The 115343-nt window shown below is 63.8% G+C and carries 98 protein-coding genes and 1 pseudogene (1 of these 99 running past the window's edge); 53 read left to right on the top strand and 46 right to left on the bottom strand.

Going from position 1 to position 115343, the window contains the following annotated elements; translation table 11 throughout:
* The 6 genes from sdhC to gltA all read left to right on the top strand — a co-directional run.
* Positions 1-375, top strand: a 375-nt coding sequence (gene sdhC, locus AC1Z32_RS26080; RefSeq protein WP_483481742.1) for a succinate dehydrogenase, cytochrome b556 subunit, incomplete at its 5' end; no start/stop codon positions are given.
* A 2-nt stretch (positions 376-377) separates the two neighbouring features.
* On the top strand, positions 378-746 hold the full coding sequence (gene sdhD, locus AC1Z32_RS26085) for a succinate dehydrogenase, hydrophobic membrane anchor protein (protein ID WP_483481743.1): 369 nt from the start codon (positions 378-380) through the stop codon (positions 744-746).
* Between the two features lie 5 nt (positions 747-751).
* Positions 752-2527, top strand: a complete 1776-nt coding sequence (gene sdhA / locus AC1Z32_RS26090) for a succinate dehydrogenase flavoprotein subunit (RefSeq protein WP_483481744.1) — start codon at positions 752-754, stop codon at positions 2525-2527.
* A gap of 22 nt (positions 2528-2549) precedes the next feature.
* Positions 2550-3251, top strand: coding sequence for a succinate dehydrogenase iron-sulfur subunit (locus AC1Z32_RS26095; protein WP_014193767.1), 702 nt, complete (start codon positions 2550-2552; stop codon positions 3249-3251).
* A gap of 1 nt (position 3252) precedes the next feature.
* Positions 3253-3522, top strand: a complete 270-nt coding sequence (locus tag AC1Z32_RS26100; RefSeq protein WP_062613327.1) for an FAD assembly factor SdhE — start codon at positions 3253-3255, stop codon at positions 3520-3522.
* 136 nt (positions 3523-3658) lie between these two features.
* Positions 3659-4960, top strand: a complete 1302-nt coding sequence (gltA, locus tag AC1Z32_RS26105; protein ID WP_483481745.1) for a citrate synthase — start codon at positions 3659-3661, stop codon at positions 4958-4960.
* 102 nt (positions 4961-5062) lie between these two features.
* On the opposite strand, the gene AC1Z32_RS26110 is transcribed toward gltA, so the two are convergent.
* From AC1Z32_RS26110 to AC1Z32_RS26120, 3 genes are all read right to left on the bottom strand, one after another.
* Positions 5063-5383 (bottom strand): type II toxin-antitoxin system PemK/MazF family toxin, encoded by a 321-nt coding sequence (locus AC1Z32_RS26110; RefSeq protein WP_483481746.1) that lies wholly within the window; start codon positions 5381-5383, stop codon positions 5063-5065.
* Positions 5377-5625: an AbrB/MazE/SpoVT family DNA-binding domain-containing protein gene (locus AC1Z32_RS26115; protein WP_483481747.1), complete on the bottom strand. Its 249-nt coding sequence runs from the start codon at positions 5623-5625 to the stop codon at positions 5377-5379. The genes AC1Z32_RS26110 and AC1Z32_RS26115 overlap by 7 nt, the downstream gene beginning before the upstream one ends.
* A gap of 150 nt (positions 5626-5775) precedes the next feature.
* Entirely contained in the window at positions 5776-6726 is a 951-nt protein-coding gene (locus tag AC1Z32_RS26120) for a LysR family transcriptional regulator (RefSeq protein ID WP_483481748.1), read from the bottom strand.
* Positions 6727-6928: 202 nt separating this feature from the next.
* Between AC1Z32_RS26120 and AC1Z32_RS26125 the strand changes: the two genes are divergently transcribed.
* From AC1Z32_RS26125 to AC1Z32_RS26150, 6 genes are read left to right on the top strand one after another with little or no spacing between them, the layout of a single operon-like run.
* On the top strand, positions 6929-8974 hold the full coding sequence (locus tag AC1Z32_RS26125; protein WP_483481749.1) for a hydantoinase/oxoprolinase family protein: 2046 nt from the start codon (positions 6929-6931) through the stop codon (positions 8972-8974).
* 4 nt (positions 8975-8978) lie between these two features.
* On the top strand, positions 8979-10727 hold the full coding sequence (locus AC1Z32_RS26130) for a hydantoinase B/oxoprolinase family protein (protein ID WP_483481750.1): 1749 nt from the start codon (positions 8979-8981) through the stop codon (positions 10725-10727).
* Positions 10728-10741: 14 nt separating this feature from the next.
* Complete coding sequence (locus AC1Z32_RS26135) at positions 10742-11893, top strand: CaiB/BaiF CoA transferase family protein (RefSeq protein WP_483481751.1); 1152 nt, start codon at positions 10742-10744, stop codon at positions 11891-11893.
* A complete protein-coding gene (locus tag AC1Z32_RS26140; protein WP_483481752.1) occupies positions 11890-12702 on the top strand; it encodes an enoyl-CoA hydratase-related protein in 813 nt (270 codons plus the stop codon). The genes AC1Z32_RS26135 and AC1Z32_RS26140 overlap by 4 nt, the downstream gene beginning before the upstream one ends.
* Positions 12703-12753: 51 nt before the next feature.
* On the top strand, positions 12754-14115 hold the full coding sequence (locus tag AC1Z32_RS26145; protein WP_483481753.1) for an MFS transporter: 1362 nt from the start codon (positions 12754-12756) through the stop codon (positions 14113-14115).
* Between the two features lie 13 nt (positions 14116-14128).
* Positions 14129-15064 carry a hydroxymethylglutaryl-CoA lyase gene (locus AC1Z32_RS26150; protein WP_483481754.1) on the top strand — a complete coding sequence of 312 codons (936 nt, stop codon included), beginning with the start codon at positions 14129-14131 and terminating at the stop codon, positions 15062-15064.
* A gap of 10 nt (positions 15065-15074) precedes the next feature.
* Here AC1Z32_RS26150 and AC1Z32_RS26155 read toward each other — a convergent pair whose 3' ends face one another.
* A complete protein-coding gene (locus AC1Z32_RS26155; RefSeq protein WP_483481755.1) occupies positions 15075-15818 on the bottom strand; it encodes an alpha/beta fold hydrolase in 744 nt (247 codons plus the stop codon).
* 219 nt (positions 15819-16037) lie between these two features.
* Here AC1Z32_RS26155 and leuC point away from each other — a divergent pair, with 219 nt between their 5' ends.
* From leuC to AC1Z32_RS26240, 17 genes are all read left to right on the top strand, one after another.
* Positions 16038-17447: a 3-isopropylmalate dehydratase large subunit gene (leuC, locus tag AC1Z32_RS26160; protein ID WP_483481756.1), complete on the top strand. Its 1410-nt coding sequence runs from the start codon at positions 16038-16040 to the stop codon at positions 17445-17447.
* 19 nt (positions 17448-17466) lie between these two features.
* Positions 17467-18117, top strand: coding sequence for a 3-isopropylmalate dehydratase small subunit (leuD, locus tag AC1Z32_RS26165; protein ID WP_483481757.1), 651 nt, complete (start codon positions 17467-17469; stop codon positions 18115-18117).
* A gap of 23 nt (positions 18118-18140) precedes the next feature.
* Positions 18141-19208 (top strand): 3-isopropylmalate dehydrogenase, encoded by a 1068-nt coding sequence (gene leuB / locus AC1Z32_RS26170; RefSeq protein WP_483481758.1) that lies wholly within the window; start codon positions 18141-18143, stop codon positions 19206-19208.
* Positions 19209-19355: 147 nt separating this feature from the next.
* Complete coding sequence (locus tag AC1Z32_RS26175) at positions 19356-19511, top strand: hypothetical protein (protein WP_483481759.1); 156 nt, start codon at positions 19356-19358, stop codon at positions 19509-19511.
* 82 nt (positions 19512-19593) lie between these two features.
* Positions 19594-20715, top strand: coding sequence for an aspartate-semialdehyde dehydrogenase (gene asd, locus AC1Z32_RS26180; protein ID WP_483481760.1), 1122 nt, complete (start codon positions 19594-19596; stop codon positions 20713-20715).
* A 152-nt stretch (positions 20716-20867) separates the two neighbouring features.
* Positions 20868-22958: a FimV/HubP family polar landmark protein gene (locus tag AC1Z32_RS26185; RefSeq protein WP_483481761.1), complete on the top strand. Its 2091-nt coding sequence runs from the start codon at positions 20868-20870 to the stop codon at positions 22956-22958.
* Between the two features lies 1 nt (position 22959).
* Positions 22960-23763, top strand: a complete 804-nt coding sequence (gene truA / locus AC1Z32_RS26190) for a tRNA pseudouridine(38-40) synthase TruA (protein WP_483481762.1) — start codon at positions 22960-22962, stop codon at positions 23761-23763.
* Positions 23760-24428, top strand: a complete 669-nt coding sequence (locus tag AC1Z32_RS26195) for a phosphoribosylanthranilate isomerase (protein ID WP_483481763.1) — start codon at positions 23760-23762, stop codon at positions 24426-24428. Before truA ends, AC1Z32_RS26195 begins: the two co-directional genes overlap by 4 nt.
* Before the next feature lie 49 nt (positions 24429-24477).
* Positions 24478-25671: a tryptophan synthase subunit beta gene (gene trpB / locus AC1Z32_RS26200; protein WP_483481764.1), complete on the top strand. Its 1194-nt coding sequence runs from the start codon at positions 24478-24480 to the stop codon at positions 25669-25671.
* A gap of 11 nt (positions 25672-25682) precedes the next feature.
* The gene (locus tag AC1Z32_RS26205) at positions 25683-26561 is read left to right on the top strand and encodes a DNA-methyltransferase (RefSeq protein WP_483481765.1); all 879 of its coding nucleotides are present in this window, start codon (positions 25683-25685) and stop codon (positions 26559-26561) included.
* Between the two features lie 73 nt (positions 26562-26634).
* Positions 26635-27438 carry a tryptophan synthase subunit alpha gene (trpA, locus tag AC1Z32_RS26210; RefSeq protein ID WP_483481766.1) on the top strand — a complete coding sequence of 268 codons (804 nt, stop codon included), beginning with the start codon at positions 26635-26637 and terminating at the stop codon, positions 27436-27438.
* A 69-nt stretch (positions 27439-27507) separates the two neighbouring features.
* Positions 27508-28380: an acetyl-CoA carboxylase, carboxyltransferase subunit beta gene (gene accD, locus AC1Z32_RS26215; RefSeq protein ID WP_483481767.1), complete on the top strand. Its 873-nt coding sequence runs from the start codon at positions 27508-27510 to the stop codon at positions 28378-28380.
* A 74-nt stretch (positions 28381-28454) separates the two neighbouring features.
* Positions 28455-29765: a bifunctional tetrahydrofolate synthase/dihydrofolate synthase gene (gene folC / locus AC1Z32_RS26220; RefSeq protein ID WP_483481768.1), complete on the top strand. Its 1311-nt coding sequence runs from the start codon at positions 28455-28457 to the stop codon at positions 29763-29765.
* A gap of 41 nt (positions 29766-29806) precedes the next feature.
* Positions 29807-30688 (top strand): SPOR domain-containing protein, encoded by an 882-nt coding sequence (locus tag AC1Z32_RS26225; protein WP_483481769.1) that lies wholly within the window; start codon positions 29807-29809, stop codon positions 30686-30688.
* Positions 30689-30697: 9 nt separating this feature from the next.
* Complete coding sequence (locus AC1Z32_RS26230) at positions 30698-31231, top strand: CvpA family protein (RefSeq protein WP_483481770.1); 534 nt, start codon at positions 30698-30700, stop codon at positions 31229-31231.
* A gap of 142 nt (positions 31232-31373) precedes the next feature.
* The gene (gene purF, locus AC1Z32_RS26235; protein WP_483481771.1) at positions 31374-32921 is read left to right on the top strand and encodes an amidophosphoribosyltransferase; all 1548 of its coding nucleotides are present in this window, start codon (positions 31374-31376) and stop codon (positions 32919-32921) included.
* A 102-nt stretch (positions 32922-33023) separates the two neighbouring features.
* Positions 33024-34211, top strand: a complete 1188-nt coding sequence (locus AC1Z32_RS26240; RefSeq protein ID WP_483481772.1) for an O-succinylhomoserine sulfhydrylase — start codon at positions 33024-33026, stop codon at positions 34209-34211.
* Positions 34212-34214: 3 nt separating this feature from the next.
* Here AC1Z32_RS26240 and AC1Z32_RS26245 read toward each other — a convergent pair whose 3' ends face one another.
* From AC1Z32_RS26245 to AC1Z32_RS26300, 12 genes are all read right to left on the bottom strand, one after another.
* Positions 34215-35006: an AraC family transcriptional regulator gene (locus AC1Z32_RS26245; protein ID WP_483483315.1), complete on the bottom strand. Its 792-nt coding sequence runs from the start codon at positions 35004-35006 to the stop codon at positions 34215-34217.
* Positions 35003-35344, bottom strand: a complete 342-nt coding sequence (locus tag AC1Z32_RS26250; protein WP_062610392.1) for an FKBP-type peptidyl-prolyl cis-trans isomerase — start codon at positions 35342-35344, stop codon at positions 35003-35005. Before AC1Z32_RS26250 ends, AC1Z32_RS26245 begins: the two co-directional genes overlap by 4 nt.
* Positions 35345-35459: 115 nt before the next feature.
* Complete coding sequence (locus AC1Z32_RS26255; protein WP_483481773.1) at positions 35460-36875, bottom strand: hypothetical protein; 1416 nt, start codon at positions 36873-36875, stop codon at positions 35460-35462.
* A 95-nt stretch (positions 36876-36970) separates the two neighbouring features.
* Complete coding sequence (locus AC1Z32_RS26260) at positions 36971-39322, bottom strand: polysaccharide biosynthesis tyrosine autokinase (RefSeq protein ID WP_483481774.1); 2352 nt, start codon at positions 39320-39322, stop codon at positions 36971-36973.
* Between the two features lie 507 nt (positions 39323-39829).
* Complete coding sequence (locus tag AC1Z32_RS26265) at positions 39830-40927, bottom strand: glycosyl hydrolase (protein ID WP_483481775.1); 1098 nt, start codon at positions 40925-40927, stop codon at positions 39830-39832.
* 39 nt (positions 40928-40966) lie between these two features.
* A complete protein-coding gene (locus AC1Z32_RS26270) occupies positions 40967-42115 on the bottom strand; it encodes a glycosyltransferase (RefSeq protein ID WP_483481776.1) in 1149 nt (382 codons plus the stop codon).
* Positions 42116-42213: 98 nt separating this feature from the next.
* Complete coding sequence (locus AC1Z32_RS26275) at positions 42214-43293, bottom strand: glycosyltransferase family 4 protein (RefSeq protein WP_483481777.1); 1080 nt, start codon at positions 43291-43293, stop codon at positions 42214-42216.
* 9 nt (positions 43294-43302) lie between these two features.
* Entirely contained in the window at positions 43303-44457 is a 1155-nt protein-coding gene (locus AC1Z32_RS26280) for a glycosyltransferase (protein ID WP_483481778.1), read from the bottom strand.
* 519 nt (positions 44458-44976) lie between these two features.
* Positions 44977-45138 (bottom strand): hypothetical protein, encoded by a 162-nt coding sequence (locus tag AC1Z32_RS26285; RefSeq protein WP_157697677.1) that lies wholly within the window; start codon positions 45136-45138, stop codon positions 44977-44979.
* A 302-nt stretch (positions 45139-45440) separates the two neighbouring features.
* Positions 45441-46715 (bottom strand): flippase, encoded by a 1275-nt coding sequence (locus AC1Z32_RS26290; RefSeq protein WP_483481779.1) that lies wholly within the window; start codon positions 46713-46715, stop codon positions 45441-45443.
* Positions 46716-47129: 414 nt separating this feature from the next.
* Positions 47130-48629, bottom strand: a complete 1500-nt coding sequence (locus tag AC1Z32_RS26295; RefSeq protein ID WP_483481780.1) for a N,N-dimethylformamidase beta subunit family domain-containing protein — start codon at positions 48627-48629, stop codon at positions 47130-47132.
* Positions 48630-48652: 23 nt separating this feature from the next.
* The gene (locus AC1Z32_RS26300; RefSeq protein WP_483481781.1) at positions 48653-49741 is read right to left on the bottom strand and encodes a glycosyltransferase family 2 protein; all 1089 of its coding nucleotides are present in this window, start codon (positions 49739-49741) and stop codon (positions 48653-48655) included.
* Between the two features lie 687 nt (positions 49742-50428).
* On the opposite strand from AC1Z32_RS26300, the gene AC1Z32_RS26305 reads away from it, so the two are divergent.
* The 3 genes from AC1Z32_RS26305 to AC1Z32_RS26315 all read left to right on the top strand — a co-directional run bounded on the left by AC1Z32_RS26305 (position 50429) and on the right by AC1Z32_RS26315 (position 53158).
* Positions 50429-51550, top strand: a complete 1122-nt coding sequence (locus AC1Z32_RS26305; RefSeq protein ID WP_483481782.1) for a sensor histidine kinase — start codon at positions 50429-50431, stop codon at positions 51548-51550.
* Between the two features lie 61 nt (positions 51551-51611).
* Entirely contained in the window at positions 51612-52976 is a 1365-nt protein-coding gene (locus tag AC1Z32_RS26310) for a hemolysin family protein (RefSeq protein ID WP_483481783.1), read from the top strand.
* Positions 52973-53158, top strand: a complete 186-nt coding sequence (locus AC1Z32_RS26315; RefSeq protein ID WP_483481784.1) for a hypothetical protein — start codon at positions 52973-52975, stop codon at positions 53156-53158. The genes AC1Z32_RS26310 and AC1Z32_RS26315 overlap by 4 nt, the downstream gene beginning before the upstream one ends.
* Here AC1Z32_RS26315 and AC1Z32_RS26320 read toward each other — a convergent pair.
* The 5 genes from AC1Z32_RS26320 to AC1Z32_RS26340 all read right to left on the bottom strand — a co-directional run bounded on the left by AC1Z32_RS26320 (position 53146) and on the right by AC1Z32_RS26340 (position 56896).
* The gene (locus AC1Z32_RS26320) at positions 53146-53625 is read right to left on the bottom strand and encodes a hypothetical protein (protein WP_483481785.1); all 480 of its coding nucleotides are present in this window, start codon (positions 53623-53625) and stop codon (positions 53146-53148) included. The two genes, AC1Z32_RS26315 and AC1Z32_RS26320, sit on opposite strands and share 13 nt — an antisense overlap.
* Before the next feature lies 1 nt (position 53626).
* Positions 53627-54157, bottom strand: a complete 531-nt coding sequence (locus AC1Z32_RS26325; protein ID WP_483481786.1) for a septal ring lytic transglycosylase RlpA family protein — start codon at positions 54155-54157, stop codon at positions 53627-53629.
* A gap of 50 nt (positions 54158-54207) precedes the next feature.
* Positions 54208-54942: a peptidoglycan DD-metalloendopeptidase family protein gene (locus AC1Z32_RS26330; RefSeq protein ID WP_483481787.1), complete on the bottom strand. Its 735-nt coding sequence runs from the start codon at positions 54940-54942 to the stop codon at positions 54208-54210.
* 403 nt (positions 54943-55345) lie between these two features.
* The gene (locus AC1Z32_RS26335; RefSeq protein WP_483481788.1) at positions 55346-55996 is read right to left on the bottom strand and encodes a C40 family peptidase; all 651 of its coding nucleotides are present in this window, start codon (positions 55994-55996) and stop codon (positions 55346-55348) included.
* 177 nt (positions 55997-56173) lie between these two features.
* The gene (locus AC1Z32_RS26340; RefSeq protein ID WP_483483388.1) at positions 56174-56896 is read right to left on the bottom strand and encodes a hypothetical protein; all 723 of its coding nucleotides are present in this window, start codon (positions 56894-56896) and stop codon (positions 56174-56176) included.
* A gap of 45 nt (positions 56897-56941) precedes the next feature.
* Here AC1Z32_RS26340 and AC1Z32_RS26345 point away from each other — a divergent pair.
* Positions 56942-57157: pseudogene (locus tag AC1Z32_RS26345) on the top strand (IS3 family transposase); the annotation flags it as partial.
* Positions 57158-57319: 162 nt separating this feature from the next.
* On the opposite strand, the gene treY reads toward AC1Z32_RS26345, so the two are convergent.
* The 9 genes from treY to AC1Z32_RS26390 all read right to left on the bottom strand — a co-directional run bounded on the left by treY (position 57320) and on the right by AC1Z32_RS26390 (position 79539).
* Positions 57320-60289 carry a malto-oligosyltrehalose synthase gene (gene treY / locus AC1Z32_RS26350; protein ID WP_483481789.1) on the bottom strand — a complete coding sequence of 990 codons (2970 nt, stop codon included), beginning with the start codon at positions 60287-60289 and terminating at the stop codon, positions 57320-57322.
* Positions 60286-62496: a 4-alpha-glucanotransferase gene (gene malQ, locus AC1Z32_RS26355; protein WP_483481790.1), complete on the bottom strand. Its 2211-nt coding sequence runs from the start codon at positions 62494-62496 to the stop codon at positions 60286-60288. The genes treY and malQ overlap by 4 nt, the downstream gene beginning before the upstream one ends.
* Entirely contained in the window at positions 62493-64391 is a 1899-nt protein-coding gene (gene treZ / locus AC1Z32_RS26360) for a malto-oligosyltrehalose trehalohydrolase (RefSeq protein WP_483481791.1), read from the bottom strand. Before treZ ends, malQ begins: the two co-directional genes overlap by 4 nt.
* Positions 64392-64460: 69 nt before the next feature.
* The gene (gene glgX / locus AC1Z32_RS26365) at positions 64461-66686 is read right to left on the bottom strand and encodes a glycogen debranching protein GlgX (RefSeq protein ID WP_483481792.1); all 2226 of its coding nucleotides are present in this window, start codon (positions 66684-66686) and stop codon (positions 64461-64463) included.
* 770 nt (positions 66687-67456) lie between these two features.
* Entirely contained in the window at positions 67457-69682 is a 2226-nt protein-coding gene (gene glgB / locus AC1Z32_RS26370) for a 1,4-alpha-glucan branching protein GlgB (protein WP_483481793.1), read from the bottom strand.
* The gene (gene treS, locus AC1Z32_RS26375; protein WP_483483316.1) at positions 69669-73055 is read right to left on the bottom strand and encodes a maltose alpha-D-glucosyltransferase; all 3387 of its coding nucleotides are present in this window, start codon (positions 73053-73055) and stop codon (positions 69669-69671) included. The genes glgB and treS overlap by 14 nt, the downstream gene beginning before the upstream one ends.
* A 77-nt stretch (positions 73056-73132) precedes the next feature.
* A complete protein-coding gene (locus AC1Z32_RS26380) occupies positions 73133-76534 on the bottom strand; it encodes a maltotransferase domain-containing protein (protein WP_483481794.1) in 3402 nt (1133 codons plus the stop codon).
* Positions 76535-76911: 377 nt separating this feature from the next.
* Complete coding sequence (gene glgA, locus AC1Z32_RS26385; RefSeq protein WP_483481795.1) at positions 76912-78573, bottom strand: glycogen synthase GlgA; 1662 nt, start codon at positions 78571-78573, stop codon at positions 76912-76914.
* Between the two features lie 309 nt (positions 78574-78882).
* On the bottom strand, positions 78883-79539 hold the full coding sequence (locus AC1Z32_RS26390; RefSeq protein WP_483481796.1) for a DUF1345 domain-containing protein: 657 nt from the start codon (positions 79537-79539) through the stop codon (positions 78883-78885).
* An 84-nt stretch (positions 79540-79623) separates the two neighbouring features.
* On the opposite strand from AC1Z32_RS26390, the gene AC1Z32_RS26395 reads away from it, so the two are divergent.
* The 5 genes from AC1Z32_RS26395 to AC1Z32_RS26415 all read left to right on the top strand — a co-directional run bounded on the left by AC1Z32_RS26395 (position 79624) and on the right by AC1Z32_RS26415 (position 85324).
* Complete coding sequence (locus AC1Z32_RS26395; protein WP_483481797.1) at positions 79624-80121, top strand: sugar dehydrogenase complex small subunit; 498 nt, start codon at positions 79624-79626, stop codon at positions 80119-80121.
* Between the two features lie 52 nt (positions 80122-80173).
* Entirely contained in the window at positions 80174-81769 is a 1596-nt protein-coding gene (locus AC1Z32_RS26400) for a GMC family oxidoreductase (RefSeq protein WP_483481798.1), read from the top strand.
* Positions 81766-83010: a c-type cytochrome gene (locus AC1Z32_RS26405; RefSeq protein ID WP_483481799.1), complete on the top strand. Its 1245-nt coding sequence runs from the start codon at positions 81766-81768 to the stop codon at positions 83008-83010. Before AC1Z32_RS26400 ends, AC1Z32_RS26405 begins: the two co-directional genes overlap by 4 nt.
* A gap of 152 nt (positions 83011-83162) precedes the next feature.
* The gene (locus AC1Z32_RS26410) at positions 83163-83900 is read left to right on the top strand and encodes a metallophosphoesterase (RefSeq protein WP_483481800.1); all 738 of its coding nucleotides are present in this window, start codon (positions 83163-83165) and stop codon (positions 83898-83900) included.
* A 62-nt stretch (positions 83901-83962) separates the two neighbouring features.
* Positions 83963-85324: a DNA topoisomerase IB gene (locus tag AC1Z32_RS26415; RefSeq protein WP_483481801.1), complete on the top strand. Its 1362-nt coding sequence runs from the start codon at positions 83963-83965 to the stop codon at positions 85322-85324.
* A gap of 99 nt (positions 85325-85423) precedes the next feature.
* Here the strand turns inward: AC1Z32_RS26415 and AC1Z32_RS26420 are convergent, their stop codons facing one another.
* From AC1Z32_RS26420 to AC1Z32_RS26430, 3 genes are all read right to left on the bottom strand, one after another.
* A complete protein-coding gene (locus AC1Z32_RS26420; protein WP_483483317.1) occupies positions 85424-86149 on the bottom strand; it encodes an RES family NAD+ phosphorylase in 726 nt (241 codons plus the stop codon).
* Positions 86150-86154: 5 nt separating this feature from the next.
* Complete coding sequence (locus AC1Z32_RS26425; protein ID WP_483481802.1) at positions 86155-86592, bottom strand: MbcA/ParS/Xre antitoxin family protein; 438 nt, start codon at positions 86590-86592, stop codon at positions 86155-86157.
* A gap of 93 nt (positions 86593-86685) precedes the next feature.
* Positions 86686-86958 (bottom strand): DUF2866 domain-containing protein, encoded by a 273-nt coding sequence (locus AC1Z32_RS26430; RefSeq protein WP_483481803.1) that lies wholly within the window; start codon positions 86956-86958, stop codon positions 86686-86688.
* A gap of 278 nt (positions 86959-87236) precedes the next feature.
* Here AC1Z32_RS26430 and AC1Z32_RS26435 point away from each other — a divergent pair, with 278 nt between their 5' ends.
* Both AC1Z32_RS26435 and AC1Z32_RS26440 read left to right on the top strand, forming a co-directional pair.
* A complete protein-coding gene (locus tag AC1Z32_RS26435; RefSeq protein WP_483481804.1) occupies positions 87237-87461 on the top strand; it encodes a hypothetical protein in 225 nt (74 codons plus the stop codon).
* A 17-nt stretch (positions 87462-87478) separates the two neighbouring features.
* On the top strand, positions 87479-87787 hold the full coding sequence (locus tag AC1Z32_RS26440; RefSeq protein ID WP_483481805.1) for a hypothetical protein: 309 nt from the start codon (positions 87479-87481) through the stop codon (positions 87785-87787).
* Positions 87788-87882: 95 nt separating this feature from the next.
* Here the strand turns inward: AC1Z32_RS26440 and AC1Z32_RS26445 are convergent, their stop codons facing one another.
* Together AC1Z32_RS26445 and AC1Z32_RS26450 are read right to left on the bottom strand one after the other, a co-directional pair.
* Positions 87883-88041, bottom strand: coding sequence for a DUF3309 family protein (locus tag AC1Z32_RS26445; RefSeq protein WP_483481806.1), 159 nt, complete (start codon positions 88039-88041; stop codon positions 87883-87885).
* 332 nt (positions 88042-88373) lie between these two features.
* A complete protein-coding gene (locus AC1Z32_RS26450; protein WP_483481807.1) occupies positions 88374-89960 on the bottom strand; it encodes an inorganic phosphate transporter in 1587 nt (528 codons plus the stop codon).
* A 180-nt stretch (positions 89961-90140) separates the two neighbouring features.
* Here AC1Z32_RS26450 and AC1Z32_RS26455 point away from each other — a divergent pair, with 180 nt between their 5' ends.
* Both AC1Z32_RS26455 and AC1Z32_RS26460 read left to right on the top strand, forming a co-directional pair.
* Positions 90141-91664 (top strand): CHAD domain-containing protein, encoded by a 1524-nt coding sequence (locus tag AC1Z32_RS26455; RefSeq protein ID WP_483481808.1) that lies wholly within the window; start codon positions 90141-90143, stop codon positions 91662-91664.
* A gap of 43 nt (positions 91665-91707) precedes the next feature.
* Positions 91708-92532 carry a TOBE domain-containing protein gene (locus tag AC1Z32_RS26460; RefSeq protein WP_483481809.1) on the top strand — a complete coding sequence of 275 codons (825 nt, stop codon included), beginning with the start codon at positions 91708-91710 and terminating at the stop codon, positions 92530-92532.
* A 31-nt stretch (positions 92533-92563) separates the two neighbouring features.
* Here AC1Z32_RS26460 and AC1Z32_RS26465 read toward each other — a convergent pair whose 3' ends face one another.
* Positions 92564-93259 (bottom strand): phosphatase PAP2 family protein, encoded by a 696-nt coding sequence (locus tag AC1Z32_RS26465; RefSeq protein WP_483481810.1) that lies wholly within the window; start codon positions 93257-93259, stop codon positions 92564-92566.
* Between the two features lie 329 nt (positions 93260-93588).
* Here AC1Z32_RS26465 and AC1Z32_RS26470 point away from each other — a divergent pair, with 329 nt between their 5' ends.
* Both AC1Z32_RS26470 and AC1Z32_RS26475 read left to right on the top strand, forming a co-directional pair.
* Positions 93589-94749: an extracellular catalytic domain type 1 short-chain-length polyhydroxyalkanoate depolymerase gene (locus tag AC1Z32_RS26470; protein ID WP_483481811.1), complete on the top strand. Its 1161-nt coding sequence runs from the start codon at positions 93589-93591 to the stop codon at positions 94747-94749.
* A 137-nt stretch (positions 94750-94886) separates the two neighbouring features.
* Positions 94887-95060 (top strand): DUF3563 family protein, encoded by a 174-nt coding sequence (locus AC1Z32_RS26475; protein ID WP_483481812.1) that lies wholly within the window; start codon positions 94887-94889, stop codon positions 95058-95060.
* A 105-nt stretch (positions 95061-95165) separates the two neighbouring features.
* Here AC1Z32_RS26475 and AC1Z32_RS26480 read toward each other — a convergent pair whose 3' ends face one another.
* The 5 genes from AC1Z32_RS26480 to AC1Z32_RS26500 all read right to left on the bottom strand — a co-directional run bounded on the left by AC1Z32_RS26480 (position 95166) and on the right by AC1Z32_RS26500 (position 98621).
* Positions 95166-95585, bottom strand: a complete 420-nt coding sequence (locus tag AC1Z32_RS26480; protein WP_483481813.1) for an organic hydroperoxide resistance protein — start codon at positions 95583-95585, stop codon at positions 95166-95168.
* A gap of 131 nt (positions 95586-95716) precedes the next feature.
* A complete protein-coding gene (locus tag AC1Z32_RS26485; protein WP_483481814.1) occupies positions 95717-96190 on the bottom strand; it encodes a MarR family winged helix-turn-helix transcriptional regulator in 474 nt (157 codons plus the stop codon).
* Between the two features lie 105 nt (positions 96191-96295).
* On the bottom strand, positions 96296-97117 hold the full coding sequence (locus AC1Z32_RS26490) for a BPSS1780 family membrane protein (RefSeq protein WP_483481815.1): 822 nt from the start codon (positions 97115-97117) through the stop codon (positions 96296-96298).
* Positions 97108-98094, bottom strand: coding sequence for a homoserine kinase (locus tag AC1Z32_RS26495; protein ID WP_483481816.1), 987 nt, complete (start codon positions 98092-98094; stop codon positions 97108-97110). The genes AC1Z32_RS26490 and AC1Z32_RS26495 overlap by 10 nt, the downstream gene beginning before the upstream one ends.
* A 125-nt stretch (positions 98095-98219) precedes the next feature.
* On the bottom strand, positions 98220-98621 hold the full coding sequence (locus AC1Z32_RS26500) for a hypothetical protein (RefSeq protein WP_062603573.1): 402 nt from the start codon (positions 98619-98621) through the stop codon (positions 98220-98222).
* 229 nt (positions 98622-98850) lie between these two features.
* On the opposite strand from AC1Z32_RS26500, the gene AC1Z32_RS26505 reads away from it, so the two are divergent.
* Positions 98851-100377, top strand: a complete 1527-nt coding sequence (locus AC1Z32_RS26505) for an AMP nucleosidase (RefSeq protein WP_483481817.1) — start codon at positions 98851-98853, stop codon at positions 100375-100377.
* 34 nt (positions 100378-100411) lie between these two features.
* Here the strand turns inward: AC1Z32_RS26505 and AC1Z32_RS26510 are convergent, their stop codons facing one another.
* Both AC1Z32_RS26510 and AC1Z32_RS26515 read right to left on the bottom strand, forming a co-directional pair.
* Positions 100412-101284, bottom strand: a complete 873-nt coding sequence (locus AC1Z32_RS26510) for a hypothetical protein (RefSeq protein WP_483481818.1) — start codon at positions 101282-101284, stop codon at positions 100412-100414.
* Between the two features lie 316 nt (positions 101285-101600).
* The gene (locus tag AC1Z32_RS26515; protein WP_483481819.1) at positions 101601-102350 is read right to left on the bottom strand and encodes an LOG family protein; all 750 of its coding nucleotides are present in this window, start codon (positions 102348-102350) and stop codon (positions 101601-101603) included.
* A 1-nt stretch (position 102351) separates the two neighbouring features.
* On the opposite strand from AC1Z32_RS26515, the gene polA reads away from it, so the two are divergent.
* The 3 genes from polA to AC1Z32_RS26530 all read left to right on the top strand — a co-directional run bounded on the left by polA (position 102352) and on the right by AC1Z32_RS26530 (position 107710).
* Complete coding sequence (gene polA, locus AC1Z32_RS26520; protein WP_483483318.1) at positions 102352-105090, top strand: DNA polymerase I; 2739 nt, start codon at positions 102352-102354, stop codon at positions 105088-105090.
* Between the two features lie 164 nt (positions 105091-105254).
* Positions 105255-106628 (top strand): NAD(P)/FAD-dependent oxidoreductase, encoded by a 1374-nt coding sequence (locus tag AC1Z32_RS26525; protein ID WP_483481820.1) that lies wholly within the window; start codon positions 105255-105257, stop codon positions 106626-106628.
* Between the two features lie 206 nt (positions 106629-106834).
* On the top strand, positions 106835-107710 hold the full coding sequence (locus AC1Z32_RS26530; RefSeq protein WP_483481821.1) for a dienelactone hydrolase family protein: 876 nt from the start codon (positions 106835-106837) through the stop codon (positions 107708-107710).
* 14 nt (positions 107711-107724) lie between these two features.
* On the opposite strand, the gene AC1Z32_RS26535 is transcribed toward AC1Z32_RS26530, so the two are convergent.
* Both AC1Z32_RS26535 and AC1Z32_RS26540 read right to left on the bottom strand, forming a co-directional pair.
* Positions 107725-108594 (bottom strand): sulfurtransferase, encoded by an 870-nt coding sequence (locus AC1Z32_RS26535; RefSeq protein WP_483481822.1) that lies wholly within the window; start codon positions 108592-108594, stop codon positions 107725-107727.
* Between the two features lie 99 nt (positions 108595-108693).
* The gene (locus tag AC1Z32_RS26540; protein WP_483481823.1) at positions 108694-109800 is read right to left on the bottom strand and encodes an aromatic ring-hydroxylating oxygenase subunit alpha; all 1107 of its coding nucleotides are present in this window, start codon (positions 109798-109800) and stop codon (positions 108694-108696) included.
* Between the two features lie 310 nt (positions 109801-110110).
* Between AC1Z32_RS26540 and AC1Z32_RS26545 the strand changes: the two genes are divergently transcribed.
* The 4 genes from AC1Z32_RS26545 to folE2 all read left to right on the top strand — a co-directional run bounded on the left by AC1Z32_RS26545 (position 110111) and on the right by folE2 (position 114285).
* Positions 110111-110446 carry an exodeoxyribonuclease VII small subunit gene (locus AC1Z32_RS26545; RefSeq protein ID WP_483481824.1) on the top strand — a complete coding sequence of 112 codons (336 nt, stop codon included), beginning with the start codon at positions 110111-110113 and terminating at the stop codon, positions 110444-110446.
* Positions 110443-111330: a polyprenyl synthetase family protein gene (locus tag AC1Z32_RS26550; protein WP_483481825.1), complete on the top strand. Its 888-nt coding sequence runs from the start codon at positions 110443-110445 to the stop codon at positions 111328-111330. The genes AC1Z32_RS26545 and AC1Z32_RS26550 overlap by 4 nt, the downstream gene beginning before the upstream one ends.
* A gap of 88 nt (positions 111331-111418) precedes the next feature.
* The gene (dxs, locus tag AC1Z32_RS26555; RefSeq protein WP_483481826.1) at positions 111419-113335 is read left to right on the top strand and encodes a 1-deoxy-D-xylulose-5-phosphate synthase; all 1917 of its coding nucleotides are present in this window, start codon (positions 111419-111421) and stop codon (positions 113333-113335) included.
* A 143-nt stretch (positions 113336-113478) separates the two neighbouring features.
* A complete protein-coding gene (gene folE2, locus AC1Z32_RS26560) occupies positions 113479-114285 on the top strand; it encodes a GTP cyclohydrolase FolE2 (RefSeq protein ID WP_483481827.1) in 807 nt (268 codons plus the stop codon).
* 7 nt (positions 114286-114292) lie between these two features.
* Here folE2 and AC1Z32_RS26565 read toward each other — a convergent pair whose 3' ends face one another.
* A complete protein-coding gene (locus AC1Z32_RS26565; RefSeq protein WP_483481828.1) occupies positions 114293-115210 on the bottom strand; it encodes a LysR substrate-binding domain-containing protein in 918 nt (305 codons plus the stop codon).
* A gap of 105 nt (positions 115211-115315) precedes the next feature.
* On the opposite strand from AC1Z32_RS26565, the gene AC1Z32_RS26570 reads away from it, so the two are divergent.
* A protein-coding gene (locus tag AC1Z32_RS26570; RefSeq protein ID WP_483481829.1) for an MFS transporter crosses the window boundary here: on the top strand, positions 115316-115343 show its beginning. 1202 nt of this gene lie beyond the right edge of the window; the window shows 28 of its 1230 coding nt (coding positions 1-28); it begins with the start codon at positions 115316-115318; its stop codon lies beyond the right edge, outside the window.

Here is a 115343-nt window from a genome sequence, read left to right on the forward strand (position 1 = left end):
CGGAACATCGGGATCGGCCAAATCGCGAAGTATCGCTTGCCGCTGGCAGGGAAGATATCGATCCTGCATCGCATCAGCGGGCTTTTGCTCTTCGTGTGTCTGCCGTTCATCCTGTATCTGCTCGATCAGAGCCTCACGTCGGAAATCTCGTTCGACGCGTTCAAGGGCTTCCTCGCCAACCCCATCGTCAAGATCGTCACGCTCGTGCTGTCGTGGGCGTATCTGCATCACTTCTGCGCGGGCATCCGCTATCTGTTTCTCGACATGCATGTCGGCGTGAACAAGGAAGGCGGCAAGCAGACCGCGCTCGTTGTGCTGATCGTTTCGCTGTTGCTCACGCTCGCGATGGCCCTCAAGATCTTCGGAGTGTTCTAAACATGGCAACGCAAAATCGAGTCGGCCCGAAGCGCCTGGTCGTGGGCGCGCATTACGGTCTGCGCGACTGGCTCGCGCAACGCATCACCGCGGTCGTGATGGCCGTGTACACCGTCATTCTTCTCTTCTGGTTCTTCGGCGCGCACAACTTCTCGTATGAAGGCTGGGCGGGCATCTTCGCGACCCAGTGGATGAAGCTCGCCACCTTTGTAGCCTTGCTTTGCCTCTTCTACCACGCGTGGGTCGGCATTCGCGACATCTGGATGGACTACGTGAAGCCCATGGGCTTGCGCCTGTTCCTGCAGGTGTTGACCATCCTGTGGCTCATCGGATGCGCCGGCTACGCTGCACAGATTCTCTGGAGAGTTTAAAGAACATGGCTGCAATCAAGACTTCCCTGCCGCGTCGTCGCTTTGACGTGGTCATCGTCGGTGCGGGTGGATCGGGCATGCGCGCATCGCTGCAGCTCGCGCGCGCCGGGCTTTCCGTCGCGGTGCTGTCGAAAGTGTTTCCGACGCGCTCGCATACCGTGGCCGCGCAAGGCGGCATCGGCGCTTCGCTCGGCAACATGAGCGAAGACAACTGGCACTATCACTTCTACGACACCATCAAGGGCTCCGACTGGCTCGGCGACCAGGATGCGATCGAGTTCATGTGCCGTGAAGCGCCCAATGCCGTCTATGAGCTCGAGCACATGGGCATGCCGTTCGACCGCAATCCGGATGGCACGATCTATCAGCGCCCGTTCGGCGGTCACACGGCGAACTACGGCGAGAAGCCGGTGCAACGCGCATGCGCCGCGGCCGACCGTACCGGTCACGCATTGCTGCACACGCTGTATCAGCAGAACGTCGCGGCGAAGACGCACTTCTTCGTCGAGTGGATGGCACTCGACCTGATCCGCGACGCCGACGGCGACGTGCTCGGCGTCACCGCGCTCGAAATGGAAACGGGCGAGGTCTATATCCTCGAAGGCAAGACGACGCTGTTCGCCACGGGCGGCGCGGGCCGGATCTTCGCGGCATCGACGAATGCGTTCATCAATACCGGTGACGGGCTTGGCATGGCCGCGCGTTCGGGCATCGCGCTGCAGGACATGGAGTTCTGGCAGTTCCACCCGACGGGCGTGGCGGGCGCGGGCGTGCTGATCACCGAAGGCGTGCGCGGCGAAGGCGGCATTTTGCGTAACGCGAACGGCGATCGCTTCATGGAGCGCTACGCGCCGACGCTGAAGGATCTCGCACCGCGCGACTTCGTCTCGCGTTCGATGGACCAGGAGATCAAGGAAGGCCGCGGCGTGGGTCCGAACAAGGATCACGTGCTGCTGGACCTGTCGCACATCGGCGCGGAGACGATCATGAAGCGTCTGCCGTCGATTCGCGAGATCGCGCTGAAGTTCGCGAACGTCGACTGCATCAAGGAGCCGATTCCGGTCGTGCCGACCATCCACTATCAGATGGGCGGTATTCCGACGAACATGCACGGTCAGGTCGTGGGCACGGCCAAGGGCTACAACGATCCGGTCAACGGCTTCTACGCGGTGGGCGAATGCTCGTGCGTATCGGTGCACGGCGCGAACCGTCTGGGCACGAACTCGCTGCTCGATCTGGTCGTGTTCGGGCGTGCTGCGGGCAATCACATCATCAAGCACGCGAGCGAGATGAAAGAGCACAAGCCGCTGCCGGCCGATGCCGCCGACTTCGCGATGGAACGTCTCGCGGTGCTGGAGAAGTCGACCTCGGGCGAATACACGCAGAGCATCGCCAACGACATCCGCTCGACGATGCAGGCGCATGCGGGCGTGTTCCGCACGGCGAAGCTGCTGGAAGAAGGCGTCAGCAAGATCGCCGAAGTGGCCGAGCGCGTGAAGCACGTGCATCTGAAGGACAAGTCGAAGGTGTTCAACACGGCGAAGGTCGAAGCGCTGGAACTGGCGAACCTGATCGAAGTCGCGCGCGCGACGATGGTCTCGGCCGAAGCGCGCAAGGAAAGCCGCGGCGCGCACGCGCACAGCGACTACGAGCATCGCGACGACGAGAACTGGATGCGCCACTCGCTGTGGTTCAGCGAAGGCGATCGCCTCGACTACAAGCCGGTGCAGATGAAGCCGCTGACGGTTGAATCGGTGCCGCCGAAGGCGCGGACCTTCTAAGGCACGAACGAAGAGAATCGAAATGGCAAAGAGAATTTTTGAAGTCTATCGCTACGATCCGGACAAGGACGCGGCGCCGCGCATGCAGACGTACGAGCTCGATCTGACGCATGAACGCATGCTGCTCGACGCGCTGGTCAAGCTGAAAGAAGTCGATGAGACGCTGTCGTTCCGCCGCTCGTGCCGCGAAGGCGTGTGCGGTTCGGACGCGATGAACATCAACGGCAAGAACGGCCTCGCGTGCCTGACGAATCTGAACGAACTGCCGCAGAAGATCGTGCTGCGTCCGCTGCCGGGTCTGCCGGTGGTGCGCGACCTGATCTGCGATTTCACGCAGTTCTTCAACCAGTATCATTCGATCAAGCCGTATCTGATCAACGATACGCCGCCGCCGGAAAAGGAACGCCTGCAATCGCCCGTGGAGCGCGATGAGCTGGATGGCCTCTACGAGTGCATTCTGTGCGCGAGCTGCTCGACGTCGTGCCCGAGCTTCTGGTGGAACCCGGACAAGTTCGTGGGACCGGCGGGCTTGCTGCAAGCCTATCGCTTCATCGCGGACAGCCGCGACCAGGCGACGGGCGAACGCCTCGACAACCTGGAAGACCCGTATCGTCTGTTCCGTTGCCATACGATCATGAATTGCGTCGATGTGTGCCCGAAGGGGCTCAACCCGACCAAGGCGATCGGCAAGATCAAGGAATTGATGGTGCGGCGGGCTGTCTGAAATGGACGAATCACATCAGTCCGACCCCCTTCGCCGAGCGCGCCTTCGCTGGCGCGCGCGGCGCGGCTTGCTGGAAAACGATCTGATCTTCGAGCGTTTTTTCAGCCGATATGAGCATGACCTCAGTGACGCCGACGTGGCCGCTTTGACCCGCCTGCTGGAGCTGAGCGACAACGAATTGATGGACCTGCTGCTCGCGCGCACCGAACCGGAAGGCGATCTCGCCACGCCGGACGTGCGGCGTCTGCTGGAAATGCTGCGCTCCGTGTGATTTCAGCAGGAATTCGCGGAGTTTTGCAAAATAGGCCTGATGTAGAACAGACAGGCCGATCGAACAGTTTTGCCGCGCAGCTTCCGTCGTGCAAATTATCGAAAACCTGTACCCATACTTCGATTGAGGATGTGCTATGACCCCGTCAGATGTTAAAGCCACGCTATCGTTCAGCGACAACTCGCCGAGCGTCGAAATGCCGATCTACAAGGGCACGATGGGCCCGGACGTGATCGACATCCGCAAGTTGTACGGTCAGACCGGCAAGTTCACGTATGACCCGGGCTTCATGTCGACGGCGGCTTGCAATTCGGCGATCACCTACATCGACGGCGACAAGGGCGAGCTGCTGTATCGCGGCTATCCGATCGAGCAGCTGGCCGTGAACGCCGACTTCCTCGAGACCTGCTATCTGCTGTTGAAGGGCGAGCTGCCGAACACCGCGCAGAACAAGGAATTCGTGGACACGGTTACGCGTCACACGATGGTGCACGAGCAGATGCACTTCTTCTTCCGCGGCTTCCGTCGCGACGCGCACCCGATGGCCGTGTTGACGGCTGCTGTGGGCGCGCTGTCGGCGTTCTATCACGACTCGCTGAACATCAACGATCCGCGTCACCGTGAAGTGTCGGCCATTCGCATGATCGCGAAGCTGCCGACGCTCGTCGCGATGGCATACAAGTTCAGCATCGGCCAGCCGTTCGTGTATCCGAAGAACGAGCTGTCGTACAGCGCGAACTTCATGCACATGATGTTCTCGAACCCGTGCGAAGAGTACAAGGTCAACGACGTGCTCGTGCGCGCACTCGACCGCATCCTGATCCTGCACGCCGATCACGAGCAGAATGCGTCGACCTCCACGGTGCGTCTGGCCGGTTCGTCGGGCGCGAATCCGTTCGCGTGTATCGCGGCCGGTATCGCGTGTCTGTGGGGCCCGGCGCACGGCGGCGCGAATGAAGCCGCGCTGAACATGCTGGAAGAGATCGGCTCGGTCGACAACATTCCCGAGTTCATCAAGCAGGTGAAGGACAAGAACTCGGGCGTGAAGCTGATGGGCTTCGGTCACCGCGTGTACAAGAACTACGACCCGCGCGCAAAGCTGATGCGCGAGACGTGCTACGAAGTGCTGAACGAACTCGGCCTGCACGACGATCCGCTCTTCAAGCTCGCGATGGAGCTGGAAAAGATCGCGCTGGAAGACGAATACTTCGTGTCGCGCAAGCTGTACCCGAACGTCGACTTCTATTCGGGCATCGTGCAGCGCGCGCTGGGCATCCCGACCTCGATGTTCACGTGTATCTTCGCGATGGCGCGTACGGTCGGCTGGATCGCGCAGTGGAACGAGATGATTGCGGATCCGGAGCAGAAGATTGGTCGTCCGCGTCAGCTGTTCATTGGCCAGACGCCGCGTGAAGTGAAGCCGCTGGCGAAGCGGTAAGCGGATCGCAGTAGGTTGATCGGGAAAGCCCCGGCGAGTGATCGCCGGGGCTTTTTGTTTAAGAGGTTCCGCTGCGGCGGAAGATCATGCATAGCGCTGCATTCAAACTGCAAACACTTCTTGCAGCGTGTGTAACGCATCTGCGAGTGTCTTCTCGGCTACGGTGCCTTCCTTTTTCAAGAGTCGTATCTTGTCCACGGTGCGTATCTGATCCAAAAGGATCAACCCCTCCTTTCGCCTGAACGACAGGGGAATGCGAAAAGGCGCCGAGGTGCCTTTCGAGGTCATGGGCGCCACGATGACAGTGCGCAAGTGGTCGTGCAATTCCGGCGGCGAAACGACCACGCATGGTCGTGTCTTCTGAATCTCACTGCCAAGAGTCGGATCGAGCGCCACAAGCCAGATGTCACCGCGCGCTACCATTCGAGCTCCGTATCATCCTCGTTGCCGAACTCGCCCATGACCAGCGTGTCATCCGAAGCTGCGGCGATAGATTTGCTGGCTTCTGCCCAACCTTGGCGGGCGTTGGTTCGAGGTCGACGCAGTACGATCGCGTCATCTTCGACGTTCATCTCCACCTCGTTCTCCAGCCCCAATTGCGCCAGAAACGGCTTGGGAATCAGCACGCCCTGTGAGTTGCCCATCTTTCGGATGGTGGTTTTCATGTGATCGATCATGGCTGTTCTTGTATTTACAATGTTATTACCGTGTGCGGCGAGTCGTCAATCCACGATACGACCTCGCTCATACGGAGAACAGTCGACCAAACGGGTTAGGCCATCCTGCGGGCTCAATAAGAGCTTCACCCGTGCGATTCAATCCGCGCGCATCGAATCCCCATCCCGCTTCCCCACACACAACTCGATAAACCGCTGCACCGGCTGCGTCAGTGTCGCGCCCTTGCGCGTCGCGATGCCATAAGGCGCGCCACGCCGCTCCACGCGAATCGGCAGCACGGCCACCAGCCCGTGCTCCTCGAAATACTGCGCCACCTTCAGCGGCATCAGCCCGACCGTTCCCGCGCCGGATCGCAGCAGCGACAAGGTCGCGAACGTCGATGACGTCTCGATCGCGTAACGCGGAAACGGCACGTCCGCATCGTCGAACAACTGTTCGAGCAGCGAGCGCATCGGCAGCGTGGCTTGCGGCACGATCCACGGGTTGTCGCCCAGATCCGCCAGCGACACGTGCTCCTCGCGTGCGAGCGGATCGCCGCCATCGACGACGAAGCACACTTCCTCCACTTCGAGCGGAATGAAGTCGTAAGCCTCCGGATGCACGCTGATGCTCGGCCGCCCGATCACGAGATCGAGCAGGCGCTGATCGAGCATCGACAAGAGCCGCGCGCTGTTGTCTTCCCACACTTCGACGGAAATATCCGGCTGCACGTCGCGTAGTGATTTGAGGATCGGCGTGAGCCACACGGGCATCGAGCCCATTACGGCGCCGATGGCGAGCGTGCCGCCGCCGCCGCGCATGATCGCGGCGAGCTCGTCGCGCAATGCGCCGATCTCCGAGCGCACCGCGCGCGCATGACGGATCACGCAGCGTCCGAGTTCGTTCGGCACGATGCCGCGCGGCGAGCGCGCGAATAGCTCCGTGCCGAACATCGCCTCGATTTCACGCAGGGATTTCGTCGTCGCGGGCTGCGACAGCGATACCTGTTGCGCCGCGCGGCGCAGCGAGCCGTGATCGTCTAGCGCGATCAGAAGCGCGACGTGATTGCCGCGAAGTCTCCTCAGAATCGCATCGATACTGGTTATCACCGATATAACTCCAGCTTCTCACCTGATCGGAAGGTTTCATTATCTGGCCGCGTCGATGCCTCTTTAAACTGGCTCGGTCGATGTTCATCGCATGCAACGCGTGCGGCCCGCGCCCATCGGCGCGGCTCGATCATAGCCGGAACGCGCGCCGTGCGAGCAAACGGACATGGCCAGCAAACGCATCCACATGGAGAGAGGCAAATTGAAAAGAATCGGTATCGATGTCGGCGGCACCTTCACCGATGTCGTGATGGTGGATGACCAGACGGGGAAGATCTGGTCGACCAAAGTGCCGACGACGCCGAAGGACCGCGTCGTCGGAACGATCGAAGGTTTCCGCAAGATTCTGGAGCTTTCGGGCACGCGCAGCGAGGACGTGTCCTTCCTCGGACACGGCACGACGATGGCGACCAACATGGTCGTCGAAGGCACGGGCGCGAAAACGGCCCTCATCACGACGCGCGGCTTCCGCGACGTGCTCGAGCTGCGACGCGTCTCGCGGCACGACCGCGCCGATCTGTACGACCTGCTGTTCGACAACCCGCGTCCGCTCGTCGAGCGCCGCTGGCGGCTCGAAGTGAGCGAGCGCCTGCGTTATGACGGGCGCGTCGAGATGCCGCTCGATCAGGCCGGCCTCGAAGCGCTCGCCGATGAGATCCGCGAGTCGGATATCGAAGCGGTCGCCGTGTGTTTCCTGCACGCGCACGTGAATCCGCAACACGAGCGCGAAGCCGTCGATACGCTGCGGCGCCTGCTGCCCGACCGCTTCATCTGCGCATCGCACGAAGTCAATCCGGAAGCGATGGAGTACGAGCGCGCGAGCTCGACCGTCATCAACGCGATGCTCGGCCCCGTGTGCGGGCGCTACATCGGGCGGCTCATCAACGCGCTCGCGCAACTCGGCTTCGCGGGCAAGTTTCTGTTCATGCAATCGAATGGCGGTCTCGCGAGTCCGGCGATGGTCGCGGACAAGCCCATCGTGCTGCTCGAATCGGGTCCGGCGGGCGGCGTCTCCGCGGCGATTCGCAACTGCGAGAAGAGCGAGCTCAAGAACGCGATTCTCGGCGATATGGGCGGCACGACCTTCGATGTCTCGCTGATCCGCGATTTCCGTCCCGAGCTGCGCAACAAGAGTCTCCTGCATACCTACACCGTGCGCTCGCCGAGCATCGATATCGATTCGGTCGGCGCGGGCGGCGGCTCCATCGTCTGGATCGACGCGGGCGGCGGCGTGCGCATCGGACCGGAAAGCGCGGGCGCCGATCCCGGCCCCGCATGCTACGGACGCGGCGGCACGCGCCCGACCGTGACGGACTGCAATCTCGTGCTCGGCTATATCGATCCCGACAGCTTCCTCGGCGGCGAATTCAAGCTCGATGCGAAGGCGGCCTGGCGCGTGGTCGAGGACGTCATTGCGAAGCCTTTGGGCGTGTCGGTGCCGGAAGCCGCGCAAGTCGTGCGCTCGGTCGCGAATGCGCTGATGGCGCAGGCCATCCGCATCATGACCGTCGAACGCGGCTACGATCCGCGCGAGTTCTCGTACATCTGCTACGGCGGCGCGGGACCCGTGCACGCGGTCGATCTGGCGCACGAAATGGGTATCCGGCGCGTGGTGATCCCGCCGCTGCCCGGCCTCTTCAGCGCGTTCGGCATGACGGTCGCGGACCAGCAATACGACTATCAGCGGCCGCTCGAAAGCGATCTCGCCATGATCGACGATGCCGCGCTGCATCAGGCGCTCGACGAACTCACGGCGCAAGGCATGGAAGAGCTCGCGCGTCATGGCGTCGATCGTGACGGCGTGAAAGTCGTGCGTCTCGCGGATTGCCGCTACGCCGGCCAGCCCGACGTGATCACCGTCGAAGTGCAGGACGAGGCGCAAGGCATCCGCGCCGCGCTCGCACAGGCGTTCGAGCGCGCGCATCAGCGGCAATGGAACTTCGTCAGCAAGGACAAGCCGGTCGTCGTCGCCAACGTGCGTCTGCAACTCGTGACGAGCACGGGCTGGCGCGGCGGCGTCGCGGGGCGCGATGGCGGCATCGTGCCGAAGCCGGTCCGCACGCGCGACGTGTATTTCGACGGCGGCGTGCGCACGCTGCCCGTGTTCGCGCGCACCGAGATTCCCGTCGGCGCGACGATCGAAGGGCCAGCCGTGATCGAAGAGCACAGCAGTTGCGCGGTGCTGAAGGCGTCGCATGTCGCGCGCGTCGATCCTGACCTCAACCTCGTCATTGAACTGGCAGCCTGAATTCATGGACATCGTTACATACGAAATCATTCGCAGCAGTCTCTTCGCGGTCGCGCGTGAAATGAAGATCGCGATGATGCGCACGGCGGGCAGCCCGCTGATGCACGCGAGCGGCGACTCGTCGGCCGCGATCTTCGACGCCGACATGCAGCTCATCGCGCAAGGCAACGACATCCCGACGATGCTCGGCTCCGCGGTCATCTCGACGCGCGTCTCCGTCGAAGCGGTGGGCCGCGAGAACCTGCGCCCCGGCGACGTGATCATCAGCAACGACGCGTATGTCGGCGGCGGCAATCATCAGCCCGACGTGCAGTTCACGCGTCCGGTCTTCGCGGACGGCAGGATCGTCGCGTTCGTGATGACGCGCGGGCACTGGACCGATATCGGCGGGCAATCGCCGGGCAGCTACACGGTCACGACGTGGGACGTGTTCGCGGAAGGCATCCGCATTCCGCCGGTCTTTTTGTATCGCAACGACGAGCCGGTGCAGGACATGCTCAACCTGCTCACGAAAAACAGCCGCAACGCGCATGAGCTGCTGCTCGACATTCAGGCGCAATACGCGGGCACGTTCGTCGGCGACAGGCGTATCGGCGAACTCGTCGCGAAGTACGGCGCCGAAGCGCTCGCCGAAGTGATGAGCCAGAGCCTCGATCATTCGGAGAAGCTGATTCGCGCGGAAATCGCGCGCATTCCGGACGGCGTGTACGAAGCCGAGGAGTATCTCGATCCGATCGAAGCGCCGGGCTGGAAACAGGAACGGCCGCTCCTGAAAGTGAAGATCACGAAGGAGGGCGACCACATCACATTCGATTACACCGGTACGGGCGCGCAGGTGCGCGGCGGCATCAACTGTCCGCTGTCCGTCACGTGCAACAGCACGTGGTTCACGGTGAAGGCGCTGACCGATCCGGGCATTCCGATCAACCAGGGATGTTATCGGCCGGTGACGATCATCGCGCCCGAAGGCAGCGTGCTGAACTGCCGCTATCCGGCATCGGTCGTGTCGGGCAATACGGAGACGTCGCCGCGCGTCATCGACCTGCTGCTGAAGGCGCTCGCGCCGGCGGTGCCGGAGCGCATCACGGGGCAGAGCAACTGCGCGTCGTGCGCGGGCATCTTCAGCGGACGCGACACGGACGCCGCGCGCATCGCGCGAACGGGCCAGGAGTTCGTCACGATGCACGATGTCCACGCGGGCGGCATGGGCGCGCGTGCGCAAAAGGACGGCGTGAGCGGCGTGCGCGTGTACGTGGGCAATGCGGGCAGCCAGTCGATCGAGATGATCGAGACGACTTCGCCGCTCGTCGTCGAGGAATGGTCGCTCGTGACGGACAGCGGCGGCGCCGGAAGGCGGCGCGGCGGGCTCACGTCGCGGCGCGTGTATCGTGTGGAGTATGACGAAGCGACCTTCACGGTGTCCGGCGAGCGCGGCCGCTCGGCGCCCGAGGGCCATTTCGGCGGACTGCCCGGCACGCGCTTCCACTGCATCGTGCAGCGCGCGGACGGCAGCGAGCACCGGGTCGCGGCGAAGGGCGGGCAGACGGTCGTGTATCGCGGCGATCGCGTGATGGTGCAGCCGGCGGGCAGCGGCGGCTATGGCGATCCGCGCGAACGCGAACACGATCGTGTCGCGGCCGATATCGCCGATGGCTACATCAGCGCCGATGCCGCCGCGCGTCTCTACGGCGATCGCGGGAACGCGCTCGCGGCGGAAAGCGCGGACGCATCGCTCGCGGTGGCGGCCGAATGAGCATGGATGCGGACATGACGAAGCCCTTGCCGCTCGCGGGCGTGTGCGTGGTCGAGATCGGCCACAGTCTCGCCGCGCCTTACGCGGGCATGATTCTCGGCTCGCTGGGCGCGGAGGTCATCAAGATCGAAAGCGCGGAGGGCGGCGATTACGCGCGCGACTGGGGCCCGCCTTTCGTCGATGGCGCCGCCGCGCTCTTTCATGCGGTGAACCACGGCAAGTCGAGCATCGCGATGTCGCTGTCGAATGCCGATGAAGCGCAAGCGCTGCGCGAGTTGATCGCGCGCCGCGCCGATGTCGTCCTGCAGAACCTGAAGGCGGGCGGCACGGAGAAGTACGGTCTCGGCGGCGAAGCGATGCTGCGCATGAAGCCCTCGCTCGTCTACTGCAATCTCGGGGCGTTCGGCAGCGCCGGACCGCTGCGCGACAAGCCCGGTTACGATCCTCTCGTGCAGGCGCTGTCCGGCCTGATGAGCTTTCTCGGTCAGCCGGGCGAGCCGCTGTCGCGCATCCCCGTGTCGGTGAACGATATGGGCACGGGATTGTGGGCGGCCATCGGCGTGCTCGCCGCGCTCTTCCGGCGGCAGGCGAGCGGCGCGGGCGAGATCGTGTCGGTGTCGCTCTACGAGACCGCGATCAGCTGGGCGGGCATCCAGATCGCCGACTATCTGGCGTCGGGCGTGCTGCCCGGACGCTGGGGCTCGGGCACGGCGGCGATCGTGCCGCATCAGGCGTTCGAATGCGCCGACGGCACCATCATGGTCGCGGCCGGCAACGACCGCCTGTTCCGGCGTCTTTGCGACGTGCTCGCGGTGCCCGCGCTCGCGGACGATGCGCGCTTCGTCACCAACGGCGCGCGCGTCTCCAATCGCGTCGAGCTGATCGACCTGCTGCACCTCGAGTTTCGCAAAGAGGGCACGGCGCACTGGCTCGCGGCGCTCGATGCGGCCGGCATTCCGTGCGGGCCGATCCAGACGATCGATCAGGTCGTCGCGCACGAGCAGACGAAAGCGCTCGACCTGCTGCGCACGACCGACGACGGCGCGGCGACCGTCGTAGGCGTGCCGATTTCATTCGGCGGCGCGCGGCCCGCGCATACCGGCGTCACGCCGAAGCTCGGCGAACACAACCATCTGCTGGCGAAAGCGCCACTGGAGACACCTTGAAGATTGCATCGCAACTGGGCAGCGCGCTCGACACGCTGACCCTCGAAGAAATCGATCAACAGATTCTCGTCGTCACGCTGAATCGCCCGGAAGTGTCGAACGCGATCAGCACGACGATGGGCCACGAACTGATCCGCGTATTCGGCGCCCTCGAAGCGGACCCGGCGCAGTATCGCTGCGTGATCCTCACGGGCGCGGGCGAGCGCGCGTTCTGCGGCGGCGCGGATCTCAAGCAGCGCGAAGGCATGACCGACGAGCAGTTCGGCGTGCAGCACTATCTGTTCGAGCGCATGAACCGCGCGCTCACGTATTGCCCGGTGCCGGTCATCTGCGCGGCGAACGGCTCGGCGGTGGCGGGCGGGCTCGAACTGCTGCTCGCGTGCGACTTCGCGTATGCCGCGAAGAACGCGGTGTTCGGCTTTACCGAAGTGAAGCGCGGCATCATGCCGGGCGGCGGCGGCACGCAGCAGTTGCCGCGCACCATCGGCGCGCGGCGCGCGAAAGAGCTGATCTTCCGCGGCGCACGTTTTTCCGCCGATGAAGCGCTCGCGTGGGGCGTCGTCAATCGCCTGTGCGAGCCGGGCCGCGTGCTCGCCGACGCCATCGACGCCGCGCGCGACATCTGCACGAGCGCGCCGCTTTCGGTTGCGCAGGCGAAGAAGGCCATCGACCTCGGCATGCAGGGCGATCTGCGCACCGGCCTTTACCTGGAGATCGAAGCGTATAACCGCCTGATTCCGACGGAAGACCGGCTCGAAGGAATCAGCGCCTACAACGAAAAGCGCTCGCCTCAATTCAAAGGCCGCTAGCCAGCCACGCGACGGCCGACACAACACCCGGAAACACCGGAGGAGACAGACATGAACCCCGATATCGGCAGTTTCGACAGACCGCAGGCGGAAGCGACCTACGGCAAGATCACGCGCAGGCTGATCCCGTTTTTGTTCCTGTGCTACGTGTTCGCGTTTCTCGATCGCATCAACATCGGCATTGCGCAGCTCGACATGAAGCACGATGTCGGCTTCAGCGATCTCACCTATAGCGTCGGCGCCGGCATCTTCTTTCTCGGCTACGTGCTGATGGAAGTGCCGAGCAATCTGCTGCTCGCGCGCATCGGCGTGAAGCGCACGTTCTCGCGCATCATGATCCTGTGGGGCTTGATCGCATCGGCGACGGCGTTCGTCACGCTGCCTTCGCATCTCTATACCGTGCGCTTTTTCCTCGGCCTTGCCGAAGCGGGGCTGTATCCCGGCGTGATTTTCTATCTGACGCGCTGGTATCCGGTCGAGCGGCGCGCGAAGGTCATCGCGATCTTCACATGCGCGACGGGCATCGCGGGTCTCTTTGGCGGGCCGCTGTCGGGCGCGCTGATGACCTACTTCAACGGCTGGTTCGGGCTGCACGGCTGGCAGTGGATGTTCATCGTGCAAGGCTTGCCCGCGAGCGTGCTCGGCGTGGCCGCGTTCTTCTTCCTCGACGATTCCCCGCAGAAGGCGAAATGGCTCACCGAAGGCGAGAAGGCGCTCGTGCAGGATGACATCCGCAAGAGTTCGAGCGTGTCGGCGAAGCATGCGGAGCATACGTTCGGGCGCGCGCTCGCGGACTATCGCGTCTATGTGATGGGTTTCGTGTGGTTCACGCAGATCGCGGGCGTGTTCGCGATCGGCTTCTGGCTGCCGACGCTCATCAAGAGCGCGGGCGTGTCGAGCGCGTTGCAGATCGGCTGCTATTCGGCGATTCCGTACTTCGTGAGCTGGATCGCGCTCATCACGCTGAACCGTCATTCGGACCGCACGATGGAGCGCCGCTGGCACTGCGCGATCGCGATGCTGTTCGGCGCGGCGGGGCTTGTCGCCGCGGCGTTCACGGGCGGCAATCTGGCGCTCTCGCTGGTCGCGCTGTCGGTGGCGACGGCGGGCATCCTCGCGCCCAATCCCCTCATCTGGGCGATCTCGACGGACTACATCCGCGGCAGCGGCGCGGCGGGCGGCGTCGCGATGATCAACTGCCTGGGCCTGCTCGGCGGCTTCGTGAGCCCGATGATCATCGGCTCGATCAAGACCATGACCAACAGCATGGCGGGCGGCCTCGGCGCGATCGCGGTCCTGATGGTGATCGGCGCCATCGCGGCCGTGGTGCTCGCGCCTTCGACCTCGGCCGCGCCTTCAGACGACGGCCACAAGGAAGAAAGCGGCGAAGCAGTGGCGGATGCAACCATTTGACTGGACAAGAACGATGACTGATGCAGCAGTGCAGATTCGCGAAGTCGGCTTGCGGGACGGCTTGCAGATGGTGCGCACGATTCTCACGAGCGAACAGAAGCTCGCATGGTGCGCGCGGATGGTCGATGCGGGCGTGCGCGATATCGAAGTGACGTCCTTCGTGCCGCCGAAGATCGTGCCGCAGTTCGCGGACGCGGTCGAGGTCGCGGCGGGCGCGCTCGCCATCGACGGCCTTCATGCGGCGGCGCTCGTGCCGAACCTCAAAGGCGCGCAACGCGCGTTCGAGGTCGGCTTGCGGAAGGTGCACTACGTGCTTTCCGCGAGCAACGAGCACAACATGAAGAACGTGCGGCGCAGCACGGCGGACTCGGTAGAGGATTTCGCGCGCATCGTCGCGGCGCGCGACGATGCCGCTCGGGGCGTCGTGCTCGGCGCGGGCGTGGCGACGGCGTTCGGTTGCACGATCGCGGGCGAGGTGGACGAGCGCATCGTGCTCGGGCTCGTCGAGACGCTCATCGAGGCGGGCGCGGGAGAAATCACCATCGCCGATACCGTCGGCTATGCGAATCCCGCGCAGGTCTACGCGCTGATGCGTCAGGTCATGTCGCTGGTGGGGGATGTGCCGGTAGCCTGCCATTTCCACGATACGCGCGGCCTCGGCCTCGCCAACGTGATGGCCGCGCTCGATGCGGGCGTGCGCGCGTTCGATGCCTCGCTCGGCGGTCTCGGCGGCTGCCCGTTCGCGCCGAACGCGACGGGCAACATCAACACCGAGGACACCGTGTTCATGCTCGAAGCGCAGGGCATGACAACGGGCATCGACATCGACAAGCTGCTGGCGATCCGCGAGAGCGTGTCCGCATGGCTGCCGGGCGAGCCGTTCACGGGCGCCATCGCCCGCGCGGGCCTGCCGAAGACGTTCGCGCGGGCGGAGGCCGTGGCGGCTTGACGCGTGTGCGCTAGGACCGGGCCGCCAGCCGTTCCAGCAGATCGACGAGCAGATCCGGCGCGAGCACCATCGCGTCGTGTCCGGTATCGATCGACTCCCAGGCCCAGCCGGGCAGCACCTTGACGCGCTCGCGCACGGGCGCGAGCGTGTCGTATGACGGATTCGCGCAATGCACGTAGGTGCAGGGCAGGCCGTTGCCCAACGGATGCTTCAGCGCGAGCGGCGTCGTGTAGGTCGCGAGCGGATGCGGCGTCAGGCGGCGGCGCACCCATCCCGCAAGCGGATGGTCCTCCGGTATGCCCGTGCCCACGAGTCCGTTCACGGGCATCGCGAGCGTCTGGCCGCTCGCTTTCACCGCCTTCATGCGCTCCTCGACGACGCTCGGTGGCAGCACATCGAACCCCGCCTGTCCGCTTTCGACGAGCAGACTGTCGAGAAACACGAGCGAGCGGATCGGCTGCGGCACGCGGTCCGCGACGCCCGAAGCGACCAGCCCGCCGAAGCTGTGTCCCACGATAACGACGTCCGTCAACTCTTCCGCTTCGATCAGATTTTCGATGTCCTCGATGCATACATCGAGCGACGTCGCCGCTTCGAGCAGATGCCGGCGCTCGCCGAGCCCGGTCAGCGTCGGCGCGAACACGCGATGACCGCGCGCCACGAGCCTGTCGACGACGAAGCGCCAGCACCAGCCGCCATGCCATGCGCCGTGGATCAGCAAAAACGTGCTGCGGGCGGTTTCTTCTTTTGTCATCGCGATTCTCCGGTTGTCTCGCCGCCGCCGATCGTATCAGCGAACGACGCCCGCAGTCATCCGGGTAGTGTTTATCCGGGTACTGTTGCCACCACGCAAGCCACTGTTTTTATTGGATTTTTTCGTAGACTGGTACTACCCGGGCGCCCCTTGACGGTGGCATAATCGACCCACAAGTGGTCAAACCCATCCCCGCAGTCATACACGAAAGCGCTCACCATGGCACAGACTCTCTACGACAAACTGTGGAACACGCACGTCGTCCACACGGAAGAGGACGGCACCTCGATCCTCTACATCGACCGTCACCTGCTGCATGAAGTGACGAGCCCGCAGGCCTTCGAAGGCCTGAAGCTCGCCGAGCGTCCGGTGTGGCGCATCAGCGCGAATCTGGCGGTGTCGGACCACAACGTGCCGACAACCGACCGTTCGCACGGCATCGCCGATCCCGTCTCGAAGCTGCAGGTCGATACGCTCGACGCAAACTGCGATAGCTTCGGCATCACGCAGTTCAAGATGAACGACCTGCGCCAGGGCATCGTGCACATCATCGGGCCGGAGCAGGGCGCCACGCTGCCCGGCATGACGATCGTCTGCGGCGACTCGCACACGTCCACGCACGGCGCGTTCGGCGCGCTCGCGCACGGCATCGGCACGTCGGAAGTGGAGCACGTGCTCGCCACGCAAACGCTCCTGCAGAAGAAGAGCAAGAACATGCTCGTGAAGGTGGAAGGCGCGTTGCCGCGCGGTTGCACGGCGAAGGACATCGTGCTCGCGATCATCGGCAAGATCGGCACGGCGGGCGGCACGGGCTACGCCATCGAATTCGGCGGCTCGACCATCCGTTCGCTGACGATGGAAGGCCGCATGACCGTCTGCAACATGGCGATCGAAGCGGGCGCGCGCGCCGGCATGGTCGCCGTGGATGACACCACCATCAACTATCTGAAGGATCGTCCGTACTCGCCGCAGGGCGTCGAGTGGAATCAGGCGGCCGAGTACTGGCGCCAGTTCAAGTCGGACGAAGGCGCGCAGTTCGATCGCGTCGTCGAGATCAATGCCGCCGAGATCGTGCCGCAAGTGACGTGGGGCACGTCGCCGGAAATGGTCACGTCGATCGACGGCCGCGTGCCGGATCCCGAGAAGGAAAAGGACCCCGTCAAGCGCGATGCGATGGAACGCGCGCTGACCTACATGGCGCTGCAACCGAACACGCCAATCGAATCGATCCAGCCGGACAAGATTTTCATCGGCTCGTGCACGAACGCGCGTATCGAAGACCTGCGCGCGGCCGCGTATGTCGTGAAGTCGCTGGGCAAGCGCGTGGCATCGAATATTCGTCTCGCGATGGTCGTGCCGGGCTCGGGCCTCGTGAAGGCGCAAGCCGAGCGCGAAGGTCTCGACAAGATCTTCACGAACGCCGGCTTCGAATGGCGCGAGCCGGGCTGCTCGATGTGCCTCGCGATGAACGCCGACCGCCTGGAGCCGGGCGAGCGCTGCGCATCGACCTCGAACCGCAACTTCGAAGGCCGTCAGGGCGCGGGCGGACGCACGCATCTCGTGAGCCCCGCGATGGCCGCCGCCGCCGCGATCGAAGGCCACTTCGTCGACGTCCGCAAGCTCGCTTAACTGGAAAGGTCCGAACGTCATGGAAAAATTCATTGTGCATAGCGGCCTCGTCGCGCCGCTGGATCGCGAGAACGTCGACACGGACGCGATCATCCCGAAGCAGTTCCTGAAGTCGATCAAGCGCACGGGCTTCGGCCCGAATGCGTTCGACGAATGGCGTTATCTCGATGTCGGCCAGCCCGGCCAGGACAACAGCAAACGTCCGCTGAATCCGGACTTCGTGCTGAATCAGCCGCGCTATCAGGGCGCGTCGATTCTGCTGACGCGCAAGAACTTCGGCTGCGGCAGTTCGCGCGAGCACGCGCCGTGGGCGCTGGATCAGTACGGCTTTCGCGCGATCATCGCGCCGAGCTTCGCGGATATCTTCTACAACAACTGCTTCAAGAACGGCTTGCTGCCGGTCGTGCTGACGGAGCAGCAGGTCGACAAGCTGTTCAACGAGACGTACGCGTTCGTCGGTTTCCAGTTGACGATTGATCTCGAAGCGCAAGTCGTGCGCACGGGTGACGGCACCGAGTATGCGTTCGAAGTGCCGGGTTTCCGCAAATTCTGTCTGCTGAACGGTTTCGACGACATCGGCCTCACGCTGCGTCACGCGGACAAGATCAAGCAGTTCGAAGCCGAGCGCCTCGCGAAGCAGCCGTGGTTGAATAACCGGCTCGTCGGATAAACACGCATAAAGGAAAGAGACACATGAAAATCGCAGTCCTACCCGGCGACGGGATCGGTCCCGAAATCACCGCCGAAGCGGTCAAGGTCCTGAACGCGCTCGGCGAGAAGTTCGAGCTGGAAGAGGCGCCCGTCGGCGGCGCGGGCTACGAGGCGAAGGGTCATCCGCTGCCCGACTCGACGCTCGCGCTCGCGAAGGAAGCCGACGCGATCCTGTTCGGCGCCGTCGGCGACTGGAAATACGACAAGCTCGAGCGCGCGCTGCGTCCCGAGCAGGCTATTCTCGGCCTGCGCAAGCATCTGCAACTCTTCGCGAACTTCCGTCCGGCGATCTGCTATCCGCAGCTGACGGGCGCGTCGTCATTGAAGCCGGAGATCGTCTCGGGTCTCGATATTCTCATCGTCCGTGAGCTGAACGGCGACATCTACTTCGGTGCGCCGCGCGGCCTGCGCGATGCGCCGGACGGCCCGTTCGAAGGCGCGAAGGAAGGCTTCGACACCATGCGTTATTCGGAGCCCGAAGTGCGCCGCATCGCGCACGTCGCGTTTGCCGCGGCGCAGAAGCGCCAGAAGAAGCTGACGAGCGTCGACAAGGCCAACGTGCTCGAAACGTCGCAACTGTGGCGCGACACGATGATCGAGGTGGCCAAGGAATATCCGGACGTCGAACTGTCGCACATGTACGTCGATAACGCGGCGATGCAGCTCGTCAAGGCGCCCAAGGCGTTCGACGTGGTCGTGACCGGCAATATGTTCGGCGATATTCTCTCCGACGAAGCCGCGATGCTGACCGGCTCCATCGGCATGCTGCCTTCGGCGTCGCTCGACAAGAACAACAAGGGGCTGTACGAGCCGTCGCACGGCTCCGCGCCGGATATCGCGGGCAAGGGTGTCGCCAATCCGCTCGCAACCATCCTCTCCGCCGCGATGATGCTGCGCTATTCGCTCGGCAAGACCGAGCAGGCCGACCGCATTGAAACCGCCGTGAAGAAGGTGCTCGAGCAGGGCTACCGCACCGGCGATATCGCGACGGCTGACGGCAAGGTCGTCGGCACGAAGGAAATGGGCGACGCGGTGCTGAAGGCGCTGTAAATTCCGAAAATCGATCGGCCGTTTGCCGTTGAAAAACGGTCGATCGTCTCTTTTTCCCCGATGTTCGCGCACGATCCGCACGAATTTCACGCAAGTGCAGCATCAGGCTCACGAAAACGCGAAAGTTTCGTGTAGACTGCAAAAATCATGGCGAAGAACTCCCAATTCTCTCTGGATTCCATCGATCGCGGCGCTGAAGCTTGCGCGACGGATCTCGCCATCATCACGCGCATCGTGGCTATCGAAGCCACGGCAAAAACGCGCATTACGAAAATCTCCATCAAAGCGATCACGATTCGCTGATCGTCCCTCGTGTCCGAGCGTCTTCCCCGCGCGGCCACGCCGGGTAAAGATGCGGGGAAGTGTCCACAGTCAAAGGTTAGTCATGAACGTAGGTCTCGTTGGTTGGCGCGGCATGGTCGGCAGCGTCCTGATGCAGCGCATGCAGCAGGAAGGCGATTTCGACTTGATCGAACCGGTGTTCTTCAGCACCAGCAATGCGGGCGGCAACGCGCCGTCGTTCGCCAAAAACGAGACGAAGCTCAAAGATGCAACGAGCATCGACGACCTGAAGAAGTGCGACGCCATCATCACGTGCCAGGGCGGCGACTACACCAACGAGGTGTATCCGAAGCTGCGCGCGGCGGGCTGGAAGGGCTACTGGATCGACGCGGCATCGGCGCTGCGCATGAAGGACGACGCGGTCATCATCCTCGACCCGGTCAACCTTGGTGTCATCAAGGATTCGCTCGTGAAGGGCGGCCGCGATTTCATCGGCGGCAACTGCACGGTCAGCCTGATGCTGATGGCGCTGGGCGGTCTGTTCCGCGAGAACCTCGTCGAGTGGACGACGGCGATGACCTATCAGGCCGCGTCGGGCGCGGGCGCGCAAAACATGCGCGAGCTGCTCGCGCAAATGGGCGCGCTGAACAATGCCGTGAAGGACGATCTGGCGAACCCGTCGTCGGCGATTCTCGATATCGACCGCAAGGTGCTCGCCACCATGAACAGCGACGCCATGCCGACCGACCATTTCGGCGTGCCGCTCGCGGGCTCGCTGATTCCGTGGATCGACAAGGACCTCGGCAACGGCATGTCGAAGGAAGAGTGGAAGGGCGGCGCGGAAACCAACAAGATTCTCGGCAAGCCCGCGATGGGCACGCCGGGCTCGATTCCCGTCGATGGCCTTTGCGTGCGTATCGGCGCGATGCGCTGCCATTCGCAGGCGCTCACCATCAAGCTCACGAAGGACGTGCCGCTCGACGAAGTGCACGGCATCCTCGCATCGGCGAACGACTGGGTGAAGGTCGTGCCGAACGAGCGCGAAGCGTCGATGCGCGATCTCTCGCCCGCGGTCGTCACGGGCACGCTGACGGTGCCGGTCGGTCGTGTGCGCAAGCTCGCGATGGGCGGCGAGTATCTGTCGGCATTCACTGTCGGAGATCAACTGTTGTGGGGCGCCGCCGAGCCGCTGCGCCGCATGCTGCGCATTCTGCTCGACAAGTAAAGTAAACTACGCGCCTGGAAGCGCGTGCCAGACCGAAAGCGTCGCGTTTCTCGCGGCGCTTTTTGTTTTTGTGTGCAGTTTTATTGCAAAAGCGTGTTTACCGAACGGTTTTCTCGCCTTACGTTTCAATTTTTGCCGTACCCGGAGTCTCAATGATCCAACGACCTCGCCGGTCTCTCCTTTCGTCATCGCGTGCGGCGCTCGCCGCGGCAAGCCTCGCCGTCTGCGCGATTTTCTGGGCGAATCCCGGCGATGCGCTCGCCCAGCCGAGCGATGCCCCGACAGGGCAGACATACGCGGTCAAACCGGGGCAGTCGCTGAGCGATATCGCTGGCGAGCTCACCGGCTCGAAGGATCGCGACGTTCGCGCGCGCGCGGCGCGTGCGCTGTTCGACGCCAATCCGAACGCGTTTGGAAATCACGACATCAACAAGCTGAAGCTCGGCGCGGTGCTGAATGTGCCCGCGGATCTGAGCGGCGCCGCGCCGGGCGCGGCTTCGGCACCCGCGGCGCAGGAAAGTGCGCCCGCCGCCACGCCCGAGCCCGCTTCCGCCGGCGCTCCGGCGCCGGTTGCGTCTGCGTCCGAAAGCGAGGCTGCGGCGTCGGCCGGTGCGGCTGCGTCGGCAGTCGAGTCGCAAGCGAGCGCGCCGGAGGCGCAACCCGAAGTCGCGGCTTCGGCTCAGGCGCCTGCGAGCGCGCCCGCCGGCGCGGCATCCGCTCCGGCGAGGGGCAGCGGTGTCGCGCCTGCGGTCATCGGGCTCACGCCGTTCATCGTCGGTGCGGTGATCGTGCTGATCGGGGTTCTGCTCCTCTGGATGCGACGCGGCAAGCGGCGCGCGGCAATCCACACCGGCACCGGTTCCGACGTCGATCGCGCTCCACGGACGTTCTCGAGCCTCGAGGAAGCCCAAGCCGACGCGGACCGGCGTAACGAAGCGCTGCGCAAGGCGCGTGAGGCTGGGGCGGCAGGCGTGACAGGCGCGGCAGGCGCGGCGGCCAATCTCGAAGGCGCATCCGTCGCGCGCGATCAGCCTGGGTTGGACGCGGTCGCGGCGAGCATCGAACACGCGGATGCGCCTCAAGCGCCCGCCACATCCTCCGAGGATGAGCTGCCGCCAGCGACGGAAGCGAAGCCTGCCGAACTGGCCGCACAGGCAGACCCGGCGCACGACGAGCCGTTCGCGCCCGTCGCGCCCGCTGCCCGTCATGCCGATTTCGTGCCGCCCCCGCCCGTAGCGCCCGCCAGCGAAGCGGAAACCCACGAGCAGCATGAACAGCACGCCCGCGAGATTGCCGCGCGCGAAGCGGCCCGCCGCGAGGCCGAAAAGTGGGAAATCGAGGAGCGTGAGGCCGCGGCGCGTCAAGCAGCGGTCCAGGAAGCCGAGGAGCGTGAAGTTCGCGCGCGCGAAGCCGCCGCTCGCGAAGCGCTCACGCGCGAAATGGCCGAGCGCGAAGCCGAGATGCGTCAGGTGACCGAGCGCGAGGAGTTGGCGCGCGAGGCGGCGGCGCGCGAAATCATCGCGCGCGAGGCCGAACTGCGCGAGCTTCAGGCGCGCGCCGCCGAAGAGCAGGCCGCCGAGCAGCGCGCGGCCGAGCAACGCGACGTCGAGGAGCAGGCAGCGCGAGAAGCGGAGCAGTCGGGCATCGCGCCGGACGAGGAACTCGTGGTCGCGCATCGTTTCCCGATGCCGAAGTTTCCTCAGGACGCGATTCAGGCGCTCGGCTCGCTCGAAATGGAACTGCCGCCGCGCATGGAGCTGACGATCAAGCCGCCCGCCGTCGCCGAGCCTGTAACGCCGCCGGCCGGGAAGGCGCCCGCCGCATTCGAGCCGTCGCCAGCAGGCGCGCCGCCGATCGAGCAGGCGCCGTTCGTTCCTCAGCCGGTGGGCCGGCTCGCTCCGGCGCGGCAGGCGCAGGTGCAGTCGCAGTCGGTGGCGTCGCAGATCGAAGCGGGCACGGCCGGCGCGGCGTCGGTCGCGGGTCTCGGCGCGACGAAATTCGGCCCGCTGAGCCTCGATTTCGACCTGGGCACGGCGTCGACCTCGACCGAATCCATGCCCGCGCTGACGCCCGCGCAACTGGCGACGATCGCGCGCAACAAGCTCGAACTGGCGGCTGAATACATCGAGCTGGGCGATCTCTCCGGCGCGCGCACCTTGCTTCAGGAAGTGATCGAATCGAACGATCCGGCCACGCGCCAGCAGGCCGCCACGCTCCTGTCGACGCTCGCGCCGCATTCCTGAGATGCGCATCGCTTTAGGCATCCAGTACGACGGTTCGGCGTTTTGCGGCTGGCAGTCGCAGCCGCACGGCAAGACGGTGCAGAACGAGCTCGAGCGCGCGCTCGCCGAGTTCGCGCAGACGCCGCTCTCGACCGTCGTGGCCGGGCGCACGGATACGGGCGTGCACGGTATCGGCCAGGTCGTTCATTTCGATACCGACCTCGATCGCACCGAGTTCTCGTGGGTGCGCGGCACGAACGCGTTTTTGCCGGATACCGTCGCCGTGCAGTGGGCGAAGCCGATGCCCGACGATTTTCACGCGCGCTTCGCGGCCTTCGAGCGCACTTATTTTTACGTTCTGTATGTCAATCCGGTGCGTTCACCCATGCTGGCGAAACGCGCGGGCTGGGTGCACACGCCGCTGGATGTCGACGCGATACGCGATTCCGCCGCGTGCCTCATTGGCGCGCACGATTTTTCGTCGTTCCGCGCGGCCGATTGCCAGTCGAAGACGCCCGTGAAGCACGTCTATCAGATCGACGTGCGCGAGCAGGGCGACTTCATCCATTTCCGCTTTCGCGCCAACGCATTCCTGCATCACATGGTGCGCAACCTGATGGGATGCTTCGTCGCGATCGGGCGAGGCCGTCATCCGTCGACGTGGATGGCGGATGTGCTCGCCGCGCGCGACCGCCGCGCCGCCGCCCCGACCTTCATGCCGGACGGGCTGTATCTCGCCGGGGTCGGTTATCCTGAACACTTCGCGGTGCCGCCGCCGCATATCGCCGCCATGCCCTGGAGCGCAATCTGGGCAGAGCCTAAATGACCGAACGAGATTTGCATCGCACCCGCATCAAGCTGTGCGGACTGTCGCGCGTCGAGGACGTGCAACACGCCGTCGCGCTCGGCGCCGACGGCGTGGGCTTCGTGTTCTATCCGCCGAGCCCGCGCTCCGTGAGCGTCGCGCAGGCGGTCGAGTTGGCGCGGCACGTGCCGCCGCTCGTATCGGCGGTCGGACTGTTCGTCAACGCGACGCCCGAATGGATTCGCGAAGTCACGTCGAATGTGCCGCTTTCGCTGCTGCAATTCCACGGCGACGAAACCCCCGAACAGTGCGAGGAACTCGCGGCAATTGCGGGTTTATCCTATTGGCGCGCGCTGCGAATTGGGGCTGATGCGTCTACAAGCCATTTGATAGAATCGTCTCTCAAGTTCAAAGCCGCAGGTGGTCTTCTGCTCGACGCTCTCGTCGAGGGCTTCGGCGGCGGTGGAAAGGTATTCGATTGGTCACTTATCCCAACAGATCTCGGGCATCGGGCCGTTTTGAGTGGTGGGTTGAACGCGCAAAACGTCAGTGACGCCATTCGGCGTGTGCGCCCGTACGCGGTCGATGTCTCGAGCGGCATCGAAGTGCCGGGCGCCAAGGGCGTGAAAGATCCCGCCCGAATGGCGGCATTCGTGCGCGCGGTGCGCGAGGCGGATGCCGGGTGATTCGAACGTGAGCCGCATTTCCGGCTCGCGTAACCGAGAGAGTGACGCAATGTACAACTTGCCAGACGAAAGAGGCCACTTCGGCCAATATGGAGGCGTGTTCGTCTCCGAAACGCTCATCCACGCGCTCGATGAATTGCGCGTCGCGTATGAGGCGGCTCAAAAAGACCCCGAATTTCAGGCTGAATACGAGTACGAGCTCAAGCATTACGTGGGCCGTCCGTCGCCGATTTATCACGCGAAGCGCTGGAGCGAAATGCTCGGCGGCGCGCAGCTTTATCTGAAGCGCGAAGATCTGAATCACACGGGCGCGCACAAGGTCAATAACGTGATCGGCCAGGCGCTGCTCGCGCGCAAGATGGGCAAGCCGCGCGTGATCGCGGAAACCGGCGCAGGCCAGCACGGCGTAGCGACGGCGACCATCGCGGCACGCTTCGGCATGGAATGCGTGGTGTACATGGGCGCCGAGGACGTGCGTCGCCAGGCGGCGAATGTCTATCGCATGAAGCTTTTGGGCGCGACGGTCGTGCCGGTCGAATCCGGCTCGAAGACGCTCAAGGATGCGCTCAACGAAGCCATGCGCGACTGGGTGACGAACGTCGAGAACACGTTCTACATCATCGGCACGGTGGCGGGCCCGCATCCTTATCCGATGATGGTGCGCGACTTCCAACGCGTGATCGGCGACGAATGCCGGGTGCAAATGCCCGAAATGGCCGGCCGCCAGCCGGATGCGGTGATCGCGTGCGTGGGCGGCGGGTCGAACGCGATGGGCATCTTTTATCCGTATATCGACGATAAAGACGTCAAGTTGATCGGCGTAGAGGCAGCGGGCGATGGCATCGATACGGGCCGTCACGCGGCTTCGCTGATGGGCGGCAGCCCCGGCGTGCTGCACGGCAACCGCACGTATCTGCTTCAGGACGAGAACGGCCAGATCATCGAGACGCATTCGGTGTCGGCGGGGCTCGACTATCCGGGCGTCGGTCCGGAGCACGCGTGGCTGAAGGACGCGGGCCGCGCGGAATATGTCGGCATCACCGACGAGGAAGCGCTCAAGGCCTTCCACGACTGCTGCCGCATCGAAGGCATCATCCCGGCGCTGGAATCGAGCCACGCGCTCGCCTACGGCGCGAAGCTCGCAAAGACGCTGCCGCGCGACAAGGTGCTGCTCGTCAATCTGTCGGGCCGGGGCGACAAGGACATGCATACGGTCGCCGAGCGATCGGGCATCCAGTTCTGAGCCTCCGATAGATGCGCACCGTCATCGACGAGCCGTTGTCCGCCGGCGCTCTCCAGGGCGCCGGCAGCGACATCCGCAACCGCGATTTTCTGGCCGATGCCGAAAACATTCCCGATGCGTCGATCGATCTGATCGTCGCGGACCCGCCCTATGGTCTGGGCAAGGATTACGGGAACGATTCGGACATGCTGTCCGGCGACGCCTTTCTCGAATGGACGTATCGCTGGCTGGATCTGGCGATTCCGAAGCTCAAGGCGAGCGGCTCGCTGTACATTTTCTGCACGTGGCAATACTCGCCCGAACTGTTCGTGTTCCTGAAACGCCGTCTTTTGATGATCAACGAGATCGTCTGGGACCGGCGCGTGCCGAGCATGGGCGGAACGACGCGCAAATTCACGTCAGTTCATGACAACATCGGTTATTTCGCGGTATCGAAGGACTACTACTTCGATCTCGATCCGGTGCGCATCCCTTACGACGCAGAGACGAAAAAGGCGCGCTCGCGCAAGATCTTCGAAGGCAGCAAGTGGCTGGAACTTGGCTACAACCCGAAGGATGTCTGGTCGGTATCGCGGCTGCACAGGCAGCACGCGGAGCGCGTCGATCATCCGACGCAAAAGCCGCTGGAGATCGTCGAGCGCATGGTGCTCGCGAGCTGTCCGCCGGGAGGCCGCGTGCTCGATCCGTTCATGGGCAGCGGCACGACGGGCGTCGCGTGCGCGCGTCACGGCCGCCAGTTCACCGGCTACGAGATCAACGCGGACTACTGCGCGATCGCAGAAAGCCGGGTCGCCGCGGCGCGTGCCGCGCGCCTGCAGCCGGAAAAGCCGGAGCGCGCGCGCCGAAAAGCGCTCGCGACGGCATCCGAAGCCGCACAAGCTGCCGAATAGCGCCTTTTCGCCGCTGATCGCGTCAGATGCGTTCAACGCATCGACGTCAACGAATACGACTACGAGAAATCTCATGTCCCGTATCAAGAACACATTTGCGGCGCTGGCCGCGCAGGGCAAGAAAGGGCTGATTCCGTTCATCACCGCGGGCGACCCGAATCCGGAGCAGACCGTCGAGTTCATGCACGCGCTGGCGAAAGGCGGCGCGGACGTCATCGAGCTCGGCGTGCCGTTTTCCGATCCGATGGCCGATGGCCCCGTGATCCAGCGTTCGTCCGAGCGCGCGCTCGCACGCGGCGTGACGCTGAAGAGCGTGCTCGCCGATGTCGCGCGCTTCCGCGAAACCGACGACAAGACGCCCGTCGTGCTCATGGGCTATGCGAATCCGATCGAGCGCATGGGCGCCGAAGCCTTCGCGAAAGCCGCGAAGGAAGCGGGCGTCGATGGCGTGCTGGTGGTCGACTACCCGCCCGAGGAAGCCGAAGACTTCGGTGCGTCGATGCGCGCGGCCGGCATCGATCCGATCTTCCTGCTCGCGCCCACATCGACGGAAGACCGCGTCGCGGCGGTCGGCAAGATCGCGAGCGGCTATGTCTACTACGTTTCGCTGAAAGGCGTGACCGGCGCGGCAAATCTGGACGTTTCCAGCATCGCGAGTAAAATCCCGGCCATCAAGTCGCATGTGCCCCTGCCGGTCGGTGTCGGTTTCGGCATCCGCGACGCTCAGACCGCACGCGCCGTTGCCGATGTCGCGGACGCCGTGGTTATCGGCAGCCGGCTCGTGCAACTGCTCGAGGACGCGAAGCCGGACACCGCGGCCGCGTCGCTGACGAGCTTCATCGCCGAAATTCGTCAGGCGCTCGACGCCGCACAGTAAAATACGCGCCGCCGCGTTCCGCTCGCTTTCGAGCGCCGCGCGGCGCCCCCGATCAGTCAAGGAAAAACGATGAGCTGGCTCGACAAATTGCTGCCGCCGAAGATCAAGCAAACCGATCCCAAAAGCCGCAAGGGCATCCCCGAAGGCCTGTGGGTGAAGTGCCCGGCGTGCGAGGCGGTGCTGTATCGCAACGACGTCGAGGCGAACCTGCACGTTTGCCCGAAGTGCAGCCATCACATGCGCATCGGCGCGCGCGAGCGGCTCGATCGCCTGCTCGATCCGGAAGGCCGCTATGAAATCGGCCAGGAAGTCGTTCCGGTCGACGCGCTCAAGTTCAAGGACAGCCGCAAGTATCCCGATCGAATCAAGGAAGCGATGGAGGATACCGACGAAACCGACGCGATGGTCGTCATGGGCGGCGCGATCCACACGATTCCGTGCGTCGTCGCGTGCTTCGAGTTCTCGTTCATGGGCGGCTCGATGGGCTCCGTGGTCGGCGAGCGCTTCGTGCGCGGCGCGCGCAACGCGCTTGAGCAGAACGTGCCGTTCATCTGCTTTACCGCTTCGGGCGGCGCGCGCATGCAGGAAAGCCTGCTTTCGCTCATGCAAATGGCCAAGACCACCGCGCTCCTGACCAAGCTCGCCGACGCGAAGCTGCCGTTCATCTCCGTTCTGACCGACCCGACGATGGGCGGCGTGTCCGCGAGCTTCGCGTTCCTGGGCGATGTCGTGATCGGTGAGCCGAAGGCGCTGATCGGCTTCGCCGGCCCGCGCGTGATCGAGCAGACCGTGCGCGAAAAGCTGCCGGAAGGCTTCCAGCGCGCCGAATTCCTGCTGCAAAAGGGCGCGATCGACATGATCGTGGATCGCCGCAAGATGCGCGAAGAACTCGCCCAGTTGATGGCGCTGATGACGCGGCAGCCCGCCGACTCGGTCGCCTGAGTCAACGGCAGGCAGCGCCGCGCCGCGCGTGAACTGAGGTTCCGCGCGGCGTTTTTGCTTTCTCGATCTCGAAAATGAACACATTTCCCACTCTCGACGCCTGGCTTGCTCATCTGGAAGCGGCGCATCCGGTTGGCATCGACATGGGCCTCGCGCGCATCGGGCGCGTGAAAGACGCGCTAGGCCTCGCGTTCGCCTGCCCGGTCATCACGGTCGGCGGCACGAACGGCAAAGGCTCGACGTGCGCAATCATCGAAACCATCCTGCTGCGCGCCGGTTATCGCGTCGGCTGCCATACGTCGCCGCATCTGCTGACGTTCAACGAGCGTGCGCGCATCGACGGCGCGGAGGCATCGGATGCCGAGCTTCTGGAGCACTTCGAGGCGGTGGAAAAGGCGCGCGTGAGCCTGCCGGAGCCGGTCTCGCTGACCTACTTCGAATTCACGACGCTCGCGATCCTGCATCTCTTCGCATCGCGCGGGCTCGATGCGGTGATTCTGGAAGTGGGGCTCGGCGGGCGTCTCGACGCGGTGAATATCGTCGATACGGACTGCGCGGTGATCACGAGCATCGACATCGACCATACGGACTATCTCGGCGACACGCGCGAGAAGATCGGCTTCGAGAAGGCCGGCATTTTCCGGCCAGGCAAGCCCGCGGTGTGCGGCGATCCTTCGCCGCCGCAGAGCCTCATCGATCACGCGGAAGCCATCGGCGCGGATTTGTGGCTCGTGGGCCGCGATTTCCGCTACGAGGCGCAGCCGGGCAACGAGCGCCAGCAGTGGAGCTATATCGGCCGCGAACAGCGGCGCTCCGCGCTGGCGTATCCGGCGCTGCGCGGCGCGAATCAGCTGATCAACACATCGGCGGCGCTGGCCGCGCTCGAAGCGCTGCGCGACCGCCTGCCGGTTTCTGCGCAGGATATTCGCCTCGGGCTTGCGAACGTCGAACTGGCCGGGCGCTTCCAGGTGCTGCCGGGCAAGCCGCAAGTCATCCTCGATGTTGCGCATAATCCTCACGCTGCCGCCGTTTTGTCGCAAAATCTCGGCAACATGGGCTATTTTCCGTACACTTACGCGGTCTTCGGCGCCATGGGCGACAAGGATATCGAAGGCGTCTTGAAACAGTTGAAGGGCGAGATCGATCACTGGAACGTCACGGCGCTGCCCACGCCGCGCGCGGCATCGGCGGAGCAGCTGGAACACGCGTTGCGTGATGCGGGTGTCAACGATAGTCCGGACAGCAGCGTTTCTCGCTTTGAAACGCCTGCCGCTGCTTTTCAAGATGCGTTAAGCCGGGCGTCCGAAAATGATAGAATTTTGGTTTTCGGCAGTTTCTACACGGTGGCCGGCGTCATGGCCTTCCGTAAATCGCAGCATCATTGAGCAGTTCATTCAGACGGTCGGCCGTCAGCACCAAGCGATACATGGGACTCTTTTCGTTCGGCAAGAAAGACGACTCCGGTCGCGACGCATATTCCGATTCTCCGCGCGGCTCGCGTCATACGGTCCGCACGGAACGCCGCACGCGCAGGTCCGACCGTAGCGAGCGCGCCGACGCCGACGGGATGATGCTCGATCCCACCCTGCCCGAGAAGCAGCGCGCGCGCCGCAGGCTCGTCGGCGCCATCGCGCTGGTGCTGGCAGCCGTCATCGTCCTGCCGATGGTGCTGGACTCACGGCCGAAGCCCGTCACCGACGATATCTCCATCGACATTCCCAATCGCCCGGCGCCCGCCGCGAAGCAGTCGCGCGACGCGAACGACGCGGACACGCAAGCCGGCGTCGCGCATGATGCGCCGTCGGGCGCATCCGGCAGCGTTTCCGCCGGCGTGACGCAGCCTCAGGCCGCGGCGCCGGCCGCGACGGCGCAGGCGAAGCCCGAACCCAAGGCGGAAGCCAAGCCTGAAGCGAAGCCGGAAGCCAAGGCCGAAGCGAAGCCGTCGAAGCCCGCCGCCGTCGCGAGCCAGAACGCGAAGCCGCAGGCCGCCGAGCCTTCCGAGGAAGCGAACGCGAACACCGCCGCCAACGCGGCCGCGGGCGCCGCGAACACGCCGTCGTCGCCGGCGGGCAGCCGCTTCGTGCTGCAGATCGGCCAGTTCGACGACGAAACCGCCGCGCAGAACTGGGTCAACAAGTTGAAGTCCGCGGGCGTGCCCGCATATCTCGAACATCGCAAGCTTTCGGATGGCGCGACCAAATCGCTGCTGCGCGCGGGGCCGTTCCCGGATCGCGCGTCGGCGCAGGCTGCGCTCGTGAAGGTACGCCAGGCCGGTCTCGGCGGCGGCTCGCGGTCGGCGTCGAACTAAGCAGATTCGATGTTCACTGCTTTCGACTACGCCGTGATGGCCGTGATTGGCCTGTCCGCGCTGCGCGGTATGTGGCGCGGCCTGCTGGCCGAGGCGTTCGGTCTGGTCGGCTGGGTGGCGGCCATTCTGATCGCCGGGCGCTTCGTCGGGCTCGTCGTGCCCTATATTCCGGCAACGTGGCCGGGCGGCGCGCTCACCCAATGGCTGGTGGCGTTCCTGCTGGTGGTCGCGGCGGTGCTGCTCGTGTCGAGCGTGCTGTCGGCGCTTCTGACGCGCGTCACGGAAGTGACCGGGCTGCGCGGCGTGGACCGTTCGTTGGGCTTGCTGTTCGGCCTCGTGAGAGGGGCTATATTGGTAGTGATTCTGGTCGCCCTTGCTGGCTTGACCGAACTGCCTCAGAAGGATTTTTGGCGCAATGCGTTGCTGCGGCCGATGGCCGAGCAAGGCGTGCGCGAATTGAAACCGCTGCTCCCCGATACGCTCGCCGCGTACGTGCATGTCGCTCCCGATCCGAGCGTCCTGGCGCCAGACGCCGCACAATAGACGAACGGCTGGCTACACGAGGACCGCGCGACGGCTCGAAGACCGCTCGACCCGGCCTGGTTTCGGCTGGATGTCGCGAGAAGCGTCGGCGGAGCCGGCCAACGCCTTGTCTACCCGTTTCGACTCTTTGAAGGACCATGCCATGTGCGGCATCGTAGGTGTAGTTTCCCAAAGTCCCGTCAATCAGCTGATCTATGACAGCCTGCTCCTGCTGCAGCATCGCGGCCAGGACGCGGCGGGCATCGCCACGGCGAACGGCAATAACTTCCACATGCACAAAGCCAATGGCATGGTGCGCGACGTGTTCCGCACGCGCAACATGCGCAGCCTGCCGGGCAACGTCGGCATCGGCCAGGTGCGTTATCCGACCGCCGGTTCCGCATCGAGCGAGGAAGAAGCACAGCCGTTCTACGTGAACGCGCCGTTCGGCATCATCCTCGCGCACAACGGCAATCTGACGAACTGGATGCAGCTGAAGGACGAGATGTTCCGCATCGACCGCCGGCACATCAACACCGCATCCGACACCGAAGTGCTCCTCAACGTGTTCGCGCACGAACTGCAGCTTGCGAGCTCGGGCCTGCAGCTCGACGCCAACGCGCTGTGGAAGGCCGTCGCGGGCGTGCATCGCCGCGTGAAGGGCTCGTACGCGATCGTTTCGCTGATTGCGGGCTACGGGCTCGTCGCGTTCCGCGATCCGTTCGGCATTCGTCCGCTCGTGCTCGGTAAGCTGGAAACGTCGACGGGTGTGGAGTGGATGGTCGCGTCGGAATCGGTGGCGATCGAAGGTATCGGCTTTGAGTTCGTGCGTGATGTCGAGCCGGGCGAAGCGGTTTTCATCGACGCCGAAGGCAATCTGCACAGCCATCAATGCGCCGAGAAGCCCGAGCTCAATCCGTGCATTTTCGAGCTCGTGTACCTCGCGCGTCCGGATTCGTGCCTCGACGGCGTGCCGGTCTACAACGCGCGTCTGCGCATGGGCGATTATCTCGCCGAGAAAATCAAGCGCGTGCTGCCCGATGTGCCGATCGACGTCGTGATGCCGATTCCCGATTCCTCGCGCCCCGCCGCGATGCAGGTGGCCGCGAAGCTGGGCGTCGAGTATCGCGAAGGCTTCTTCAAGAACCGCTACGTGGGCCGCACCTTCATCATGCCGGGCCAGGCAGTGCGCAAGAAATCCGTGCGCCAGAAGCTGAACGCGATGGGCATCGAGTTCAAGGGCAAGAACGTGCTGATCGTCGACGATTCCATCGTGCGCGGCACGACCTCGCATGAGATCGTGCAGATGGCGCGCGATGCCGGCGCGAACAAGGTGATCTTCGCGTCCGCCGCGCCGCCGGTGAAGTTCCCGAACGTGTACGGCATCGACATGCCGACGCGCGGCGAACTCGTCGCGCATGGCCGCAGCGATGAGGAAGTCGCGCGCATGATCGGCGCGGACTATCTCGTGTATCAGGACGTGGAAGACCTGAAGAGCGCGATCCGCGACATCAACCCGAAGCTGCACGGATTCGAAGCCTCGTGCTTCGATGGCAACTACATCACCGGCGACGTGACGACCGATTATCTCGATCGCATCGAGTCCGCGCGTCTCGCGCCGCAATCGCAGTCGGACCGCGATGCGGCAAGCGATGCGCAAGAGGGCGGCATGGCGCGCTCACAGTTGCATCTGCAACTATCGGTGGAATGATGCGCCGGTAGCGCTTCGGTTGCAGCGCCGAACGAGCCCGCTTCGTCGATACGGACAAGCGGGCTTTTTTGCGTCGCGAGCCTGAAAACAAGGGAGAAAAACATGGACGACAACCTGAACTTCGATACGCTCGCCGTGCGCGCCGGAACCTTGCGCAGCGAATTCAACGAGCACGCGGAAGCGCTCTTTCTCACGTCGAGCTTCTGCTTTGCGAGCGCCGCCGAAGCCGCCGAGCGCTTCAAAAATGCCGAAGAAGCGTACACGTATTCACGTTTCACCAACCCTACCGTCACGATGTTCCAGAACCGGCTCGCCGCGCTCGAAGGCGGCGAGGCATGCATGGCGACGGCATCGGGCATGTCGGCGATATTGTCGGTCGTGATGGCGTCGATGCAGCAGGGCGATCACATCGTGAGTTCGAAGAGCCTCTTCGGCTCGACGATCGGCATGTTCACGCAGATCTTCCCGAAGTTCGGCATCACGACGACCTTTGTCGATCCGACGAATCTCGACGAATGGCAAGCAGCCGTGAAGCCGGAGACGAAGATGTTTTTCCTGGAGACGCCTTCGAACCCGCTGACGGAAATCGCGGACATCGAAGCAATCGGCAAGGTCGCGAAAGCCGCGGGCGCGATCTTCGTCGTCGATAACTGCTTTTGCAGCCCCGCTCTACAACAGCCGCTCAAGTTCGGCGCGGACGTCGTGATGCATTCGGCCACGAAGTTTCTCGATGGCCAGGGCCGTGTGCTCGGCGGTGCGCTCGTCGGTTCGAAGCGCTTCATCATGGAGACGGTGTTTCCGTTCGTGCGCAGCGCCGGTCCGACGATGTCCGCGTTCAACGCCTGGGTGCTGCTGAAGGGCATGGAGACGCTCTCGCTGCGCGTCGAGAAGCAGTCGGCGAATGCGCTGGAAATCGCGCGCTGGCTCGAAGCGCATCCGGCCGTGAATCGGGTGTTCTATCCCGGGCTCGAATCGCATCCGCAGCACGCGATTGCGAAGAAGCAGCAGAAGGCGGGCGGCGCGATCGTGTCGTTCGAGTTGAAGGGCGACACGCAGGAAGCGCAGCGTGCGAACGCATGGCGCGTGATCGATGGCACGAAGCTGTGTTCGATCACCGGCAATCTCGGCGACACACGCACGACGATCACGCATCCTTCGACGACGACGCATGGGCGCCTCGCGCCCGAAGTGCGCGAAGCAGCGGGCATACGCGAAGGGCTGATCCGCCTTGCGGTCGGTCTCGAAGATCCGTCCGATATTCGCGCCGATCTCGCGCGCGGTCTGGGCTAGAGGTCAGATGCCGCGTGCGGACCTGAAGCCGCCGTTGCGCCATTGCCCCGGCGAGATGCCGAAGCGTTTCGAGAACGCATGCGTGAACGCGCTTTGATCGGCGAAGCCGACATCGAGCGCGATATCGGTGAGCGACGCGCGCGGGTCGGCGAGCAGCGTCAACGCCGTGTCGAGCCGCAGGCGATGCAGATAGCGATGTGGCGTCTCGCCAAACGCTTCGTTGAAGAGTTGATGGAAGCGCCGCATGCCGAAGCCGCAGTGCGCGGCGAGATCGGCGATACGCAGCGGCTCGGACAGATGCAGACGCAACCATCGGTCGATGCGCGCGAAGTCGAGGCCGCGCATCATGTCGATGGCATCGTCCGTGTCGTGCATCAGCGCGCCGCACAAATGCGCGGCGGCCTGCCATGCGAAACGGTCGGTGAGGCGCGTGTCATCGATATTCACGCCGCGCGCGACATCGGCGACGGCTTGCGTGACGCGCGGATCGATCGCGATCGCGCGCGCCCGCTCGAAGTAGCGCTCGGGCACCGCGACGGAAGAGGCCGGCAGATCGAGCACGAGCTGGCGGTTGTCGCTGTCGGCCCAGTAATCGTGACGCGCGCCCGCCGGGATGATCCACGCGCCGCTGCAATCGATGCGCGCGCCGTTGCCGTCGACGGCCATTTCCATCGACCCGTCCAGACCGAGCACGATCTGATGAAAGTCGTGCACGTCCGATGCCTGAGCCGCCTCATAACGGCGCAGCGACACGGCGGGACGATGAAGCGGCGCGCTCATGCGGTCGATGCTCAGACGTCCAGCAGTTCCACTTCGAACACGAGCGTGGCGTTCGGCGGAATCACGCCGCCCGCGCCGCGCGCGCCATAGCCGAGTTGCGGCGGAATCGTGAGACGGCGCACGCCGCCCACCTTCATGCCCTGAACGCCTTCGTCCCAGCCCTTGATGACCATGCCGCCGCCCAGCACGAAGGCGAACGGGTCGTTGCGATCTTTGCTCGAATCGAATTTCTGGCCGTCCGTGAGCCAGCCCGTGTAGTGCACGCTGACGGTTTTGCCCGCGACGGCTTCGGCGCCGCTGCCAACGGTGACGTCTTCGTACTTGAGACCGGAATCGGTCGTGACAATCGACATGGTTGCTCCCTGGTTGCCCGGCCATCGACGATGGATGAGCCGGTGGTCGAAACCGTCATTGTAGAACGTCGCAGGTAAGCGAGGCGGCGCGCGGGCGCCGCCTTCATGGCGTGCTTCAGAGATGACGGCCGTGCGGACCGAAGCGCGAGCCGATGCGCGGCCCGATTTCCGGCCGCACGTTCCGGCCGATCGCCGTGCCGATCGAGGCGCCGTGCTGCGAGTCTTCCATCGCGGTGGCGGCCGCCTTGTCGCCGAGCTGCCGTTTCGCGAGCTTGAGCGCGCGCACGCGCACATAGGCCAGCGCGATCAGGGTCCACGGCGCGAGATACGCGAACTCGGGCACGGACACCATCATCATCGTCCAGGTCGCGGCGCAGCACTGACGCAGCGCCATGCCGCGCGGATCCCAGTCGAGCTTGAACGCGGGATAGAGGATCAGCGCGCTGAGGAATACCGTGCCGATGACGCCGTTATTGACGAGCAGCGTCGAGAAAAGATCGAACGAGCGGATATAGCCGAAGCCGACACCGAAGAGCTGATTGAGCGGCGCCAGATGGAGCCAGAGCCGCATCGATTCCAGGAACTGCAAGCTGCGGTCCGAGCCTGATTCGGTCTTCTGCTCGAGCTTGTCCGTCACCATCTGCTTGAAGAGATCGGCGATATAGTCCTGCAGGATATAAGCGATGATGCACAGCACGAAGACGCCGATCAGCGCCTTGATCGGATTGATGCCGAGCTTGCGGATGCGGATGAGCGAATACACCGCATAGCCGATCAGCACCGTCGACGAAGTCGTCATGAGCAGCGACAGGCCGATGATCCATACCGGCCAGCGCAGGCGCGAGGTCGCGTTGAAATACACCCAGCACGGGAAGATGGACATCGCGTACATCGAGGGCTCGCCGGTGAGCGCTTTCAAGCGCTGGATCGGAAAGCCCTTGATCTCGATCTGCTGGAACGAGCTTCCGTTCACCGTGCCGTCCGAACGCACGATGCCCTTGCCGAACTGATCGCCGAATGCTCGGTTCGAGATGAAGTCGCCCGGCTTGCCGGTCACGATGTAAAACGCCACTTCGTACATGCCGTAGAGCGCGAACAGCGTGACGGCCGCGAGAATCCACTGATCCCACGTCGGCTTGTAGTAGTTGTAGACGTAAGCCACATAGAGCACGACCGCCGCCACATAGATGGACTGCGTGAACAGCGTCTTGCGCATGACGAACGTGAACGGATCCTTGTCGTCGACGAGCTGAATCTTGCTGAAGTCGGGATCGAAGGGCGCCATCACGTCCGCAAGCTGCGTCGTGCAGAACATGATGAGCCAGACGAGGATCGCCGCGCCCACGAAATGCAGCCAGCTCTTGCGCGCGCGCCCGCCGAACAGCAGCACGAGCGGCACGGAAAGAAAGCACATCAGATAGCCGATCGTCGTGCCCTGTATCGATGGCATGACGAGAAACGACGTCACCGGCATCGCGAAGGCCCAGATTCTGTAATAGAGGTCGGTCAGCGCCGCTTTTTCTTTCATCATCGAATATCGAAACGTGCCTCAGAACGTGAAGCGCCGCGTGATGGGCACGCGGCGCGATGCATCGACGCAATGCGCGCTTCGTCGCGCGCACGGTGTCAGTTCATCGATTTGAACGTGCTCGTATAAGCCGCCGCGTAGCCGTAGCTGCGGCGATTGCTCGGACGTCGCGGGATCGCGTTGAAGACCGAGCCGACGAGCCTGCCGCCCGAGCGCTGCACCTTCTTCACGGTTTCCTCGATCTCTTCCTCGCTCTGGATGCCCGAGCGCAGCACCAGCACCGTCGAGCCCGCGTCGCTCGCGACGATCGCCGCATCGGTGACGACGAGGAACGGCGGGGTATCGACGATCACGAGGTCGAACTGGTCGCTCATGCGCGCGAGCATGTTGCGAAAGCCCGGCATCATCAGCAGCTCGGACGGGTTCTCCGGATAGCCGCCGCACGACATGAACGACAGGCCCGGCACGCCGACGTAACGGATCGCATCGCCGAGGGCCATCTCACCCTTCAGCACTTCGGCGAGACCGCCCGGATTCGACTGCTTGAAGAACGAAGCGATGTGGCCGCGCCGCATATCGCCGTCGATCAGCAGCACGCGCAAGCCGATTTCGGCAAGCAGCACCGAGAGATTCGCCGCGACGAAGCTCTTGCCCGCCGAGGGAATCGGGCCCGTCAGCATCACGATGTTGTTCGGCGCGTTGGCGAGATCGCGATACAGCTCCGTACGCACCGCGCGCAGCGCCTCGACAGCCGGATCGTGCGGATAGCGTGTCGCGAGCACGCGGGCGTCGCGATCCGTGTCGGCCACGTGCGGCATCGCGAACGCGTCGTGCTCCGGCAGATCGATGTACGGCAGCGCTTTCGGCGGCCCGTCGTTCTGCGTGCCGGAGTAGGAGAGTGGCGCGTGCTCCACCGGCGACACCGCGATCTCGTGATCGAGCATCGCCTGCTGCCGGCTGTACAGCACTTCGCCCAGCACGGGCACCGAGAGACGGCGCTCGACGAACATCGGATCGGTCACGCCGATCATCGCGTGGCGTCGCAGGAAGATGAAGAACGTGCCGAGGAAGAAGCCGAGGCCGGTGCCAGCGGCGATCACGAGCGGCTTGTTCGGCTTCACCGGACGATACGGGCGCAGCGCGTTATCGACGATATGCGCGCCGCCGCTCGTGCTCGCACGGCGCACGGAAAGCTCCTGGGCCTTGTTCACCATGCCCATGTAGATCGTCTCCGCGACGCGCGCGTCACGCGTGAGCGTCGCGTTCTGGCGCTCGGAGGAGGGCATGCTGTCGAAGCGCTGCTGAATCTGCTTGTTCGACGCCTCGAGCTCGGCGATCTGCTGGTCGAGATTGACCACCTGCGGGCTGTTGGGCTGGAAGCGCTGCAAAGCTTGCGTGCGCTGCAGCTTCAGCGTTGCGAGCTGCTGCATCGACACGATGCTGCCTTGCAGATAGGCCTGCGCTTCGGGGATCGGCTGCACCGACTGCGACTTCGCGCGGAACGCGCTCAGGTTGCCTTCGGCCGTCTTCAGATCGCGTTCGAGACGCGGCAGTTCTCCGCGGATGAATTCGAGCGTCTTCGTGTCGTTCGCCTGACGCGCCTGCACGGCGGCGGTGAGATACGCCTGGCCGAGCGCGTTGGCGACATCGGCGGTGAGCGCGGGATCGTCGGCGTTGAAGGTGATCTGCACGACGCCCGTGTCCTTCGCGGACTCGGCCACCTTCATCGTCTTCTTCATGAGCGCGATGGCGTCGAGCGTGTTGAGACGCGTCACTTCGAAGTGCATGCCCGGGCGGCCGATCACGCTGTTCACGAGAATCGAGACGCCGTTCGCCGAAGCCGGGCGACCGATCGTGCCGCGCAGGAGCATTTCGCCGTCGGGATCGCGCAGCTCGTACTGGTTGTTGTCGAGCAGAACGAAATCGAGCTTCTGGTCTTCGAGCGCGGGCGGCACATCGAGCCGGCCGATCTGCAATGCCTCGCCGCCCCAGCCGTATGAATCGAGGCCGAGCCATGCGGGCGAAAGATGGCCTTTCTTCGCGAACACTTCCGCAATCTGGCCGAGCACCGGGAACGTATTCGGCTTGACCTTCACATCGAAGTGAAACTGCTTGACGACGGGCTCGAGCACGGAGCGGCTCTGCATCACGGAGATTTCCGCGGGCGCGAGCTGATTGACCGTCGGAAGCGACTGCTGCATCTGCGACTGGCTTTGCGGCGCGATGCCGAGCGCGTTCGGATCGGGTGGATCCACGCGCACCACGACATCCGACGAATAGATGGGCTTGGCAAGGAATGCATACGCGGTCGCGAGCGCGGCCATGATCCCGACGAACAGGAAGAGAATGCCAAGGTGATCGCGCAGGAGCCTGAGCATGTCGCTCGCGGTGAATTCACCGTCGTCCTTGCCCGGGCGCGAAGGTCCGGAGTTGACATATAGGGTGTTCAAAGGCGGCGTCCTCAGTTCGATAAGTTGAGCGTTAGTGTCCGGCTGTAAAAACAGATAGCCCGCGCGGCATGTCCGCGATACGTCTAACGTGTTATTGATCCCGGCGTATTGGCCGTTGAATTTCCCAGACTAAAGGCGCGCGAGAGGCTCAAGAAAAACGAGCGAAGCGCAATGCTTCGAGTTCGCATGACGGAGCACGTCGGCTCGGCAAAGTGCGATATGTGCAGAAGCACACACCGTGCCTCGGAACCGCGCCTCGAGGATCCGGCGGATGAAACTCGCGAATCCCGTTTCGAATCGTCTGATGTCAAATGATTCGAGTCGTCTGGAAGAAATAGCGTCAAGCCTATCTTCCGGTCGCGAACTACTCGCGTCTGTTAAGTAGCGAACGTTAAATGCCCGGAAATGGCGGGTACGCCACTTGCGAGGCAGCCCTTTTGCGCGATAATCATCGGTTTCGCGCGCCCTTTATTTGTCGTACCAAACCGTTCCCTCGTGTTCCCTCGTTCATGGCATCGGGTTCGCCTTGATGAAATCCCGCACCGTATTGAAGCGTGATTTGCGCGTTTTGCCGTCATCGTGAATCACGCCATAGTTGCCATCGCCGCCGTAGCGCTGATCGTCGTATAGCTCGTACAACGTCACGTTCTGGATGTTGTAAGTCTTCGCGAGCGACACGAATCCCTTCAACGCTTCCTTGCCCGTCAGATAGCCGCCCGGGTCCTCATGATTCGGCCGCACGCCGTATTCGGTGATCCAGATCGGCTTGCCATAGCTGTCGCGCAGGCGCTCGAGCACGTTGACCTTCTTGTCGCCCGCCGCCGTGATCGAGCCCATGTTCGAATACCAGTGCCACGCGGTGATGTCCCAGTGCGGAATCGGATGGCCGCTCGTGCCGTCGGGCTGCGTGCCCGCGTACAGCATGTCGGTGAAGCCGTAATGAAGCCAGCTGAACGATGTCAGCAGGATTTTCGCGTCCGGATTGGTTTCGCGTATGCCCTTGATGAGCCCGAGGATCGAGCCGCGAGCCTTCATGAACTTCGCGTTGTCGTAGTCCGACGGATGCTCGCCGCTGCGGTCCGAGCCGAGGATCGTCCAGTTGTCGTACTCGTTGCCGACCTGATAGTACGTAACGAGGCCCTTCAGGACGCGGCCCGCGGTCTTCCCGAGCGCATAGCCGCGCTCGAAGGTCTCCTGCTCGTTCGCGCGCTTCTCCTGCTCGAAGGGCGTGACGAGCGCGAGCACGCCGATGCATTGCTTCGCCGCCGCGCGCGCGAAATCCGCGACCATGTGCGCGCTTTCTTCGTTCGACACATCCTGCGCGTAGATCGTGACACCCAGATCGCGCAGCTGTGAAATCTGCAGAGCGTGGTCGCTCATGCGATACGCGCCCCGATGCTCCAGATGCCCCGCGATGCCGTAGAAGACGCCGGTCGAGCCCTTGCCGCACGCGATCTTTGGCGTTGCGGAGCCTGCTGCGTTTGCTTTCGTGCTGGACGAACGGCTGCTGTGCCACGCATCGGACGTGCCGCTGCGCGCATAGATCAGCACCGATGCGCACAAGAGCATGCCAAAGAGTGAGACCGCAACGGCCAGGGTTCGCATCGAGGTTCGGCCCTCATGAGTGAGTCAATACGCGCGCGCTTACTTCGACTTCGCGAGCACGTCGGAAGGTTGTGGCGCTGCGTGAGCGCCTCCATTGCGCGGGCCGCACGCATGCAGCACGACGCTTTGCGCCTGCGCGTCGAACACTTCGCGCGAGAAGCGGCGCCTGAATTCGCCGGTCAACGCCGCGAGCGGAAAAGCGCGCGCGGCGAAAATGCGCTCGACGAATGCGCCGTGATCGTCCGCGGGAAAGAGCAGCGCATCGGGCAGATACGAATCGAGGCCCGACACGCGAGACACGACGATGGGACGTTCCGCGAGCACGGACTCGATCATCACGAGCGGAACGCCTTCATACGCCGACGGCAGCACGAGCGTATCGCTCGCGACGATCCACGGCAGCACATCCTCCTGCGGCCCGACGATGCGCACGCAAGCGGACAGCGCCGGGCTTGCGTCGATCATGTCCTGCAGGCGCGTCGCATCCGGACCCTCGCCGATGATCAGCACGAGCGTGCGTGCGAATGCATCGGCGTGACGCTCGATTGCCTGCATAAGAAAGTCCTGGCGCTTCTGCTGAAAGTTGAGCCGGCCGATATGCGCGATGATCGTGGTGCCGTCGTCGGGCAGACCGAGCGCGGCGCGCGCGGCCTGCTTCGTGAGCATCGAGCGGCTGAAGCGGTCGTCGACATAGTTTTCGAGGACCATGGCGCGCGCGTTGGGCGCGAGGCCGTTCAGCCTGCCGCATAGATGATCGTTCAGCGTGACGTATTCATCCGGCATGCGATACAGCACGCGCTTGACGAGCCACTTGATCTTGCCGGCGCTGCCCGGATTCATGGGCGCATCGTCCACGAGCGGCAGATAGCTCACCGACCGGGTCCGCGCATCGCGCGCGGCGAACAGCCCCGCGAGCCCGGAGACGATCGTGCCCTGCGCGATCAGCAGCTTGTCGAGCCGTAGCGTGCGCAATGTCGCTGCTGTCGCGCGGATCATGCGCCAGAGCGCAAAGACATTGCCGCGCAGCGACTCCGCGGTGAACGAAAGACCGACCGTCTTCACTTTCGGATGCGCCTCCGCCAGGTCGCGCACATAGCGATACAGCGGCTCGTTCGCCGTCGGCACGAGGATATGCAATGTCTCGATCTGCGCGCTCGCGACGACCGCGAGCATGAAGCGCTTGAGCATCTCCTCATGACCTCCGTTGACACCCGAGTCGCAATAAATTCCCAACCTCACCGGCTCCCTCCCTTGCTGCGCGCTTCTGTTCATGCTGCTGCGCGCCCTCACGCCTTGTCGATGAACTGCATGAGCAGGCGCGCGCTCTCCGTCCAGCGAAAGCGCTCGGCATGCTCGAGACCGCGGCGTTTCAGGTCCGCGCTCAGTTCAGGCGAATCCAGCAGCTCGCGCAATTTGTTCGAAATATCCTCGACCGAGTACGGGTCGCAATAAATCGATGCATCGCCGCATGTCTCCGGCAATGCGCCCGCGCGGCCGACGAGCGTCGGGCAGCCGTTGCGCATCGCTTCGAGCGGCGGAATGCCAAAGCCTTCGTAGATTGAAGGATAGAGGAAGCAAGCCGCATGCTGGTAGAGCGCTCTCAGCTTTTCATCGCTGACATAGCCCGCCTGCTTGATGTTAGGCGCACTCGACAGATCCTGCGCCTTGCCGAAGATCGCGGCATTCTTCATACCGACGATCACGAGTTCGGTCGACGGATCGTTCAGGCGCATGAACGCTTCGACGAGACGCTTGAAGTTCTTCGTAGGATTCATGCTGCTCACGGCGAGCACGTAGCGGTTCTTCGTGAGCTTGAGCTCGTCGATCACCGATGTATCCGGCGTGATGTGATCGAGATGATCGGCTGCGAGCGGCACCACGCCGATGCGCTCCGCGGGCACGCCGACATGGTGTGCGAGCCGGTCACGCGAGAATTTCGAGTTCGTCAGCACGCAGCTCGAAGTTCTCGCGAGAATCCAGAACATCACGTGATACCAGGTGCGGAATTTCCACGAGAAATGCGCCGGAGTATCGAACACCGCGGCATCGTGCATATAGATGATCTGGTTTGCGCGAAAGATCGAGCCCGAGTTCGAGAGGTTCACGATGCGCGAACGGCCCGCGAAAAGCGGCAGCACGAGCTGCTCCCAGAGCACGCCTTTGCCGAAGCCGAGCTTCACGGTGTCGACGCCTTGCACGGGATCGAGTCCGTCTTGCGGCGGGACCGCGAGCGTCACATGCGAGCCCTGCGGCAACTGCACGAGCGCCGCGACGAGTTCGCGCGCGACGCGCTGCACGCCGGTGGTTTTCTGGCTCGTGAAGCGGCCGTTATAGACGAGCTTGTTAGTGGCGAGAGATGTATCCATGTTCGGGCGTCAGAACTGTGAATCGGAACTGGTTTCATAGGAGGCGGCTTCGTCGGCGCTGAGCGGCTCGCGCGCATTCCTGCCGGAGCCGAGCTCGTACATCGAGAGCCATTGATGGAAGATCGCGTCCATCGAGAAGCGCTTGCTCGCCGATGTTCTGGCCGCGACGCCCATGCGCGCGCGCAATGCCGGGTCATCGCGCAACATCGCGAGGTACTTCGCCATATCATCGACGCTGGATGCGACGAAGCCTGTCACGCCATGCTGCACGACATCGCGATTGCCGACCACATCCGTGACGACGGCCGGAATGCCCGCGACCTGCGCTTCGATCAGTGCGATAGGCATGCCTTCCCAACGCGAAGTCTGCACATAGACATCGAGACCGGCCGTGAGTTCGAGGGCACGCTCGCGCGTGACCCAGCCACTGCATGTCACGGCGCCCTCCGGTGTCTGCGGGGGCAGCTCGGTGGCATTGCCGCCGATCCACAGAAATCGCACGGCAGTGCTGTGCAATTGCGCGGCGAGCTTCACGAACCCTTCGTGATTCTTTTGAAACGTCGCGCGTCCACTCATGCCGATGACGATCTCCCCAGCGCCTCTCTCTATGCGCGGAGGAATCTCCGGCACATCGACGCCGTTCTCGATCATGCGTGCCGTGCGCGCATGCATCCGCGTCTCGATCTCGGAGAGCTCGCTCTTCGAGCACGCGACGATGGTGCCGCCGAGGCGTGCGGCCATGCGCTCGAAGCTCAGATACACGAACTGCTTGATCGGCGAGACGTCGCGCCGCAGGAACGCGAGCCCATGCGGAGAATAGAACACGCGTGCACGCGGCGCCGCGATGCGTGCGGCGGCGCGCCCGAGGACGCCAGCCTTCGACGAGTGCAGATGGATCACCGATGGATCGCACTCTTTCAGCTTGCGGATCAGGTCCCGAAGGCCGGTCAGGTCACTCCTCATGCTCACTTCACGGACCATGTTCACGTAGGTGAGCTTTACCGCCGGATGAAAGAGCTTCGAGAAGTTGTTGGGCGTTTCCTGCCGGATCGAATGAAGGATCGTGACGCCGACGCCGGCCGCGGCTGCGCGGTTGGATAGCTGGGTCAGCATGGACAGCACACCGCCCCCAAAGGCCTCGGTGATATGGACGATCTCTTTCATATTGAACTCTTTGACTAGCGCTTTGCCGAGCGCCCGCGGCAATACGCGATAAAAGGAATGGCCTGCTCGTTATTTGTAAATGACGTAACACTTTCAAGTAGGGACGACGCGGCCCAAGATGGCAGGCGCGCCATTTTCGGAGAAACGATAAAGAGCCGGGATATGCGTGTCGCAGTACTAATCGAGCGTTGTAATACGCAGTCGAAAAATACACACGCGATCCGGCATGGCTTTGCTCGTTCCGGGCGCACGAATGCGCGGAATCCCCGGCAAGCTTGATATCAAGCTCGATTTACCTGCCGCGAGCATCCGGACCAGTCAATCCGGCCGGACTTGGCGCCCCGATGTAGGTCTGTGCGATGGTTATTGTGCGTCGCGCCGATGAGATACACAGCGGACGTAAAACCAGTTCAACCAGATTATTTGAGCTTCAAAGCTCGAGCACTTGCCTTCAGTCCGTGCTCTGGACGTCGTCAGCACGAGCCTTCTGTGCCGATGAATGCGGACAGGCCACGGTTGTTATTCCGTGGCGGAAGAATTCTGCTGAGCAATCACCGTCTCGCATATCTGCATGACGATTTGCAGATCTCTGAGCGGGATCGCGACTGACTGCATGCGCAGAACCTCGGCCTGCTCGACCAGCTTCTGCACACGCTCGATCGACGTTTCCTCTGTTTCCATTCACGGTCTCTCTTAATTAAGCACTGTTCGTATCAATAAGATATCTGCTCCAACTGCACGGGTCGGTTCGTTCCGTCACATACATATGTGCAACTTTGGAGTAGGGCGCGGGTCGAACGCTCCTGTTGCGCGTTCAAGGTGCAAGCATTTCACTCTTTTGAAGCCCGCTTTCGCGGATGAATCGACATCGAGTAAAAAAGCCGATCATTTGCTGCTTTTTTATTTCGCGCATGTCGGTCGATTTTTCAGACGATCAATTCGACCGCTTGCGATAAACCAGATTGCCTGTCCGTATAGGGCGCTCACGTGGTTCCCGAGCCCGCGCCCCCGGTGATCGGGCGCTTCAGCAGCGGCACGCCTTGCAGATGCAGCGTGAAGGCCATTGCCGCGGCCACCAACGTCTCTACGATCAACACCGTGGCTGCCGCACCCTGCTCGCCGAAGAGCTTCGCGAGCACGGCCAGCAAGCCGAAATTCAGTACCGCGGACGCGATCAGTACACGGCTGAACTGCCACTTCATGCCGAGCGGAAGCATCGTCTGAACACCGAAGAGATCAGAGAGGCCAGCCATCAACGGTACGAACGCCATCCAGCGCAACACCTCTACGGTAGGCAAGAACTTCGGTCCATACAAGAGTTTTACTGCAAGTGGTGCGCCGAAGAAGATGCACAGCGAGATCAGCGACACCAGCACGCCCTGGAACACGAACATCTTGCGCAAGAATGCAAAGGCATCTTCCTTCGCATGATGCATGAGAAAGCTCACGCGTGGATACGCCGCGGTCTTGAGAGGCTGAAGCATATTCAGTGCCGCGCGGATCAGCTTGTCGGCCGCGGCGAAATACCCGGCCGCGACATTGCCCGCGATGAACGTAAGCAGCACGATGTTGCTCGATGCATAGATGTCGACGAGCGACGTCGCGATGAACACGCTCCAGCCATCCTTCAGACGACCGAAGATGGTCTTGAACGACACACGCACGAAGTCGAGTTCGCGTCGAAAGTACAAATACGTGCAAATCGCGATACCCGATAGCAGCGGCACGAGCGCGTTGACGGCCATCGCAATATCGACATCGTCGTGCTCGCGCACGAAGAGATACATCGCAGGAATGCTGAGTGCGCGTCCGACGAATACCAGCCCGCTCAGCACGCCGAGATCCTCGATGCCCTGGAAGTACCACGTGGGGATCAGCATCGCGCCCACTGCCTGACCATAACCGATGATCAGCAAGTCGCGATTCTCTTCCAGATAAGGCACGACCGATGTGAGCGCGAGTAGCACGATGAACCCGGCGAACGCGAGCGTGGCCTGCGTGAGGATGGTCTCCCAGAACATCTGCGAACGCAGTGCGCGGTTCTCGCGATTGATCGATATCTTCGGCGTGGCCGTCAGCGAGAAGCTGTAGTTCGTGAGCGAAATGAAATAGGCGGTGAAGGCCAAGCCAAACGAAAGGCGTCCATATTCACTCGGACCGAGGACGCGCGCGAGCCACGGCAGCGTCAACAGCGGTGCGAGGTATGTGGATACCTGCAACGTCATCAGAATCGTTAAGTTCTTTCGAAATGAAGCCATTGAACGGTTTTCCCGGCTTTAGCGCAGCGTGCTCTTGATGACTATGAAGCAAGATTGCGAACCTGGCAGGTTCGCAGACGAAGGGGCCTTTGCGTGACCACGCGATACGCGAATAGTTTCGCTTGTGCGCCCGCCGACGATGCGGCGCGAGGCCAAAGAGGTCTGCGCGCCCGTGCCTTGGCCTGGCGCCGGGTGCGCGGAAGTTGAACGGAGTGCGCCGGTTCCGAACGTCGTCGACATCCGGATACGAGGCAGAGTGTAATGCAACGAACATTTAACAGGAGAAAAGCGCATTCATCAGTGGGTTTGCCCACGCAAATCATCACCTGAGCGTGGGTCGTTCGGTTGAAAACTATCCAAGTTGCTGGTAGGCCATTGCACATCCACATGGACGCCGCATGGACATTCGGTGCATCACGGCACTTGCAGCGCGATGTCGGCCTGCGCGACTTCGCCGCTGCGCGCCGCTGCATCGTTCGGCATCGCGTCGCCGCGCTCGATGACGCGCGGCGGCAGCCCGATGAACTTGCGCACCACGTTGCGCGTGATCTGATCGACGACCACGCGGCTCTGCGCTTCGGGGTCCATCAAGACGCGCGCCCAGTCGGTCGTGCCGCCGTTGAACACGAAACCTTGCTCGGGGCCGCCGTCGGGATCGGGCTGGAACACGCCCATTGCGCCCGCGCCGCCGAAATCCCATCCGGTGAGCGCAACCGTATCAGCGAGCTTGACGAAACCATTCGGCACGGGCGGCACGCCATCGACTTCATAGCCGACCAGACGATCCTTCGCGCCGAATGTCTGTCCGTTAGCGAGGCGCGTGCCCGCAAAGACCCAGTGATCGGCCTGGCGGACCGTGAAGCCGATCGCCTCGCGCTCGCGCCTTACCCATCCGCCGCGCAGGCGCTTCCACACGCCGTACTTGCCGCCGCCATAGGCATAACTGAGACCGGTGAGATCCGACTCGTCGTGCACCGGCCATTTTTCGCCGAGACGGCTCATCATCGCGTAGTCGCCTTCGATGGGCGCCGCGCCGAAATCGACCGGACGGAAGCATGTATTGCCGCTGAAGATCCCGAGGTTGCCGCCTTGTGCGATGAACCTTGCCACGCGCTCTCGCATCTCCTTCGACCAGTACTCATGATGTCCGACGCTCAACATGCAGCGATAGTTCTCGAGCTCGAGATCCGTGCCGCGATGCAGGTCGTGATCGGTATAAAAGTCGCACGCGATGCGTTCCGCGCGCAGCCAGCGGATGAACTTCGAATCCCAATGTGTGAACTGCTGGCGCGGCGAGCGCGGATCATATGGATCCGTCGGCTCGCCGAGCTGCGCGCCGAGACCGCCGCCCGGGCGCAGCAGGCTCACGGTCGTCTGCGGGGGCGTGCGATGAACCGGATCGCCGTAAAAGCAGCCGCCACCCTTCGAGTTGTACGCGTGATACGTGTTGACCGGCACGATGTACGCAATCTTCGCCGACGGCGCGCTCGGCCTCGCGATGATGAGCGCCATGCTGTCGGAGTCGGGCGGACCCGCGAAGATCGGCTTGTGCGCGGCGGCGCGGCGTCCAAGCTCCGTGAGCGGCTCGCCGTTCGCGCCGACCTCATAGGTGATCGCGACATACGCGCCTGTCGCGAGCGCATCGGTGTTCGGCCTGATCGTGATGGTGGGCCATGCCCAGTCCTCGTCGTGACGCCTGCGCACGACGCGTCCCGGCGATTGAAAAACATACTTGCCGTTCCTGAGGTCGGCATGCACGGCGCCGCCCGGATGCACGGTTATCCCGCAAGTGCTCGTCAATGTCTCGTCATCGCCTTGATGGTAGAGCGCGACCGAAAAGCGGGACCCTGGCTGCACCGCGAGCTCGAACGGCTCGCCGGCGGTGAAGCCGGGCCTCATTGGATACGTCTGCATGCTGAACGCGCCTCATGATGTTCTTATTCATTGTTGACTCCTGCAGGCGAGCCGCCGCGCAAACTTCCCGGGGAATGCGCGCGCGATGCTGCCGCGGGCGGACGCAGCTCGAGGCCGAGCGCGCGCTTGACCATGCGCTTGGCCTGGAACCAGCGGCGATCGACGACGATCCTTCTGTGAAAACGCAGCTCCTTCGGCGTGTCGTTGCGATGCGCGGCGAAGTCGCGATAGTGCGCGGCCGTTGCCTCGATCGTTCTCATCGACTCGGCGAACGCGCGGGCATCGACGCGCGCGGCCTGATGGCACGCATACGAAAAGACCTTGTGGAACATCGCGAGCCAGAAGGGATCGAGCGGCCCGCCGTTGCAACGCTCCATGGTTTCTTCGGCGCAAGTCGCGAGCGACGTCACCGTGTACGGCGTCGCCTTCGTGGTGATGCTGCCCGCGCGCCGGCGATAGAAGTAGAGATCGTCGGCGAGACGGTAGAGTGACTTCGCGCGCGCATAGACGAGCGGAATCGCGGCGGCGTCTTCGTAGACGCGGCCCGACGGAAACTCGATGCCGTCCCAGAGATCGCGCCTGTAGACGCGCGCGACCGGAAACACCTGGTACACGCGTGCGAAATCGAGCAGCGCGTCGAGGTTGCAAGGACGGTGCCCTTGCGTGTCGGGATCGATCAGCGTGACCTTGTCGATGACCTTGCCCGTCGAATTGATGATGCCCACGTTGAACTCGATGATGTCGGCCGCGCTTGCGTCGAGCAGCGGCATGATTTTCGTGGTGAAGTCCGCCGACCAGACGTCGTCGGAATCGAGAAAGCCGATATAGGGCGATGTCGCTTCGGCGATCGCCCGATTGCGCGCGGCCGAGACGCCGCGGTTCTCCTGATGGATGACGCGGATCGTGCGGCCGCGCTCGCTGCGCTGCACGTCGAGGATGCGTTCGAGCGTGCGGTCGGTCGAGCCGTCATCGATGACGATGAGCTCGATTTCGTCGGAGCGCGGTTGCGAAAGCGCGGAGTCCAGCGACGCGGCGATGTATTGCTCCACGTTGTACGCAGGGATGATCACCGATAGCAATGTCCTGGGGTTGCCGTTGCGGACGCGTGTCATAGTGCTCGTTCACCGGTTAGAGTTTGAATTGAAAGCCACCGTTGGCCGAGGCTGTTCATGCGTTCCGGATATCCAATGCGATGAACTCCAGACTGAAATGCTATAGATAGCCCTATTCCTGAAATGTTCGACTACGCGCATAAATACCTGAACTCCGCGTATTTTCCCGGCCATGCAAGGAGATATCGGTGTCAAGAGAAAAATAAAATCGGTGACGCGCGCTCCTTTGAAAATCTTCATTGCGACGGAAAAGGCGCGGGCCCGCGTCCGGCCTGGCTGTCGAGCAATTCGGATTCCCGATGCGGTGTATCATCTGTAAAAAACGTAACGAGAGTTAAATAGTCGTGAAGCGGCTGAATATTCAGAAATCGAATTAATAGCATTCCGATATTTTCTTAAAGCTGCAAGCCGGTGAAAATGGCTTGCATTCAGGAACGGATTAAATCGCGCTCAGCGTGGCTTTTTGGGTTGCATGCGGAAGGAAATCCGATGCGCCGGAAAGGGGTGGCGCGCACGCCGCTTGCTACTAGCGGCGCGGACGGGAGACGGTGCACCATGCTGCCGCATGCGCGTCAGGCGCTCACATATAATGAGTCGCGAGGGTTCATCCGCCAGACGCAGTGCAGGCAGCACATCCGCTTTCCGCGACATCAACCGCAACACTGTTACACGCAAGGACCCATAACCGTGACAACGTCTTTTTCCAGTGCGGTCGAGCCCGAAGGCGACAAGTCCTTCGATGCGGCCGTGGCAGGAAACGACGGCGTGCTGGTGCTCGACGCCGCTCAGCGCTGCCTCTCGGCCGATGCCGTCTTGGCTCATCTCTTCGATCTCGATCCCGCCGCGCTCAATGGCCGCGCGCTCGCCGATACCCCGTTGCCGCGGCCGCTCGCCGCCGTGCTCGCCGAAGCCGCCGATGCCGCGCTCGCAGGCAACGGCACGCGCCGCGCGCACGTGACTATCGGTGAGGACGATGCGACGCGCGCCTTCTCGATCATCGCGCTGCCGGGTGCGGATTGCGTCACGCTGATCGTGTCGCCATCGGCGGCATCGGACGCCAGTGACGACGCCGCCGACCGCGTCGCGCATCTGCGTGCCGAGGCAGCGCTCTTCATGCGCGATCACGTGCTCTCGGTCGTGTCGCACGATCTGCGCGGCCCGCTGAACGCGATCCATAGCTGGGGCTATGTGCTCGAACGCAAGGTCGACGCCAACGATCCCGCCGCGCAGCGGGCGCTCGCGGGCATTCGCTCGGGCGTCGAGCAGCAGGTGAAGCTGATCGAGCAATCCGTCGATACGACGCGCGCCGAAACCAAGACGCTGTCGGTCGCGCTCGCGCCGGTCGCGCTACGTCCGCTGCTCGCGCGGAGCGCAGCGCTCGCGCGCGTCAGTGTCGCGCGTGCTCGCGGCGTGACGATCGAGATCGACTCGCCGCTCACGGAAGAGCAGGTGGAAGGCAATGCCGAACGTCTGTTGCAGGCGCTCTGGCTCATGCTCGCATTCGCCGCGGAGGCGAGCCCGGCGGGGTCGGTGGTGCACGCGTCGAGCAATATCGAAGGCAGCATGTGGCGCACCGACGTGCGCTTCACCGCATCGGCCGATGCGCTCAACGATACGGCGTCGCCGCATGTGCTCGAAGCGTTCGCGCGACGTCAGGCGCTGGAACCGCGGGAAGGCGGGCGCATCGCGTGGGGCCTCGCGCTGTGCAAGCGCGTGTCGGAGGCGCATGGCGGCGGCTTCGAGCAGACCGATATTGCCGATCGCGCCGAAGTTACGCTGTCGGTGCGCGTGCCGGTCGCGGGAATGTAATTTGACTTTCGATTTCCTGTCGCCTCTATACTGACGCTTTCCATTTCCGAAGAGAGTTGCTTTGGCTCAGGTTGTCGCGCTGATCGGCGCATTGTTGCTCGTCGCGTTGAACGGTTTCTTCGTCGCGGCGGAGTTCGGGCTCGTCAAGCTGCGGCCCACGCGCGTCAAGGCGATCGCGCGCACCAACGGCCTGCCGGGCCGTCTGCTCGCGAAGGTGCACGGGCAGCTCGATGCCTATCTTTCCGCGTGCCAGCTCGGGATCACGCTGGCATCGCTCGGGCTTGGCTGGATCGGCGAGCCGGCGTTCGCCACGTTGCTGCATCCGCTCTTCACGCTCTTCGGCGTGGAATCCGAGAAGCTGATCGACTCGATCTCGCTCTTCTTCGCGTTCTCGGTCATTTCGTTCCTGCATATCGTGGTCGGCGAACTGGCGCCGAAGTCGTGGGCCATCCGCCGCGCGGAGCAGGTGGGCCTGTGGCTCGCCACGCCGCTCTACGGCTTTTACTGGCTGATGTATCCGTTCATCTGGGTGCTGAACTCGAGCGCGAACTTCGTGCTGCGGCTCTTCGGCATGTCGGGGGACCATGGCCACGACGCGCATTACTCCACCGATGAGCTCAAGCTGATCCTGCGCGCCCGTCGCCACGGCGGCGGATCTTCATACAACGAGGACGAGTGGAACACCATCGCGCATTCGCTGGATTTCAGCCACATGACCGTGTCGGACCTGATGCGTCCGGCGCACGAGCTGGTCGGCCTGCGCAATGATTTGCCGATGCGCGACAACCTCGCCGTGATCTCGCGGCATCGCTTCTCGCGCTATCCGCTGTTCGCCGACGCATCGGGCGAGCGCGTGATCGGCATGATCCATCTGAAAGACCTGCTGCTCGCGGGCGATGGCGGCGGGCGCGGTTTCAACTTCAGCATCTCGAAGGATGCCGCGGGGAAGATCGACAAGCTTTCGCGGCATGTGCGGCCGGTGCAGTATGTGGCGCCGAATCTGTCGGCGCTCGAATTATTCCGACGCTTTCGCAAGGGCGCGCCGCATCTGGCAATCGTCGGGCGCAAGGGCGCGAAGCCCATCGGTTTCATCACGCTCGATAACCTGCTTGGCGCGCTCGTCGGGCAGATTCACGACGAGTTCCGTCAGGGCGATGCCGACTGGTCGCGTATGGACGACGGCACGTTGATGGGCAAGGGGAGCTTGCCGGTTGTCTCGCTGGAGCGCGCGCTCGGGATCGATATCGATGAAGGGCGAGCGGAGTCGGTGGGCGGACTCGTCATCAATGCGCTCGGGGATCTGCCCAGCGAAGGGCAGCGCGTCGAATTCGATCGGTTCGATATCGTGGTCAAGAAGATGAAGGGGCCCAGGATTGTTCTGGTGCGGGTTTATCCCCGGGAAGAGGCGCTCGAAGAGGCGGAATGAACTTTTTGTTCTGCTTCCAGCCGATCAAGCGCGACGCGCGCGCGGTGCGTGAATGCGTGCTCAAGGGCATCTACCGAAATGGCCGGCAAGTCCCCGCGAACGCCACGTCTATCACGGCATCGACCGCGCGAGCGATCAATCATAGTGTGGCATCAGGACGCAAAGTTACTCAGAATGTCTGATTAATTGCATTCAATGCAATCAAAGAGTCGAACAGGAAATTCTGCGTGCGCAGGCAACTCTTATCGTAGATGTGAGTCGGCACGCGCATCAATTGAGCATCGTGAAGCGACGTCGCCGCACACAACACGCGGTATTCGGAATCGCTAATCGCCCAGTCGCCGTCGGCTTCCGCACGATCGAATACATGAGTGAGTGTTTCTCTTGCATCGAAAAAAATGTCTTCCTGATGCGAGTCGCGTTCTTCCTTGCTAATGAAATATCCGATAAGCGCTGTTCGTAACAACAATCCGGCCTGATCCATTGCGCCGGCACCATGGCGCAGCGCTGCGAGCGCGAGATGATGTTCCAGCGCAAGTGCATTAGCTCGCGCACGTGTCATAGGAAGCAGCATCGCGCGTGTCAACGGTATTCGGCGATGGCGCTGCGGAGATGAACCCTTTTGCCCAGATATCGGTTTCGTGCCCATATCATGACGCCGACACGCGCGAAACGGCGACTCGAGAGAGGACAACTCGGGCAGTGCCGCTACGGGCGATACCAAGGGCTACGGCGGCTCCGTAAGAGAGATCGATAATCCTGTGACGTGCGAAGGGTCCGCGATCGTTGATACGAACAAGCACCGGCTGACGCGTTCCCGCAACCGTCACCTGTACCCAGGAACCTAAGGGCAGCGTTCCGTGAGCCGCGGTCATGGCCTTCATGTCAAAGCGCTCCCCACTCGCGGTTCGATGCCCTTGAAATTTTCTCCCATACCAAGAGGCGATCCCCGATTGCCTGAAATCAACCAATGCTTTACGAGTTTCGATATCAGCCGGAATTGACGCTGGCGTGACGGACTCAAGCGGCGGAGATTGCGTTACCTCGCCGGCGGTAGATTCTGTCGAGCCATCCATTTGATCACTTCGATCTACGATTTTTTTATTAGGCGAGGTCGCGCATCCTGCAATTAGAAGCGCGGAAGCGAGAATTCCCGGACGACGGAGACGACGGCGTATCATCAAACGAGTTCTTAACTATTTTTGACTAGTCAATGCAAACGTGCGTCAAGTTACGACGCACAGTCTGAGAGATAGGGAACAGGATCGACGGGTTGTCGATCTTTACGGAGTTCGAACAGCAGCGATGGCTGCTGGCCGGAAGCCGCGCCCATGAGAGCAATTGGTTGCCCCTTTTTAATGTCGTTGCCTTCCTTGACGAGCACCGTCTGGTTATAGCCGTACGCGGTTATATAGTGGTCGTTGTGCTTCACGATCACGAGCAGGCCGTATCCGTTGATTCGATTGCCGGTGTAAACAACCCTCCCGCTCTCGGCAGCACGAACTGTGTCACCTGTCTCGCCTGCAATCGTGATCGCTTTTGCGCCGCTCTCTCCAAAGCGAGAAACGACACGGCCTTTGACTGGCCATGTCAGCATGCTTGAGTCGCATGTCGTCGCGCTTACTGCTTTCTGAGCGGGAGAAGGCAAGCCGCCGATTTCGGCTGATGGGGGGCCTACGCGCAAGACATCGCCTTGTCTTAAAGGGGCATTCACTGCACGCGCATTCCAGTTGGCAACCTCCGTCGCATCATGACCAAACGCGGCCGAAATCGACGCAAGGGTATCTCCCTCTGTCACGCGGTAGAAACCCGCGCCGGGAGCGGCCTCGGCCCTTGCCGTTCCAAGCGGTGACTCTTGCTGTGCTTGCGGTTGAGACGAGCTCGCGCACCCCGAAACCAGAACGCTTATTGCGACAATTGATCCAACTAACGCGAGTTGCGATCGCGGCCGAGTGATATCGATCATCGGCGGGTCTCCGGTAAATTGAGTGAATGTGTAACTTATGTTTGGCAAATCTTGATCGTCAGCCGGAAGTCAAATATCCGTAGCCCGAACGATTGATTCGAGTTTGCGCGCACGGCGCACTTTAAACGAACGGAATACGAGAGCGGGAGGTCGGCGCTCAGCAAATTCCGCTTCCAACGCATGATTTTTCAATGCTTCACAAAAATCATCAGCTTTCCATCAATTCTGAAGTGAAGTGATAGGCATATAAACCAAGCGCAAGATATTTCATCTATGCCGCACTTCGTCCGAGGCCATCTCTTGAGCATAGAGATGCAGCAAGAAAAATATTCGGTAATATAGTTCGCGGCACTTTTTTACTTCTTCGTCGAGAAGTACGCGGTTGTGCGATTGCTGCACTCAACTAAGTGTGCCTTCTGCGGCGAAGCGATCGGGATACAAAGAAATTCAGCCGCTTGGCTGCTGTGAAGTGAGCCTCCCAGTATGGGTTGTCGAGATCTTCCAAGCGCACCCGCGCGCCAGTTGAAGGCGCATGTATGAACTGGCCATGACCGAGATAGAGCCCGACATGCGAGAAGCGATGTCCGAGCGTGTCGAAGAAAACAAGATCACCCACACGCAACTGTTCTCTTTCCACGGGATGCCCAACACTCGCCTGACTGGTGGCAGTGCGTCCGACCCGTACTCCTATTGCAGTGCGCAAAACGTATTGGACAAATCCGCTGCAATCGAATCCGCTCGTGGGCGAATTTCCTCCATATCGGTAACGCACTCCGACCAGACTCAGCGCCTTTTTCGGGAGCCGTGTCATGTTCGTAGGAACTGCTTGGACGTCGCCAGACGCGTCTGAAGACACGCGCACATCTGCACCGGTCATACCGGACGATATGTCCGCATGGGCCGGCAAAGTTGCGAGCAGCGAAGAAAAAATCAGTGCCGTGGCGGTACCGATTCTGGCAGCCGTGGTAACACAGAAAGGGGAGTCTAGTCGCACGTAGCAAAACCAAACGAGCGACATAACCACGAATGGTACGAATCGTCGCCATTCGAGCATGGATGCTATATCGAGTTCGACACAGGCCTATCGATGCTTTGGATAACCGCTGATGATGGGACGTGGTTGAAGCGATTTCACAATCGCCCAACCACGCCGGACCGATGCCCGCTTAAGCGCCGCCGTGGCGGAGAGTCAGGCAGTCCGTCGAATTAATGGCGTCCACTCGAGCGCCAATTACGGCTTGACCGCCGATGCAGCGCTGACATGCGCAGCTTGCGTCGAGTCAGCATTGGTCGAACCGCTGGTGTTCTGATTCGCGGTGTCCTCTGCCTTCTTTGTATCGTGCTTGACGTGCTTGACGTGCTTGACGTGCTTGACGTGCTTGACGTGCTTGACGTGCTTAACGTGCTTCTTATGCTTCTTATGCTTGTGTTGACGTACCGGCGCGTCAGCATTGTCATCGGCGACCGAGTTGGTCGAAGCGAATTGCTCGCGGACGTTGTTCGCGACATCGGCCTTCACCGCTTCCGTGACCTGCGCAACCGCCACTTGCGCGACTTGCTGCTTGACGGCCTGCGTCACTTGCGCCGTTGCAGCCTGAGCGACCTGGTCCTTCGCTGCCTGCACGATTTGCGCCGTAGCGGCTTGAGCCACTTGGTCCTTGACCGCGTTGGTCAATTCAACTGCCTGATTAACCTGCGCGTATGCACCGAAAGAGAACAGGGCGATAAGGGTGCTACGATAAAACGCTTTTTCATTTAATAGATCCCGCGAACTTAGATAATCGCGCCGACTCCACTGGCCGGCGTGCGCAAAGAACGCACCTTGAGCGCTATCCGTTGGCGAGGGCGACGGACTAATGTCTTCATTTAACAGATTGTGATGGCTATTTGCAAAGGCGACACGCGTTGCTTTAACTTCCTGCAGAAGGAGTCCAATTACGAATATGCGGAACATAGATTTTTTCAGATCTCGAGATCAGGCCGGTTTGTCAGACCTCGTCTGGACAACGCTGCGATGGAGAGCTTCTTTGCCACGCTCAAGCCGGCGTTCTTCCGCTTGAACCGCTTTACCTGCATCGAACAACCGCAGGCCGGACTGCGACGTTACATCCACGACCGCAAGCACGAACGTATCCGGCTCAAACTAAAAAGGCTGAGTCCTGTGCAACACAGGACTCAGCCTCTGGCCGCCTCGCTCGTAACTGTCCAACTTTGAGAGGTTAGTTCGCACTGGGTTGCAATGCGCGCGCATGTGCCAATTGCCGGTCAATCCGTGAAAGGCTCGTGCAGTATGGCGAAGCGCGCAGCACAGGAGCAGTGCTAACAGACCGACGCGAAAACAGGAAGTCCATAGCAGCACAAGCAACCCAACCGACCGTCAAACAACCCTCGGCACGCCTTCCTCAACCAACAAAGCCACCGGCATAACCCCCAACGCATCGCGAATAAAAAGCCGCTCCCCTTCGGCCTTAGGCGCATTGGGACTTGCCCAATCGAACAACGCCCGCGAATGCAGCGCCTCCGGCAGCAAGATCGCCGTATCGCCCCACCGCGCGGGCTCGACGAGCGGCACCTCGCGCCCAGCGTCCATCAGCGGCGCCGCGAGCCGCGTCGCGATCACGATGGCATACGCACTTCCAGCATGCCGCGCATACGCGATCACATTTCCCGCATGCTCGCCTTGCACTTCGAGCGGCAGATACTCGCCCTGAGCGAACAACGACTCGCAATGCTTGCGCAAAGCCAAGGCCCGCCGCACGAGCGCAAGCTTCACACGCCCATCGCGCCAGTTCGACAACTGCTCCGACGGCGGCCCTTTCTCTTCCACTTCAGCAAGCCACGCGCGTCGCAACTCATAATCGACTGGCCGACGATTGTCCGGATCGACAAGACTGAAATCCCATAGCTCCGTGCCCTGATACAGATCCGGCACGCCTGGCGACGTGAGCCGCAACAACGTCTGCTGAAAGCTATTGATCGCACCAACCGGCCCGATGCGCGCGACGAACGCCGACAACTCCCGCAGAAAGCCATTGCGCCGCTGCGGCGCGACGATATCGAACAGAAAGTCCTTGCACGCGTTCTCGTAGGCTTCGTCCGGCGCAAACCAGCTCGTGCGCAGCTTCGCCTCGCGCAACGCCTTCAGTTGCCATTGCGCCACGCGTTCGGCGAGTGCGTGAACGCCCGCCTCGTCGTCGGGCGCGAGCGTCGGCGGCCAGCATCCGACGAGCGTCTGATAGAGCATCGCCTCCGCCGCCGGTCCCGGCGCCCAGTCGTTGACGTCGCTCGTTTCGCCATGTCCGCCGCTCGGGCCGCGTCTTAGCGGCGTGTTCAACGTGGACCATTGCCTGAGCGTCGTGGCCCATTCGTCGGGAATCTCGCTCAATGCCGCAATGCGTGCGCGCACGTCTTCTCCACGCTTGTGATCGTGCGTCGCGGTGCAGAGCATCGCGTGCGGGAAGGTGTCGAGACGTTCGCGATTGCACGCGTGAAACTCATCGACGGACAAGGCGAACTCGCCCGGGTCCGCGCCGACTTCATTGCGCGAGATAAGCCGTCCATAGCGATAGCACGCCGTATCCTCGACGGCCTTCGCCGCGACCGGCGACGTCAGTTGCGAGAACAGCGTCTGTGCCGCGCGACGCTGCGAGCCGCTCGACGACGGCGGGTTCTGCCCCGCCGGCGCCTGATTGCGGTCGCGCTCGCGATTGCGATCGGCGGCGCGGTCCCGGCCGCGTTCCGCGCGTTCGCCGCGATCTCCACGTTCACCACGTTCACCACGTTCACCACGTTCGGGCTGCGGCAATTCATCGGGCAGCTTGCCGCCGAGCCATTGCGCGACCTGATCCAGCACCGCATGATCGGCCCGCGCGAGCGCCGCGCGCGCGGCCTCGAGCGCCCGCGAGAAGAAGCGCTCGTCCTCGGGGCTGCGCACGCCGCCCACCGGGTACATGCGATACACCGGAAACTGCACGACCAGCTCCGCGACCACGCGCCTGATCGACGTGAACGTGAAGTCGCGCGTGGTCTGCGCATCGCGCGCAATGCGATGCAGCGCGCGCGTCACACGATCCAGCTCCGCCGAGAGATTCTCCCCGAGTATCTTGCGGCGCGCGGCGAGCGCCTCATCGGCGAAACATGCGCTCTTGCCCGTGACCTCGGTCCACAGCGCGGCAAGCGGTGCCGCGCCCGCCGGGTCATGCAGCAGCGCGCCGACATCGTTCATGAAGTCGTAGCCGGTCGTGCCGTCGACCTGCCAGTCGCGCCGCAACGGCTCGCCGCGCGCAAGTATCTTCTCGACGACGAAATATGTGTGCCCATTGCCGTGCCGCAACGCCTCGGGCCGCTCCGCCGACAGCTCTTCGAGCCGCGCGCGCAACCGCTGGCAATACTCGCGCGGCTCGGCGAGCCCATCGACGTGATCGACTCTCACGCCGTCGATCAGGCCTTCCGTGAAAAGCCTGAAGATCAGCGCATGCGATGCCTCGAACACTTCGGGCCGCTCCACGCGCACGCCGCCGAGCGTGCTCACGTCGAAAAAGCGCCGCCAGTTCACTTCGTCCGCCGCGGTGCGCCACCATGCGAGCCGGTAATGCTGCCGCTCCAGCAGACGATGCAGCCGGTCCCGGCCAGCGGGCGTATCCGGCGAATGCGCGGCGAGGATCGCCTCGATGGCGGCCTGGCCGCCTTCGGTCCGCGCGATGGTGACGAGCGCGGTGCGCGCATCGGCGGCGCGCGGCTGATCGGCGGGCTGCGTCGTCAGGCCGACGAAGCGTTGCGCAAGCTCGGGCGCTTCCTGAAAAACGGCGGGGTAATCGACCGGACACACGGGAAACTCATGCGAGTAATACTCGATGACGAAACGCCCTTCATCCGCGCGATACGCGAGCCTGATCTTGCCGCCCTGCAACTCGTCGCCATAGGCGGCGCCGAGAAACGGCGCGAGCACCTTGCCGCGCAACGCAGGATCGGGCGAATGCCAGTCCACGTCGAAAAAGCGCGCATGCACCGCGTGCCGTCCCCATTCGAGAATGTCCTGCCACCACGCGTTCTCTGAACCGCCCACGCCCATGTGATTCGGCACGATATCGGCAATGAGCCCCATTTCATGCGCGCGCAGCTTCTCGACGAAGCGCCGCAGGCCGTCCTCGCCGCCGAGTTCGGGATCGACCGTCGTGTAGTCCACGACGTCATAGCCGTGCGTGGAGCCGGCGGTCGCGGTCGTGATCGGCGACGCATACACGTGGCTCACGCCGAGCAGCGCGAAGTAGTCGACGAGCGCGGCGGCATCGTCGAATGTGAAGCCCTTGTGAAGCTGAAGCCTGAGCGTGGAACGCGGTACGGTCATGGTGTTTCGTTCGGTTTCGATGTGGTTTCGTTCGCTTGCGCGGAACGCTTGCGCGCGGCATCGACGGCGAGCAGACGGTCGGAAAAGGCATCGTCGAGAAACAGCTCGTCGATGGGCAACGCCATGCGCCTGCGCCAGTTCGGATGCTCGTCGATGGAGCCGGGCAGATTCGGCTGCTCCGCGAGCGCGAGCAAATCTTCGAGCGGATACGTCACGAGCGGCGCGGGCGTCGCGGCGACGAAGGCGAGCGCTTCATCGACGGGTGCGTTGCCGATGTCGGGCGCAGCCACGTCGTCAGGCGCGATGCCCGCGTCCTGGAACGCGCGCCACAAATACGCGCGATCCTCGCCGCGTTCCTCGAGCGCCACTTCGACGGCGTCGCGGCCATCGTCGCGCGCCATCGTCTGGCCGATCTTCGAGCGCCATACGATGTCTTCGCCGCGCCACCATCCGGTGACGGTCGGCAGGTCGTGTGTGGTCGTCGTCGCGGTCACGCCCGCGTCCCATTCGCGCGGCGGCTTGAAGCCGGGGCCGTCCACTTCGCGTTCGAACCACAGCACGCGAATGCCTAGCAAGCCGTGCTCCTGCAAGCGCTCCGTAAAGCCCGGCGGCACCGTGCCGAGATCCTCGCCGATGACGATCGCGCGGTGCCGCCACGATTCCAGCGCGATGAGCCGCAGCATGTCGTCGAGCGGATAGCGCAGGTACGCGCCATCCTTCGCGCTTTCGCCCTCGGGCACGAGCCACAGGCGGCGCAAGCCGAGTATGTGATCGATGCGGATGCCGCCCGCGCATTTGAACGCGCAACGCAGCATGTCGATGAACGCCGAGAAGCCCTGCGTGCGCATCGCGCGTGGCGAAAACGTCGTCAGGCCCCACGATTGCCCGGCCTGATTGAAGAGATCGGGCGGCGCGCCGACGGACACGCCCGTCAGCATTTCATCGCGATACGACCATGCGTGACTGCCCGCGCTGTCGCATCCGACCGCGAGATCCGCGACGAGTCCCACGGCCATGCCCGCATCGCGCGCGGCATGCTGCGCGTGCATGAGCCCCTTCGCGGCGAGCCATTGCGTGAAGAGATGGAAGCGCACTTCGCGGCGATTCGCGCTGGCGAAATCGGTCACCGCGTCGCTGCGCGGATCGCGCAACGCTTCGGGCCAGTTGCGCCAGTGGCCTTCGCCGTTCTGAGCGATCTGCGCGGCCTGCAGCGCTTCGAAGCGCGCGTGGTCTTCGAGCGCGCGTCCGCCTTCCTCGACGAACGCGGCGAAGTCCTTCGCGAAGGGCGAATCGCGGTCTTCGGAGAACGTGTCGAAGAGCGCGCGCAGAATCGCGAGACGCGCTTTCGATGCGCGCGGCCAGTCGATCAGCGCGAGGCCTTCGAGTTCGTTCAGCTCTTGCGCCACGCCCGTTTTCTCGATCGCCGCACGCGCCGCGGGCGCGCCGAGCACGGCGGCCGGATCGACATGCGCGATGTTGAGAAAGAGCCGCGACGAAGGCGAATAGGGGCTGAACTTGTTCGGCTCCGCGCTGAACATCGCGTGCATCGGGCTGATGGCGATGGCATGGCCGCCGCGCTTCGCCGTCTGCGTCGCCAGCGACGCGAGCGCGGTGAAATCGCCGATACCGCCATCGCCATTGCGCCGCAGGCCGTATACCTGCGCCGCGACGCCCCACAGCGGCGGCGCGTTCGTGACATCTTCGTCGAGCGTGCGCCATGCATCGTCGATCGTGTAGCAGCGCGCGGGCGCGACGGCGAGCGTCGTGCGATGGTCGTTGATGACGAGCGTGTGATAGCCCGGCTCCGCGATCGGCGAGAGCAGCGCGATCTCGCCCTTCGGCGATGTGAAGCGGCCATCGATCACCGCGCCGCTTTCCAGCTCGATGCGATAGCGCGCGCCCGACTTCGCCGCCGACACCGGCAGCGCGATGCCGCGATCCACTTCGGCGGTGATGAGCGGCGGCAGCTTGCGGCCGCTGATCTCGGCATCGACGGCGGACATGCTCTGCCTGATCTGCGTGGCGTTGCCGCACGGCAGACCGAGCTTTTCGAGGAGAATGCGCAGCGTCGTCTCCGGCACGCGCCGCATGTTCTTGTGCGCGTCCTGCCATTCGATCTCGAAGCCCGCGCGTTCCGCGAGCGCTTCGATGCTGCTCACGGGGCGCGCGTTGCGGGCGGCGCCCGTCTTGCTGGCGGCGGCGCTCACGACACCTTTCCTTCGGCCGATGCCGGTTCGAAGCGGCGCGCGTCGTGCGCGATCGCATATTCGTTCACTTCGCCGGTGAGCCAGGCTAGGAACGTGCGGCCGCCGAGTTCGCCGTCACGGGCGCGATCCTGCGCGCGAGCCGGCGTCTCGAAGACGAGCTTGCCCGGCGGTTGCGCGTTCAACGCGATGCCCGCATCGCCGAGATTGAGCGCCGCGGTCAGCGTCTCGCCGTCGCCGAGCTTCCAGCGCGCGACGAGCGCCTTGTCGCCGAGCACGTCCACGCCGAGCGACTTCGCGCCTTTCAGACGCGGCGTGATGAGCTTCGCGCGCACGGTCAACGCGGAACGGTAGAAATGCAGCCATTCGAGACGATCCTCGTCGTCCTGCGTGTCGCTGACTTTCGGCGAGGACATCTCGAAGGTCTTCTTGTCGTTCGGATCGGGAATCTGCGCGCGGCGTGTTTCGTCGCTGAACGCGGAGAACTTCGCGAACTCCTTGCGACGGCCTTCGCGCACTGCATCGGCGAGCTGATCGTGATAGTCGGTGAAGAACAGAAACGGCTGCTTTGACCCGTATTGCTCTTCCATGAAGAGCAGGGGAATCTGCGGCGACAGCAGCATCAAGCCCGTCGCGGCGAATAGCGATTCATCGTCGGTCAAAGAGCGCAGGCGATCGCCCATCGCGCGATTGCCCACCTGATCGTGATTCTGCAGGAACATCACGAAGCGCGTCGGCGGCAGATGCGCGCTCTTTTCGCCGCGCGGCTTGCCATCGTGAATCGGCGAGGGATCGCCCTGATACGCGAACCCTTCCTTCAGAATGCGCGCGAGCTTCTCGATGGGCTTGTCGCAATACGCGCCGTAGTAGCTCTCGTCTTCGCCGGTGAGGAGCACGTGCAGCGTGTTGTGCGCGTCGTCGTTCCATTGGGCGTCGAAATGCGTTTGCAGCAGGTTCGCCGTGTTGTGCTCGTTCTCGAGCACGAGATGCACATGACGGCCCGCCTCGACCGAACTGCGCACGCGGTGCGCGAGTTCGCGCAGCCATTCGTCGTCGTTGATCGCGTGCACCGCGTCGAGGCGCAGGCCATCGAAACGGTATTCGTTGAGCCAGTACAGCGCATTGTCGAAGAAGAGATCGCGCACTTGCGGGCGTTCGAAATCGATCGCCGGGCCCCACGGCGTGTGCACGCCTTCGCGGAAGAAGGTCTTCGCGTATGCATGCAGATAATTGCCGTCCGGGCCGAAGTGGTTGTAGACGACATCGAGAAAGACCATCAGGCCGAGACCATGCGCGGTGTCGACGAGCTTCTTCAGGTCCTCGGGGCGGCCATACGACGAATCGGGCGCGTAGGGCAGCACGCCGTCGTAGCCCCAGTTGCGCGTGCCGGAGAAATCGTTGAGCGGCATCAGTTCGATGGCCGTCACGCCGAGTTGCGCGAGTTCGGGCAGACGCGCGGTGACGCCCGCAAAGCCGCCCATCGCGCCGACATGCAGCTCGTAGAGCACGGTTTCTTCCCACGGCCGCCCGTGCCAGTTCGTATGCGTCCAGCGGTACGCGCGCGGATCGACGACTTCGCTCGGGCCGTGCACGTCCTGCGGTTGAAAACGCGAAGCGGGATCGGGCACCGCGAGATGCTCGTCGAGCCGATAGCGATACAGCGTGCCCGCGCCGCCATCGGCTTCGGCCTCGAACCAGCCGTCGCCGGTGGCCTGCATGTCGATGAGCTCGGGCGTGCCGCCCGCGCGCTGAATCTCCACTTGCACGGCATCGCGCGACGGCGCCCAGAAGCGGAAGCGCGTGCGCGGATTCTCGCGCACGGCGCCCGTCAGATGTGCGCCGAAAGGAAGGCAATACGCATGGTGATGCTTGTGCGGATCGATCGGACGTTCGGACATGATTTCCTGCCTGTGTTGCGACTGTTTCGGCGAATTTCCCACGGAGGTGTGAAATGGATTGTGCGCGCTTCAGTGCGGCGAATCGATTTCGGGCTCGCGATGCGAAGGCATCGTTCCCGGGTCGGGCGGCAGCGCCGTCAGAAGTCGCGGCCCCTGATGCGCGCCCGCCATCCAGACCGCCTGCCAGTCGGCCTCGCCGGTTGGCTCGGCCAGCAGCACCACGATGCTGTGCGCGGCCACTTCCAGTTCGCTCCCGACGAGCGGCCGCGTGACAGAGTCGGGCTCCGCGCTATCCAGGAGCACATTCCATTCCAAGTGCGGCGCGGGCGGTGTGAACGTGAGCGCCTGCGACGATGCGTTGAACATCAGAAGCAGCACGTCGATTTCACCGTCGATGCCGGGCCCCGCGCGCCGCAGCGTGAGCGCGCGGCCCTCGGGGTCCTGCCATGCTTCGATCGCGAGCGCGTTCGCGCGTTCATCGAACCAGCTCACATCGTAGAGTCCCGGCAGCACTTCGCGGTCGCCATAGAGAAAGCGCGTTTCGCGCAGCACCGGGTATTTTTTGCGCAATGCAATAACTCTGGCGACGAACTCCTTCATCATGATGCCTTGCGGAGTTTGCGCCGTATCCCAGTCGAGCCACGAAATCTCGTTGTCCTGGCAGTAGGCGTTGTTGTTGCCCTGTTGCGTGCGGCCGAATTCGTCGCCGGCGAGAAGCATTGGTGTGCCGAGCGAGAGCAGCGTGGTCGCCATCATCGAGCGGGCGAGACGCGCGCGGATCTCGAGGATTGCGGGATCGTCGCTCGGGCCTTCCACGCCCCAGTTCGCGCTGCAATTCTCGTTGTGGCCGTCGTTGTTGCCTTCCTGATTCGCTTCGTTGTGCTTGTGCGAATACGCGGTGACATCGGCGAGCGTGAAGCCGTCATGTGACGCGACGAAATTCACCGATGCCCACGGTTTCCTGAAGCGCCGGTTGAAGAGTTCCGCCGAGCCGGTGAGACGCGCGGCGAGATCGGGGCGCATGCCGGAATCGCCGCGCCAGAAGCGGCGCACGCCATCGCGATACTTGTCGTTCCATTCGGCGAAGCCCGGCGGATGATTGCCGACCTGATAGCCGTCCGGCCCGATATCCCACGGCTCGGAGATGAGCTTGCGCGTGGAGAGGATCGGGTCCTGGCGGACCGCGTCGAAGAAGCCCGAGCCCGGATCGAAGCCGTGGCCTTCACGGCCGAGCGTGACGCCGAGATCGAAGCGGAAGCCGTCGATATTGAAGGCGGTGCTCCAGTAGCGCAGCGAGTCCATCACCATCTGCAGTACGCGCGGATGCGACAGGTTCACGGTATTGCCGCAGCCGGTCTCGTTGATGTAGTGGCGTTCGTCGCCGGGAATCAGGCGGTAATAGCTCGCATTGTCGAGGCCGCGCCACGACACGGTGGGGCCGAGTTCGTTGCCTTCGCATGTGTGGTTGTAGACGACATCGAGAAAGACTTCAATGCCCGCCGCATGCAACTGGCGCACCGCGATGCGCATTTCGTTGAGCCGATGCGTCGACAGATAGGTGGGCTCGGGCGCGAAGAACGCGGCGGTGTTGTAGCCCCAGTAGTTCCTGAGACTGCGCTCGACGAGAAAGCGGTCGTTCAGAAACGCGTGCACCGGCAAAAATTCGACGGCGGTGATGCCGAGCTTCTGGAGATGCTCGATGAACCACGGCGACGACAGCGCGGCGAACGTGCCGCGCTCGTGCTGGCGGATGTCGTTGCGCATCATCGACGTGCCGCGCACGTGCGTTTCGTAGACGATGGTTTCGCCCCAGGGCGTGTCGGGGCGCACGTCGCGGGACCAGTCGAAGGCGTCGTCGGTGACGATGCACTTGGGCATCGCGGGGGCGGAGTCGCGGCGGTCCATCGACATGTCGAGCCGGTTCGAATGCACGCGATAGCCGAAGAGGGCATCGGACCATCGCCATGGGCCGACGAGTTTCTTCGCGTAGGGATCGAGCAGCAGCTTGTGGGGATTGAAGCGGTGTCCTTGTTGCGGCTGATACGGACCATGCGCGCGAAAGCCGTAGACCGTGCCGGGATGCGCGCCTGGGAGATAGCCGTGCCATACCTCGTCGGTGCACTCGGGCAGGTCGAAGCGCATCAGCTCCTTGCGGCCCGTGCTGTCGAAGAGACATACCTCGATGCGGTGGGCATTCGATGAGAATACCGCGAAGTTGACGCCCAAGCCGTCCCAGTTGGCTCCGAGCGGGTAGGGTGCGCCCGGGAGCAACTTGTCGGGAAGTGCATTTGCCATGTGCCCCGTCCTCTGGTTTTTTCGCCTTGCGTCGGTTTGATGGTGGGTTAAGTTTATGTCTTCGTTTTTTTTGTTGTTGTGGGGGTTGGTGCTTGGTCGTTCGCTTGGGCTTCTATGGACTTCCTGTTTTCTTAGTGGTCTATTGGCTCTGCCCCTATGCGGGGCGGCAGTCACTTTCTTTGCTGCTGCAAAGAAAGTAACCAAAGAAACAGCTTGTCCCATCCAAAGTGCTTCACACCGGCCCCGGCACAGAAGAAGTCTCGTGGTCCGGCAGTAGCGAGTGCCCTCATAGGCCTAACCGGGCTTGGATCGCGCACGGTCTGTCACATCGCGCCACTCAACTGACTGGTTCAGCACCAAATAGCTCCAGCCCGCTTCGCGGCCGACCGGTCAGTCGGGTCGGCGCACACTTCTTTGCTAACGCTTCCATCTCACTGCATTCGCCCACCGTTGGTTTCCCTTGCATACCCGGCGGCAGCGCGTAGCGCTGTGCCGGAACTCTTTGGTGCTGAACCAGCGCGCTCAAACTTTTAGCTTGTCAGACCGTGCGCGGTCCACGCCCGGTTAGACCTATGAGGGCACTCGCTACTGCCGCACCACATACCATCTTCTGTGCCGGGGCCGGCTTGAAGCACTTTGGATGGGACGAGCTGTTTCTTTGGTTACTTTCTTTGCAGCAGCAAAGAAAGTGACTGCCGCCCCGCACAGGGGCAGTGCTAATAGACCGACACGAAAACGGGATCCGGCGAAAGCCCAAGCAAACCACAACCTCAGTCAACCCTAAGCACGATCGTCCCCAACGGCGGTAACGTCAACGCCGCCGACTGCTCCCTCCCATGACTCGGATAGTCATCCGTATGAATGACCCCGCCATTCCCCATATTCGACCCGCCATAGGTAGAAGCATCCGAGTTGAACACTTCACCCCACCGCCCGCGCCGCGGCAACCCTATCCGATAAGCCAGCCGCGGCACCGGCGTCATATTGCACACCACGACGAGATCGCGCCCTTCGGCATCCGTACGCCGGTACGCATAAACGCTATTCGCGTTGTCATCCCCGACGATCCACTCGAAGCCGCGCGAATCGCTATCGAGCTTGTGCAACGCCGGCTCGCTCGTATAGAGATGGTTCAGATCGCGCACGAGCTTCTGCAAACCGCCATGCATCGCGTCGTCGAGCAAGTGCCAGTGCGGCGATTCATCGTGATTGAACTCCGCGAACTGTCCGAACTCGCCGCCCATGAACAAAAGCTTCTTGCCCGGATGCGTCCACATGAAACCGAAATACGCGCGCAGGTTCGCGAACTTCTGCCATCGGTCGCCCGGCATCTTGTTGATGAGCGAGCCCTTGCCATGCACCACTTCATCATGCGACAGCGGCAGCACGAAACGCTCGGAGTACGCATACACCATCCCGAACGTATAGAGATGATGGTGATACCGCCGATAAACCGGATCCTCCTGCATGTAATGCAGCGTGTCATGCATCCAGCCCATGTTCCACTTGAAGTCGAACCCGAGGCCGCCACTCTCGACACTCGCCGTCACGCCCGGCCACGCCGTCGATTCCTCCGCGACCGTGATCGCGCCGGGTATCTGCCGCACTTCATGGTTCAGCCGCTTGAGAAACGAGATCGATTCGAGATTCTCACGCCCGCCGTAAATATTCGGCACCCATTCGCCCGCCTTGCGCGAATAGTCGCGATAAAGCATCGACGCGACCGCGTCCACACGCAATCCGTCGATGTGATAGCGCTTGAGCCACGCCAGCCCCGATGCGATCAGGAACGCGCTCACCTCGTTGCGGCCGAGGTTGTAGATCATCGTGTTCCAGTCCTGGTGATAACCTTCGCGCGGGTCCGCGTGCTCGTACAAAGGCGTGCCGTCGAACTCCACGAGGCCATGCGAATCGTTCGGGAAGTGCGCCGGCACCCAGTCGATGATCACGCCGAGCCCCGCCTCGTGCGCCCGGTTCACGAACTCCGCGAACTGCTCCGGCGTGCCAAAGCGCGCGGACGGCGCGAACTGCCCCAACGGCTGATAGCCCCATGAGCCACCGAACGGATGCTCCGCGATCGGCATGAACTCGAGGTGCGTGAAGCCCATGCCCTTCGCATAGGGAATCAGGCGCTCGGCGAGCTCGTGCCAGTTCATGCCGCGATTCGCCTCTTCCGGCACGCGCAGCCACGATTCGGCATGCGCCTCGTAGATGGAGATGGGCGATTGCGCCGTCTGCTTGCCGGCGCGTGTCGCCATCCATTCGGCATCGGTCCATGCGTAGTGATCGATGGCATCCGCATCCGCGACCACCGATGCCGTCGACGGCGGCTTCTCGCTCTGCATCGCGCAAGGGTCCGCCTTCAGCGGCAGCGTGTGACCGTCGCGCGTGACGATCTCGTACTTGTAGCGCGTGCCCGCGCCGATGCCCGGAATGAAAAGCTCCCATACGCCCGCGTTGTGACGCAGGCGCATCGGATGACGCCGGCCATCCCACGTGTTGAAGTCGCCGACCACGGATACGCGCCGCGCATTCGGCGCCCACACCGCGAAGCGCACGCCCGCGACATTGCCGTGCGTAACCGGACGCGAGCCGAGGCATTCGAGCACCGCATAGGGGTCCGCGTGCGAGAGGCGCGCGAGCCATTCATCGGTGAGCACGGGGCCGAACGAATAGGTGTCGTGCGTTTCCTGAGGCGTGCCATGCCAGTCAATCTGCAGGCGATACGCCGTCGGCCGCTCGACGAAGCCCGCAAAGAGCCCCGCATCGTGGATGCGCGCGAGCGAGCCGATATGCTCGCCGTTGCCCGCATCCATGACGCTCACCGACGATGCGCCCGGCAGGAACACGCGCACCACATGTCCCAGATCGGTTTCATGCAGGCCGAGCATCGAGAACGCATCGGGATGCCGGGCCTCTACGAGTGCGTCGATATCGAGCGGATTGAGACCGTGCGCCGGATTCCTGGTATCCGCCGGATCGCTACGATTGTTCATGGTGAGTTCCATCCGGATTGTCCTTGGTTGCTCCGAACACGGGCCGTGTGCCCGGAGCGGGCGGCTCGCCCGTGTCTCCCAGCAAGCGGCTCGCGAGCGACGCGAGACCCCGCAACGGAAGGCCGATCCAGGTCGGCCGGTTCGCTGCTTCGTAGCGGATTTCGTAAGCGGCCTTCTCGATCAGGAAGAGATCGAGCAACGGTTGAAACACGTCTTCGGCCGCGATCGTTTCAGGCGACGATGAGCTCGCCTCCATGTACTCCCGCAAGAAGCTCTCCTCGGCGAACGCGCGCAGCCGCTCGAAGAGCGCGCGCTTGCGATCCGCGGTCTGCGCCGGCGCGTTCTCCGTCGTCGATTGCGCGGCCGCGCTCGCATACGAAAGCGAACGCAAGAGGCCCGCGACATCGCGCAGCGGGCTCGTCTTCCTGCGGCGCTCGTCGAGCGCGCGCGCGGGCTCGCCTTCGAAGTCGATCAGATACGCATCGCCCTGCGCCATCAGCACCTGACCCAGATGGAAGTCGCCGTGGATGCGGATGCGCAGCGCATCGGCATCGGGCGCGACGAGCTTCTTCACCGCGTCGACCAGCATGTCGCGGCGATCGAGCAGGCTTTGCGCGAGGAAACGGTCGTGCTCGTTGAAGTCGCCGAGCTTCTGCGCGAGGATATCGAGCGCCGATTCGAGCAGCTTCAGCGTGCCGTCGATCCAGCCTTGCACGTCCTCGGGTGTCGCGCGCTGCGGTGCGAAGGCTTCGTCATCGGTCGGCGACGCGAGCGCGACATGCAGTTCGCCCAGCCGCTTGCCGATCACGCCCGCGATGTTGGCGTAACCCGCGAAGCTTTCCGCCTGCGCGTCGCGCTCCTGCGTGTGCTCCTCGGATTCGACGGCGACCGCGAGCTCATCGACGGTGCGGCGCAGATAGTCGAGCGCGTAGTTCCACGCATCGCCCTGATTGTCGATGAAGCCCTGCAGGATCACGAGCGTATGCGGCACGCCCTGCGGATCGACGCGCACCACTTCGCCAAAGAGCGGCCCGGTGTTCGCATAGCCGAGCTTCGTCAGATAGCGGCTCATCTCCGCTTCGGGATGAATGCCGCCCACCACCCTCCGCACGAGCTTCAGCACGATCTTGTCCGCGATCACGAGCGAACTGTTGCTTTGCTCAGCGGCGAGCCAGCGGATCTCGGGCGGATCGGCGGGGTAGAAGTTGAGTTCGTCGAGGCGCTCGGTCGGGATGAAGCGGATCTCGCTCTTCTGCACGGTCGGCACGACCGCGTGCTCTTTCAGCTTGCGCAGCACGCCATATGTGAACTGCGGTACCGAGAACGCGTCGGTCAGATGCCCGATGTTGCGGTTGCGGCGCACGCGCGCCAGCGCGAGTTGCATATAGAGCGGCGATGTCGTTTCCGTGCCCCACGCGATGGAAAGCGGCAGCACATAGCGCTCGCAATGATCGCCGACATCCGCTTCGATTTCGGTGAACGCGAAGCCGGCGCCTTCGATGGTCGTCAGCGCGGCGAGGCGCACCGCGTTCAGCTTCTGATCTTTCGATGCGAACCAGCGGCGCTTGCTCAGATAGTTCGGCAGCACTTCCGATTCGAGCAGGCGCACGTTCTCCGGCGTCGGGCCGGTCTGGCCCGCGCGGATCACCATCGTCACGAACTCGGGCAACTGCTCGGAAGGCGCCTGCGCCCAGGCGGGCCGCATGTTGCCGGGGCAAAGCTGGAACCACAGGAAGCCGTAGGGCGGGAAGGTCAGCAGATAGGTGAGCTGGCCGATCTGCGGGAACGGCGAATCGGCGGTCATTTCCAGCGGCACGGATCCGGCGAATTCCGACAGGTCCAGCTCCACCGCCTGCGGCGCGCGCGAGAGATTCGCGACGCACAAGATCGGCGGCTCGCCCTCGAGTTCGCGCAGATACGCGAGGATCTTGCGGTTCGCGGGCCGCAGAAAGCGGATCGTGCCGCGTCCGAACGCGTGCGTCGAGCGGCGCACCGCGAGCATCTTGCGCGTCCAGTTCAGAAGCGAATGCGGATCGCGGCCCTGCGATTCGACATTCACCGCGTCATAGCCATAAAGCGAGCCCATCACCGGCGGCAGCACGAGCTGCTCGGGGTCGGCGCGCGAGAAGCCGCCGTTGCGGTCGGATGACCATTGCATCGGCGTGCGCACGCCGTCGCGGTCGCCGAGGTGGATGTTGTCGCCCATGCCGAGCTCGTCGCCGTAATAGATGACGGGCGTGCCCGGCATCGACAGCAGCAGCGAATTGATCAGTTCGATGCGGCGGCGATCGCGCTCCATCAGCGGCGCGAGACGCCGGCGAATGCCGAGATTCAGGCGCGCCCGGCGATCGCTCGCATACGTGTTCCACAGGTAATCGCGCTCGGAGTCCGTGACCATTTCGAGCGTGAGTTCGTCATGGTTGCGCAGGAAGATCGCCCATTGATTCGTCGTGCCGAGCTCGGGCGTCTGCCGCATGATGTCGGTGATCGGAAAGCGGTCCTCGCTCGCGATCGACATGTAGATGCGCGGCATCAGCGGAAAGTGGAACGCCATGTGGCATTCGTCTTCCTCGCCGAAATATTCCTTCACATCTTCCGGCCACTGGTTCGCTTCCGCGAGCAGCATGCGGTTCGGATACTCCGCCTCGATGGTCGCGCGAATCTTCTTCAGAATCTCATGCGTCTCGGGCAGGTTCTCGTTGTTCGTGCCTTCGCGCTCGACGAGATACGGCACCGCATCCAGCCGCAGACCGTCGATGCCCATGTCGAGCCAGAAGCGCATCACGGAAAGCACTTCCTTGAGGACGGCGGGATTGTCGAAGTTCAGATCCGGCTGGTGCGAATAGAAGCGGTGCCAGTAATACTGGCCCGCGACCGGATCGTGCGTCCAGTTCGAAGGCTCCGTATCGATGAAGATGATGCGCGTCTCTTCATACTTCTTGTCCGTGTCGGACCACACGTAATAGTTGCGATGATTCGAGCCCGGCTTCGCATGACGCGCGCGCTGAAACCACGGATGCTGATCCGACGTGTGATTGATGACGAGCTCCGAGATCACGCGTATGCCGCGCGCGTGCGCTTCCTGAATGAAGCGTTTCACATCCGCGATCGTGCCGTAGTCCGGATGCACGTTGCGGTAATCGGCGATGTCGTAGCCATCGTCGCGGCGCGGCGACGGATAGAACGGCAGGAGCCAGATCGCATCGACGCCCAGCTCCGCGATGTAATCGAGCTTCGCGAGCAGGCCGGGAAAATCACCAATGCCGTCGTTGTTCGCATCGAAGAAAGATTTGATGTGAACCTGATAGATGATCGCGTCCTTGTACCAGAGCGGATCGTCGCTGAGAATCGACGCCTTCTTGTTGCGCTTCACCCTTGTATCCACGGTTTCGCTCCAATATGCATGGGCTGGCTGCGGCCCTTGTTATGGGTGTGCTTTCCTTGGTCAGTTCATTCCTCGTCCGGCTGCGGCTTCGGCAGGCCCCACGTCGGCGCTATGCGCCAGATCGCGAAGGGCAGCGAATGCGGATCGAGCCGCACGTGCTGACGCCGCCCGCGCCATTCGAACCGTTCTCCCGTCACCTGATCTTCCACCGCGACGGCATCCCAGTCGCGCACGCCCCAGCGTTCGAGCGTCTGCCACGGCAGATCGATATCCGCGCCTTGCTCGTTGAACGGATCGAGATTGATCGCGACGAGCACGACGTTGTCGCGCGATGCGTTCGCCTTCTCGAAGAACAGGATGTGATCGTTTTGCGCGGGCAGGAAGTTGATGCCGAGATGCGTCTGCAGCGCGGGATTCGCGCGGCGGATGCGGTTGAGCGCCGTGATCTCGGTCACGATGTTGCCCGGGCGGTTCCAGTCCCATGCCTTCAGCTCATACTTCTCGGAGTGCAGATACTCCTCGCTGTTCGGCAGCGCGGCGGATTCGCACAGTTCGAAGCCGCTATACACGCCCCACAGCCCCGATAGCGTCGCCGCCAGCGCCGCGCGAATCACGAAGCCCGGACGCCCCGAGCTTTGCAGGAAGCGCGGATTGATGTCCGGCGTATTGACGAAGAAGTTGGGGCGGAAGTAATCCTTCGCGTCGGTCTGCGTGAGATCGTGCATGTACTCGAGGAAATCGCGCTTGCTCTCGCGCCACGTGAAGTACGTGTACGACTGCGAGAAGCCGAGCTTCGCGAGCCGGTTCATCACGCGCGGCCGCGTGAACGCTTCGGCGAGAAAGATCACATCGGGATGACGCGCGCGCACATCGCCGATGACCCATTCCCAGAACGGAAACGGCTTCGTATGCGGATTGTCGACGCGGAAGATGCGCACGCCCGCCGCGATCCAGTGCAGGAAGACGTCGCGCAATCCGATCCATAGATCGGGCTTCGCGTCCTGCGCATAGAAGTCCGGGTTGACGATGTCCTGATACTTCTTCGGCGGATTCTCCGCATAACGCAGCGTGCCGTCGGGACGCCATGCGAACCACGTCGGATGCTCCTTCAGCCACGGATGATCCGGCGAGCATTGCACCGCGAAATCGAGCGCGATTTCGAGGCCATGTTCATGCGCGGCTTCGAGCATGCGCTTGAAGTCGTCGAGATTGCCGAGCTCGGGATGCAACGCGTCGTGCCCGCCTTCCTTGCCGCCGATCGCATACGGGCTGCCGACATCGCCCGGCTCGGCCGTGAGCGTGTTGTTCTTGCCCTTGCGGTTGGCAATGCCGATCGGATGAATCGGCGGGAAGTAGAGCACGTCGAAGCCCATCTCACGGATGCGCGGCAGCTTGCCGATCACGTCGATGAATGTTCCGTGACGGTTCACGTCGTCGCTCATCGAGCGCGGGAAGATCTCGTACCAGCTCGCGAAGCGCGCGGCGGCGCGTTCCGAGTCGATGCGATACACCACCGGATCGCGCGACAGAAACGGCCGGTGCCTCGCCGCCGCGACGGCTTTCGCGGTGGCCGGCGCGAGCACGAGCTCGAGCTTGCGCGCGTCGTCGGCCTTCGTGAACTCCTTGACGATCGAGTCGAGCGGGGCGGCGTCGGCATCGGCGTCGTCGGCGGTCTTCACTTCCGCGAGAATCAGCGCGAAGAGATGCTTCGCTTCCTCGACTTCGAGATCGACGGGCTGGTTCGCCTTCAGCTTCTTCTGCATGTGATCGACGAGCGACGCGTAATCGTCGCGCCATGCCATCACGACGAATTCATGCCGGCCCACGCGTTCGAGCGGAATGCGCGTGGTCCACAGATCGAGGCCGGCGGGCTGCACCGCATGCATCGGCGCTTCGTGCCAGTCGGTTTCATCGGCGGCGCGCCATTGCACGGCGGCGGCGATCTTGTCGTGGCCTTCCGCGAAGATCGCGGCCTGAATCTCCACCGCCTCGCCGACGATGCGCTTCGCCGGGAAGCGCCCATGATCGACGGAAGGCGTCACGCTTTCGATCGACACGCGCGGCGCCGCGATGGCTTCGGTCACCGCCTTCTTGTCGGCGGCTTTCGCGCCGCGCTTCACCTGCGGCTGCGCGAGCAGGACGAAGGGCTCGGCTTCCGCGCGGAAGAGGCGCACTTCGCCCGCCTTCAGCGTGAACGGCGCGAGGCGCTCGGGCTTGCCCATGGCATCGTCGATGAGCGCGAAACGTGTGTAGTTGCCGGGCACCGATTCGAGCAGATGCAGCGTATCGACATGAACCGGCGCGACGAGATCCGGATTGATGATCGCGAGCACGGCGTCTTCGCTGTGACGCAGATCGCCGCCATCGGCGCGGATGAGCGCGGCGTAGGGCGTGCCCGCGCCCGTCAGCGAGCGCAGTTCGCCGACGCTCGACAGCGTGCCGATATTGCGCTGCAGGTCGTTCGCGCGCCGGATGCGCGCCGTGAGATCGATGCGCTTCTCGTTCTTCGCGCGCTGATACTCCGCCGCGATGCCGTATTGCGGCGACATCGGCAGGCCCACGCCGTACTCGAAGCCCATCGGCACCATGAGGCCGGTGCCGAGCGCGGCGGCGGTGTCGAGCACGCGCGTGTACGCGCGTTCGATAAGCGCGGTGTCGCTCGTATCCGACAGATCGCTGATGAGGCGCGCGCCGAACGGATCTTCGGGAAACGCGATCGGCGATGCGATGCGCGCGAGCGCCGCGTGCTCGTCGAAGAGCCACGCGCTCTTGAAGTCCCACCAGCGCGTCGACGAGAACACGGCATCGAACGCGGCATCCACTAGACCGTGCAGATCATGGCGCGTCACGTTGACGGTCCACGCGAGCCAGCGCGTCTCGGGATGCTTCTCGCGCACCGCCGCGCCGAGCCTGCGCCACACGTGCGCGGGCACCGCATGCGGCGCATCGAAGCGAAAGCCGCCGACGCCCGCATCGGCGAGCAGGTTCAGCTCGCGCGCCCACCATTCGGTCAGATGATGCGCGGCCTCGCCATCGGCGAAGTTCGCCCAGGCGACATCGCGCTGACGCGGCGGCTTGCGCGGATCGAGGCGGGCGTCGGCGCTCTCGAAGGGCTGGAACCAGTGCTTGTTGTCCTGATAGAGACCGCCTTCCGCGCTCACGCGGTCGATCACGATATCGACGAGCAGCGTGAGCCCGTGCTTCTTCGCGGCGTCGGCGAGCTGGCGCAGGCCGCCGGATGCGCTCGCATCGGATTCGAAAACGGGATGCAGCCGATGATGATCCGCGACCGCCTCGCGATGCCCGTTGCTGCCGGGCACGAACGGCGAGCCGATCAGGACGTGGTCGAAGCCGAGCGAGGCAGCGTGCTCGAACTGGGCGGGCCAGTTCGCGAGCGGGCCAACGAGCAGGGGATCGATGAAGTAGATACGCGGCGCGTACGCATGATGAGCTTGATGGTTTTCCATCGTTCGTCTTTTCCAGAGTCGTCCTGCGGTGGCGGGGATGCGGGCATCGATCGCGATCACGCTCACGGGCCAAACTGGCTGAAGAGCCGGTCCGCACATCACGAATCGCGCGGACTCTCAGGCGGAACTCAGATTACACCCTGGCGCCCCTCGAATCGACGCCTGCCCGGCCGTGTCTCGCGATGCACCGTGCATCGAGCGCTCCTTCGCGCTCACGGTGGGCGCCACGGTCCCCAAGTGATTTCCTTCCGTCATCCCAAAAGGGATTCCGTTCCCTCAACGCACGGGCGGGGCAGCACGTTGCGTGCCGCGCCCGGCGAGTGTCCGGCTCAGCTCTGCATCAAGGCACTACTATGGAGCAACTAAGGCGGATGCGCTCAGGCAGTGCGCGCAAGCGAATGCGCGTCGTGCGCCTGCGCGGGCATCTGCGCGGGCGCCTGCATGACATCGGGCACGCGGCGCGCGCGCAAGGCCGTACGGCTCGGACGCGCGTCGGTGAGGCCGACGTACAGTGCGACCATCGTCGCAACGGCTTCGTTCCATCCGAAATCGCAGGACATCGCGTTGCGCTGCAGCGCGCGCCAGACTTGCGGACGCATATAGGCATCGAGCGCGCGGTTCGCCGCGCCGACGATATCGTCGGCCCGCTCGCCGTCGAAGAGAAAGCCGGTGGCGGCGTGCACGCCACGCTGCGCGGGTATCGACGCGATGGGCGCATCATGCGTGCCGTCCCGCAGAAATACGGCCGGGCGCGGCACGTTGCGATCGACGTGAACGGCGTTTTGCGCCGCATCGACGATTGTGTCGGCGAGGCCGCCCACGCGCGATGCGACAGGCAGCGTGCCGTAGCGCATCGCGTACATCTGCGTGAGACCGCAGGGCTCGAAGCGGCTGCCATGCAGGAGAATGTCGGCGCCCGCGTGCAGTGCGTGCGCGCGGCGCTCGTCATATCCGATATACACGCCCACGCGATCCGGCCATTCCTGCGCGAGCTTCCTGAAGCCCGCCTCGATATACGCCTCGCCCTTGCCGATCACCGCGAGTTGCAGGCGCGGATGTTTCGCGAGCAGACGCGGCAAGGCTTCGAGCGCGACATCGGCGAGCTTCTGACCGGTCATGCGGCTGCCGATCGCCATCACCGGCGCGAACGGATCGACGGGCAAGCCGAACTTGCGTTGCAGCGCGCGCTTGCAGGCGTGCTTGCCGCGCATATCGTCGAACGAATAGTTGCGTTCGATGAGCGGATCGGCCGCGGGATTCCACGTCGCTTCGTCGATGCCGTTCACGACGCCCGACAACTTGTCCGCGCAGCTTTGCAGCACGCCTTCCATCAGATGTCCGAAGCGCGGCGTGAGAATTTCGCGCGCATAGGTTTCGGAGACGGTCGTCAGGTGATCGGCGTGGACGATGCCCGCTTTCATCAGACTCAGCGCGCCGTAGAACTCGATGCTCTTTGGATCGCTGAACGCATGCACGAGCCACTTCTCCGGTACGCCGAGCGACGCACCAAGCGAGAGCGCGTAGTTGCCCTGGAATGCGAGATTGTGGATCGTGAATACGCTCTTTGCGTGCACGCCCGCGTGTTTCATCAGGAGCGGCGTGAGGCCCGTGTGCCAGTCGTGCGCATGAACGATATCGGGCTTTTTCACGCCGCGCACGCCTTCGGCGATCCTCACGGCCGCCGCCGAGAGCGTCGCGAAACGGATGGCGTTGTCCGTATAGTCGCGGCCCTGCGCGTCCTGATAGAGGCCCGTGCGCGCATAGAGCGTGTCGCAGCGCAGCAGCAGCACCGGCACGCCGCTATCGGGCATGCGGCCGCGTAACAGCGAGGCATCGCCGCCGGGCAGGCCCGTCAGCGTGCATACCTTGCTCAGGCCTTGCGCCTGTGCGATCGCGTTCGGGTAGGCGGGAAGCAGGATCGTGGCATCGACGCCGGCTTCGCGCAGCGCGGCAGCGTAGGCGCTGACCATATCGCCGAGTCCGCCGGTCTTGGCGAGCGGGACGGCTTCGGAGGCGACCAGCAAAACGTTCAAGGGCAAAATGGGCTCCGGTGCGAGAGGGAACGCGCGGAACGAAAGCCGCGCATGCGAGTGCTGATCGGGGTTTCGTGTGAATGGGCTGGCGCAATGCAGCAATCGGCGTGCCACTGAGCGAAACGTGTGTGCGGTGCGACACGTTTTCATCCGCCCATGGCGTGAAGAGACTGCCGGCGCGCCCGCCGGCCGGCGCATGAAAAGGCACGGGCGTGCCGCGTGTAAAACTGACAGCGGCACGCGCCGCGTTTTTACACGGCGCGTTGGATGAGCTTATGGAGCGCGCGTGACAGCGGCGTGATGAGCGAAGCCGCGTCAGCCGCCGACCATGCTCGCGGCGATGTTGATCGAAAGCCCGAGCACCGCGAGATTGAAGAAGAACGACATCACCGATTGCGCGAGCACGGTGCGGCGCGCGGCTGTCGAGCCGAGCGCGACATCGGCGGTCTGAGACGCAACCGCGATGGTGAAGGAGAAGTAGAGGAAGTCCCAGTAATCGGGCTTCAGATGCTTGTCGGGGAACCTGAGCGCGGGGTCATTATCCGGCGACTGATAGTAGTGCCGCGCGTAGTGCAGCGTGAACATCGTCGGGATCAGGAACCAGGCGCCGAGCATCGTCGCGCCGGTGAGCAGATAGTGCGTCAGCGCCGCCGGGCCGAGGCTCTTGGCGGTCGCCAGCTCGACGACGATCGCGACGATGCTCGCGATCGCCGCGACGCTCACGATCATCAGCACGGTCGCGGCGTTTTCGTCCTCGCGTTCGGCGAGCGCCTGAACCTCGCTCTGATGCGCGGTCGCCATCCGCAGCCAGATCAGCACGAGATAGAGCCACACGGCGGCGTCCCAGCCGATCAGCGCGCGCGCGGCGGGCCGCACGTGTGCCGGAACCAAAGCGGCCACGACGCAACCAACCAGGAGGCCGATCAGCGCACGCGGCCGGTTGCGCAGGACGGACGGGAGGACGTGCTTCATTTCGTGTTTATCCGCATGAGAGGCAGGTTCGCTCGATGCCTGCGATTATTGCCCCTACGCCTTTCACTAACCTGAGGGAAGCGCATGAAAGCGCCTGAGCGGGTTTCGTTCGTGATGCGGCGAAGCATCGTGGCGGGCGCGTGCGCGTGCGTCGCGGGGGCGTTCATGCCCGCGCGCGTTCGAGGCGCGCAGGCGTCCGGTCTCGACACCTTCCTCGCCGTGTCGATGAAGCTCACGGGCCGCACGAGCTTCGATCCGCTTTTCGCGGAACGCGCGCATGCGGCGCTCGCGCGGCACGACACCGCCTTCCCGGCGAAGATCGCCGCGCTCGACCGATGGATCGCGACGCACGGCGGCACGCCGACCGACATCATCACCGCCGCGCTCGAAACCACGCGCCCCGACCTCGCGAAAACCGTCGGCAGCGTGATGCGCGCATGGTATCTCGGCGTCGTCGGGGAGCCGCCGCATGCCGAGGTCGTTGCGTACGAACGCGCACTGATGTTCGATCCCGTCGGCGACATGCTCACGATTCCCTCATACTGCCGCGGCGAGCCGGCCGACTGGGCGAAGAAGCCCTGAGCATCGCACCGGGAACGCCGGGCGGCAGAACCACAAGGACAAGGGAACGCGCATGGCGGATTCCACTTCGGCGGACGTCGTGATCGTCGGCTCGGGCGTGGCGGGCAGTCTCGTCGCGTACCGGCTGGCGCGGGCGGGCGCGTCGGTGATCCTGCTCGAAGCCGGGCCGCGTCTCGCGCGCTGGCAGATCGTCGACAACTTCCGGCGCGCCGCCGACAAGCGCGATCTGTGCGCGCCGTATCCGCTCCTGCGTCACGCGCCGCGTCCCGAGCCGATGAATCCCGGCGCGTATCTGATCGATCGCGGCGCGACGCCGTATCGGCCGCAATATCTGCGGCTCGTCGGCGGCACGACGTGGCACTGGGCCGGCGCGGCGTGGCGTTTGTTGCCGGCGGATTTCCGCGTGAGGACGCTTTATGGCGTCGGGCGCGACTGGCCGTTCGCCTACGAAACGCTCGAGCCCTGGTACGGTCAGGCCGAAGCCGAACTGGGCGTGGCGGGCCCGGAGATCGATCTCGGCTCGCCGCGCTCGACGCCTTATCCGATGAACGCGCTGCCGCTTTCCTGGATGGACCGGCGCGTCGCCGACGTGCTCGGCGCGCAGTCGTTTCGCGTGGTGCCCGAGCCGATGGCGCGCAACAGCCGCCCGTACGACGCGCGCCCCGCGTGCTGCGGCAACAACAACTGCATGCCGGTTTGCCCGATCGGCGCGCTGTATCACGCCGCGACGCACGCCGACAAGGCCGAGCGCGCGGGCGCGACGCTCATCGCGCAGGCGGTCGCGTATCGCATCGAGGCGAACGATCGCGGGGAGATCGCCGCGATCCACTACAAGGACCCGAACGGCCGGAGCACGCGCGTGACGGGCAGGCGCTTCGTGATCGCGGCGAACGGCATCGAGACGCCCAAGCTGCTGCTGATGTCGACGTCGGCGCGGTTTCCGAAGGGCATCGCGAACGCCTCGGATCAGGTCGGCCGCAATCTGATGGATCATCCCGGCACGAGCGTGAGCTTCCTCGCCAACGAGGCGCTTTGGCCGGGACGCGGGCCGGTCGAGATAAGTTCGATCGTCGATTTCCGCGACGGGCCGTTTCGCGCGCAGCAGTCGGCGAAGAAGCTGCACCTGTCGAATGCCGCGCCGACGCTCGCCGTCACCTGGAACCTGCTCGCCAAAGGGCTGACCGGCGGCGAGCTCGACCGGCAGATTCGCGAACGATGCGCGCGCACGCTCACGTTCGGCAGCTTCCACGAGCAATTGCCGTCGGCTGGGAATCGCGTGATGTTGTCGGCGCAGAAGGACGCGCTTGGCTTGCCGCGCCCGGAAATCGCCTATGCCATCGACGACTACACGCGCCGCGGCGCCGCCGACACGCGCGCGCAGTTCGCGCGCATCGCGGGCATTTTCGAAGGCACCGAGCTCGAATACGACGATGCGCTCGGCGCAAGCAGCCACATCATGGGCACGGCGATCATGGGCCGCGATCCGCGCGATTCTGTCGTCGACTCCGAGTGCCGCGCGCACGAGCATCCGAATCTGTTCATCGCGGGAAGCGCGGTGATGCCCGCGGGCGGCTCCGTCAACTGCACGCTGACGATCGCGGCGCTGTCGCTGCGGCTCGCCGGCACGATCGAAGCGTCGCTTCGATGAGCGCGCGGCGGCGGTCGCTCGTTGCGGGCGTGCTCATCGTGCTCGCCTGCTGTTTCGGCGAGGCGACGGCGCAAACGCCGAACGTGACGCAAGGCGAATATCTCGTTCGCGCGGGCGGCTGCATGACCTGTCATACCGCCGATCCGGCGCGGCCGTTCGCCGGCGGCAGGCCGGTTCCGACGCCGTTCGGCCACGTGTTCGCGCCGAACATCACGAGCGACCGCGAGACGGGCATCGGCGCATGGACCGACGCGCAGTTCATCCGCGCGATGCGCGAGGGCATCGGCAGGAACGGCGAGCGGCTCTATCCCGCGTTTCCGTACACGGCCTACACGCTGCTTTCCGACAGCGATCTCCTCGCGATGCGCGCCTATCTCGCGACAGTGCCGCCCGTGCGCGCCGTCACGCCGCGCAACACGCTCGCGTTTCCGTTCGATCAGCGCTGGCTGATGGCGCTGTGGAATCTCGTCAACTTCTCGCCAGGGCGCTTCGTGCGCGATGCATCGAAGAGCGCGGAGTGGAATCGCGGGGCGTATCTCGTCGAGGGGCTCGGGCATTGCGGCGAATGCCACACGCCGCGCAACCGGCTCGGCGGACTGAAAGACGGCGAGCGATTGTCCGGCGCGACGGTCGCGGGCTGGCACGCGGGCAATCTCACGCCGGAGCGCGTGTCGGGCATCGGCGCGTGGCGCGACGATGAACTGCTGCGCTTCCTGTCGACGGGCGCCGCGCCTGGCCGCGCGTATGCGCTCGGACCGATGGCCGAAGTCGTCGCCGGGAGCACGCAATATCTGACGCCTGCCGATCTGCACGCGATGATCGCGTATCTGCGGGCCGTGCCGCCCGTCGCCGTGAAGGACGCGCGCGAGCGCACGCGCTTCGGCCAGGCGGCGCGCACGGATATCACGGCGCCCGATTCGTCCGGCGCGCGGCTTTATGCGGCCGCGTGCGCGAGTTGCCACGGCATGACGGGCGAGGGCGGCAAGCCGTTTCCGTCGCTCGTGCGCGACGGCGTGACGGGCGCAATGGGCATCGCATCGACGAGCAATCTCGTGCTCGTGATCCTGCACGGCGTGAATCGCAAGACGCGCGACGCCCATGCGCTGATGCCCGCCTTCGGCACGGAAATGTCGGACGAGCAGATCGCCGAACTTGCGAACTACGTGACGCGCCAGTTCGGCGATCCGCGCGCGACCACCGATGCGAAAGCCGTCGCGAAGCTTCGTTCGATGCTGCAATAAATGCGCGTTCGGACGGCGAGGCAAGCAGTTTTTACTCGCGAATCGACCGTGCCGGTAACGCCGCTGTAACGCGTGTAGAAGCAGCTTCCAAAACGCTTGCAAAAGCGACCCAACCCGCACACGGCGTCATTGAGCAGCGCTATCATCGGCGCATGAATGGTCCTACCTATCCTATCGTCTGCAGGCATCCAGCCAATGACATCGGCCGCGATTTCGTGGTCGGCGATCTGCATGGCTGCGTCGATGCGCTGCGCTATCTGCTGCACGAAATCGGCTTCGATGGTGCGCGGGACAGGCTGTTCTCCGTCGGCGATCTGGTCGATCGCGGCTCGGATTCGCTCGCGGCGATCGATCTCATCGACAAGCCGTGGTTCTATCCCGTGCTCGGCAATCACGAGGATTCGCTGATCGCGGTCGCGGCCGGCACGATGCGGCGCCAGTCGTGGTACGCGATCGGCGGCGCGTGGGCCGAGACGCTCAGCGACGACGAGCTCGCCGCGCTGGCGGTGCGGCTGGAGCGGCTGCCGCTCGTGCGCATCGTCGGCGAGGGCGAGCGGCGCTTCAATGTGCTGCACGCGGAATTCTTCGGCTGCGACGCCGAACTCGACGCCGGCGATTTTCCCGACGACGTGCGCAGTCAAATCCTGTGGGGACGCGGCCTCGCGCTCGGTCAGGCGGACCCGGGCCTGCAGTTCGGCCTCTCGCCCACGTACTGCGGCCACACGCCGACGCGCACGGTGAAGCAGATCGGCTCGCAGATTTTCATCGATACGGCGGCATTCGCGTCCGAAGGGCGGCTTACCATCGTCCAGCCCGGCACCGACGAGCGCTGGTCCGTGAAGGAGCGCTGGGCCGCGTCCGAAGGCGCCAGCGCGCTCGCGCTGCCCTGACTTTGCGCACCTGAGCGCGCGCGGCCGGGTAATCCGGCACGCGCGTTGCTCGATGCTTCGCCATGAAATCGAATGCGGACCCAGGCGAGGCGCACGTGGCGAGAATCGGACGAAACGGACAAAGCGGCGAGACGGGCGGCGGGGCCGGCGACAGCCTCGCGGGCGGCGTGCAGGGCTGCCCCGACGATCTCCCTGAAGGCCTGCGCTACATGGACGACTCGCGGCGCGGCTACACGCGCGAATGGATCGACGGCGCGTTCACGTACTTCAACACGCAGGGCAAGCGAATCGACGATGAAGCCGAGGTTCGGCGCATCAACGCGCTCGCGATTCCGCCCGCCTACACCGACGTCTGGATCTGCCCCGACGCGCGCGGCCATCTTCAGGCCACCGGCCGCGATGCGCGCGGACGCAAGCAATATCGCTATCACCCGCACTGGCGCGAAACGCGCGACGCCAACAAGTACGAACGCATGCTCGCGTTCTCAGCGGTGCTGCCGAAGCTGCGCGGCCGTGTCGCGCGCGATCTGTCGCTCGACGGCATGCCGCGCGACAAGGTGCTCGCCACTGTCGTGCGTCTGCTCGACACGACGCTGATCCGCGTCGGCAGCGAGGAGTACGCGCGCGAAAACCGCTCGTACGGCCTGACGACGCTGCGAAAGCGTCATCTGAAGGTGTCGGCGGGGACGCTGAGGTTCAGGTTTCGCGGCAAGAGCGGCATCGAGCACGATGTCGCGGTGAGCGACGCGCGCGTCGCGCGCATCGTCAGGCGCTGCATGGATTTGCCGGGGCAGGATCTGTTCCAGTATCTCGATGCGGACGGCGCGCGTCATTCGGTGAGTTCATCGGACATCAACGACTATCTGCGCGAGATCACCGGCGCGGATTTCACCGCAAAGGACTATCGCACATGGGCGGGCAGCGTGTTCGCGCTCGCGGCGCTCAGGCGGCTCAAATGGGAGACGGTGACGGAGGCGCGCAGGCATGTCGTCGGCACGGTGAAGGAAGTCGCGCAACTGCTGCGCAACACGCCCGCCGTGTGCCGCAAGTGCTATGTGCATCCGGCGGTGATCGAGGCTTTCGAGGCAGGCGAGCTTGCCGAGACGATGCCCGCGTCGCGCCGCCACGGACTCAGGACCGACGAGTCCGCGCTCGCGATCTTCCTCGAAAAAGATGCGAAACGCCGCACGCGCGAGGCGGCGCGCAAGAATCGCAAGGGCGCCGATCCGAGCGATGCGCGCCTAACGAGACTGCTCAAGGATTCGAGCCGCAAGGCGCGCGCGGGCGCGCTGAAGGCGAGCGGCAAGAGCGCGGCATCGCAGGCGCTGGAGCACGTGGCCAAGAAGCCGGCGAGGAAGGCCGCGCGCCCGGCGTCGAAGAAGCTCGCGCGCATGCGGAGCGAGACAGCGGTGGCGATCGGATGAAACCCGGCTGAAACCCGGCTGAAACCCAGCTGAAACCCGACTGAAACCCAGCTGAAACCCGGCTGAAACCCGGCTGAAGCGAGTGAAACGTTTGCCCGCTCAGCCGATCTGATTCAGCTCGAACACGTAATCGATCGTCTCGCCGTTCCAGTTGTACTCGAGATAGGCCGCGTGACGGCAATCGCGCAGCAATGTCGTGCGCAATGCGGCGAGGCATTCGCCTTCCGGATCGCGCACCGAAGGATACGCAATCCCCGTCGCGCCCGCCGTGCGCACCGCACGGCCGAGCGCCTTGCCGGGCCCGTAATCGTCCGGCGCGAGAATGCGCGGATCGAGCCGGGCCTGCGTGATCGCGTCACCGCGCAAATCGACGACTTCGCCGTGCGCCATCACGGTGTAGAGGCGCATCTGCTGGCGCAGCGGCGCTTCGTTCGTCGCGGCGAGAAAGAGCCCGGAGTGATAGCGCGTCTCCGCGATCGCCGTGCGCCGCTCGCGGCCGCAATAGAACACGCCGTAGCTGCCGTCCGAAAAGCGGCTGCCGTTCGGATTCAGATGCGTGAACGCGGCCATGATCGGCCCGCAGCCCGGTCCGAAGCAGCGTTCCTCCGGCGGCACGAGATCCAGCTCGCCGAGCTCGGTGCGCAGGCGGTCGTTGGTCATCGCCTCGAGCGCGTAGAGCGCTTCGAAGTCCTGTGGCGAGGCCACCCGGTCGAACAGATTGACGGCGGGAAAGCGCGTGGGAATCACACGATAGGCGGGCGACCAGTCGATCAGGGCATGCGGCCATTGTTCGCGCCAGTGGGAGGTGTTCTTGCTGAATGTCATCCCCATCACGCCCAGCCGCCTCGCATCGCGTCGAGGTATTGGCGCACGGCGACGAGATCGCTGATATTGCCCGCCAGCAGGCGATCGAGCGCCGGACGTCCGCCGAAGGGCGGCGCGGCGTTGGGGCGGCGAATCCAGGTGTCGGCGGCTTTCGGATCGGGCAGAAGGATTTGCAGCGCCTTGTAGATGCCGAGGATCAGCGAGAGGCGCTCCAGCGTGTCGCGCCCGAGCCGCGCGGACTGAGGCGCGGCTTTCCATTTGAAGAACGTGGAGCGCCCCGGCGAGCCGAGCAGCGTGATCTGCTCTTCCGCGGAAAGCTCCCAGTCGCGGGCAATATTGAAGAAGGCGCGCAGGCCGGCGGCGGACAGATCGCTCGAATCCAGCGCCGGGCGCGGCACCGGGTGGCCGGCCGACGCCGAAGGGACGCGTGCAGCGTGAGACATGTCGTTAAGTCTCCAAAGGAACTTTCATCGAATATTAGTCCACATATGGATTAATGCAAGCATGTCATGCGCTTTCTTGCTCCCAGTGACGGATCAATCGTCTTCATCGGTCGGGCCGTAGCGGCGGCCGGGCACGTGCGACCGGAGCGCATCGGCGATCTGCGATGGCGTGCAATCGGCCGGAAACACGCGGCGCTGCACGCGCGGATCGGCCTTCAATACCCACTCGAGCATTCGATACGCCGGACCCCACGGCGGCTCGACCGGCAAGGACAGACGGCATTCGCGCAGGGTGAGCGCGTACTGCTTGCGCATGGTCGGCGCGAGATTGGCGAAGCTTCGACGCGCGGCGGTATTGACGGACATGGCACATTCCTCACGTTGGTGGCTCGGGCCGTCCGGTGCGGACGGCGGCATGGGAGCCGGATCGCGAGTCGAGTGTGTGGGGCGAGAATTAAGCGCGACTTAACCGCGCGAGCGTTCGCAAAGAGGCGCGGCGAAATGCCGCCGCGCGCGATGGAAAGCAGCGCGGGCGGACAGGTCAAGAGGCGCTTAGGCATTTTCACCACGCCGCGCACGGCCTGTTTGCCGTGGCGGCGGCTTACTGTATATTCGTACAGCTTGTCTGCAACAGGAGCTTGCCGATGAACCCACGCAACGATCCGCTCGAAGCCGCCGCGCTCGAACGTTTCATGCGCGCGACGCGCGCGGTCAACGCAGCGTTCGACGCCACGCGAGGCGAGCCCGATTTCGAGCGAGACGGGCAATCCGTCGCGCGCTCGCTCGAGCGTCTCGACGCCGCGTTGCGCGAGCTGGAGACATCCGAGCAGTCGCTCGAAGCCATCCTCTCGCGCAGAGCGGGCCACTAACCGTTGGAGCGAATCTCTTGAAGCGCGTATTCCTGATCGTCGTTCTTCTGATCGGCTCGTCGTCGCTTTTCGCGGCCGAGCGTTACACGGAAGTCTGGAATCCTCCCGAAGCAAAAGCCGTCAAGGGCAAGACCAAGCCGCACGCGGCCACACAGGCCACGGCCAAGAAGAAGAAGAAGAGCGCGACCGCGGTGAAGCAGGTCGCCGACAAAGCTGCCATCGAGCAGCCGCCTGTCACACCGCGTCCGAGGGCATCGTCGCCGAAGCAGACCGAACCGGTCATTCCGCGCAAGATCGAGCCGAACGGGCAGGTCATGCGAGTCTGAAGCGTCTGAAGGCACGCGCGGCACGCGAACATCGAAAAGGGGCGCCCCGTCGGAGCGCCCCTTTTCGTTTTGCGGCTGTGCGCGGCCGCGAGACGTCACAAGTGACCCATCAGCAACAGAACGATCACCACGATCAGCACGACGCCGACGATCCCGCTCGGCCCGTAGCCCCAGCTGCGGCTGTGCGGCCAGGAAGGAATCGCGCCGATCAAGAGCAGGATCAGGATGATCAGCAGTATGGTTCCGATCGTCATTCGACTTCTCCTTGTTGAAATGATCGCGTGACGGATCGGCGCCCGGCGCGGCCTCCCAACTGCCATCGACAGTCATACGCCGGGGGAGACGGCGGCTCTGGGCCGCCGGCACGATCAGTTGATGCGATCGACGAGAGGAGTCGAGCAATGGCCGTGCCAGTGGGCCTGAAAAGCCCGTGTGACAAGGCGTTCCACGTCTGCGGGAACGTGCGCGCAAGGGCGCGATTGTCGAAAAGGAGCGGCGAAACGAGCCGGGTCGGGCAAAACTTGCACGGCGCGGAAAGCCCTTCGAAGGGTGTTTCCTGCGCCGTTTCGCCGAGTCGGAAAACCGCTCAGAAGATGCCGCGGAACGCCCAGAACAACAGGCCCGCGAGCGCGATCGATACCGGCAGCGTCAGGATCCACGCGAGCGCGAGGCTGCGCACTGTGCGCCACTGCAGGCCGGAGCCGTTCGCGGCCATCGTGCCCGCGACGCCCGATGACAGCACGTGCGTCGTGCTGACCGGCAGGCCGTAGGCATCGGCGGCGCCGATGGTCAGCATCGCGACGAGTTCCGCCGACGCGCCTTGTCCATACGTCAGATGTGTCTTGCCGATGCGCTCGCCCACCGTCACGACGATGCGCTTCCAGCCGACCATCGTGCCGAGGCCGAGCGCGACCGCGACGGTCACCTTCACCCACGTCGGGATGAATTTCGTCGCGTGATCGAGCTGCTTCTTGTAGTTGCTCAGCACGGCGTCGTCGTCTTTCGAGAACGCGGGCGACTTCTGCTTTTCCATGATGCGCAGCGCTTCCGACGCGATGTACATCTCGTTGCGCACGTTGCGGACATTGCCTTGCGGCACGGCGGCCATCGTCGGGCTCGGGCGGATCTGCGATTCGATCGAATCGACCACGCTCTTCAGCGACGCGATCGTGTCCGGTGCGAGTGTCTTCGTCTGCACGTACTTTTCGACCTGGCCGCGCGCGTCGGCGGCGGGCGCCGCGCCGTTGCCGTAGCGCTGCAGCACGTCGGCGGCGCTGTGGCTCACCGCGACGAAGGTCTGCATCTCGTTCGCGGTGACGGCTTTATTGAGCGCGTAAGCGGTCGGCACCGTGCCGATCAGGATCAGCATGATGAGGCCCATGCCCTTCTGGCCGTCGTTGGAGCCGTGCGCGAACGACACGCCCGTGCACGTGAGAATCAGCAGACAGCGGATCCAGAACGGCGGCGGCGCGTTTTTCTCCGGCTCCTTGTAGAGCGCCGGCACGCGCACGACGAGCTTGAGCACATAGAGCAGGAAGCCGGCGAGGATGAAGCCGACGATCGGCGAAAACAGCAGCGACTTGCCGACCGATACCGCCTGACTCCAGTCGACGCCCGACGTGCCGTTCGTGCCGTGCAGCATCTGATTCATCAAACCGACGCCGATCACCGAGCCGATCAGCGTGTGCGAGCTCGAAGAAGGAAGGCCGAGCGCCCAGGTGCCGAGATTCCAGATGATCGCCGCGATCAGCAGCGCGAAGACCATCGCGAAGCCCTGCGAGCTGCCCACGCCGATGATCAGCTCTACCGGCAGCAGTTGCAGGATGCCGAACGCGACGGCGCCGCTCGAAATCAGCACGCCGATGAAATTCCATGCGCCCGACCAGACAACCGCTAAGTTTGGCGTCAACGAGTGCGTGTAAATTACAGTTGCGACAGCATTGGCGGTGTCGTGGAAGCCGTTGACGAACTCGAAGCCGAGCGCGATCAACAGCGCGATGCCGAGCAGGATGTACGGAAACGCCGACGATTCGCGCACCGGCGCGAGATCGTCGAGCAAATGCATGATGCAGTACACGGCGCCCGCGAAGATCGCGAGCAGGAAGAGCAGCAGCGCGAGCCGCTGCCCGAGCGTGCGGCCTTCTCGGGATTGGGGATAGGCAATCTGGTTCATGTCGCGTCCTTGTGGCTGGTGCTGCGCGAGGTCGTATCGGAAGTCGAAAAGCCAGACGAGAAGCGTTTCGGAAGCGCAAATGGCCATGTTTCCCGGGCGGTGTGTCGGTTTCGTGAATCGGGAAAATACGGGCTTTCGTATGAATTGACGGGCGGCGCGAGACCGCTCCTGGGAGACTTCATGACGGTCTGGGTCGAGGTGACGCTGCAATCGCATCGATCGGAAGACGGCTCGATCGGCGCGCTCGCCGGCCAGTTGCAGCGCGTTGCCGCGTTCGCGGACATGCCGGGCGTCGGCACACGCATCGCGACGCGGGAGATTCCGCTGAAGTCGCCGCGATGGCGCTTGTCGGTCGATACGGTGGAAGGCGGCAGAACGCTCTGCGCCGTGCAGGAGGAAGGCATTCCGATGCCCGGCTTCACGCGCTATCGGACCTTCGCGCGGCCCGCGGGCGAGGATCTCGCGGCGTCGCTGGTCGAATTCGCGCAAGCCGAGGACGCGTTGCGCGGGCCGCTCGCCAAGGCGTATCGGCATGTCGGGCCGGAAACCGCCGTGACGCCGGAGGGCGACGGCGAAACGGCCGGCGTGCCCGCGCCGGAGCCTCAGTCCGGGCGCGAGATCGAGCGCATCGAATGGCGCATCGACGCGGGCGGCGCGGACATCCTCGCGACGCTCGAAAACTCCGGGCTGGGACTTCCGACACTGCGGCTCGCGGCGCCGTCGGTGAACGGCGCGCTCGACGCGGTGTTCCGCATCGCGGGCGAAGTCGTCGATGCGGCGCCGTTTTTTATCGCCCCGGACGAAACGCCTGAATCGGAGACGGAAGCCGTGCATGCGCAAAGGCTCGATCTGCCGCGCACGGCGACGCGCCGCGAGGCGTTCGCGGCGATCGCGGCATCCGTGGCGGAGCAGTGGTTCGGCAACGCGGCGGCATCGCGCGCGGGCCTTTGCGATGAGCACGTGCATCAGTTGCGCGTCGCCCAGCGGCGCCTGAAGACGCTGCTGAAGCTTTTTCGCGATTACGTCGATGATGCGTGGAACACGCGCATCGCGCCCGATCTGAAGTGGTTCGGCGACCTGCTCGCCGACGCGCGCGACTGGGACGTCTTCACCGACAAGACGCTCGCCGCCTACGCCGATGCCGACGACAGCGCCGAGCGCTGGCAGACGCTCATCGCCGCCGCCGACGTGAAGCGCCGCATCGCGCGGGACAAGGTGAGCGACGCGCTCGCGTCGAAGCGCTACGCGCGCCTCACGCTCGCATTCGTCGAATGGCTTGCCCGCTTCGCCTCGCAGGACGACGAGTCGCCGGCGCGCTTCGTGAGCTACGCGGAGAAGCGCATCCGCAAGGATTACCGGCGCATCGCGCGCGTGCCCGATCTCGCCTCGCTCGAGCCGCACGAGCGGCATCGCGTGCGCATCCACGCGAAGCGCCTGCGCTATGCGCTCGAATTCTTCCGCTCGGTCACGTCGCGGCGCACGCGCAACGACACCGCGAAGCGCCTCGGCGAGCTTCAGACGGTGCTCGGCGAGGCGAACGATGCGGCCGTCGCCGCCGACCGCCTCGCATCCATTCCCGAAGCCAGCGATTATCAGCGCGGCTTCGCGCGCGCGTGGGGCGCGGCGGCGGCGAAAAAGGATGCGCAGGAAGGCGAGCGGCTGCTTCGCTCGATGCGCCGTCCGCGCGTGAAGGCATCGATATAATTGCAACAAGCGTTTACGTTTCAGCACGATCACAGGGGCGATCATGACCAAAACAGCACCGGCCAAGGTGCGCGATCCGCTGGAACTCGGCGGCTCCGTGTGGCTGAAAAGCGGCACGGAGACGCTCGGCGGCGCGGCGCGCATCGCGCTCCTGGCCGCGATTCGCGACTCGGGATCGATCACGGCGGCGGCGAAGGCCGTCGGCATGAGCTACAAGGCCGCGTGGGATGCGGTCGATACGATGAACAACCTCGCCGGACAGCCGCTCGTGACGAGCGCGACCGGCGGCCGGGGCGGCGGCGGCACGACGCTCACGCCGGCAGCGCTGCGCCTCATCGACACGTATCGGGCGGTCGAGCGCGAGCATAGGAAATTTCTGGAACGGGCGGGCGCGGCCATCGAAGGCTTCGCCCATGACTGGCAACTGATCGGGAGACTGGGGATGAAAACAAGCGCACGCAATCAACTGGCCGGCAAGGTGACGAAAGTCACGCGCGGCGCCGTGAACGATGAAATCGAGCTCGGCCTGCCGGGCGGCCAGACGATCGTCGCGGTCGTCACGCACGAGAGCACCGAAGCGCTGGGCTTGAAGGAAGGCAGCGACGCCTTCGCGCTCATCAAGGCGTCGTGGGTCATGCTGATGGAAGACACGAACGCGAAGCTGTCGGCGCGCAATCAGCTGCGCGGCACCGTTGCCAGCGTGACGAAGGGCGCGGTGAACGCCGAAGTGACACTTTCGCTCGACGATTCGACCACCGTCACCGCGATCATCACCAACCAGAGCGCCGATACGCTCGGCCTCGCGCAAGGTCAGAAGGCGGTGGCGGTGATCAAGGCGTCGAGCGTGATTATCGGCGTGAACGACTGAAGCGTCGCGCCAGGCGGAGGCGGCGGCTGCGTCAGGCGGCCAGCCGCTCCGGCGGCGGCGAGTCGGTGCGGCGGTCCGGCGCGCGATAGCTCTTCGCCTTCCAGCTCGCCCGCACGTAGGGGCGTTCGTGGCCCGACAGCCCGAGTGCGATTTCGGTGATCCAGTGCTGTGTCGGCACAGGCACGCCATGCAGGGCCACGACCACAGCGGCGAGGCTCGCGGCGACGGGCATCGGCGAGAGCTTGCCGGGCTCGGCCCGCCACGCGATGCATACGAACGCGAGCGCGACCACTGCGCCGAGCGCACAGCCCGCGACCACTTCCGAGACCGAATGCGCGTCGAGCACGACGCGCGACACGCCGACCCACACGCCCAGCAGCACACCTACCGCGACACCGGCGGCGCGCATTGCGCCGCGCGCACCACGCGCGGGCAGGAGCGCGACGAAGATCGCGACCGGCAGCACCGCGGTAGACATCAGCGCATGCCCGCTGATGCCGGTGAAATCCAGATGGCGCACGCCGATTCCCCAGCCGATGAACGCAATCTTGCTCAACGCGACGAGGCCGCTCGCGGCGCCGAGCAGCGCGAGCCACGCGCCCGCGTACTTCCAGCGATAGCCAAGCGCAAGCCATGCGGCCACGATGAGCGCCACGGGACCCATGACGCCCACGCTGCCGAGGGCGGTCACGGATATCCAGGTTGACACGGGCAAGTCCACGTTCATTGCTGTTTTTTGGGAATGGAGGTTGCTGCAGTGCGGCAGCCGCAGCAGTTTGGGACATCGAGTGGAGCGCCGATGAGCGCTGCCGCAAAACCCGAGCAGTATACCGCTTGGGAAGATACTGAATTATGCGACATTCCCTAAACCGGTCCGACGTTACAGCGCGTAACTTCTGTTTAAATTTTTCTTTTTCGTTGAATTGCTGTTAACTCATCCCGATATGTGAGTTATGGCGCAGCGCTTGCGAACCGATTTGGTGTTATTGTGCAATGCACAACCGGTGCGGATGATTGTCGCGCCATCACATGCATATTTGTAGAGGACCCAGCCGAATGTCGAAAAGCCTTACCAAGCTCTGGTTGCGCGGCTTGAGACGCCTGGTCGCCAACCCGGTGGAAGCGATTCGCGCACCGAAGCCGCGCGCGGCGGCCAAGCCCGCGCGAGCGAAAACCGTCAAACCGAAACTGAAACCGGGGGCGGCCGTCAAGGCGGCAAGCGCGCCTCACGCCGGCGCGCGCCCGGCGATGCGCGAGTCGCGCGTGCGTCCGCGCGCGTCGGCGTGGGCGCGCGGGAAGTGGGCGCGGTCGTATCACTCCGCGCCGCCCACCGCCGGCCGCTTCGTGAATCACATGTCCTACGCGCTCTATATGCCGCCGAAGTCGAGTCACGAGCCTATGCCGCTCGTCGTCATGCTGCACGGCTGCAAGCAGAACGCCGATGAGTTCGCGCAAGGCACGCGCATCAATCTGCTCGCCGACAGGTACGGATTCGCGGTGCTGTACCCCGAACAATCGAAGCACGATCATGCGCATCGCTGCTGGCGCTGGTATGACGACTCGGGGAGCGGCGGCGGTGGCGAGGCGGCGTCGGTCGTATCGCTGGTGAATGCGATGGTCGAGCAGCACGATCTGGATCCGGAGCGGGTGTATCTCGCGGGCATGTCCGCGGGCGCCGGGCTCGCGGCGCTGCTCGCGGTGCGCTATCCGCATGTGTTCGCTGCCGTTGGCCTGCATTCGGGCGTGGTCTTCGGCGACGCTCGCTCGGCCATCAGCGCAATGGACGTGATGCGCCGCGGCACCCGCAGCGACCCCGTTGCGCTGATCGACGCGGCCCTCGATGTGCGCGAGTATCCGGGCATGCCCGCCATCATCCTGCACGGCGAGCTGGATTCGGTGGTGACCGCCGCCAACGCCGAGCAACTGACGAAGCAATTCCTGCGGCTGAACGGCTTTGTCGACGCGGCGGGCAATCGCCGCGCGGGCGAGGCGCGTGAGGAGAAGCACGCCGACGGCGTCGTGACCGACTACTTCAAGAACGGGCGGCGTGTGGTGAAGACGTCGATCGTGCGCGGCCTCGGTCATTCCTGGGCCGGCGGCGACGATACCGTGGCGTTTCATTCGTCGAAGGGACCGGATTCGTCGGCGGTGATGTGGGAGTTCTTCAAGCATCAGCGGCGTCCTGCCGTCGCCGCGCGGGATGCGTACGTCGCCTGAGGCCGCTTTCAGTGTTTCGAGTGTTGCAAATTAGTCTTTAGTATCAGCGTTCTAAGGTTTTGGGCTGGTGTTGACTCAGGGATTACCCTATAATCGCATTCATAGGTAGTAACCCTAGTATTCAAGCGAGGCCCACAATGTTCCTGCTCAGCCGCATTTTCCTGTTCCTGACCAAGTCCGCCGACCAGCGCGATCGTGCGCGCGACGACGCCTATCTCGCCGAAGCCACGGACATCTACGATCTTGAATATCGTATGAAGAAGCTGGACCAGCATGCGGCGACCCGTCATCCGTCGTGGATGTCCAACTAAGTCTCTGCGCTTGAAAAGGCGCCGGTTCATTGGCCGGCGTCTTTTATCGATGCAAACGCGAAATGCCGGCCAGCGAGCCGGCATTTTCGTTTTCGCTCGCTCGACTCAGATGACCTTCACGCGCACGTCTACGTTATTGCGCGTCGCGTTCGAGTAAGGACAGACCTTGTGCGCGGCATCGACCAAGGCTTGGGCGTCCGCTGCGTCGAGTCCCGGCAGTGAGACGCGCAACTCTATGTCCAGCCTGAAGCCGCCCGCATCGTTGGGACCGACGCCCACATCGGCGGTGACGGTCGTATCGGCCGGAACCGCGCGTTTTTGCTGGCCCGCGACGAACTTCATCGCCGAGAGAAAGCAGGCCGAATAGCCCGCGGCAAACAACTGCTCCGGATTCGTCCCCGGCGCGCCCGTGCCGCCGAGCTCCTTCGGTGCGCTCAATTTCACGTTCAGTTGCTCGTCCGAGGAAATGGCGCGGCCATCACGTCCGCCCGTGCTCGTCGCCGTTGCTTTGTACAGAATGCTCATGGTTTTCTCCGTGGGTTCGGTTTGTCAGGTTGATGTTGCGTTGACCACGGCGTAAATATATCGCGCTAATCATTAGCGCGTTAATTAAAATATTATAATCGGTGCGGTAGAGGCACGCTATCGAGGCGCGTTCAGTCTTCGAGGTATGCGTTGAGGGAAGTGCGCAGGCGCACGAGATCGCCGCGCAGGCGCAGCATCGCGTCGATGTCGGAACCCGACGCGCAGTAGATTTCGCCCGGGATCGCGTGGGCGGCTTGCTTGAGCGTGCGCCCCGCGTCTGTCAGCCGGATATGAACCTGACGCTCGTCCTCGACGCCCCGCACGCGCTCGACATAGCCTTGCGCTTCGAGGCGCTTGAGCAGCGGCGTCATCGTCGCCGAATCGAGCGAGAGGCGCGCGGCGATTTCCTTGACGGTCAGATCGTTGGTTTCCCAGAGCACGAGCATCGCCAGATATTGCGGATACGTCAGGCCGAGCTTTTCCAGCAGCGGCTTGTACGCCTTGGTCATCGCGAGCGATGTCGAATAAAGCGCGAAGCACAACTGCTGGTCGAGTTCGAGCGGGAAATCGGGCAGAGCGGCGGGCGAAGCGTCGGGCTGAGTCATGGCAAGGGCGCGGCGGAAAGGCCGTGGCGGCCGATGCCGCTAGTGTACGTGCAACGCTTCGTGCACGAAGGATCGCCACGCCCGTTCGACGAGCGCGGCATCCGGTCAGGCGTTGGGGGTATCCGACGCGTTCGGAATGTCCGGCGTGTCCGGCGACTGCACGCCGAAGCAGCCGCGATAGGTCGCGTAGAACGAGCAATACAGCGCGGTCGTGACGATGATCGACGCGGGCATCAACACCGCGAGCGCCATTTCCTGTCCCGCGCCGAGCGCCTGCATCAGCGCGGTGAGACCGAACGACACCGCCAGCGCGATGACGATCCACAGCACGCCGTAGTAGATGAACGCGCCGCGATTGCGCCAGCACGACACGAGGCTGAAGAACAGCGCCTTCGCGGGCGGCACGTCGTGCCACGCCACGAGAATCGGCGCGAACCAGAACAGCATCGCGATCGGGATGTAACAGCCCATCGCGACGAGCACGGCCATCGGGCTGAAGCTCGCGGCGACGGTTTCCGGATCGCCGCTCGGGCCGTCGCCCATCATGATGCTGAGCAGCGTGCCGCCGTCCACGAGCGCCGACGCCGTGAAAATCACCATCATCGCGACGATGTACAGCGCGCCCAGCGCGAGCAGCCGTCGCGCGACGACGCCGCCGTACGAGCGGAAGCCGTCGACGAGAATGGTCGGCCAGACGGGCTTGCCCGCGATCGTGTTGCGGCACGCCGCCATGAAGCCGACCGCGACGCCCGGAATGAACAGCAGCGGCAACAGCGGGCCGATGAGCGGCACACGCGAGATCAGCGTCATCACGAACAGATAGGCGAAGAACACCGTGAGAAACGCGAACGGGTTGCGCCGGAATAGCCAGATGCCCTGCCGGAACCACACGTAGCCGGTCTTGGCGGGAACTTCGATCAGTCGCATGTCGCAGGGTTATCGGTTGACGGGGAAGCGGCTTTGACGCGTTCGCGCAGAATGCGTTCGAAATGGCCGGGATCGTGCGCTTTGAGCATTTGCGCTTCGCGCGGGCGATAGAAGTCGAAAAGGCGCGAGACCCAGAAGCGCATTGCGCCGGCGCGCAGCATGTCGTTCCAGTGGCGCTCCTCGGCGGGCGTGAACGGACGCACGGTCTGATACGCGCGCAGCATCGCGTCGACGCGCGCGGGATCGAGCACGCCTGTCGCGAGGTCGATGCACCAGTCGTTCACGGTCACGGCGACGTCGAACAGCCATTTGTCGACGCCCGCGAAGTAGAAATCGAAGAAGCCGCCCAGACGCGCATGCTCGCGGCCGTGCGCGAACAGCACGTTGTCGCGGAAGAGATCGCAATGGCACGGGCCGTCGGGCAGCGACGCGTAATCCGCCGAGCCGAAGAACGCCGCTTGATGCGCGAGTTCGCTTTCGAAGAGTTCGCGCTGCTCGCCGCTCAGGAAATCGAGGATAGACGGCGCCTTTTCCTGCCACCACGAGAGGCTGCGCAGATTCGGCTGATGCTGCGCGAAATCGCGTCCCGCGAGATGCAGGCGCGCGAGCATCTGACCGACTTCGATGCAGTGCGCGGGCGTCGGCGTGAGTTCGGGCGCGCCTTCGAGCTTCGTCACGACGCTCGCGGGCTTGCCGCGCAGCATGCCGAAGAGCGAGCCGTCGCGGCGCGGCATCGGATCGGGCACCGGCACGCGATGCGACGCCAGATGGCGCATCAGATCGAGATAGAACGGCAGTTGCGTCGCGGTGAGGTTCTCGAAGATCGTCAGCACGTATTCGCCGTGCGTCGTCGTGAGAAAGAAGTTGCTGTTCTCGATGCCCGACTGGATGCCGCGAAATTCGACGACATCGCCGAGATCGTAGTCTTGCAGCCAGTCGCCGAGTTCGGCGTTGGTGACGGGGGTGAAAACGGCCATGCAGGAAACGTCGGTCAGGGTGGACGGCCCGCGGCGGGCCTGTGAACGGCGGCGCGAGGCAGGAAGCCGCCGCGCCGCGGGACAGACCCGCTCGCGACGAGCGGGTCCGAAGCAATCTTACGTGATCAGTAGTGCAGGTTGATCGACGGCAGGCGCGTGCTCGCCTTGCCGTTGTCGCGCACTTGCGGCGAGGTGTCGGCGGGCGCGCTCATCTGATAGCGCGTGCCGAAATTCGAACGCACGTCGATTTCGACGGGCTTGCCCTTGTCGCGATATTCGGTGATTTCGGTGCCGTTGGTGCTCAGTTCATGAAAGCTCGGCGTGCGCGGCGGCGAGATTTCGACTTTCGAGCTGACATTGGCGGGCGGCCGATTGATGGCTTTCAGGTCGGGAAGGCCGGCGGCTTCTTCCGGCGACATTTTCTGGGCCGCCGGTTGCGGCGCCGGCTGAGCGGCCGGCTGTGCATATGCGCCGATGCTTGCTGCGGCGAGGACTGCCGCGGCGGCGGCGCAAAGGTGCGGCTTCATGATGGTTCTCCAGGCGATGGCCGGATTCTAACAAAACGATTGCCGGCTCAGTAACGAGCGCAGTGCAACGCCTTATTTTGCGCCGGTTTCGCGAATTTTGACGGGTCTGCCAAAAAGGTGTTGCGAGGTGTGATCGCACGCACTCACGCGAAGAGGGACTTCATGGTTCGCGCATTCTTCCGTGTTAATGTCGATTCATTACGAGGGCATCGAAAAAAGACACAAGATCATGACAAACGACCGGACTCAAAGCACGCAGGGCACGCCCGCCAACGATTTCCCGACCGAAGCCTTCGAGGACCCTGTCGCGGCCGTCACGCGCCTTTCGGCCATCTATGAAGCGAATACCGCGTTTCTGCGCGATGCCTTCGCGCGCTATCGCCGCAATGAGCAGTTCACGCACCGCGTGCGCGCGTGCTATCCGTTCGTGCGTGTGCGTACCGAACTGAACACGCAGATCGACTCGCGGCGCTCGTATGGTTTCGTGGCCGGTCCCGGCATCTATGAAACGACGCTCACGCGTCCCGATCTCTTTGGCGATTACTATCGCGAGCAATTGCGGCTGCTCGCGAAGAATCATCACGTGGGCCTCGAAGTGGGCGTGTCCGCGCACCCCATTCCGATTCACTTCGCGTTTGCCGAGGGCATTCATCTCGAAGGCGATCTCGACCGCGACCGGCTGCTCGCGATGCGCAATATCTTCGATACGCCCGACCTCGCGCTGCTCGACGACCGCATCGTCAACGGCACCTACGAGCCGGGACCGGGCGAGCCGCATCCGCTCGCGCTCTTCACGGCGGCGCGCGTGGATTTCTCGCTGCATCGGCTGAGGCATTACACGGCGACTTCGCCCACGCACTTTCAGAACTACGTGCTGTACACGAACTACCAGTTTTATATCGATGAGTTCGTGAAGCTCGGCCGCACGATGATGTCGCGCGCCGACAATGAGGAAACGCGCGCGTATCGCAGCGAATATTCGTCGTTTGTCGAGCCGGGCGATGTCGTCACGTATAACGCCAACCTCGGCGAGCAGCCGGAAGAGGGCACGTCGCCGCCGCGCCTGCCGCAGATGCCCGCGTATCACCTGAAGCGCGCGGACGGCAGCGGCATCACGATGGTGAACATCGGCGTGGGGCCGTCGAACGCGAAGACGATTACGGATCACATCGCGGTGCTGCGTCCGCATGCGTGGATCATGCTTGGGCACTGCGCGGGCTTGCGCAACACGCAGCGTCTGGGCGATTACGTGCTCGCTCACGGCTATGTGCGCGAGGATCACGTGCTCGACGACGATCTGCCGCTTTGGGTGCCGGTGCCGGCGCTCGCGGAAGTGCAGGTGGCGCTGGAGCGCGCGGTGGCGCAGGTGACGCAGCTCGAAGGCGTCGATCTGAAGCGCGTGATGCGCACGGGCACGGTCGCGAGCGTCGATAACCGCAACTGGGAATTGCGCGATCATCGCGAGCCGGTGCGACGGTTGTCGCAAAGCCGGGCAGTCGCGCTCGACATGGAAAGTGCGACGATCGCGGCGAACGGGTTTCGCTTCCGCGTGCCGTATGGGACGCTGCTATGCGTCTCCGACAAGCCGCTGCATGGGGAATTGAAGCTGCCCGGCATGGCCGACCAGTTCTATCGCGCGCAAGTGGATCAGCATTTGCAGATCGGCGTGAAAGCGATGGAGCTGCTGCGCATGAACGGGCTGTCGAAGTTGCATAGCCGGAAGTTGCGCAGCTTCGCGGAGGTGGCGTTTCAGTGATGCCCGCGCCATGGCGGGAAATTCGGGCGCACGCTTATTCCTGGACGCGTGGCGCCGACATCAGTCTCGTGTAGTTCATCCAGCCGGTGGCAGGGGCTTCGGTACCGTGAGATGGCGCGCAGCCGGTCTGCTGATCGAGTTCCGCGGGCGTGCAATAGGCGCCTTCGTATGTCACGCGCACCCAAGGCGTGTTGGTGCCGGATGATTCGGTGACGTCACGGATCGTCGACGTATCCACGCTCACCTTGGAATCCTTGGGCAGGATCATGAGCGCGGAGCACGTGGAGCCCGGGCATGAACGCAGATTCATGTCGATTCCGCCAAGCCACATGTCGACGACACCGCGATTGGCCGAAGCGGCAACCGGCGTCGCTTCGGCGAGCTGTGACGGTTGCGGCGCCGACGTCCTGGCGATGCTCAGGCGCGCGATGCGGTTGAGGTCATCGTTGCTGATGCGGCGGACGAATTCGAGCGTTTCCTGCATGCCGTCGCTGCCGGTCATCGAAAGGTTGTATGCCGTGTGATCCGTATTCCACATTTTTCGGAACGTCAGAATCTCATCCTTGCCACGGATTCTGGTATTGACGTTGACGGTTTCGGCATCGGGGTCCACGTCACCCACCGTTACCGCCAGCGGCGTGTCGCCTTGCAGAATCTGAAACCGGTTATCCGCGAAATAGATCGTCGTCAGTCCGACCGTCGAGGCTGGATTCCAGACCCCCGAAATATCTTTGAGAAGGGCAACCTTCTTGTCCATAGCAGCGGAATTCGGTTCGGCGGAGGAACCGGCTGCCGAGGGCGATGCGTTAGTCGGGGTATTTGATCCTCGTTCGCAGCCCGAGAGCAGGGTAATAGTCATCGTCGCCGCGAGCGCGAGGCGAAGTGTCTGATTCAATGCTTTTTTCATTTGATTTCTGGATTTTCCACGCAACCAGATGGGCTCTTCGTCGAAGCACAATCGCGAAAAGTCCCGTATTTAAAGAAGCTATCGAATCGTGAGGAAAATAGTGCATTCCTCGCGGCATCCGCGATTCGAAGCCAGCGCAAGGCTCGGGCAGTAACTGTCCGCGCGGGCGCTAGCATACGTTTCGGATAACTATATTTTGTGGAAATGTGTGAAGCCGCGGCGCGGGATGCCGGGGCAGAGGTGCGCGCACAAGGCGGGACGCGGTAGCGAGCGCCGTGCTCGGGGCACGGCGCTTTGCTCTCTCGAAACGGCCGTCTTACAAATAGAACATCCGATCCTCATCCGACTTGCTTTCCGCCGGCTGCTCGACCGATTCCTCGCGATCTTCATAGAACCGCAGCACGGCATCCAGCACCTGATCCGGATCGTCGATGACCTGCATCAGATCCAGATCCTTCGGGCTGATCACGCCGTTGGTGAGAAGCGTGTTCTTGAACCAGTCGAGCAGCCCCGACCAGAACTCCGCGCCGACCAGCACGATCGGCACATGGCGCGACTTTTTCGTCTGAATGAGCGTCAGCACTTCGGCAAGCTCATCCAGCGTGCCGAAGCCGCCCGGCATCACCACGACCGCGTCCGAGTTCTTCACGAACGTGACCTTGCGCGTGAAGAAGTGACGGAAACGCAGCGAGATGTCCTGCCACTGATTGCCCGATTGCTCGTGCGGCAGTTCGATATTCAAGCCCACCGAAGGCGACTTGCCCGCATGCGCGCCCTTATTGGCCGCTTCCATGATGCCCGGCCCGCCGCCCGAAATGACGGCGAAGCCCGCGTCGGAGAATTTCTGCGCGATTTCGATCGTGCGCTGATAGTACGGCGACTCCGGTTTCAGACGCGCCGAACCATAGATGCTGATGGCAGGGCGGATCTCCGAGAGGTACTCGGTCGCCTCGATAAACTCTGCCATAATCGTGAACATCTGCCACGATGCGCGAGCCTTCTTGGCCGTCGCGCGCTCTTGATCTGCGAGCGATCGCAGACTCGGAATCACTTTTCTCTTGTTCATAATGCCTGAAGAACTAAGTCTTGAAGGTAAGACCCTGCTATTGGTCGACGGTTCTAGTTACTTGTACCGGGCCTACCATGCGATGCCGGACTTGCGAGGCCCCGACGGCGGGCCTACCGGCGCTCTGTATGGAATGATCAACATGCTGCGGCGCTTGCGGCGCGAAATCAATGCTGAGTATAGCGCGTGCGTATTTGATGCCAAAGGCAAGACTTTCCGCGACGACTGGTACGCCGAATACAAGGCCAACCGGCCCTCGATGCCTGACGACCTCGGCAAGCAGATCGAGCCCATCCACGTCGCCGTGCGCGCGCTCGGCTGGCCGCTCGTGATGATCGAGCGCGTCGAGGCCGACGACGTCATCGGCACGCTCGCGGTCGAGGCCGAAAAGCGCGGCATGAAGGTGATCGTGTCGACGGGCGACAAGGATCTGGCTCAGCTCGTGACGGATCATGTCACCCTCATCAATACGATGACCAACGAAACGCTCGACCGCGCCGGCGTGCAGACCAAGTTCGGCGTGCCGCCGGAGCGCATCGTCGACTATCTGTCGCTCATCGGCGATACCGTCGACAACGTGCCGGGCGTCGAGAAGTGCGGCCCCAAGACAGCGCTCAAATGGCTCACACAATACGAAACCCTTGATGGCATCGTAGAACATGCGAATGAGATCAAAGGTGCGGTAGGAGACAATCTGCGCCATGCTCTGGACTTCCTGCCGATGGCGAAAAAGCTCGTCACCGTGCACACGGAATGCGATCTCACTTCGCAGATCGAGTCGATCGACAGCACGCTCTTGACACGTCCCGAATCCCGCGACGAGCTGCGCGACGTGTTCCTGCGTCACGGCTTCAAGACGTGGCTGCGCGAAATCGAAATCGCCGATGCGGTCGAAGGCCCGACCGACACGCCGCCCGCCCAAGTCACCGAAATCGTCCATCACTACGAGACGGTGCAGACGTGGGAGCAGTTCGATGCATGGCTCAAGCGCATCAACGAAGCGGAGATCACGTCGTTCGACAGCGAAACCACGTCGCTCGATCCGATGACCGCGCAGATCGTCGGCATGTCGGTGTCGACCGAGCCGGGGCACGCGGCATACATTCCTGTCGCGCATCGCGGGCCGGACGCGCCCGAGCAATTGCCGCGCGATGAAGTGCTCGCGAAGCTCAAGCCCTGGCTCGAGGATGCGTCGAAGAAAAAAGTCGGTCAACACCTGAAGTACGACGAGCAGGTGCTTGCCAACTACGGCATCGAGATGCGCGGCGTCGAGCACGACACGCTCCTGCAATCGTACGTGCTCGAATCGCATCGTCCGCATGACATGGATAACCTCGCGCTGCGTCATCTCGGCGTGAAGACGATCAAGTACGAAGACGTCGCGGGCAAGGGCGCATCGCAGATCGGCTTCGACGAAGTGCCGCTCGACAAGGCGTCCGCATATGCCGCCGAAGATGCCGACATCACGCTGCGTCTGCATCACGCGCTGTATCCGCAAGTGGCGCAGGAGGAAGGCCTGCTGCACGTGTATCGCGACATCGAGATGCCCACCTCGCGCGTGCTGCGCAAGATGGAACGCAACGGTGTGCTGATCGATCGCCAGAGGCTCGATGCGCAAAGCAACGAGATCGCGAAGCGTCTCATCGATCTTCAGGCGCAGGCGTATGAGCTCGCGGGCGGCGAATTCAATCTCGGCTCGCCGAAGCAGATCGGCCAGATCTTCTTCGAGAAGCTGGCATTGCCCGTCGTGAAGAAGACGCCGAGCGGCGCGCCCTCCACCGATGAAGAAGTGCTGCAAAAGCTCGCCGAAGACTATCCGCTGCCGAAGGTGCTGCTCGAACATCGCGGGTTGTCGAAGCTCAAGTCCACCTACACGGACAAGCTGCCGCGCATGGTGAACGCGTCGACGGGGCGCGTGCATACGAACTATGCGCAGGCCGTCGCGGTGACGGGGCGCCTGTCGTCGAACGAGCCGAACCTGCAGAACATCCCGGTGCGCACGGGCGAAGGCCGGCGCATTCGCGAAGCGTTCATCGCGCCGCCGGGCAGCAAGATCGTATCGGCGGATTACTCGCAGATCGAATTGCGCATCATGGCGCATATTTCCGGCGACGAATCGCTGATGCGCGCGTTCAAGGAAGGCGAAGACGTGCACCGCGCCACCGCTTCCGAAGTGTTCAGCGTCACGCCGCTCGAGGTCGACAACGATCAGCGGCGCATCGCGAAGGTGATCAACTTCGGCTTGATCTATGGCATGAGCTCGTTCGGGCTCGCGTCGAATCTCGGCATCACGCGCGATGCGGCGAAGCTTTATATCGACCGCTATTTCGCGCGCTATCCTGGCGTCGCGGCGTATATGGAGAACACGCGCATGAGCGCCAAGGCGAACGGTTTCGTCGAGACCGTGTTCGGCCGGCGTTTGTGGCTGCCCGAGATCAACGGCGGCAGCGGGCCGCGTCGTCAGGCCGCCGAGCGCGCCGCGATCAACGCGCCGATGCAGGGCACCGCCGCCGATCTCATCAAGCTGTCGATGATCGCCGTGCAGGACTGGCTCGAAAGCTCGGGCATCGGCGCGAAGATGATCATGCAGGTGCACGATGAACTCGTGCTCGAAGTGCCCGAGGAAGCGCTTCCCGAGGTCAGGAAGCGCTTACCTGAACTGATGTGCGGCGTCGCGAAGCTGAAGGTGCCGCTCGTCGCGGAGGTGGGCGTCGGCAATAACTGGGAAGAAGCGCACTGAAGGCGCGCTGAAATACTTTGCGCAAGGCATATGCGGCACATGTCGCATATGTCCGACATGTTGGTGACGCGCTTGTGACTGTCATCGAAGCTCACGCACAATCAAGTCAAACGAGGAAGTCAAGCACGAAGGTCGATCGACTATAAAAGCATAGGGAGAGTGCCATGCATCGCTTCATCATCGTCGGCGGAGGGGCTGGCGGCCTCGAACTCGCGACTCGCCTCGGCGACCGTTTCGGCTCGACGGACGAAAAGACACCGCCGAAAGCGCAAGTCACGCTCGTCGACCGCAACCCGACGCATATCTGGAAGCCGCTCCTGCATGAAGTCGCGGCGGGCAGCATGGACCCGTTCACGCAGGAGCTCGAATACGCCGCGCAGGCCTTGTGGCACGGCTTCGAATTCCAGCAGGGCGAGCTCGTCGGGCTGGATCGCGCGGCAAAGCGCATCACGATCGGCGCGCTGCGCGATGAAGAAGCGGGCGAGCTGTTGCCCGAGCGCGAGCTGGAGTACGACACGCTCGTCATCGCCATTGGCAGCACGACGCATTTCTTCGGCGTCGAAGGCGCGCAGCAGAACTCGATCGCGCTCGATACCGTCGGTCAGGCGGAGCTCTTCCGCAAGCGCCTGATCGCGGCGTGCATGCGCGCCGAGCATTTCGCGCCGGAGCCCGTCGCGGCGGTGGTCGCGAACGGCGAGATCGAATCCGCCGAACCGGTCGTCGAAGGCGCGCCGCGCATCCAGGTCGCGATCGTCGGCGCGGGCGCGACGGGCGTCGAATTGTCGGCGGAACTGCGCAACACGGCGCAAGTGCTGTCGGCCTACGGGCTGCACAAGCTCGATCCGAAACACGATATCGGCATCGTGCTGATCGAAGCCGGGCCGCGCATCCTTCCCGCGCTGCAGGAGCGCGTATCCATCGCGACCGCGGAGTTGCTCACCAAACTCGGCGTGAAGCTGATGACGGGCGAGACGGTCGCGGAAGTGTCGAACGATTCGATCCGCACCGCGAGCGGCAAGACGATCCGCGCGGATCTCACGGTCTGGGCGGCGGGCATCAAGGCGCCGGCCATCCTCTCCAATCTCGACGGTCTTCCGACCAACCGCCTCGGGCAGTTGATCGTGCGCCGCACGCTGCAAACGGAAATCGACGACAACGTCTTCGCGCTCGGCGATTGCGCCGCGTGCCCGTGGCCCGGCAACGAGCGCAACGTGCCGCCGCGCGCGCAGGCCGCGCATCAGCAGGCGAGCTTTCTGTTCAAGTCGCTCGAGCGGCTTTTGCAGGGCAAGCCTCTGCCCGAATACACCTATCGCGACTTCGGTTCGCTGGTGTCGCTCGGGCATTACAGCGCGGTCGGCAATCTGATGGGCGGGCTGATCGGTGGCAACATGCTGATCGAAGGGCTCTTCGCGCGCTTCATGTACATGTCGCTCTACCGTCTGCACGTCGCGGCGCTGCACGGCTATGCACGCATGGTGCTCGATACCGTCGCGCACTGGCTGCGCCGCTCCACCGCTCCGCGCGTGAAGTTGCACTGACGCGGAATAGAACCCCTGCGTCATTCGTTGAAAGCTGTTTAGAATGGGCGGCGCGTGAGAAGGCGAAGCATTTCGCTGGTTCGCCCGTTCACCGTCGTGCAGCGCCGCGCCTCGTGACGCCTTGAACACGTCGCGCGGTTTTCAACGATCCGTGCCGTTCGCGCAAGGGAGCACTCGCCGCGACGGCCTTGCCGCGGGAGCGACACATGCTAGACCCTGAAGTCGACAGCCTCATTCCGCACGTCCCGTTCGACCGACGCACCTTCATCAAGGCAACCATCGGCACCGGCTTCGCGGCCGCAGTGCTTCCGGTGTCGGCGCAAACCATCCATACCGATGACAACGGCCTCGAAGCGGGCGCCATCGGTATTCGCGGCGCGGACGGCACGCTCGTTCCCGCTTATCGCGCGCAACCGAAGGGCAAGACGCATCTGCCGGTCGTCATCGTGGTTCACGAGATTTTCGGGGTTCACGAGCATATCGCCGACGTGTGCCGTCGCTTCGCGAAGCAGGGCTATCTGGCCATTGCGCCCGAGTTCTTCACGCGTCAGGGCGATCCGAAGGCGTATCCCTCGATTCAGCAGCTCAACGAGCAGGTCGTATCGAAAGTGCCGGATTCACAGGTGATCTCCGACATCGATCAGGCCATCAAATGGGCGGGCGAGCATGGCGGCGATCCGAAGCGCGCGGGAATCGTCGGATTCTGCTGGGGCGGGCGCATTTCGTGGCTGTATGCGGAGCACAACCCGAATCTCAAGGCGGCGGTCGCGTTCTACGGGCGGCTCGTCGGCAACAAGACCGAGACGACGCCGAATAATCCGCTCGATCTCGCCAGCCAGCTCAAGGTGCCCGTGCTCGGCCTATACGGCCGGCAAGATCAGAGCATTCCGCAGGACACTCTGGAGCAGATGAAACAGGCGCTCGCGAACGACCCTCCGCCCGCGAAGAACTCGCAGTTCGTCGTGTACGACGACGCGGGGCATGCGTTCTTCGCGGATTATCGTCCGAGCTATCGCAAGGCGGATGCCGAAGACGGCTGGAAGCGCACGCTCGCGTGGTTCCGCGGGCATGGCGTCAAATAGCGCGCATCGCGCCGTCAGGGGTTCGGCCCGGTCGCGACCGGCCGGCCCGGATCGGTGCTCCACTCGCTCCATGATCCGGGATAGAGCGCCGCGCCGTGCAGGCCGGCGATTTCCATAGCGAGCACGTTGTGACACGCCGTCACGCCCGAGCCGCATTGCAGCACGATGCGGTCCGCGGGCGTCGCGCCGATCAGCGTGCCGAACGCCTCGCGCAATTCGTGCGCGGTCTTGAAGCGGCCGTCCGCGGTCAGGTTGTTCTTGAAGAAGTGATTGAGCGCGCCGGGAATATGCCCGCCGACGGGATCGATCGTTTCGTTCTCGCCGCGATAACGGTCGGCGGCGCGCGCATCGATCAGCAGATGATCGCGCGTGCCGATGCTGCGCTCGATCGCCTGCGCGTCGATGGTCACCTGCAGCGGCGCGGCGGCCTTGAACGTGCCCTGCGCCTTCGGCGGCGCGGCGGTGTCGAGCGGATTGCCCGCGGCCTCCCACGCCTGCAGGCCGCCGTCGAGCAGCGCGACGGAATCGTGCCCGAGCCAGCGCAACAGCCACCAGAGACGCGCGGCGTACATGCCGCCGTGCGCGTCGTAGGCGACCACCTGCTGGCCTTCGTTCATGCCGAAGCTCGCGAGCTTCGCAACGAGCGCGGCGCGCTCGGGCAGCGGATGGCGTCCGTTCGTGCCCGTCTTGACGCCGGACAGATCGCGATCCAGATGGAGATAGTGCGCGCCGGGAATATGGCCTTGCGCGTAAGCTGCTTCGCCCGAATCGGGCGCGGCTAGGTCGAAGCGGCAGTCGAACACGAGGATGCTGCCAGGCGCGGCGGCGAGCCGTTCGGCGAGATTGGTCGCCGAGATGAGCGTGGTGTAGTGGGTGTGCGGCATGACGGCTCCTGAGGCGGCGCTTGCGATGCGGGATGAATCAATAGTCTAAAAGAAAAAACGGGCCCGAAAGCCCGTCTTTTCCTGATGACCGCATCGCCGTCAAATGGCGCCGAGTTGATGCCGCAAAAACTCGTGGAAGTGCTGCATGCCGGATTCCATCGGGCTCTGATACGGCCCGACCTGGTTCTCGCCACGCGACATCAGCGCGCGGCGGCCCGCATCCATGCGCTCGGCGATTTCATCGTCCTCGCGCGCGGTTTCCATGTACGCGGCGCGTTCCGCCTCGATGAACTCACGCTCGAAGAGCGCGATTTCTTCGGGGTAATAGAACTCGACGATGTTCGTCGTCTTCTGCGTGCCGTGCGGAATGAGCCATGACACGACCAGCACGTGCGGATACCACTCGATCATCAGACCGGGGTAATACACCATCCAGATCGCACCGAATTCGGGTGGCGCGCCGTTGCGAAAGCGCAGGACCTGGTCGTGCCACTTGCGGTATGTCGGGCTGCCCGGCTTCTCCAGATTCTTGTGGACGCCGACGGTCTGCACGCTGTACCAGTCGCCGAACTCCCACTCGAGGTTGTCGCACGACACGAAGCTGCCGAGGCCCGGATGGAACGGCGCGACGTGATAGTCCTCCAGATAGACCTCGATGAAGGTCTTCCAGTTGTAGTTGCACTCGTGCACTTCGACGTGATCGAACATGAAGCCAGAGAAGTCGAAATGCTTCGCCGTGCCAAGCCTCGCGAGATCCGCGGCGATGTTGCGGCCCTCCGATTCGAAGAGCAGGCCTTGCCAGTTCTGCAGCGAAGTCTTGCCGAGGTTCAGGCAGGGCTTGTCCGCGAAATGCGGCGCGCCGAGCAGCTGACCGTTGAGATCGTAGGTCCAGCGATGCAGCGGGCAGACGATGTTGTCCGCGCTGCCGCGGCCGTTGAGCATGATCGCCTGGCGGTGGCGGCACACGTTCGACAGCAGTTCGATATTGTTCTGCTGGTTACGGACGAGCACGCGCCCTTCGCCCTCGCCGGGAAGCGCGAAATAGTTTCCCGCTTCGGGAACCATGAGTTCGTGCCCGACGTAGCGTGGACCCTGCTTGAAAAGTATGTCGAGTTCGCGCGTAAGAAGCGCTTCGTCAAAGTAAGCCGTGACTGGCAGCTGACTGTGAATGGCGTTCAGCTGCAATGCATTGCTCAGATTGGACATTCCCACTCCCGATGAAAACGTGAAAGCAGTGAACAACCCAACCATCGAAGATTCGATTTAGGGAGCCCGCGATTATACCGAAATTCGCCACGAAGGGGCGCATAAGGTCTTGATTTGGGTATAAATTGTCGCGAGAGTTCCTCACAATCGCCCCGTGGGCGAGTGCGGATGGCATGGCGCGCAAGGTTCGGGCGAAAATGCCGGAAGGCGGTGACCAGCCTTGGATGCGGACGGGATGCGGGTCGAAAATTTGGCTTTTGCCGTAGAATGTGCGACTTGGTTCCAAAATTCAATTGCACATCCACGATTCATGGCGAAGACCGCTATCCAGGAAACGGGCGATAAAACCGGCGCCGACGCGCAGAGCGCGGACGCCGCGCAGCTTCCGGAAAACTATGAGGCGGCGCTGGCAGAACTCGAATCGCTCGTCGCGCGCATGGAAGAGGGCGCGCTGAGTCTCGAGGAATCGCTTGCGGCGTATCGCCGCGGCGCGGCGCTTGTAGGCTTTTGCCAACAACAGCTCGAAAAAGTCGAGCAGCAGGTGCGCGTTCTCGACGGCGAGACGCTCAAGCCGCTGCCCGCCGAGGTACAGCGTGCGACCCAGGGTGCGGGAGCCTTGAACGACAACGGGGACGACGACCTATGACCTTCGAACAATGGATGCGCGCGACGCTCGACCGCGTCGAGACCGCACTCGAACACTATCTTCCGGGCACGGACGTCGCGCCCGCGCGCCTGCATGAGGCGATGCGCTATGCCGTGCTGGGCGGCGGCAAGCGGGTTCGCCCGCTCCTCGTCCACGCGGCTGGCGAGCTGACCGGCGCGGCCACGCGAGCCGTGGAAGCGGCGAGCGCTGCGCTCGAGATGATTCACGTCTATTCGCTGGTGCATGACGACATGCCCGCCATGGACGACGACGCATTGCGCCGGGGTAAGCCCACGGTACACATCCAATATGACGAAGCGACGGCACTGCTCGTCGGCGACGCGCTGCAATCGCAGGCGTTCGTCGCGCTGACCGCCGAAGGCAACGGTCTGAACGATAGCCAGCAAGCCGCGCTCGTGCGCGAACTCGCTGTCGCGAGCGGTTCGCTCGGCATGGCGGGCGGACAGGCCATCGACCTCGAAAGCGTCGGGCGCAAGCTGTCGCGGCCCGAGCTCGAGACGATGCATCGCAAGAAAACGGGTGCGCTGCTGCGCGCCTCGGTGCGAATGGGCGCGCTCGCGGGCGCGCATCCGGGCGCGGACGCGCTCGCGTCGCTGGACCAGTATGCCGCCGCGATCGGCCTTGCGTTCCAGGTTGTCGACGACATCCTCGATGTCACCGCCGATTCCGCGACGCTCGGCAAGACCGCCGGCAAGGACGCGCAGCACGACAAGCCCACGTATGTATCGATCATCGGGCTCGCCGCGTCGCGCGAGCTCGCCGCGCAGCTCGGCCGCGACGCGCACGCCGCGATCCAGCCGTTCGGCGCACGCGGCCAGCGCCTGGCCGAGCTTGCCGACCTGGTCGTGAACCGGGTGAATTGATTGTTGAACGCGTGACGAACCCCACGGCGCGAGGAACGAAACAATCGCGCCGAACGAATCACGCCAGTTTTCCTAAAATGGGACGACGATGTACGACTTGCTGAAAACCATCGACGATCCGGCCGATTTGCGCGCCCTCGATCGCCGCCAACTGCAACCGCTGGCCGACGAGCTGCGAGCCTATGTGCTCGACAGCGTGTCGCAGACGGGCGGCCATCTGTCGTCCAATCTGGGCACGGTCGAGCTGACGATTGCGTTGCACTACGTGTTCGATACGCCTAATGACCGCATCGTCTGGGACGTCGGTCATCAGACGTATCCGCACAAGATCCTGACCGGCCGCCGTGAACAGATGCCGGGTCTGCGCCAGCTGGGCGGCATTTCCGGCTTTCCGCGACGCGCCGAGTCCGAGTACGACACCTTCGGCACCGCGCATTCGAGCACGTCGATTTCGGCGGCGCTCGGCATGGCGATCGCCAACAAGCTGCAGGGCGACAACCGCTATTCGATCGCCGTGATCGGCGACGGCGCGATGACCGCGGGCATGGCCTTCGAGGCGATGAACAACGCCGGCGTTGCCGACGACGTGCCGCTGCTCGTCATCCTCAACGACAACGACATGTCGATCTCGCCGCCGGTCGGCGCGCTGAATCGCCATCTCGCGCGTCTGATGTCGGGCCGTTTCTACGCCGCCGCGCGCGCGGGCGTCGAGCGTGTGCTGCGTCACGCGCCGCCGGTGCTCGATCTCGCCCGCAAGCTCGAAGAGCACGCGAAGGGCATGATCGTGCCGGCCACGTTGTTCGAGGAGTTCGGCTTCAACTACATCGGGCCGATCGACGGCCACGATCTCGATTCGCTGGTCCCGACGCTGCAGAACATCAAGGAACTGCGCGGCCCGCAATTCCTGCACGTCGTGACGAAGAAAGGCCAGGGCTACAAGCTCGCCGAAGCCGATCCGGTGCTCTACCACGGCCCGGGCAAGTTCAATCCGGCCGAAGGCATCAAGCCGTCGACGGCGCCTTCGAAGAAGACCTACACGCAAGTGTTCGGCGAATGGCTGTGCGACGCCGCGGCGCAGGATTCGCGCGTGGTCGGCATCACGCCGGCAATGCGCGAAGGCTCCGGCATGGTCGAGTTCGAGAAGCGCTTCCCGGACCGTTATTTCGATGTCGGCATCGCGGAGCAGCACGCCGTGACGTTCGCGGGCGGTCTCGCGGCGGACGGCATGAAGCCCGTCGTCGCGATCTATTCGACCTTCCTGCAGCGCGCGTACGACCAGTTGATCCACGACGTCGCGCTGCAAAACCTGCCGGTCGTGTTCGCGATCGACCGCGCGGGGCTCGTCGGCGCGGACGGCGCGACGCACGCGGGCAATTACGACCTCGCGTTCCTGCGCTGCATCCCGAACATGACGGTGATGGCGGCATCGGACGAAAACGAATGCCGTCAGATGCTCTACACGGCGCTCCAGCAGCCGAACCCGACGGCCGTGCGCTATCCGCGCGGCGCGGGCACCGGTGTCGCGACCGTCAAGCAGATGACCGCGATTCCCGTCGGCAAGGGAGAGATTCGCCGCGAGTCGTCGCAGAAGCTCGGCTCGGGCAAGCGCATCGCGATCTGCGCGTTCGGCACGATGGTCGCGCCGTCGCTCGCCGCCGCCGAACAACTCGATCTGACGGTGGCCAACATGCGCTTCGTGAAGCCGGTCGACGCCAACCTGCTGCGCGAACTCGCCGCGACGCACGACGCCATCGTGACGATCGAGGAAGGCGCGATCATGGGCGGCGCGGGCTCCGCGTGCGTCGAGGCGCTGCTCGCAAGCTCCGTCGTGAAGCCTGTGCTGCAACTCGGCCTGCCGGACGTCTTCATCGATCATGGCGATCCCGCCAAGCTGCTTTCGAGCGTCGGGCTGGATGCGGCCGGCATCGTCAAGTCGATTCGCGAGCGCTTCATCGACGCCGTCGAAAACGCTCACGCAGGCAAGCTCACCAAGCGCGTCGCCTGACCCATCGCAGGAACGGCGCGCTCGGGGCGCGCCGCGCTTCAACGCTTCGACACACGGCGCGGGCATTGTCCCGCGCCGTGTGCGCTTCAACGTTTCGATCCGCTCGCGTCTTGCGTGACGCGCGGCGCATAAGGACAAAACAAATGAATCAGATGAATCCCGCCTTCGTGATGCCCGACGTTCAGAGCACCCCCGACATGCGCCAGATCGCGATTCAGCGCGTCGGCGTGAAGGGCGTGCGGCATCCGTTGTCGGTGCGCACGGCGAACGGCGTGCAGCCGAGCGTCGGCGTGTGGAACCTCGATGTGCATTTGCCCGCCGACCAGAAGGGCACGCACATGTCGCGCTTCGTCGCGCTGCTGGAAGAGAATGGCGAGCCGCTCGATCAGACCGCGCTGCGCACGCTGCTCGCCGCGATGCTGACCAAGCTCGAAGCGCATTCCGGCCGTATCGAAGTGAGCCTGCCGTACTTCGTGATGAAGACGGCGCCTGTGTCCGGCGTGCAAAGCCTGCTCGACTACGAAGCGACCTTCATCGCCGAGCGGCGCGACGGTGAAACCCGCCTTTCGATGAAAGTGCTCGTGCCCGTGACGAGCCTGTGCCCGTGCTCGAAGAAAATCTCGCAGTACGGCGCGCACAACCAGCGCTCGCACGTGACGATCACGGCGGAGCTCGCGGGCGACGTCGCGGTCGAGGATCTGATTCGCATCGCGGAAGAAGAGGCGTCGTGCGAACTGTGGGGTCTGCTGAAGCGCCCCGACGAGAAGTTCGTGACCGAGCGCGCTTATGAGAACCCGAAGTTCGTCGAAGACCTCGTGCGCGATGTCGCGACGCGCCTGAACGCGGACGAGCGCATCGTCGCGTATGTGCTCGAAGCCGAGAACTTCGAGTCGATCCACAATCACAGCGCGTATGCGGTGATCGAGCGGGACAAGCGCCGCGACGCCTGAGTCCGTGTCACGCGAGCGCCGTTTCCGATGAAACGTGCGCTTCCCGCACGGACGCCATCACCAGCGACGCCAGCCGCTCGACCGGCGGCGAAGCGCTCCCCGGCGCGCGATGCAATGCCAGCGGAATCGACGGCAATGCGGGCAATCCGCATTCGCCGGCATCGAGCGCGCGCACCGTCGATGGCAATCCGTAGCGCGTGCGCACCGTCACGCCAAGACCGGCCGCCGCCGCCGCCCACAAGCCCGACAGGCTCGGGCTCGTAAACGCCACCCGCCATTTGATGCCCGCGCGGTCGAGCGCCGCGGCCGCCGCGCTGTGAAACAGACACGGCCGATCGAACGCGATGAGCGGCAAGGGCTCGTCGGGGTCGTATTGCCAAGGAACCGTCGACGACGCGATCCAGCGCATCGGCGGCGCGGCTATCGGCTCGGCGATCATGGCGGCGTTGCTGTCGCCGGTGACGCCGCCCGTGCCCCACACGAGCGCGAGATCGAGTTGCCCCGTATCGATGCGCTCCAGCAACTCGGTATTGCGCGCCACACGCGCTTCGATCCGCACCTTGGGATGCGCTCGCGCGAAGCGGCCGAGCACATCGGGCAGCACGACTTCGCCGAAATCTTCCTGCAATCCGAGCCGGATCCAGCCTTCCAGATCGACGCCGCGAATCGCCACGGCGGCTTCGTCGTTCAGTTCGACGAGCCGCCGCGCGTAGCCGAGCATCACTTCGCCCGCGTCCGTCAGCGCGAGGCCGCGCCCGGACTTGCGAAAGAGCGCCGCGCCCGCCTGTTCCTCCAGCTTGCGGAGCTGCGCGCTCACCGCCGATGTCGAGCGTCCGACGCGGTCCGCCGCCTTCGCGAAACTGCCCAGGTCCATGCCCGCGACGAAGCTGCGCAGCACCGCGAGATCGAATGTCGTCTGGCTCATGGCAATCGTCCTGATTTTCCGAATGATGGATGAAGAACTTTGTGATTTTCAGGACGATCCTAAGCCTTCAAACTGGCCGCAGTCAAATCCGACATGGACTGCACGATGGCCACTCCTCTCGTACTGAAATCGA

The sequence above is a fragment of the Caballeronia sp. 11_S32 genome, assembly GCF_056930355.1.

What these genes read in the sequence shown, in the direction of transcription:
- sdhD (WP_483481743.1), top strand. Translation starts at nt 378, where the DNA reads ATGGCAACGCAAAATCGAGTCGGCCCGAAGCGCCTGGTCGTGGGCGCG.
- sdhA (WP_483481744.1), top strand. Translation starts at nt 752, where the DNA reads ATGGCTGCAATCAAGACTTCCCTGCCGCGTCGTCGCTTTGACGTGGTC.
- AC1Z32_RS26095 (WP_014193767.1), top strand. Translation starts at nt 2,550, where the DNA reads ATGGCAAAGAGAATTTTTGAAGTCTATCGCTACGATCCGGACAAGGAC.
- AC1Z32_RS26100 (WP_062613327.1), top strand. Translation starts at nt 3,253, where the DNA reads ATGGACGAATCACATCAGTCCGACCCCCTTCGCCGAGCGCGCCTTCGC.
- gltA (WP_483481745.1), top strand. Translation starts at nt 3,659, where the DNA reads ATGACCCCGTCAGATGTTAAAGCCACGCTATCGTTCAGCGACAACTCG.
- AC1Z32_RS26110 (WP_483481746.1), bottom strand. Translation starts at nt 5,383, where the DNA reads ATGGTAGCGCGCGGTGACATCTGGCTTGTGGCGCTCGATCCGACTCTT.
- AC1Z32_RS26115 (WP_483481747.1), bottom strand. Translation starts at nt 5,625, where the DNA reads ATGAAAACCACCATCCGAAAGATGGGCAACTCACAGGGCGTGCTGATT.
- AC1Z32_RS26130 (WP_483481750.1), top strand. Translation starts at nt 8,979, where the DNA reads ATGGACATCGTTACATACGAAATCATTCGCAGCAGTCTCTTCGCGGTC.
- AC1Z32_RS26135 (WP_483481751.1), top strand. Translation starts at nt 10,742, where the DNA reads ATGACGAAGCCCTTGCCGCTCGCGGGCGTGTGCGTGGTCGAGATCGGC.
- AC1Z32_RS26145 (WP_483481753.1), top strand. Translation starts at nt 12,754, where the DNA reads ATGAACCCCGATATCGGCAGTTTCGACAGACCGCAGGCGGAAGCGACC.
- AC1Z32_RS26150 (WP_483481754.1), top strand. Translation starts at nt 14,129, where the DNA reads ATGACTGATGCAGCAGTGCAGATTCGCGAAGTCGGCTTGCGGGACGGC.
- AC1Z32_RS26155 (WP_483481755.1), bottom strand. Translation starts at nt 15,818, where the DNA reads ATGACAAAAGAAGAAACCGCCCGCAGCACGTTTTTGCTGATCCACGGC.
- leuC (WP_483481756.1), top strand. Translation starts at nt 16,038, where the DNA reads ATGGCACAGACTCTCTACGACAAACTGTGGAACACGCACGTCGTCCAC.
- leuD (WP_483481757.1), top strand. Translation starts at nt 17,467, where the DNA reads ATGGAAAAATTCATTGTGCATAGCGGCCTCGTCGCGCCGCTGGATCGC.
- leuB (WP_483481758.1), top strand. Translation starts at nt 18,141, where the DNA reads ATGAAAATCGCAGTCCTACCCGGCGACGGGATCGGTCCCGAAATCACC.
- AC1Z32_RS26175 (WP_483481759.1), top strand. Translation starts at nt 19,356, where the DNA reads ATGGCGAAGAACTCCCAATTCTCTCTGGATTCCATCGATCGCGGCGCT.
- asd (WP_483481760.1), top strand. Translation starts at nt 19,594, where the DNA reads ATGAACGTAGGTCTCGTTGGTTGGCGCGGCATGGTCGGCAGCGTCCTG.
- AC1Z32_RS26185 (WP_483481761.1), top strand. Translation starts at nt 20,868, where the DNA reads ATGATCCAACGACCTCGCCGGTCTCTCCTTTCGTCATCGCGTGCGGCG.
- truA (WP_483481762.1), top strand. Translation starts at nt 22,960, where the DNA reads ATGCGCATCGCTTTAGGCATCCAGTACGACGGTTCGGCGTTTTGCGGC.
- AC1Z32_RS26195 (WP_483481763.1), top strand. Translation starts at nt 23,760, where the DNA reads ATGACCGAACGAGATTTGCATCGCACCCGCATCAAGCTGTGCGGACTG.
- trpB (WP_483481764.1), top strand. Translation starts at nt 24,478, where the DNA reads ATGTACAACTTGCCAGACGAAAGAGGCCACTTCGGCCAATATGGAGGC.
- AC1Z32_RS26205 (WP_483481765.1), top strand. Translation starts at nt 25,683, where the DNA reads ATGCGCACCGTCATCGACGAGCCGTTGTCCGCCGGCGCTCTCCAGGGC.
- trpA (WP_483481766.1), top strand. Translation starts at nt 26,635, where the DNA reads ATGTCCCGTATCAAGAACACATTTGCGGCGCTGGCCGCGCAGGGCAAG.
- accD (WP_483481767.1), top strand. Translation starts at nt 27,508, where the DNA reads ATGAGCTGGCTCGACAAATTGCTGCCGCCGAAGATCAAGCAAACCGAT.
- folC (WP_483481768.1), top strand. Translation starts at nt 28,455, where the DNA reads ATGAACACATTTCCCACTCTCGACGCCTGGCTTGCTCATCTGGAAGCG.
- AC1Z32_RS26225 (WP_483481769.1), top strand. Translation starts at nt 29,807, where the DNA reads ATGGGACTCTTTTCGTTCGGCAAGAAAGACGACTCCGGTCGCGACGCA.
- AC1Z32_RS26230 (WP_483481770.1), top strand. Translation starts at nt 30,698, where the DNA reads ATGTTCACTGCTTTCGACTACGCCGTGATGGCCGTGATTGGCCTGTCC.
- purF (WP_483481771.1), top strand. Translation starts at nt 31,374, where the DNA reads ATGTGCGGCATCGTAGGTGTAGTTTCCCAAAGTCCCGTCAATCAGCTG.
- AC1Z32_RS26240 (WP_483481772.1), top strand. Translation starts at nt 33,024, where the DNA reads ATGGACGACAACCTGAACTTCGATACGCTCGCCGTGCGCGCCGGAACC.
- AC1Z32_RS26250 (WP_062610392.1), bottom strand. Translation starts at nt 35,344, where the DNA reads ATGTCGATTGTCACGACCGATTCCGGTCTCAAGTACGAAGACGTCACC.
- AC1Z32_RS26255 (WP_483481773.1), bottom strand. Translation starts at nt 36,875, where the DNA reads ATGATGAAAGAAAAAGCGGCGCTGACCGACCTCTATTACAGAATCTGG.
- AC1Z32_RS26265 (WP_483481775.1), bottom strand. Translation starts at nt 40,927, where the DNA reads ATGCGAACCCTGGCCGTTGCGGTCTCACTCTTTGGCATGCTCTTGTGC.
- AC1Z32_RS26270 (WP_483481776.1), bottom strand. Translation starts at nt 42,115, where the DNA reads ATGCTCAAGCGCTTCATGCTCGCGGTCGTCGCGAGCGCGCAGATCGAG.
- AC1Z32_RS26275 (WP_483481777.1), bottom strand. Translation starts at nt 43,293, where the DNA reads ATGGATACATCTCTCGCCACTAACAAGCTCGTCTATAACGGCCGCTTC.
- AC1Z32_RS26280 (WP_483481778.1), bottom strand. Translation starts at nt 44,457, where the DNA reads ATGAAAGAGATCGTCCATATCACCGAGGCCTTTGGGGGCGGTGTGCTG.
- AC1Z32_RS26285 (WP_157697677.1), bottom strand. Translation starts at nt 45,138, where the DNA reads ATGGAAACAGAGGAAACGTCGATCGAGCGTGTGCAGAAGCTGGTCGAG.
- AC1Z32_RS26290 (WP_483481779.1), bottom strand. Translation starts at nt 46,715, where the DNA reads ATGGCTTCATTTCGAAAGAACTTAACGATTCTGATGACGTTGCAGGTA.
- AC1Z32_RS26295 (WP_483481780.1), bottom strand. Translation starts at nt 48,629, where the DNA reads ATGCAGACGTATCCAATGAGGCCCGGCTTCACCGCCGGCGAGCCGTTC.
- AC1Z32_RS26300 (WP_483481781.1), bottom strand. Translation starts at nt 49,741, where the DNA reads ATGACACGCGTCCGCAACGGCAACCCCAGGACATTGCTATCGGTGATC.
- AC1Z32_RS26315 (WP_483481784.1), top strand. Translation starts at nt 52,973, where the DNA reads ATGAACTTTTTGTTCTGCTTCCAGCCGATCAAGCGCGACGCGCGCGCG.
- AC1Z32_RS26320 (WP_483481785.1), bottom strand. Translation starts at nt 53,625, where the DNA reads ATGGGCACGAAACCGATATCTGGGCAAAAGGGTTCATCTCCGCAGCGC.
- AC1Z32_RS26325 (WP_483481786.1), bottom strand. Translation starts at nt 54,157, where the DNA reads ATGATACGCCGTCGTCTCCGTCGTCCGGGAATTCTCGCTTCCGCGCTT.
- AC1Z32_RS26330 (WP_483481787.1), bottom strand. Translation starts at nt 54,942, where the DNA reads ATGATCGATATCACTCGGCCGCGATCGCAACTCGCGTTAGTTGGATCA.
- AC1Z32_RS26335 (WP_483481788.1), bottom strand. Translation starts at nt 55,996, where the DNA reads ATGCTCGAATGGCGACGATTCGTACCATTCGTGGTTATGTCGCTCGTT.
- AC1Z32_RS26340 (WP_483483388.1), bottom strand. Translation starts at nt 56,896, where the DNA reads ATGTTCCGCATATTCGTAATTGGACTCCTTCTGCAGGAAGTTAAAGCA.
- treY (WP_483481789.1), bottom strand. Translation starts at nt 60,289, where the DNA reads ATGACCGTACCGCGTTCCACGCTCAGGCTTCAGCTTCACAAGGGCTTC.
- treZ (WP_483481791.1), bottom strand. Translation starts at nt 64,391, where the DNA reads ATGTCCGAACGTCCGATCGATCCGCACAAGCATCACCATGCGTATTGC.
- glgX (WP_483481792.1), bottom strand. Translation starts at nt 66,686, where the DNA reads ATGGCAAATGCACTTCCCGACAAGTTGCTCCCGGGCGCACCCTACCCG.
- glgB (WP_483481793.1), bottom strand. Translation starts at nt 69,682, where the DNA reads ATGAACAATCGTAGCGATCCGGCGGATACCAGGAATCCGGCGCACGGT.
- AC1Z32_RS26380 (WP_483481794.1), bottom strand. Translation starts at nt 76,534, where the DNA reads ATGGAAAACCATCAAGCTCATCATGCGTACGCGCCGCGTATCTACTTC.
- AC1Z32_RS26390 (WP_483481796.1), bottom strand. Translation starts at nt 79,539, where the DNA reads ATGAAGCACGTCCTCCCGTCCGTCCTGCGCAACCGGCCGCGTGCGCTG.
- AC1Z32_RS26395 (WP_483481797.1), top strand. Translation starts at nt 79,624, where the DNA reads ATGAAAGCGCCTGAGCGGGTTTCGTTCGTGATGCGGCGAAGCATCGTG.
- AC1Z32_RS26400 (WP_483481798.1), top strand. Translation starts at nt 80,174, where the DNA reads ATGGCGGATTCCACTTCGGCGGACGTCGTGATCGTCGGCTCGGGCGTG.
- AC1Z32_RS26405 (WP_483481799.1), top strand. Translation starts at nt 81,766, where the DNA reads ATGAGCGCGCGGCGGCGGTCGCTCGTTGCGGGCGTGCTCATCGTGCTC.
- AC1Z32_RS26410 (WP_483481800.1), top strand. Translation starts at nt 83,163, where the DNA reads ATGAATGGTCCTACCTATCCTATCGTCTGCAGGCATCCAGCCAATGAC.
- AC1Z32_RS26415 (WP_483481801.1), top strand. Translation starts at nt 83,963, where the DNA reads ATGAAATCGAATGCGGACCCAGGCGAGGCGCACGTGGCGAGAATCGGA.
- AC1Z32_RS26420 (WP_483483317.1), bottom strand. Translation starts at nt 86,149, where the DNA reads ATGACATTCAGCAAGAACACCTCCCACTGGCGCGAACAATGGCCGCAT.
- AC1Z32_RS26425 (WP_483481802.1), bottom strand. Translation starts at nt 86,592, where the DNA reads ATGTCTCACGCTGCACGCGTCCCTTCGGCGTCGGCCGGCCACCCGGTG.
- AC1Z32_RS26430 (WP_483481803.1), bottom strand. Translation starts at nt 86,958, where the DNA reads ATGTCCGTCAATACCGCCGCGCGTCGAAGCTTCGCCAATCTCGCGCCG.
- AC1Z32_RS26435 (WP_483481804.1), top strand. Translation starts at nt 87,237, where the DNA reads ATGAACCCACGCAACGATCCGCTCGAAGCCGCCGCGCTCGAACGTTTC.
- AC1Z32_RS26445 (WP_483481806.1), bottom strand. Translation starts at nt 88,041, where the DNA reads ATGACGATCGGAACCATACTGCTGATCATCCTGATCCTGCTCTTGATC.
- AC1Z32_RS26450 (WP_483481807.1), bottom strand. Translation starts at nt 89,960, where the DNA reads ATGAACCAGATTGCCTATCCCCAATCCCGAGAAGGCCGCACGCTCGGG.
- AC1Z32_RS26455 (WP_483481808.1), top strand. Translation starts at nt 90,141, where the DNA reads ATGACGGTCTGGGTCGAGGTGACGCTGCAATCGCATCGATCGGAAGAC.
- AC1Z32_RS26460 (WP_483481809.1), top strand. Translation starts at nt 91,708, where the DNA reads ATGACCAAAACAGCACCGGCCAAGGTGCGCGATCCGCTGGAACTCGGC.
- AC1Z32_RS26465 (WP_483481810.1), bottom strand. Translation starts at nt 93,259, where the DNA reads ATGAACGTGGACTTGCCCGTGTCAACCTGGATATCCGTGACCGCCCTC.
- AC1Z32_RS26470 (WP_483481811.1), top strand. Translation starts at nt 93,589, where the DNA reads ATGTCGAAAAGCCTTACCAAGCTCTGGTTGCGCGGCTTGAGACGCCTG.
- AC1Z32_RS26475 (WP_483481812.1), top strand. Translation starts at nt 94,887, where the DNA reads ATGTTCCTGCTCAGCCGCATTTTCCTGTTCCTGACCAAGTCCGCCGAC.
- AC1Z32_RS26480 (WP_483481813.1), bottom strand. Translation starts at nt 95,585, where the DNA reads ATGAGCATTCTGTACAAAGCAACGGCGACGAGCACGGGCGGACGTGAT.
- AC1Z32_RS26485 (WP_483481814.1), bottom strand. Translation starts at nt 96,190, where the DNA reads ATGACTCAGCCCGACGCTTCGCCCGCCGCTCTGCCCGATTTCCCGCTC.
- AC1Z32_RS26490 (WP_483481815.1), bottom strand. Translation starts at nt 97,117, where the DNA reads ATGCGACTGATCGAAGTTCCCGCCAAGACCGGCTACGTGTGGTTCCGG.
- AC1Z32_RS26495 (WP_483481816.1), bottom strand. Translation starts at nt 98,094, where the DNA reads ATGGCCGTTTTCACCCCCGTCACCAACGCCGAACTCGGCGACTGGCTG.
- AC1Z32_RS26500 (WP_062603573.1), bottom strand. Translation starts at nt 98,621, where the DNA reads ATGAAGCCGCACCTTTGCGCCGCCGCCGCGGCAGTCCTCGCCGCAGCA.
- AC1Z32_RS26505 (WP_483481817.1), top strand. Translation starts at nt 98,851, where the DNA reads ATGACAAACGACCGGACTCAAAGCACGCAGGGCACGCCCGCCAACGAT.
- AC1Z32_RS26510 (WP_483481818.1), bottom strand. Translation starts at nt 101,284, where the DNA reads ATGAAAAAAGCATTGAATCAGACACTTCGCCTCGCGCTCGCGGCGACG.
- AC1Z32_RS26515 (WP_483481819.1), bottom strand. Translation starts at nt 102,350, where the DNA reads ATGAACAAGAGAAAAGTGATTCCGAGTCTGCGATCGCTCGCAGATCAA.
- polA (WP_483483318.1), top strand. Translation starts at nt 102,352, where the DNA reads ATGCCTGAAGAACTAAGTCTTGAAGGTAAGACCCTGCTATTGGTCGAC.
- AC1Z32_RS26525 (WP_483481820.1), top strand. Translation starts at nt 105,255, where the DNA reads ATGCATCGCTTCATCATCGTCGGCGGAGGGGCTGGCGGCCTCGAACTC.
- AC1Z32_RS26530 (WP_483481821.1), top strand. Translation starts at nt 106,835, where the DNA reads ATGCTAGACCCTGAAGTCGACAGCCTCATTCCGCACGTCCCGTTCGAC.
- AC1Z32_RS26535 (WP_483481822.1), bottom strand. Translation starts at nt 108,594, where the DNA reads ATGCCGCACACCCACTACACCACGCTCATCTCGGCGACCAATCTCGCC.
- AC1Z32_RS26540 (WP_483481823.1), bottom strand. Translation starts at nt 109,800, where the DNA reads ATGTCCAATCTGAGCAATGCATTGCAGCTGAACGCCATTCACAGTCAG.
- AC1Z32_RS26545 (WP_483481824.1), top strand. Translation starts at nt 110,111, where the DNA reads ATGGCGAAGACCGCTATCCAGGAAACGGGCGATAAAACCGGCGCCGAC.
- AC1Z32_RS26550 (WP_483481825.1), top strand. Translation starts at nt 110,443, where the DNA reads ATGACCTTCGAACAATGGATGCGCGCGACGCTCGACCGCGTCGAGACC.
- dxs (WP_483481826.1), top strand. Translation starts at nt 111,419, where the DNA reads ATGTACGACTTGCTGAAAACCATCGACGATCCGGCCGATTTGCGCGCC.
- folE2 (WP_483481827.1), top strand. Translation starts at nt 113,479, where the DNA reads ATGAATCAGATGAATCCCGCCTTCGTGATGCCCGACGTTCAGAGCACC.
- AC1Z32_RS26565 (WP_483481828.1), bottom strand. Translation starts at nt 115,210, where the DNA reads ATGAGCCAGACGACATTCGATCTCGCGGTGCTGCGCAGCTTCGTCGCG.